99 protein-coding genes (1 of these 99 running past the window's edge) are annotated in these 115,343 nt (G+C 40.4%); 54 read left to right on the top strand and 45 right to left on the bottom strand.

Annotated features, from left to right (window positions below; translation table 11 throughout):
• Positions 1 to 320: the 5' end (the start) of a T9SS type A sorting domain-containing protein gene (locus POV26_RS06545; RefSeq protein WP_272855670.1), read on the bottom strand. The gene continues 637 nt to the left of window position 1, outside the view; 320 of the gene's 957 nt are visible here — the first part of the coding sequence; it begins with the start codon at positions 318 to 320; its stop codon lies off the left edge, out of view.
• Between the two features lie 162 nt (positions 321 to 482).
• Between POV26_RS06545 and POV26_RS06540 the strand changes: the two genes are divergently transcribed.
• From POV26_RS06540 to POV26_RS06530, 3 genes are read left to right on the top strand one after another with little or no spacing between them, the layout of a single operon-like run.
• Complete coding sequence (locus tag POV26_RS06540) at positions 483 to 3,908, top strand: methylmalonyl-CoA mutase family protein (RefSeq protein ID WP_272855669.1); 3,426 nt, start codon at positions 483 to 485, stop codon at positions 3,906 to 3,908.
• Between the two features lie 56 nt (positions 3,909 to 3,964).
• Entirely contained in the window at positions 3,965 to 4,465 is a 501-nt protein-coding gene (gene parS / locus POV26_RS06535; protein WP_272855668.1) for a type II RES/Xre toxin-antitoxin system antitoxin, read from the top strand.
• Positions 4,466 to 4,467: 2 nt separating this feature from the next.
• The gene (locus POV26_RS06530; RefSeq protein WP_272855667.1) at positions 4,468 to 4,926 is read left to right on the top strand and encodes an RES family NAD+ phosphorylase; all 459 of its coding nucleotides are present in this window, start codon (positions 4,468 to 4,470) and stop codon (positions 4,924 to 4,926) included.
• Positions 4,927 to 4,936: 10 nt separating this feature from the next.
• Here POV26_RS06530 and POV26_RS06525 read toward each other — a convergent pair whose 3' ends face one another.
• On the bottom strand, positions 4,937 to 5,533 hold the full coding sequence (locus POV26_RS06525; RefSeq protein ID WP_272855666.1) for a hypothetical protein: 597 nt from the start codon (positions 5,531 to 5,533) through the stop codon (positions 4,937 to 4,939).
• Between the two features lie 70 nt (positions 5,534 to 5,603).
• The gene (locus tag POV26_RS06520; protein ID WP_272855665.1) at positions 5,604 to 5,999 is read right to left on the bottom strand and encodes a hypothetical protein; all 396 of its coding nucleotides are present in this window, start codon (positions 5,997 to 5,999) and stop codon (positions 5,604 to 5,606) included.
• Positions 6,000 to 6,117: 118 nt separating this feature from the next.
• Between POV26_RS06520 and POV26_RS06515 the strand changes: the two genes are divergently transcribed.
• The gene (locus POV26_RS06515) at positions 6,118 to 6,561 is read left to right on the top strand and encodes an Lrp/AsnC family transcriptional regulator (RefSeq protein ID WP_272855664.1); all 444 of its coding nucleotides are present in this window, start codon (positions 6,118 to 6,120) and stop codon (positions 6,559 to 6,561) included.
• A gap of 308 nt (positions 6,562 to 6,869) precedes the next feature.
• On the opposite strand, the gene POV26_RS06510 is transcribed toward POV26_RS06515, so the two are convergent.
• On the bottom strand, positions 6,870 to 8,093 hold the full coding sequence (locus POV26_RS06510) for an MDR family MFS transporter (protein WP_272855663.1): 1,224 nt from the start codon (positions 8,091 to 8,093) through the stop codon (positions 6,870 to 6,872).
• A gap of 250 nt (positions 8,094 to 8,343) precedes the next feature.
• Here POV26_RS06510 and POV26_RS06505 point away from each other — a divergent pair, with 250 nt between their 5' ends.
• Positions 8,344 to 8,949 carry a DUF1684 domain-containing protein gene (locus POV26_RS06505; protein ID WP_272855662.1) on the top strand — a complete coding sequence of 202 codons (606 nt, stop codon included), beginning with the start codon at positions 8,344 to 8,346 and terminating at the stop codon, positions 8,947 to 8,949.
• Here POV26_RS06505 and crcB read toward each other — a convergent pair.
• Both crcB and POV26_RS06495 read right to left on the bottom strand, forming a co-directional pair.
• Positions 8,946 to 9,317: a fluoride efflux transporter CrcB gene (gene crcB, locus POV26_RS06500; protein WP_062622262.1), complete on the bottom strand. Its 372-nt coding sequence runs from the start codon at positions 9,315 to 9,317 to the stop codon at positions 8,946 to 8,948. The genes POV26_RS06505 and crcB overlap by 4 nt on opposite strands.
• A gap of 89 nt (positions 9,318 to 9,406) precedes the next feature.
• Positions 9,407 to 10,462, bottom strand: coding sequence for an SRPBCC family protein (locus POV26_RS06495; RefSeq protein ID WP_272855661.1), 1,056 nt, complete (start codon positions 10,460 to 10,462; stop codon positions 9,407 to 9,409).
• A 153-nt stretch (positions 10,463 to 10,615) separates the two neighbouring features.
• On the opposite strand from POV26_RS06495, the gene POV26_RS06490 reads away from it, so the two are divergent.
• Positions 10,616 to 12,655, top strand: a complete 2,040-nt coding sequence (locus tag POV26_RS06490; RefSeq protein ID WP_272855660.1) for a dipeptidyl-peptidase 3 family protein — start codon at positions 10,616 to 10,618, stop codon at positions 12,653 to 12,655.
• 74 nt (positions 12,656 to 12,729) lie between these two features.
• Here the strand turns inward: POV26_RS06490 and POV26_RS06485 are convergent, their stop codons facing one another.
• The 7 genes from POV26_RS06485 to POV26_RS06455 form a co-directional block, all read right to left on the bottom strand.
• The gene (locus POV26_RS06485) at positions 12,730 to 13,125 is read right to left on the bottom strand and encodes a hypothetical protein (RefSeq protein WP_272855659.1); all 396 of its coding nucleotides are present in this window, start codon (positions 13,123 to 13,125) and stop codon (positions 12,730 to 12,732) included.
• Positions 13,122 to 13,850 carry a thioredoxin family protein gene (locus POV26_RS06480; RefSeq protein ID WP_272855658.1) on the bottom strand — a complete coding sequence of 243 codons (729 nt, stop codon included), beginning with the start codon at positions 13,848 to 13,850 and terminating at the stop codon, positions 13,122 to 13,124. The genes POV26_RS06485 and POV26_RS06480 overlap by 4 nt, the downstream gene beginning before the upstream one ends.
• Before the next feature lie 98 nt (positions 13,851 to 13,948).
• A complete protein-coding gene (locus POV26_RS06475) occupies positions 13,949 to 14,377 on the bottom strand; it encodes a hypothetical protein (protein WP_272855657.1) in 429 nt (142 codons plus the stop codon).
• Positions 14,378 to 14,857: 480 nt separating this feature from the next.
• Positions 14,858 to 17,632, bottom strand: a complete 2,775-nt coding sequence (locus POV26_RS06470; RefSeq protein ID WP_272855656.1) for a T9SS type A sorting domain-containing protein — start codon at positions 17,630 to 17,632, stop codon at positions 14,858 to 14,860.
• Between the two features lie 151 nt (positions 17,633 to 17,783).
• Positions 17,784 to 18,410 (bottom strand): response regulator, encoded by a 627-nt coding sequence (locus tag POV26_RS06465; protein ID WP_272855655.1) that lies wholly within the window; start codon positions 18,408 to 18,410, stop codon positions 17,784 to 17,786.
• A complete protein-coding gene (locus tag POV26_RS06460; protein ID WP_272855654.1) occupies positions 18,407 to 20,257 on the bottom strand; it encodes a tetratricopeptide repeat-containing sensor histidine kinase in 1,851 nt (616 codons plus the stop codon). The genes POV26_RS06465 and POV26_RS06460 overlap by 4 nt, the downstream gene beginning before the upstream one ends.
• Positions 20,242 to 20,763: a hypothetical protein gene (locus tag POV26_RS06455; RefSeq protein ID WP_272855653.1), complete on the bottom strand. Its 522-nt coding sequence runs from the start codon at positions 20,761 to 20,763 to the stop codon at positions 20,242 to 20,244. The genes POV26_RS06460 and POV26_RS06455 overlap by 16 nt, the downstream gene beginning before the upstream one ends.
• Positions 20,764 to 21,365: 602 nt before the next feature.
• Here POV26_RS06455 and POV26_RS06445 point away from each other — a divergent pair.
• Positions 21,366 to 21,752, top strand: a complete 387-nt coding sequence (locus tag POV26_RS06445; protein WP_272855651.1) for a nucleoside triphosphate pyrophosphohydrolase family protein — start codon at positions 21,366 to 21,368, stop codon at positions 21,750 to 21,752.
• A gap of 69 nt (positions 21,753 to 21,821) precedes the next feature.
• On the opposite strand, the gene POV26_RS06440 is transcribed toward POV26_RS06445, so the two are convergent.
• Positions 21,822 to 22,892 carry a branched-chain amino acid aminotransferase gene (locus POV26_RS06440; RefSeq protein ID WP_272855650.1) on the bottom strand — a complete coding sequence of 357 codons (1,071 nt, stop codon included), beginning with the start codon at positions 22,890 to 22,892 and terminating at the stop codon, positions 21,822 to 21,824.
• Between the two features lie 112 nt (positions 22,893 to 23,004).
• On the opposite strand from POV26_RS06440, the gene POV26_RS06435 reads away from it, so the two are divergent.
• From POV26_RS06435 to POV26_RS06425, 3 genes are all read left to right on the top strand, one after another.
• The gene (locus POV26_RS06435) at positions 23,005 to 23,520 is read left to right on the top strand and encodes a DUF4920 domain-containing protein (protein ID WP_272855825.1); all 516 of its coding nucleotides are present in this window, start codon (positions 23,005 to 23,007) and stop codon (positions 23,518 to 23,520) included.
• 6 nt (positions 23,521 to 23,526) lie between these two features.
• A complete protein-coding gene (gene mnmC2 / locus POV26_RS06430) occupies positions 23,527 to 24,195 on the top strand; it encodes a tRNA (5-methylaminomethyl-2-thiouridine)(34)-methyltransferase MnmC2 (protein ID WP_272855649.1) in 669 nt (222 codons plus the stop codon).
• Positions 24,196 to 24,392: 197 nt separating this feature from the next.
• The gene (locus tag POV26_RS06425; RefSeq protein ID WP_272855648.1) at positions 24,393 to 25,301 is read left to right on the top strand and encodes a TIGR01777 family oxidoreductase; all 909 of its coding nucleotides are present in this window, start codon (positions 24,393 to 24,395) and stop codon (positions 25,299 to 25,301) included.
• A gap of 66 nt (positions 25,302 to 25,367) precedes the next feature.
• On the opposite strand, the gene POV26_RS06420 is transcribed toward POV26_RS06425, so the two are convergent.
• Positions 25,368 to 26,021, bottom strand: coding sequence for a YceI family protein (locus POV26_RS06420; protein WP_272855647.1), 654 nt, complete (start codon positions 26,019 to 26,021; stop codon positions 25,368 to 25,370).
• Between the two features lie 153 nt (positions 26,022 to 26,174).
• On the opposite strand from POV26_RS06420, the gene POV26_RS06415 reads away from it, so the two are divergent.
• A complete protein-coding gene (locus tag POV26_RS06415) occupies positions 26,175 to 26,726 on the top strand; it encodes a nucleotide exchange factor GrpE (RefSeq protein WP_272855824.1) in 552 nt (183 codons plus the stop codon).
• 3 nt (positions 26,727 to 26,729) lie between these two features.
• A complete protein-coding gene (gene dnaJ, locus POV26_RS06410) occupies positions 26,730 to 27,839 on the top strand; it encodes a molecular chaperone DnaJ (RefSeq protein ID WP_272855646.1) in 1,110 nt (369 codons plus the stop codon).
• A gap of 219 nt (positions 27,840 to 28,058) precedes the next feature.
• On the opposite strand, the gene POV26_RS06405 is transcribed toward dnaJ, so the two are convergent.
• Positions 28,059 to 29,438 carry an MATE family efflux transporter gene (locus POV26_RS06405; RefSeq protein ID WP_272855823.1) on the bottom strand — a complete coding sequence of 460 codons (1,380 nt, stop codon included), beginning with the start codon at positions 29,436 to 29,438 and terminating at the stop codon, positions 28,059 to 28,061.
• A 518-nt stretch (positions 29,439 to 29,956) separates the two neighbouring features.
• Here POV26_RS06405 and POV26_RS06400 point away from each other — a divergent pair.
• The 4 genes from POV26_RS06400 to rlmF all read left to right on the top strand — a co-directional run bounded on the left by POV26_RS06400 (position 29,957) and on the right by rlmF (position 34,571).
• A complete protein-coding gene (locus POV26_RS06400; RefSeq protein WP_272855645.1) occupies positions 29,957 to 30,109 on the top strand; it encodes a hypothetical protein in 153 nt (50 codons plus the stop codon).
• Positions 30,093 to 33,200 carry a hypothetical protein gene (locus tag POV26_RS06395; RefSeq protein WP_272855644.1) on the top strand — a complete coding sequence of 1,036 codons (3,108 nt, stop codon included), beginning with the start codon at positions 30,093 to 30,095 and terminating at the stop codon, positions 33,198 to 33,200. Before POV26_RS06400 ends, POV26_RS06395 begins: the two co-directional genes overlap by 17 nt.
• Before the next feature lie 120 nt (positions 33,201 to 33,320).
• Complete coding sequence (locus POV26_RS06390; protein WP_272855643.1) at positions 33,321 to 33,671, top strand: DUF2200 domain-containing protein; 351 nt, start codon at positions 33,321 to 33,323, stop codon at positions 33,669 to 33,671.
• 54 nt (positions 33,672 to 33,725) lie between these two features.
• A complete protein-coding gene (gene rlmF / locus POV26_RS06385; protein ID WP_272855642.1) occupies positions 33,726 to 34,571 on the top strand; it encodes a 23S rRNA (adenine(1618)-N(6))-methyltransferase RlmF in 846 nt (281 codons plus the stop codon).
• Positions 34,572 to 34,588: 17 nt separating this feature from the next.
• Here the strand turns inward: rlmF and POV26_RS06380 are convergent, their stop codons facing one another.
• Entirely contained in the window at positions 34,589 to 34,921 is a 333-nt protein-coding gene (locus POV26_RS06380; protein WP_272855641.1) for a hypothetical protein, read from the bottom strand.
• A gap of 122 nt (positions 34,922 to 35,043) precedes the next feature.
• On the opposite strand from POV26_RS06380, the gene POV26_RS06375 reads away from it, so the two are divergent.
• Positions 35,044 to 35,499, top strand: coding sequence for a DUF1801 domain-containing protein (locus POV26_RS06375; protein WP_272855640.1), 456 nt, complete (start codon positions 35,044 to 35,046; stop codon positions 35,497 to 35,499).
• 140 nt (positions 35,500 to 35,639) lie between these two features.
• Positions 35,640 to 36,326: a DUF1853 family protein gene (locus tag POV26_RS06370; RefSeq protein WP_272855639.1), complete on the top strand. Its 687-nt coding sequence runs from the start codon at positions 35,640 to 35,642 to the stop codon at positions 36,324 to 36,326.
• 37 nt (positions 36,327 to 36,363) lie between these two features.
• Here the strand turns inward: POV26_RS06370 and POV26_RS06365 are convergent, their stop codons facing one another.
• The 5 genes from POV26_RS06365 to POV26_RS06345 form a co-directional block, all read right to left on the bottom strand.
• Positions 36,364 to 37,755, bottom strand: coding sequence for a M20/M25/M40 family metallo-hydrolase (locus tag POV26_RS06365; protein WP_272855638.1), 1,392 nt, complete (start codon positions 37,753 to 37,755; stop codon positions 36,364 to 36,366).
• Positions 37,756 to 37,806: 51 nt separating this feature from the next.
• Positions 37,807 to 38,685 carry a PPK2 family polyphosphate kinase gene (locus POV26_RS06360; RefSeq protein ID WP_272855637.1) on the bottom strand — a complete coding sequence of 293 codons (879 nt, stop codon included), beginning with the start codon at positions 38,683 to 38,685 and terminating at the stop codon, positions 37,807 to 37,809.
• Between the two features lie 187 nt (positions 38,686 to 38,872).
• Entirely contained in the window at positions 38,873 to 40,036 is a 1,164-nt protein-coding gene (locus tag POV26_RS06355; RefSeq protein WP_272855636.1) for a sigma-54-dependent transcriptional regulator, read from the bottom strand.
• Positions 40,037 to 40,165: 129 nt separating this feature from the next.
• On the bottom strand, positions 40,166 to 41,473 hold the full coding sequence (locus POV26_RS06350) for an ABC transporter permease (RefSeq protein ID WP_272855635.1): 1,308 nt from the start codon (positions 41,471 to 41,473) through the stop codon (positions 40,166 to 40,168).
• 6 nt (positions 41,474 to 41,479) lie between these two features.
• The gene (locus POV26_RS06345) at positions 41,480 to 42,406 is read right to left on the bottom strand and encodes an ABC transporter ATP-binding protein (protein ID WP_272855634.1); all 927 of its coding nucleotides are present in this window, start codon (positions 42,404 to 42,406) and stop codon (positions 41,480 to 41,482) included.
• 186 nt (positions 42,407 to 42,592) lie between these two features.
• Between POV26_RS06345 and POV26_RS06340 the strand changes: the two genes are divergently transcribed.
• The 6 genes from POV26_RS06340 (at position 42,593) to POV26_RS06315 (ending at position 45,269) form a co-directional block, all read left to right on the top strand.
• Positions 42,593 to 42,991, top strand: coding sequence for a transposase (locus POV26_RS06340; protein WP_272855633.1), 399 nt, complete (start codon positions 42,593 to 42,595; stop codon positions 42,989 to 42,991).
• The gene (locus POV26_RS06335) at positions 42,988 to 43,422 is read left to right on the top strand and encodes an MATE family efflux transporter (RefSeq protein WP_272855632.1); all 435 of its coding nucleotides are present in this window, start codon (positions 42,988 to 42,990) and stop codon (positions 43,420 to 43,422) included. The genes POV26_RS06340 and POV26_RS06335 overlap by 4 nt, the downstream gene beginning before the upstream one ends.
• 154 nt (positions 43,423 to 43,576) lie before the next feature.
• The gene (locus POV26_RS06330) at positions 43,577 to 43,807 is read left to right on the top strand and encodes a hypothetical protein (RefSeq protein WP_045080620.1); all 231 of its coding nucleotides are present in this window, start codon (positions 43,577 to 43,579) and stop codon (positions 43,805 to 43,807) included.
• Positions 43,808 to 44,024: 217 nt separating this feature from the next.
• The gene (locus tag POV26_RS06325) at positions 44,025 to 44,243 is read left to right on the top strand and encodes a UPF0175 family protein (protein ID WP_272855631.1); all 219 of its coding nucleotides are present in this window, start codon (positions 44,025 to 44,027) and stop codon (positions 44,241 to 44,243) included.
• Positions 44,236 to 44,694 (top strand): PIN domain-containing protein, encoded by a 459-nt coding sequence (locus POV26_RS06320; protein ID WP_272855630.1) that lies wholly within the window; start codon positions 44,236 to 44,238, stop codon positions 44,692 to 44,694. Before POV26_RS06325 ends, POV26_RS06320 begins: the two co-directional genes overlap by 8 nt.
• Positions 44,694 to 45,269 (top strand): phosphatase PAP2 family protein, encoded by a 576-nt coding sequence (locus tag POV26_RS06315; protein ID WP_272855629.1) that lies wholly within the window; start codon positions 44,694 to 44,696, stop codon positions 45,267 to 45,269. Before POV26_RS06320 ends, POV26_RS06315 begins: the two co-directional genes overlap by 1 nt.
• Positions 45,270 to 45,301: 32 nt before the next feature.
• Here the strand turns inward: POV26_RS06315 and POV26_RS06310 are convergent, their stop codons facing one another.
• The 3 genes from POV26_RS06310 to POV26_RS06300 are packed head-to-tail and all read right to left on the bottom strand — an operon-like array spanning position 45,302 to position 48,256.
• On the bottom strand, positions 45,302 to 46,927 hold the full coding sequence (locus tag POV26_RS06310) for an ArnT family glycosyltransferase (protein WP_272855628.1): 1,626 nt from the start codon (positions 46,925 to 46,927) through the stop codon (positions 45,302 to 45,304).
• Positions 46,917 to 47,549, bottom strand: a complete 633-nt coding sequence (locus POV26_RS06305; RefSeq protein ID WP_272855627.1) for a lipid-A-disaccharide synthase N-terminal domain-containing protein — start codon at positions 47,547 to 47,549, stop codon at positions 46,917 to 46,919. The genes POV26_RS06310 and POV26_RS06305 overlap by 11 nt, the downstream gene beginning before the upstream one ends.
• On the bottom strand, positions 47,546 to 48,256 hold the full coding sequence (locus POV26_RS06300; protein ID WP_272855626.1) for a glycosyltransferase family 2 protein: 711 nt from the start codon (positions 48,254 to 48,256) through the stop codon (positions 47,546 to 47,548). The genes POV26_RS06305 and POV26_RS06300 overlap by 4 nt, the downstream gene beginning before the upstream one ends.
• 148 nt (positions 48,257 to 48,404) lie before the next feature.
• On the opposite strand from POV26_RS06300, the gene POV26_RS06295 reads away from it, so the two are divergent.
• The 6 genes from POV26_RS06295 to POV26_RS06270 all read left to right on the top strand — a co-directional run bounded on the left by POV26_RS06295 (position 48,405) and on the right by POV26_RS06270 (position 58,857).
• Positions 48,405 to 49,343, top strand: coding sequence for an NAD-dependent epimerase/dehydratase family protein (locus tag POV26_RS06295; protein ID WP_272855625.1), 939 nt, complete (start codon positions 48,405 to 48,407; stop codon positions 49,341 to 49,343).
• A 29-nt stretch (positions 49,344 to 49,372) separates the two neighbouring features.
• The gene (locus tag POV26_RS06290; protein ID WP_272855624.1) at positions 49,373 to 50,401 is read left to right on the top strand and encodes a helix-turn-helix domain-containing protein; all 1,029 of its coding nucleotides are present in this window, start codon (positions 49,373 to 49,375) and stop codon (positions 50,399 to 50,401) included.
• Positions 50,402 to 50,563: 162 nt separating this feature from the next.
• On the top strand, positions 50,564 to 52,492 hold the full coding sequence (locus POV26_RS06285; RefSeq protein WP_272855623.1) for an LTA synthase family protein: 1,929 nt from the start codon (positions 50,564 to 50,566) through the stop codon (positions 52,490 to 52,492).
• Positions 52,482 to 53,372, top strand: a complete 891-nt coding sequence (locus tag POV26_RS06280) for a diacylglycerol/lipid kinase family protein (RefSeq protein ID WP_272855622.1) — start codon at positions 52,482 to 52,484, stop codon at positions 53,370 to 53,372. Before POV26_RS06285 ends, POV26_RS06280 begins: the two co-directional genes overlap by 11 nt.
• Before the next feature lie 5 nt (positions 53,373 to 53,377).
• A complete protein-coding gene (locus POV26_RS06275) occupies positions 53,378 to 54,118 on the top strand; it encodes a COG4705 family protein (RefSeq protein ID WP_272855621.1) in 741 nt (246 codons plus the stop codon).
• A gap of 341 nt (positions 54,119 to 54,459) precedes the next feature.
• A complete protein-coding gene (locus POV26_RS06270; protein WP_272855620.1) occupies positions 54,460 to 58,857 on the top strand; it encodes a DUF7619 domain-containing protein in 4,398 nt (1,465 codons plus the stop codon).
• On the opposite strand, the gene meaB is transcribed toward POV26_RS06270, so the two are convergent.
• A complete protein-coding gene (gene meaB, locus POV26_RS06265) occupies positions 58,854 to 59,936 on the bottom strand; it encodes a methylmalonyl Co-A mutase-associated GTPase MeaB (RefSeq protein WP_272855619.1) in 1,083 nt (360 codons plus the stop codon). The two genes, POV26_RS06270 and meaB, sit on opposite strands and share 4 nt — an antisense overlap.
• Positions 59,937 to 60,030: 94 nt before the next feature.
• Here meaB and POV26_RS06260 point away from each other — a divergent pair, with 94 nt between their 5' ends.
• On the top strand, positions 60,031 to 60,459 hold the full coding sequence (locus tag POV26_RS06260) for an organic hydroperoxide resistance protein (protein WP_272855618.1): 429 nt from the start codon (positions 60,031 to 60,033) through the stop codon (positions 60,457 to 60,459).
• A gap of 53 nt (positions 60,460 to 60,512) precedes the next feature.
• On the opposite strand, the gene POV26_RS06255 is transcribed toward POV26_RS06260, so the two are convergent.
• The gene (locus tag POV26_RS06255; RefSeq protein ID WP_272855617.1) at positions 60,513 to 61,034 is read right to left on the bottom strand and encodes a DUF2383 domain-containing protein; all 522 of its coding nucleotides are present in this window, start codon (positions 61,032 to 61,034) and stop codon (positions 60,513 to 60,515) included.
• 379 nt (positions 61,035 to 61,413) lie between these two features.
• Between POV26_RS06255 and POV26_RS06250 the strand changes: the two genes are divergently transcribed.
• From POV26_RS06250 to POV26_RS06240, 3 genes are read left to right on the top strand one after another with little or no spacing between them, the layout of a single operon-like run.
• A complete protein-coding gene (locus tag POV26_RS06250; protein WP_272855616.1) occupies positions 61,414 to 61,959 on the top strand; it encodes an RNA polymerase sigma factor in 546 nt (181 codons plus the stop codon).
• A complete protein-coding gene (locus POV26_RS06245) occupies positions 61,943 to 62,584 on the top strand; it encodes a hypothetical protein (RefSeq protein WP_272855615.1) in 642 nt (213 codons plus the stop codon). Before POV26_RS06250 ends, POV26_RS06245 begins: the two co-directional genes overlap by 17 nt.
• Positions 62,556 to 64,040, top strand: coding sequence for a DUF4097 family beta strand repeat-containing protein (locus tag POV26_RS06240; protein WP_272855614.1), 1,485 nt, complete (start codon positions 62,556 to 62,558; stop codon positions 64,038 to 64,040). Before POV26_RS06245 ends, POV26_RS06240 begins: the two co-directional genes overlap by 29 nt.
• A 125-nt stretch (positions 64,041 to 64,165) precedes the next feature.
• Here POV26_RS06240 and POV26_RS06235 read toward each other — a convergent pair whose 3' ends face one another.
• From POV26_RS06235 to POV26_RS06185, 11 genes are all read right to left on the bottom strand, one after another.
• A complete protein-coding gene (locus tag POV26_RS06235) occupies positions 64,166 to 65,461 on the bottom strand; it encodes a T9SS type A sorting domain-containing protein (protein ID WP_272855613.1) in 1,296 nt (431 codons plus the stop codon).
• 183 nt (positions 65,462 to 65,644) lie between these two features.
• Positions 65,645 to 66,772 carry a tetratricopeptide repeat protein gene (locus POV26_RS06230; protein WP_272855612.1) on the bottom strand — a complete coding sequence of 376 codons (1,128 nt, stop codon included), beginning with the start codon at positions 66,770 to 66,772 and terminating at the stop codon, positions 65,645 to 65,647.
• A gap of 10 nt (positions 66,773 to 66,782) precedes the next feature.
• Positions 66,783 to 68,324 (bottom strand): helix-turn-helix domain-containing protein, encoded by a 1,542-nt coding sequence (locus POV26_RS06225; protein ID WP_272855611.1) that lies wholly within the window; start codon positions 68,322 to 68,324, stop codon positions 66,783 to 66,785.
• Positions 68,325 to 68,616: 292 nt separating this feature from the next.
• Complete coding sequence (locus POV26_RS06220) at positions 68,617 to 71,277, bottom strand: YCF48-related protein (RefSeq protein ID WP_272855610.1); 2,661 nt, start codon at positions 71,275 to 71,277, stop codon at positions 68,617 to 68,619.
• 191 nt (positions 71,278 to 71,468) lie between these two features.
• Positions 71,469 to 72,599 carry a tetratricopeptide repeat protein gene (locus POV26_RS06215; RefSeq protein ID WP_272855609.1) on the bottom strand — a complete coding sequence of 377 codons (1,131 nt, stop codon included), beginning with the start codon at positions 72,597 to 72,599 and terminating at the stop codon, positions 71,469 to 71,471.
• Positions 72,583 to 74,142 (bottom strand): AraC family transcriptional regulator, encoded by a 1,560-nt coding sequence (locus POV26_RS06210; protein WP_272855608.1) that lies wholly within the window; start codon positions 74,140 to 74,142, stop codon positions 72,583 to 72,585. Before POV26_RS06210 ends, POV26_RS06215 begins: the two co-directional genes overlap by 17 nt.
• A 145-nt stretch (positions 74,143 to 74,287) precedes the next feature.
• Positions 74,288 to 74,941 (bottom strand): DUF1579 domain-containing protein, encoded by a 654-nt coding sequence (locus POV26_RS06205; RefSeq protein WP_272855607.1) that lies wholly within the window; start codon positions 74,939 to 74,941, stop codon positions 74,288 to 74,290.
• Positions 74,942 to 75,100: 159 nt separating this feature from the next.
• Positions 75,101 to 75,577: a DUF4199 domain-containing protein gene (locus POV26_RS06200; RefSeq protein WP_272855606.1), complete on the bottom strand. Its 477-nt coding sequence runs from the start codon at positions 75,575 to 75,577 to the stop codon at positions 75,101 to 75,103.
• A 45-nt stretch (positions 75,578 to 75,622) separates the two neighbouring features.
• A complete protein-coding gene (locus POV26_RS06195) occupies positions 75,623 to 76,261 on the bottom strand; it encodes a response regulator transcription factor (RefSeq protein WP_272855605.1) in 639 nt (212 codons plus the stop codon).
• Positions 76,262 to 76,386: 125 nt separating this feature from the next.
• Entirely contained in the window at positions 76,387 to 77,316 is a 930-nt protein-coding gene (locus POV26_RS06190) for a T9SS type A sorting domain-containing protein (RefSeq protein WP_272855604.1), read from the bottom strand.
• 136 nt (positions 77,317 to 77,452) lie between these two features.
• Positions 77,453 to 78,931 (bottom strand): fibrobacter succinogenes major paralogous domain-containing protein, encoded by a 1,479-nt coding sequence (locus POV26_RS06185; protein WP_272855603.1) that lies wholly within the window; start codon positions 78,929 to 78,931, stop codon positions 77,453 to 77,455.
• 104 nt (positions 78,932 to 79,035) lie between these two features.
• Here POV26_RS06185 and POV26_RS06180 point away from each other — a divergent pair, with 104 nt between their 5' ends.
• Entirely contained in the window at positions 79,036 to 82,086 is a 3,051-nt protein-coding gene (locus POV26_RS06180) for a sensor histidine kinase (RefSeq protein ID WP_272855602.1), read from the top strand.
• Between the two features lie 105 nt (positions 82,087 to 82,191).
• Here the strand turns inward: POV26_RS06180 and secA are convergent, their stop codons facing one another.
• From secA to POV26_RS06145, 7 genes are all read right to left on the bottom strand, one after another.
• Positions 82,192 to 85,551: a preprotein translocase subunit SecA gene (gene secA / locus POV26_RS06175; RefSeq protein WP_272855601.1), complete on the bottom strand. Its 3,360-nt coding sequence runs from the start codon at positions 85,549 to 85,551 to the stop codon at positions 82,192 to 82,194.
• A gap of 225 nt (positions 85,552 to 85,776) precedes the next feature.
• Entirely contained in the window at positions 85,777 to 85,998 is a 222-nt protein-coding gene (locus tag POV26_RS06170; protein ID WP_014782927.1) for a DUF2795 domain-containing protein, read from the bottom strand.
• Between the two features lie 273 nt (positions 85,999 to 86,271).
• Complete coding sequence (locus POV26_RS06165; RefSeq protein WP_272855600.1) at positions 86,272 to 86,844, bottom strand: cob(I)yrinic acid a,c-diamide adenosyltransferase; 573 nt, start codon at positions 86,842 to 86,844, stop codon at positions 86,272 to 86,274.
• Positions 86,845 to 86,940: 96 nt separating this feature from the next.
• Positions 86,941 to 87,117, bottom strand: coding sequence for a hypothetical protein (locus POV26_RS06160; protein ID WP_272855599.1), 177 nt, complete (start codon positions 87,115 to 87,117; stop codon positions 86,941 to 86,943).
• A 137-nt stretch (positions 87,118 to 87,254) separates the two neighbouring features.
• A complete protein-coding gene (locus POV26_RS06155) occupies positions 87,255 to 87,959 on the bottom strand; it encodes an ABC transporter ATP-binding protein (RefSeq protein ID WP_272855598.1) in 705 nt (234 codons plus the stop codon).
• Between the two features lie 286 nt (positions 87,960 to 88,245).
• Complete coding sequence (locus tag POV26_RS06150; RefSeq protein ID WP_272855597.1) at positions 88,246 to 89,028, bottom strand: O-methyltransferase; 783 nt, start codon at positions 89,026 to 89,028, stop codon at positions 88,246 to 88,248.
• A gap of 180 nt (positions 89,029 to 89,208) precedes the next feature.
• A complete protein-coding gene (locus POV26_RS06145) occupies positions 89,209 to 91,092 on the bottom strand; it encodes an ABC-F family ATP-binding cassette domain-containing protein (protein WP_272855596.1) in 1,884 nt (627 codons plus the stop codon).
• A gap of 214 nt (positions 91,093 to 91,306) precedes the next feature.
• On the opposite strand from POV26_RS06145, the gene POV26_RS06140 reads away from it, so the two are divergent.
• The 19 genes from POV26_RS06140 to POV26_RS06050 form a co-directional block, all read left to right on the top strand.
• Positions 91,307 to 92,098 carry a polysaccharide biosynthesis/export family protein gene (locus POV26_RS06140; RefSeq protein ID WP_272855595.1) on the top strand — a complete coding sequence of 264 codons (792 nt, stop codon included), beginning with the start codon at positions 91,307 to 91,309 and terminating at the stop codon, positions 92,096 to 92,098.
• Positions 92,099 to 92,102: 4 nt separating this feature from the next.
• A complete protein-coding gene (locus POV26_RS06135; protein ID WP_272855594.1) occupies positions 92,103 to 94,571 on the top strand; it encodes a polysaccharide biosynthesis tyrosine autokinase in 2,469 nt (822 codons plus the stop codon).
• A 429-nt stretch (positions 94,572 to 95,000) separates the two neighbouring features.
• On the top strand, positions 95,001 to 95,363 hold the full coding sequence (locus POV26_RS06130) for an endonuclease domain-containing protein (protein ID WP_272855822.1): 363 nt from the start codon (positions 95,001 to 95,003) through the stop codon (positions 95,361 to 95,363).
• Positions 95,364 to 96,176: 813 nt separating this feature from the next.
• Positions 96,177 to 97,463 carry a nucleotide sugar dehydrogenase gene (locus POV26_RS06125; protein WP_272855593.1) on the top strand — a complete coding sequence of 429 codons (1,287 nt, stop codon included), beginning with the start codon at positions 96,177 to 96,179 and terminating at the stop codon, positions 97,461 to 97,463.
• Between the two features lie 216 nt (positions 97,464 to 97,679).
• Positions 97,680 to 98,663 (top strand): SDR family oxidoreductase, encoded by a 984-nt coding sequence (locus tag POV26_RS06120; RefSeq protein WP_272855592.1) that lies wholly within the window; start codon positions 97,680 to 97,682, stop codon positions 98,661 to 98,663.
• A 749-nt stretch (positions 98,664 to 99,412) separates the two neighbouring features.
• Positions 99,413 to 100,141, top strand: a complete 729-nt coding sequence (locus POV26_RS06115) for a hypothetical protein (RefSeq protein WP_272855591.1) — start codon at positions 99,413 to 99,415, stop codon at positions 100,139 to 100,141.
• A 3-nt stretch (positions 100,142 to 100,144) separates the two neighbouring features.
• Complete coding sequence (locus POV26_RS06110; protein WP_272855590.1) at positions 100,145 to 100,489, top strand: hypothetical protein; 345 nt, start codon at positions 100,145 to 100,147, stop codon at positions 100,487 to 100,489.
• Positions 100,490 to 100,528: 39 nt separating this feature from the next.
• Positions 100,529 to 101,302, top strand: a complete 774-nt coding sequence (locus POV26_RS06105) for a hypothetical protein (RefSeq protein WP_272855589.1) — start codon at positions 100,529 to 100,531, stop codon at positions 101,300 to 101,302.
• An 805-nt stretch (positions 101,303 to 102,107) separates the two neighbouring features.
• Positions 102,108 to 102,953: an ABC transporter permease gene (locus tag POV26_RS06100; RefSeq protein WP_272855588.1), complete on the top strand. Its 846-nt coding sequence runs from the start codon at positions 102,108 to 102,110 to the stop codon at positions 102,951 to 102,953.
• Positions 102,954 to 103,212: 259 nt separating this feature from the next.
• Entirely contained in the window at positions 103,213 to 104,412 is a 1,200-nt protein-coding gene (locus tag POV26_RS06095; protein WP_272855587.1) for an ABC transporter ATP-binding protein, read from the top strand.
• 35 nt (positions 104,413 to 104,447) lie between these two features.
• Positions 104,448 to 105,302 carry a sulfotransferase domain-containing protein gene (locus POV26_RS06090; protein ID WP_272855586.1) on the top strand — a complete coding sequence of 285 codons (855 nt, stop codon included), beginning with the start codon at positions 104,448 to 104,450 and terminating at the stop codon, positions 105,300 to 105,302.
• Entirely contained in the window at positions 105,302 to 107,530 is a 2,229-nt protein-coding gene (locus POV26_RS06085; protein ID WP_272855585.1) for a polysaccharide pyruvyl transferase family protein, read from the top strand. The genes POV26_RS06090 and POV26_RS06085 overlap by 1 nt, the downstream gene beginning before the upstream one ends.
• A complete protein-coding gene (locus POV26_RS06080) occupies positions 107,520 to 108,497 on the top strand; it encodes a class I SAM-dependent methyltransferase (RefSeq protein WP_272855584.1) in 978 nt (325 codons plus the stop codon). The genes POV26_RS06085 and POV26_RS06080 overlap by 11 nt, the downstream gene beginning before the upstream one ends.
• Positions 108,494 to 109,645, top strand: coding sequence for a glycosyltransferase (locus POV26_RS06075; protein WP_272855583.1), 1,152 nt, complete (start codon positions 108,494 to 108,496; stop codon positions 109,643 to 109,645). The genes POV26_RS06080 and POV26_RS06075 overlap by 4 nt, the downstream gene beginning before the upstream one ends.
• Positions 109,646 to 109,799: 154 nt before the next feature.
• Complete coding sequence (locus POV26_RS06070; RefSeq protein WP_272855582.1) at positions 109,800 to 110,597, top strand: glycosyltransferase family 2 protein; 798 nt, start codon at positions 109,800 to 109,802, stop codon at positions 110,595 to 110,597.
• A 100-nt stretch (positions 110,598 to 110,697) separates the two neighbouring features.
• A complete protein-coding gene (locus POV26_RS06065) occupies positions 110,698 to 112,287 on the top strand; it encodes a glycosyltransferase (protein WP_272855581.1) in 1,590 nt (529 codons plus the stop codon).
• Positions 112,288 to 113,364: a glycosyltransferase WbsX family protein gene (locus tag POV26_RS06060; RefSeq protein WP_272855580.1), complete on the top strand. Its 1,077-nt coding sequence runs from the start codon at positions 112,288 to 112,290 to the stop codon at positions 113,362 to 113,364.
• Entirely contained in the window at positions 113,361 to 114,284 is a 924-nt protein-coding gene (locus POV26_RS06055) for a glycosyltransferase family 2 protein (protein ID WP_272855579.1), read from the top strand. The genes POV26_RS06060 and POV26_RS06055 overlap by 4 nt, the downstream gene beginning before the upstream one ends.
• A 6-nt stretch (positions 114,285 to 114,290) precedes the next feature.
• On the top strand, positions 114,291 to 115,343 hold a 1,053-nt coding region (locus POV26_RS06050; RefSeq protein WP_419180007.1), incomplete at its 3' end, for a glycosyltransferase.

The raw sequence follows: 115,343 nt of genomic DNA, 5'->3' as shown, positions 1-115,343 counted from the left end.
CCAGATTTACCAGCTGGAATGTACGAATACCATTGAATGGTATAAACCCCAGAAATTGGTGCAGAAGGAGTTAAAAGAATCATGTCAGAAAGAACATTGTCGCTAATCAACAGGGATTGAGCGCCAGAAGAAGCTTCATCATCAGATACGTTTGCGTCATCGGCTCCGCCATCAACACCAGACCAAGTTCTCCAATGAGTAGCTTGTCCGGCAAGGGGACCTAAATTATAAGATTCAAAATCATCAGTTAGCTCAACTTGAGCGTTAGATGAAAAACTAAATGCACCCAATACAAGTGCTAAAACGTAAATTTTTTTCATAATGTTAAATTTTTAATTGTTTAATATTGATGCTGCAAGATACAAAAATATTGAATTACCGCAACACTTTTCTGAAATATTTATAATATCATTATTGACCTAAAGCGTTATGTTCGTTACGTTTTAACTAAATTTGCTTTTTTAATTATAAGTAGAACAACCATGCAGCAGATAAATCCTTATAAACCAAAACATAAAGTACGTATTGTTACGGCGGCATCTCTTTTTGACGGCCATGACGCGGCCATCAACATAATGCGGCGTATTATTCAGTCCACCGGGGTTGAAGTAATTCACTTGGGGCATGACCGCAGTGTGGAAGAGGTTGTGAATACCGCAATCCAAGAAGACGCAAATGCCATTGCCCTAACTTCCTATCAGGGCGGACACAATGAGTACTTTAAATATATGTATGACCTGTTGCAGGAAAAAGGCGCGGGCCACATTAAAATATTTGGCGGCGGCGGCGGCGTAATTCTCCCCTCGGAAATTAGGGAGCTGATGGATTATGGGATTACACGTATTTACACCCCGGATGACGGAAGAGAGCTGGGGCTTCAGGGAATGATAAACGATTTGGTGGAACAATCTGATTTTGCGATTGGCGATTCGTTAAATGGTGAACTTGAAAAGCTTTCAAAGAAGGAAAATGGGGCCATTGCACGAATTATTTCTTCTGCTGAAAACTTCCCGGAGGTTGCGAAGGAAACACTTGATAAAATTCACATAAAAAACAAAAAAAATACAACGCCGGTTCTGGGAATTACTGGAACGGGCGGCGCCGGAAAATCTTCTTTGGTCGATGAGTTGGTGCGAAGGTTTTTGTTGGATTTTCCCAAAAAAACCATTGGAATTGTTTCTGTGGACCCTTCAAAACGAAAAACGGGAGGGGCATTGCTGGGCGACCGAATCCGTATGAACGCCATCAATTCGCCAAGAGTATATATGCGCAGTTTGGCAACACGCCAAAGCAATCTTGCGCTTTCCAAATATGTCTCGGAGGCCATCCAGGTTCTGAAAGCTGCGGAGTATGATATTATTATTCTTGAAACTTCAGGAATAGGCCAGAGCGATACGGAAATTTTGGAACACAGCGATGTTTCACTATATGTAATGACCCCCGAGTTTGGTGCCGCTACCCAACTTGAAAAAATTGATATGCTTGATTTTGCCGATTTGGTGGCAATAAACAAATTTGACAAACGCGGGTCATTGGATGCGCTGCGCGATGTGAAAAAACAATACGTCCGCAACCATCTGCTGTGGGACACCCCACAGGACCAGCTGCCGGTGTATGGTACGATTGCCTCGCAGTTTAACGATCCGGGGATGAATAAGCTTTACAAAGCCGTGATGGAAAAAATTGTTGAAAAGACCGGTGCAGACCTTAAGAGCGATCTGCACGTTCCCGAAGAAATGGAGGAAAAGGTCTTTGTGATTCCGCCTGCGCGCACGCGTTATCTTTCAGAAATTTCAGAGAACAATAGGGCTTATGACAAAAAAGCTTCCGAACAGGCCGAAGTTGCGCAAAAACTTTACGGAATTTTTAAAACGATAGAATCCATTTCTGGGAAAAAACCCGAACTGGACAAAGCGGGAATGGTTTCAGAATCCATTGTCAATTCAGAAAAAAACAAGGATTTGTTGAAATTGCTGCTTGCTGAATTTGATCGTGAAAAGTTAAACCTGGATCCCTACAACTGGGAAGTAATTACAAGTTGGGACAAAAAAGTAAACAAATACAAAAACCCGATCTATAGCTTTAAGGTTCGTGGGAAGGAAATAAACATTGATACCCATACCGAATCCCTTTCGCATACGCAGATTCCAAAAGTTGCTTTGCCGAAATATCAGGCTTGGGGCGATATTTTGAATTGGACATTGCAGGAAAACGTCCCCGGAGAATTTCCATATACCTCCGGTCTTTATCCTTTCAAAAGAACGGGAGAGGATCCCGCGCGTATGTTTGCCGGCGAAGGAGGACCGGAACGCACCAACCGTCGTTTTCATTATGTAAGTATGGGCTTGCCCGCAAAACGGCTTTCCACGGCTTTTGACAGTGTAACTTTATATGGAAACGATCCAGATCTTCGGCCCGATATTTATGGGAAAATTGGAAACGCAGGAGTTTCCATCTGTTGTTTGGACGATGCCAAAAAACTTTATTCCGGCTTTGATCTTAGCCATCCAATGACCTCGGTAAGTATGACCATCAATGGGCCTGCGCCCATGTTGCTGGGGTTCTTTATGAACGCAGCTATTGATCAAAACTGTGAAAAATATATAAAGGAAAACGGGTTGGAAATTGAGGTTGAAAAGAAAATTGACAAAATTTACAAGGAAAAGGGAATTGAACGCCCGAAGTATCACGGAGAATTGCCTGAGAGCAACAACGGTTTGGGATTGCTGCTGCTTGGGGTTACCGGCGATCAAGTTTTGGATGCTGATGTTTACAACAGAATTAAATACGAAACACTGCAACAGGTTCGCGGCACGGTCCAGGCAGATATCTTGAAAGAGGACCAAGCGCAGAATACGTGCATATTTTCAACAGAATTTGCCCTTCGATTGATGGGCGATGTGCAGGAGTATTTTATTGAAAAAAAAGTTAGAAACTTTTATTCCGTTTCAATTAGCGGATACCACATTGCAGAAGCGGGCGCAAACCCGATTACACAATTGGCGTTTACACTTGCGAATGGCTTCACTTATGTAGAATATTATTTGAGCCGCGGCATGGACATCAACGAGTTTGGCCCGAATCTTTCTTTTTTCTTCAGCAATGGAATTGACCCTGAATATGCGGTAATCGGAAGGGTGGCCCGAAAAATTTGGGCTAAGGCCATGAAAGAAAAATATGGCGCAAACCCGCGTGCACAAATGTTGAAATATCATATACAAACTTCCGGACGCTCCCTGCACGCACAGGAAATTGATTTCAACGATATTCGGACTACCCTTCAGGCATTGTATGCCATTTATGACAATTGCAATTCACTGCACACCAATGCTTACGATGAGGCAATTACTACTCCAACTGAAGAAAGTGTGCGTCGTGCGATGGCGATTCAATTGATCATAAATAAAGAGCTGGGACTTGCCAAAAACGAGAACCCGATTCAGGGTTCTTTCATCATTGAGGAATTAACCGATCTTGTTGAAGAGGCCGTTTTAAAGGAATTTGATAGTATTACGGAACGCGGGGGCGTTTTGGGCGCTATGGAAACTATGTACCAGCGCAGTAAGATTCAGGAGGAAAGCCTGTATTATGAAACCTTGAAGCACAATGGCGACTTCCCAATAATTGGAGTGAATACATTCTTAAGCAGCAAAGGTTCACCAACCGTGCTTCCTGCCGAAGTGATTCGTGCAACCGAGGAAGAGAAGCAGGTTCAGATTGAAACATTGAAAAATCTTCATAAGATGTATGCCGACATTGCAAATGAGAAAATTGAAAAAGTGAAATCGGCCGCCATTCATAACGAAAATATGTTTGAACAATTAATGGAAGCCACCAAAGTCTGCTCTTTGGGCCAGATTACGGAGTCCTTATTTGAAGTAGGAGGTCAATATAGGCGAAATATGTAGCGGAAAGTTTTTTAAACACGACAAAAATACATATCTTTGTGTCAAATGTCGTGATTATGAAAAAGTACCAAAATCCTTCCGATGTAAATTTGGTGAAAGAACCAGAGGTTTTCTATTTGCTCGACAACCCTTTTGACAGAATAGTAGGTGTTTTAGGAGGCGTGAGCCAGGTGGGCCAGGCTGTAAATAGCGATCTAGACCTTATTACCGTTACCCGGAAGGGTCTGCCCAAAAGCGTGGTTTATTCTATATGCGAGGTATTGGGTATCTCCATGGATCGGCTTAGTGATTTGCTGCACATTTCGCACCGCACATTACAGCGCAAGGCAGATGATGACCTCTTGGGGGTTTCGGCTTCCGAACAGCTTTTTGAGATAGCCGAAATGGTCTCAGAAGGCATAGACGTTTTTGAAACACTCGAAGATTTTAGAAACTGGCTCCATTCCAGACCCTATATATTTAAGGGGCAGCAACCCTTAGACTTTCTCGACACGAGGTTTGGAATTCAATATGTAAAAAATGTACTTGGTCGCATTGCCCACGGTATTCCATCTTAATCGTGCGAATTTTTAGAATTACCAAAACCGAATATATTGACGATCTTTCTGGCGAGGGCGCCAGACTATACGGTGGTAGGTGGAACTTGGTCGGTGATCCCGTAGTCTATTTTTCCCAGAATCTTTCCTTGAGCTTGTTGGAAATTATCGTGCACGTTGAATTTGCCAAATTGCCCGTGGGCTATTCTTTTCTGGAAGTGGAAATTTCAGATAAATTTATAAAACCCATTCAATCCTTGGATTTCATTAAGCCGAAATGGAGCTCTGAAGAAGCCGCAAAACAATTGCAGATGTTAGGGTCTTCTTGGCTCAAGCGGCACGAGAGCTTGGCGCTCCGGGTGCCATCGGCCATTTTGGAACTGGAGCATAATATTTTGATAAACCCACATCACAAAGATATCGGAAACATAAAAATTATTAAGAAAGGAACTTTGGATTTTGACCCACGGTTAATTCGATAATGTTTTCGGGCTAATCCTCTTCGTCATCCATATCTTCGTCAAAACTGTCTCCCTCGTAGTCATCGTCAAAAAACTCTTCGGGGAAATTATTTGGGTCAAAAGGAATGTCGTCATCTGGATCGTGATCGTCATAATTTATTCCTGGCGGATTGAACAGGCCCCAGCGGTCAATAATATAGTCCCATGGATCGAACGTCTTAACCCATTCAGCAAAAAGTATTCTGAATTCCTCAACTTCTTTTCGCAGCAAATCCAGATATTCGGTATCCTTAAAACCGAGCATTTGTATGCCACGGGCATCGGTAATAAGTTCGCGTGCTGCCTTGCGGATGATGGTTGCATTTTCCATTTTAAGGTCGTAGATTTCTACACCCTCCGCACCAGCAATCTTTGCGGGAATTATCATTGAATTTTCCATCAAATAATCCAGGTATTGCTCCAGCATTTCCTTTTCGCCATCGCGCCTAAATTTTATATCTGAGTTTTCTACAGATTTTACAAGGTGGTGAACGAGCTGCAGAATTTCTTCGGCTTTTAAAAAAATGGGCATTTGCCGTAAACGGTTATGTCGCTCTATCGGGTCAAGATCATCGTCGTCTTCAAACATCTTTGGCTATCTTTTTTACAAATGTAGCAAATGAATTTTATAAGGGGAACGACAAGAATGTTTTAAAAAATTAAAGGGTCAGCCCCCAGGTGTGTTGAAGTTTTTTGAATTTCTTAAGCTCCTTGCGAAGCAACGGGAGAAAATCCTTCCCATTGCTGTTTACCCTTTCCAAGCGTTCACAATTTTTATAGAGCAAATTTGAAAGACGCATTACTGAAGCAACATATTTGTGTTTTTCTTCAGAAAAAAGCTGGTTTTCCGCTTTGAGTATTTGTGGGCCTAGGGAAATTGATTGTTGCACTATATCGCCCGTGAAATAAATATTTGGGTCTTCCTTTCCATTTCTTTGAAGGCCCGACAGATCATGGCTCAGATAGCTTGCAATATTTCTGGACAAAGAGAATATTTCCAACGATTTTTTATAAATAGCTGAATGCGGAGTATTTCCGAATGAATTGGACGTCATTTTCCTTTTTTTTAAGCGTATCAAATTTAAGTACTAGCGTTGGCTTTTCATAATCGATATTAAAGTAAATCGATATATTTGCTTTAAATAATGTATTAATTTTAATATAAACTTTAATATGAGCATAGATTCGTTAAACTGGAAGATTCTAAATTGTCTTCAAAAAAATGCCCGCCAGCCCAATACCGAAATAGGGAGACAAGTGGGCATCAGCTCCCCTGCAGTTTCCGAACGGATAAAAAAAATGGAAGATGCCGGGGTAATCAATGGCTATTTTACGGTGGTATCGCCTTTTGAAGCGGGCTATCAATTTAAGGCCATAATTACCTTGCGGGCTTTTATGGGCAAGCTGAAACCTTTTCTGGAAATTGTAAAAACCTACGATGAGGTCCTGAACTGTTACCGCATCACCGGAAACGAAAACATAGTGATGGAAGTGGTCCTGAAAAACCAGAAACATCTAGAGGCTTTCATTGACCAACTTATTGTTTATGGCGAAACAAAAACCCAAATAGTTCTTTCGCACGTGGTTAAAAATAATGCTTTAAGGCCACTAAAATAAACTGAAAGGTGTTAAAAATGTGATAATTGGTTTCGTCTTAAGATAAGGCTTTGCGCTTTAGGCGTATTTTTAAAAAGAAATTTTATTTAAAAATTGAGAAGCCATGAAAAAATATACAATCCATTTTTTAATTGTGACGGTCCTTTCGGCATTGTTGGGTTTTACGGGTTTGGAATATCCCGGATCAACGGCAGTTAGGCTTATTTGTCTTTTTGCGGGGATCGGACTCATGATTTCGTGTTTAGATGCCATTATCATAAGTAGGAAACAACGAAAAATCAAAAAGAAACAATAATTGAAAAGTTAGATCAAATATTTTTAGTTTCAGATTTTTTCAATAGAACGTACAGCCAAATCGTTAGTCCTGAGACAAACAAAAGGAATATCGAGAAAATGGTCCAAGTGTTGAAATATCCAAAACTATTCACCAAATTCATGCCACCATTGTGTCCAATCAGGTGCGCAAAGCTGAAACTCATACTGTAAAATGCCATATAGCTTCCCTTTCTTCCTTTTGGCGCCATTTCCAGGGCAAGTGCGTTTGAAAAAGGAAAACCGATCATTTCCCCGAGTGTCATCAAAAGCATGGCGATGACCAAAATTCCATTCCAACTTGTAAAATTTAGTACTAAAAAACTCAGCCCCAAAAAGAATATTCCCCAAAACGTGGCCATGGTCTTTGAAATCCTCATTCGGTCCAGCCAGGCAATTAAGGGCATCTCGAAAATAACGATCGTGGCACCGTTTATAAAAAGAAGCCATCCGATAATGTCTTCAGAAAGAAAATGTGCCTTTTCATAATATACCGGCATCACTGAAAAATACTGAACAAAAGCGAGACTGTTCGCCATCATAATGATGAAAAACAATATGAAAAGTTTATTCAGATAGGGGGGAATCCCTTCTTTAACAACAACAGCTTTTTCAGCATTTGTATCCTTTTGTTTTTTTGGCTTTAAAAGAATAAACACCCCGGCAGACGCGAGGATACAGGTAAAACCATCAATCCAAAAGAGCGATGTGTAATTGATGTGCGCGATAATCAATCCTCCAACTAACGGCCCTATTGAAAAGCCCAGATTAATGGCCAACCGAATTAATGTGATACTTCGGGTGGTGTTCCCCGGGCGGCTGTAGGTATCTGCGGCAACAAATATTGCGGGGCGACCGGCGTCTGCCATCATTGTTAAAATAAAAATACCGACGCAAAAACCGTAAAAGGTATTTATAAACTGAAGTAAAATAAACCCAACTCCTCCCAAGAATAGGCTGCCAAGAATAACTTTATAAAAACCAATGGTATCTGTCAATTTTCCGCCAATAAATGTACCGAACAACGAACCCAGCCCAAAGCACGACATTATCCAGCCTACCTGTGGCAGCGTAAATCCTTCAACATTTATAAGGTATAATGATAAAAAAGGAATCACCATCGCTCCGGCCCGGTTGATGAAGGTCACCAAGGACAATAGCCAGATTTCCCGGGAAAGCCCGCGGAAATTAGCTAAATAATTGGTGTAGATTTTTTTCATGTTGGTTGGCCTAATAAAAGTAAAACGTCCCGGTTACAGCCGGGACGTTTTTATATTGAATAAATTTATATCTATATAATCAATACATACATCGCCGGCATTTCCTATCAGAAAAGACCTGGTTTGGTTGGCAGGTGTATGTTCTATTTTTCATTTTTTGTTTAATTTGAAACCAAATGTAGTAAAAAAATCTAATTAATAATAAAATGCAAAACTAATTGTCTTTTTCTATTTTTACTGAAAACTTGATATGAAGTATTCACTACTACTTTCCATCTGCATGCTCTGCAATGTAATTTCTGCACAGGATGAAGCCCTTGTTTCAGAAAGCAGGGCCGCGCAGCTTGAACTGAACGAAGAGTTCAGCAATCCCGAAACCACGATTTTGGAACCAGCCGATTTTAAAAATTTTCACGGGTTGGAATTTTATCCAATTGATGAAAAATATATTGTGAAGGCAAAATTTGTGCGTACCCCAGATGAAAAACCGTTCCTGATGCCCACAACCACTACCCGCACGCCCGAATATGTAAAGTATGGCGAAGCCCATTTTTCTTTGGAAGGAAAGGATTTTGTGTTGAATCTTTTTAAAAGTACCCAACCCTATGACGAGCCGGGTTATGAAGATTATCTTTTTCTTCCGTTTACAGATTTAACCAGTGGCGATGGTTCCTATGGGGGCGGCAGGTTTTTGGACCAACGCATTCCGGAAGGCGATACTATTATTATAGATTTCAACAAAGCGTATAATCCATATTGCGCATATAGTCCGCGCTTTTCGTGCCCCATTCCGCCAAAGGAGAACGATCTTTTAATTCGCATTGAAGCCGGAGTGAAAGATTTTGGGAAGCATTAAAAATACTTCACCAGCCACATTCCGAAAAAAACCATTGCGAAACCCACTACAAAACTTGCGATGGTATAAAAGGCAAAAGACATAAAGTCGCCACTTCTTAAAAAGAGATGGTTTTCATAGGCAAAGGTTGAAAAAGTGGTAAACCCGCCGCAAAAGCCCGTGGCCAAAAACAGGACCGTGTTTTGGGAAAGGGTTTCGTTTTTCAAGGCCAGCCCCAAAATTATTCCAATCAACAAACTACCCAGAATATTTGCCGCAAAGGTTCCAAACGGAATGCCGGTTTCGGGATTGTTCAAAAACTTTGAAAAGAAATACCGCAGGACGCTCCCCAAGCCGCCGCCTAAAAAAACCAGTGCCAATTGTTTCATGTTTCTATAAGAATTGTTTTTTAGAGGTTAAATGTAACATCCTATTTGTTAATACAATTTCTGTTTGCAAATTAGCGCGATGTTTCATTTTAAATACCTTCTTGAACAGGTTCGGGGGCGGTAATTATTGGGATGTAAACCTCGGTCAACCAGTTTGCCGGATTGGGCGTTTCATCGGGATCGGTAACGTAAACCTCAAACATTTTTCCGTTGGGGTCTGCTTGAAGGTCATTCTTCTCCATATATTGTCTGCCTTTGGTGTATGCTTCCGGAAGGTGTTTATAATTTCCTTTCAAAGAAATTTTTACCGCCGAAACAGGTTCCATAAAACCGCAAACAACGGGGCTTCCCTCTGGGGTTATCACTTTTTCTTTCACAGGAACGCCCGTTGAAAAAATAACCGTATTGTTTGCACTGTCAATCTCATTATAAAGGGTAAAAGGCTTGCCCGCCATATTCAGGTTGTTCTTTGTAATGAAGTCCCTCACCAGATTCATCATCGGTTCTGTTTTTTCCTCAAGTTCGCTAAATTTTGCAACGGAAGTCGTGTACATATAATAGCCGCCGCCATATTGGGTAACGCCATCCACATTTATGGAATACTGCTTCATATCTTCGGCTACTTCTTCGGCAATTCCTTCCAAACCTGCTTTGTTCATTTTGTGCATTTCGGCATCAAAGTCCATGCCGCTCAATGAATAATAGGCTTTGTCAATCAGCGTATGTTCGCCCTTCATTCCCCAGGTTACCTTGGTTCCGCCGTCCACTTCCTCAAAAGTCCAATATACTTTTGGATGTCTTTCCCCACCGGGAGTACTCAGTGTAAGGTCTTGTTCTATTTCTTTGTTCGGAATCACTTTTGTCGTGGTCATAGAACCGCTCATTTCGCCGTCCCAAGAGTAGGAAGCCCCTTCGCCCGACGTTTTTTCGGCATAGGTAAAAGTAAGTGTGGAATCCTCTTTTTTCCAAGGGCCCCATTTTTCCCAGCTTTTATAATCATTTACTTTATTGAAGACAACCTCCGGTGGCGCCTTAATCACCATAGAGTCCTGAATGTCATAAGTTCCGTCTTTTGTTCCAAAATAAATGGCACTGCCAATGATGATTAGAAGAATAAGGAAAAGTAAGTATTTTATTATTTTCATCTGTTAGCGAGGTGTTGGTTGGTGCTGCTAAGATAATGAAATTTCAGTGATGGTGCTTTAAATGAAATGGTTCAGGATCCACAAGCATTTCCGATTTAAATATGGCGTATAATATTTTAGTACATTTGCGGAAATCAAAAAAAATCAGTTAAAATGAAGAATACCTTTTTTATTGCAATGGCAGTGTGCGGTCTGTTGTTTTTTTCCTGTAAGGAAAACAAAGATGAGAAGCCCGTAGCGCAAGCGGAAACAGTACAATCCGCAGAGTTTGACTATAATGTGGAATCGTTTGGCGATGTAAAAATTCTGCGTTACCAAATTCCGGGTTGGGACAAGCTTACCCTAAAGGAACAAAAACTTGTGTACTATCTAACCCAGGCCGGTCTGGAAGGACGGGATATTATGTGGGACCAAAACTACCGCCACAACCTAACCATCAGAAAGGCTTTGGAAAATGTGTATGTCAATTATAAAGGCGATAAAACCACGGACGATTGGAAAAATTTTGAAACCTACCTGAAAAGGGTCTGGTTCAGCAACGGTATTCACCATCATTATTCCAATGATAAGTTGAAACCGGAATTTTCTTCGGAATACTTAAAACAACTTTTAACCGATACCAACACCACCTTGGAAGGCGAGGCTTTTGATGTAATCTTCAACGATGCCGATTCCAAAAAAGTAAACCAGGCCAAGGGGGTAGATAATGTTTTGGAAAGCGCCGTTAACTTCTACGGCCCAGACGTTACAAAGAAGGATGTAGAAAATTTTTATGCTACAAAGAAATCACCAGATCCTAAAAAGCCATTGTCTTTCGGGTTGAATTCAAAATTGGTAAAGGAAAATGGCGAACTCAAGGAATTGGTTTACAAATCGGGCGGACTCTACGGCCCGGCGATTGACAAAATAATTGGCTGGCTTGAAAAAGCACAGGGAGTAGCCGAAAACAAGGCGCAGGGCGATGCAATCGGTCTTTTGATTGAATATTACAAAACGGGAGACCTCCAAACCTGGGACGATTACAACGTAGCCTGGACTGCCGCAACCCAAGGAAACATAGATTATATAAACAGTTTTATTGAAGTGTATAATGACCCCTTGGGCTATACAGGTTCCTATGAAACCATTGTGCAGATAAATGATTTTGATATGTCGGAAAAAATGGCGGTCCTTTCAGAAAACGCGCAGTGGTTTGAGGACAATTCCCCATTGATGCCTGAGCATAAAAAGAAAAACGTAGTGGGCGTAACATACAAGGTAGTGAATGTTGCCGGCGAAGCTGGCGATGCCTCCCCAAGCACGCCAATTGGGGTAAACCTTCCAAACGCAAATTGGATCCGTGCAGCCGTGGGCAGTAAATCTGTTTCCCTCGGAAATATTATTGATGCCTATAACAACGCAGGAAATACGGGTAGGTTGAAAGAATTCGCGAACGATTCCACCGAAATTGAGTTGGAGGAAAAATACGGCCAACTTGCCGATAAACTCCACACCGCGCTTCACGAAGTAATAGGCCACGCTTCCGGACAATTGAATCCCGGCGTGGGCGAAACCAAAGAAACACTTAAAACCTACGCTTCCACTTTGGAAGAGGGTCGTGCCGATTTGGTGGGTCTTTACTATTTGTACAATCCGAAATTACAGGAACTCGGTTTGGTTGGCGATTGGAAAAGAGTGGGAATGGCGGCGTACGACGGTTACATCCGCAATGGATTGATGACGCAATTGATCCGCTTAAATTTAGGCGATGACGTTGAAGAGGCACATATGCGCAACCGCCAATGGGTTTCCGCTTGGGCTTATGAGCACGGCAAAAAGGACAATGTAATTGAAAAAATTACCCGCGACGGAAAAACCTATTTCAACATCAATGATTACGACAAACTGCACGACCTTTTCGGGCAATTGCTTCGCGAAACACAGCGCATAAAAAGTGAAGGCGATTACGCAGCTGCTGAAAAATTAGTGGAAACTTACGGTGTAAAGGTGGACCAAAAACTTCACAAGGAAATTTTGGAGCGCAACAAGCAATTCACTTCTGCGCCTTACAGCGGTTTTGTGAATCCCGTGCTTGTCCCAAAAATGGACGCGAACGGCGAGATTGAAAGTTTCACCATAGAACAGCCAAAGACCTTTGCAGAGCAGATGTTATTCTATTCTAAAAACTATAGCAATTTGCCTGCGGTGAATTAACTGATGCATTCGTTATTCATAAAAAAAACCTCCCAACAGGCTAATGTTTTGGGAGGTTTTTATGTGAAATGAAATTACTGGTCCAACCACGTATCTGAAATATAAATGCCTGTGCCTCCACGTTTTCTACATTCCCGAAACGCCACATTGCTCGCCCTGGAAAGCGAATCATATCCAGCAGCGATACCAACTACCCTTATGCCATAACTATTCGTTCCAACAGCCAAAGCGCCATAACCTTTACCATTGTAATTTAATATAAGCTGGGGATTTGTGGCTCCATAACGATATGCCTGGTTATAAGCACATTCTTTAACGTTTCCGTAGCCATAACAAAATCCTACTGCACCGGTTTGCGAACAATAATATGCAGCTGTTTGGGAAAAACAGAAAGAAGTTAGGGTAATGAATATTATAGTGAATGTTTTTTTTAGATTTTTCATGATTTTTAAATTTTGAAGATTTTTCAAAGTTTCTCAATAATATTATTGATCAATAAGGTTGTCGAACTGTAGTCCAAGTCATCTTTTATGGCAAGTTCAATGGCTCTTTTCGCCTGTTTCAAGGCCTTACTGTGCTCATTTGTTTTATACAACAAAGCAGCATAAGTATCCACATTATAATAATTCTCATTTAACTCAATAGAACGAATTGCCAGCTTAATGCATTTGGATAATACCTCCGGTTCGTTATGTTTTTGATACCCATGCCAAGCCAAACTATTAAGCGATTTCCAATTGTCCCATTTGGCTTGTATTTCTTCATCACTAAATTCATTTGGGGAATCGGAGGAATTTGAAGTGCTCACGCTATCTGGAATATATATATCAAAAGCATATTTTATTAGAAATATAAAATCTTCTTTTGAAATAGCACCTTCTTTTATAAATGCCACATTCCCTTCATTGAAAAAATAAAATGTGGGAATGGCCTCAATGTCCAAAGCATCGTCAGATTGGTTTTTATCAACATCCAATCTGTAAAAATCTATAAGACCCTTATATTCATTGGCCAGTTTGTCCAAAATGGGTTCCATTCTTTTGCAAGGCCCGCACCAAGTGGCGTAAAAATCAACAACAAACGGTTTATTGCTAGTTTCCAATATGCTTATAAAATCACTATCCGTGATGGTCTTTGCTTGTCCCAACATTAAAAATGGGACAAGATAAAAGGCGAGTTTAATTACTTTTTTCATGATCTTGTTTGTTTGGTTAATATTCAAATCTAAATTTTGTCTGAGCTCTAAAAATGGCCGTCGTAGGGAATTGCTTTAAGGGATATAACTCAAAATCTTTAGGTTTTCTTTAAAATGCCTGTGGATGTATAATGCCAGTCCGTGTTTATTCCTGAATTGTCTTTTTTATTGCTAACGTGGCGTATATGGGTAACAGACAGATTTTGGGAATTAATCCAGACAATGGAATATATTTGGGTTTCAGTCCATACCTGCCCTTTGTCCATCCATACGAAAGTGAGATGCTCTCCATAGCCCTTGCTTATTATCACTTCCTTTCCATAATATCCCCTTAAGTTGCCTTCATCATCTTCAACAGTGTCGTGCACATTGTTGTCTTCAATATAGAGCTTAAGTGTGAAGGTTTTACCCTCATTGGTAGTCATTTTTGCTGTCCATATACCGTCGAAATTGCGGGTCTGTGATAAACAATGAAACGGAGATACGATGGTTATTGCGAAACATATGATTGCGTAAACAGTTTTCATGATGGTATTTTTTAAGGTTAATTTTAGATATTTTTATATTCTGTGTCTATTTGAAGCTTCCGAATCATTTTTTTTCCAATGATTAAAACACGCTTTGAAACCTATTCCCGTGTTTGACATTTAATCATATTTCCGGTTTATGTTTTGATTTTCTTGATGTCAAATTTTATATTTCAATATTATCCAGAAATAAGGCACAAAAAAATACCCAATAAAGGGTATTTTTTTGAATATCAAGCGGTTATACGTGAAATAAAAAAAGGGCAGCTATAATGGAATAGTGCCCTTTTGTGAGAACAAAACCTCCTCAAGAATTGTCCTGTTTCAAAAGTAGGGTGGGGTGGGGGCAAAAAAAATACCCTGTGGGGGGTATTTTTGAACTGTTTTATTTCAAATTGAAAACCCCGTTAAAAGTGTACCTCAACGGGGTAATTTCAACCTCCCCAAAATTATAATCAAAATTTGAAGCTTTCTAAATCATTATTTCTGGATGAGTACCTTTTTGGTGATTTTTTCTTTAGCTGAGTATATCTCGATAAAATATAAACCGTTGGCCAAGCTTTCAGTTGAAATTGAATCCACGTTCTCGGATTTTATACTGAGTAATTTTCCAGTTTGGTCATAAATCCTAACTTCATTGATGGAAATATTCAAAGGATGTTCTATCATTACAATATCGGTAGCCGGATTCGGATATATTATTATTTGGGTTTCTATCGAAGACGCTACCACTCCCAAAAACTCTGAAATATATACTTTCGCATTGAAAACATTTTTCTTTCCATCCAGCTCGCTGGTTCCTGAAATTAATATGTTGGTCGCATCTTCTTGGGTAACGGAGGTTAGATGGATGGAATCATAACCAAAAGTACCTCTCAATATTCCGTTATTTGCGAAGGGAATATCCATTGCCCCGGTAATTCCGTTAAAGACCATGACCAATAGTTCATCCTCAGAATATCCCACCACTGCTATCCCTCCATTTGTCAGCTCTATAAGGTCTGTCAGTTCCGAGACTTCGTCGTTTGTGTTCAAAAAGATATAGGAATTGTTACCGAAGGACGGAACGGCATTCCCGCTACTATCATACTTTCTGATCTTGAGGATATGTTCGCCATTGTTGAAGGTTTTTCCGATAACTATGAATCCCCCGTCTGAAGTTTTCAGGACATCGGTTGCTTTATTTTCATTGGCATTTTCCATTTCGTCATAAGCCAGAAATGTTTCGTCCACCTCGCCATTGACATCAAATTTTTTGAGCATAAAGCGTTTTGTGGTTCCTTCGGTTTCCTCGCCGCAGATGTAGAACTGGCTATTATCGCCGTTTATGGATTTATTGGGAATAAATTCGGCTGTGGTCGTCAGTGGTCTTGGAGCAAAGATTATCCCGCCATTGCCAAAAGAGGCGTCCAAAATGCCAGCATCGGCACCATCGGCAAAGTAGCGCGCCATGGCCAGATTGCCATTGCTCTCGCCCACCACGAGTATTTTTTGGATGCCGTTATCGTTTTGGATTACAAAGGAAGTGGCTTTGTCATCACTGCCATTGTTGATGTCTGTTTGGAGGATTTGATCGGTATTCGAGCCATAGAAATTATTGTAGAAAAAGTCATTTGAATTTGCTTCTTTAAACCTTACCATGGCAAAATTATTATCATTGTTTTTTACAAATCCAACTCCTAAAACAACTTCGTCTGAAAATTGATTGGTTTCGGTTAGGTCAAAATATTTACCTGTGTCAGCGAGTTCAAGCTCTAAGTATTCCGTATCTAGTCTGCCAATATTGGAACCATTTTGGTGTACAAAGAGGGGGTTGACCATATAAACACTGGTTTTTTGGGTAAATGGTTCTTTTACCGTTCCTATCCACGGTTTATATGGAATATATGGATTCTCTATATTTGTATTAAGTATTTGTCCGGATCCTGTTATATAACCGTTGTCAAAGAGATTAACTCCATTGCTACCAAAGCTAGTGTCGAAATTTCCGTTATCAAATAATTGAATCATTGATAACTTTTCATAGTTATTACCGTCTAAACCTGACACGACACTATACCCAGCACAAATAAATTTACCATTTGGTTTTTGAAAACAATCTATAAGCCTGTCATCATTGGGTTCATTGTTTGGGGATATTTCAACTTCTACATTGCCGTTGTTTCCAAAAGAGGTATTGAGCCCAAATCCGCCATTTACAGTTTTACTTATCAAAAAATTTGAATAATAATCTCCAAACAATAAAAATTCATTATCGTTTATTTTTTTAAACCCTGGTTTTTGAGAAGGGTTTGCGGTGCGATAAAAATTTGTAAAAGAGTATACATTATTGGGATCATCCAGCGGAAAGGTCATAATATTATGGCCATCAAAAAGCATAAGGTTTGTATTGAGTTGTATAAAAACCCTTTCATAAAAGCGCCCTACAAATAACGCATCCCTATCATCTGCGGAGTTATCGATAAAAGTTCCAGAATCATTTACATATTGATAATATCCAGCATAAGGATATGTTATGCCTAAGATTAAATCTCCTTGAGCCCCACCAAAAATATCCTCAAAGAAACTGCTTGTAAAAGGATTTCTATCCATACTTGCTATATGTCCCAAAAAATTATCGGTTTGGCCATTATTCCCAAACCCTGTATCCACCGTACCATCGTTTTTTACCTTTACCAAAAATGAAAGGTCATTTGGATTTGGTGTCACAACATTTAATGGAATTTCAAAATCTCCCGTATTCGGGTCAATCGTTGGATTGGTGGGAATACGTAAATCTTGTTGTAAATAATCCAAATTAAAATAACCATTGTTTCCAAATGAAGTAATTAAAACGCCGTTAGCATTGTATCTTGAGAATCTCGGATAAAATTCCTGCGGTGTAGAATTTACAAGATTATGGACTAGAATATCGTGATTGGGGAATGTGTTTATAGTAGAATAGCCGGTGCCTGTTTCAAAAGGAAAACTTAAAACACCATTGTTAGCAAAAGATCTGTCTATGGCGCCATTATCATCATAACGTAGCACAATATTTTCATTTCCATAGTTAGCATTTAGCCTGCCACTTACCAACAAAAAGTTGTCCTGTAATGCCACATCTTCCGTGACAAAATTTGAATACCTAACGGGTCTAGACAAGATGCCGCCATTCCCAAAGGTGGTATTAAAAGTTCCCGGGGCCTGTCCAAAGCTTTGGACGATCGTTGTGATTAATGCAAAGGCAATAATACATGTTTTGTGTAGTGGTTTCATAAGTATTGATTTTAGTTATTTTGAATAAATTGATTGCTGTACGTTTGGAATCTTAAGTTTAGATAGCACATAGCTCAATATTATCCAGAAATAAGACACAAAAAAATACCCAATAAAGGGTATTTTAAAAATCTGTATATAAGGATGTTAGCTAAAAATCATACTTCCTATCCAGCGCATACCGCAACAGTTCCCCTTTGCCCGAAAGACCCAGCTTGTGTATCATATTCTTGCGGTGTTTTTCTACCGTGGAAACAGCGGTAAAACGCAATGCGGCTATTTCGCTGGTAGATTTTCCTTGGCCTATGTACCGCAATATTTCCCGCTCGCTTTTGGAAAGGATTGGTTTTTTTTCAGTGGTGGCCGCATCGGTATCCATAAAAGATAGATCTATGGCGCTGTCAAAAAAAGTATTGCCCTGCGCCACGGCTTTTATGGCATTCAGCACCTCTTCCAAAGGAGAGTTCTTTAGCAAATAGCCCGAAGCGCCCGCATCCACCATTTGTGCGATTGCTTCCTCTTGGTTGAACATGGTAAAAGCAATAATCCTTGTTTGCGGGAATTCCTTTTTAATAAGTTTCGCAACGGCAATACCGTCTATTTTGGGCATTTTTATATCGGTTAAAACTACTTGCGGCTGCTTTTTCCGCACAATATCCAAAAGGGCCTCGCCATCGTTGGCCATGCCCACGATGGAAATATCGTCCTCATATTTCAGCAATAGGTTTATGCCGTCCACGAGGCTTTGGTGGTCTTCGGCTATGGCTACGGTTATCATAAGGGTATGTCTATAATTATGGTTGTTCCTTTTCCTTTGGTGCTATCTACTTCCATACTGCCTTCAAGATGTTCCACCCGGCGCTCAATATTGGCCAGGCCCATCCCGTCTTTCGTATGTATTTTTTTTGTATCGAAACCTTGGCCATTGTCTTCCACAATAATGTTCAGTGCGTCTTTGTGCTGGGTTATGGAGATACTTGCTTCGGAAGCTTTTGCGTGTTTTATGATGTTGGTGACCAATTCCTGGATAATTCGGAAAATGGTAATTTCCATCGTGTTTTCCAGTCTTCCGTCCAGCCCAAAATCTTCAACTTCTACGACGAGTTTATTGGTTCCCGAAGCATTTTTCGCCAGTTTTTGCACTGCGGGCAATAGGCCGTTTTTGGCAATTACACCGCTGTTTTTTAGGTGTGCCATTTCGCGCACCTCGGTATAGGCTTGGGCCAACAGGTCTCCGGTCTTGGTGAACAGTTCGTCCATTTGTCCTATTTTTTCCTTGTTTTTTGCCAAATGGTCAAACTGTAGCTTTGCCGCCGCCAGGGTTGCGCCCACGCTATCGTGCAGGTCGCCGGCGAGGCGTTCGCGCTCTTTTTCCTGTCCGGAGATCATTGCGTCAATGGTTGTTAGTTCCTGCTCTTTTAATATTTTTTCGGTTTTTTGAATTTCTATTTCACGTTGCTGTTCGGCGATGCGCTGTTTGCGTCTTGTGTTTTTGAAAATTAAATAGGAAATTAAGCTAACCACAAATAGGAGGGCCGAAGCCCCAAGCCATAGATTGCGTTGTTGGATTTCTTTTTGCCTTAAATTGGTTTTTAAAGTTTTATTGTCAAAGTTTTCAATGATATTGGCAATACTTTTCTGATGTTCCTTTTCTTTCAAGCTATCAGACAGTTTGATTACTTTTTTAAGATTGTTATAGCCTTCCTCAAAATTGCCCAGGCCAGCGTTTACCTCGGCTAAATTTTCAGTAATCATAAGCTCGTTAAAAACCTTGTTCTTGGTTGTATTGTAATTTGCCGCTTTCAGCAAGTACATTCTTGCATTTGCATAATCCTTTTTTGAAGCGTAGGCCCGCCCAAGATTGTTGTACACATTCAGGTAGTTTTCAGTTTGTGCAAATGAAGGATTTGTTTCAATGAGTTGTAATTTCTTCTGATAATAAAAAATTGCGGAGTCTGAATTTTCAAGATTTGACTCATATAATGCGCCTATATTGCCATAGGTATTGAGGAGAAAACTACTGTCCCGCTGATTAAAGGTATATGCCATAACTCTTTTATAACTTGCAATGGCAGCCTCATTTTCATCGCGGAACAAATAATAATTTCCTTTTAGATAATCGTGTATAATTCTAAATCTATTGTTATTATATTCCGCTGCGGCTTTTTCAAGTTTTTGAAGGTAATCAAGTCTATAATGGTTATCTCCCACGTAGTCCCAAGATTGTGAAAGACCGCTAAGACTGTTAAGTATGGTTAAGGTATCTTTCAATTTTATTGCCTGGTCCAGCGCATTATAATGATATTTGTAGGCGAGTGAATCATTATCTGAAATTTTATGGTAATATGCTTTTAAGTATAAAAATCGCGGCAAAAGTTGTGGCAAAAACTGCTTTTTGCCTTCTACTTTTTTTAGGTAATAACCAATTGAATCTGTATTCCTGATTTTGCTGAAATAGACCAATGAGAAATATGATTTTAAAAAAGGGTCTTTCGTTCTATTAACTTTTGACTGGATAGCTTCAACTGGCGTGGTCTGGTCAAAATAATAATAGGTGGAATCCTCCTGTGCAAAACAGAAAAAACTGGAAAATGCAATTATAATAAGGGCTATCTGTCTATACATTTAACATCTGGTACACAGTCTTGCATTGGAGGATGGCCGGTAATTACTGAACCTTTTTTCTTCACACCTAGAATTTTTGGGTCCGTTCCTTTAGCGCATCTATCGAGGCTGCTGTTTATATCAAGATTTATTGTCAATTTTGAGCCGGAAGTTCGCTCCAAGCCCGTAAGTCTAACCTTAAGAATGTAATATTCTGGAGAGAAAGCGCCTCCCCTGGTTTCAAAATTGATAGTATTGCCATCCTGTTTGGTTAGGACAAGATATTGGCTCTTTGGAACGGGAATATAAAGTATGGCAGTTCCCGATTCTCGGTCATAGCACGATTCATCTTTTAAAACAGCACATTTTGCGTTGCAAATATCATGATCTATTTTTATTTGTTGAAGGTCTAAATCGTTAAAATCCGGTACAGCAAATTCTACCGTCCGCTCCCCAGTACTGCTATTGCAGGCAGAAAGTAATATTGCACAGAATATATTCAGAAAAACAATCTTTATTTTAAGCATGAGTGACAATTTTTGAATTAATGATGTTTTACCGTACAAATGTTTATTAAAAATCTGGCGGCTGAAATACCCGTTACAGGGTATATTTCAACAAGTTATGAAAGGAATAGAAGAATAAAAAATTGTATTATAAACAATTTTTATGTATGTAGCAGAATGTTTATCAGTGCTTTAGCAGGCCTTTGAGGAGCAATAGCAACCCCACAAAAACCAAAAACCCCACCAAAACCCATAGACTCCCTTTGTATTGCTTTTTATGAAGTTTCTTATCGCCCCGATAGCTATAAATCAAGACACCTACAAAGACAACAAAAAATAAAACAGCAAAAATCAATTGGCCGGGAGTGAACATAAATTTGTAATTTTAAGGCTGTAAAAATAGAGATTTACTTGCAAACAGGACACAGGATTGGAAGGATTCAAGAAACGGGACCGAAAGGAAACAGGAAACAGGAATCCGTACGGAAGGGAAGCAGGACGAAAGGCTTGTCCGCCATAGGTGGAAAAACGGAACTTTAAATGAATCAAGACAAATTTTTGAAATTATCACTCCTCGTCCTGTTTCCCGGCTCCCTTTAGTCCTGATTCAAAAAAAACAAAATATGAAAAACAAAATAGCTGCAGTCTCCGAATTCCACAAGGCATTTGGTTTGGGAAGGAACGAAACCCCAACCGCCGATCTCGGAATAAAGAAAAACCTATTGCGATACGAATTGATGCGCGAGGAAAACGAGGAATACCTGGAAGCTGCCAACAATAATGATTTGGTTGAAGTAGCGGATGCTTTGGGCGATATGCTCTATATTCTTTGCGGAACTATTATAGAACACGGCATGCAGCATAAAATTGAGGAAGTTTTTAACGAAATCCAACGCAGCAATATGAGCAAGCTCGGCGATGACGGAAAACCTATTTACCGCGAGGACGGCAAGGTCTTAAAAGGCCCCAATTACTTCAAACCGAATATTGGGGAAATCCTTGAAAAATAAAATTCCAAATTTCAAAAAGCTGAGTTTTTGGAATTCGGAATTTTAAGATTTGGAATTTAAGTGTTGTTTTTACAAAACCTCATATCTCCACCCAAACGGATCCTCGCCGCGGTTGTACTGTATGTCCATCAATTCCTTTTTGAACCGGGCGGCATATCCGTCTTCCTGTTTTTCAAGATCGTAAACCGTTTCTTTATAGCTAAAGGCACTCACGGGACTGATTACCGCTGCCGTTCCTGCGCCAAAGATTTCCTTTAGGCTGCCGTTCTTCGCCGCCTCCACAATTTCAGAAACCAAAACGGGCCTTTCTTCTACAGCAACATTGTCCCTTTTTGCGAGGGCTATCACACTTTTTCGGGTAACCCCATCCAAAATCCGGTCGCTTATTGGTGCCGTTAAAAGTGTGTCGTTCACACGGAAAAACACATTCATGGTTCCGGCTTCCTCTAAATATTCGTGTTTGCTGGCATCGGTCCAAATAACCTGTTGAAATCCTTTTTCGCGTGCCAAATTTGTCGGGAAAAACTGCGCCCCGTAATTTCCGGCGGCCTTTGCGGCACCCACACCGCCATTGGCAGATCGGCTGTAATGCTCGGCAATCACTACCTTAACATCGCCGGTATAGTAAGCCTGCGCGGGCGACATCAAGATCATAAACTTATATTCGGTGGAAGGCGATGCCGAAACACCCACTTGGGTCGCCATCACGAAAGGACGGATGTAAAGCGAATTTCCCAGGCCGGGCTTTACCCATTCCCTGTCCATTTTAACCAAGGTGGTCAACGCCTCAAAGAAAATATCCTTCGGAAACTCGGGGATCGCCATTCGGGTTGACGATTTGTTTATTCGTTTAAAATTTTCCTCAGGTCTAAAAAGCCACACTTTCCCGTTGTCATCTTTATAGGCTTTCATTCCCTCAAAAACTGCCTGCCCATAGTGAAAAACCTTTGCGGCTGGTGAAATTGTAAGCGGGCCATACGGCCTAATGGTCGGGTTTTGCCACGCACCATCTTTATAATCGCACTCAAACATATGGTCGCTAAAAGTGCTTCCGAAGGTTAAGTTGCTAAAATCTACTTGTCCAATTTTAGAGGTTTCAATTTTTTGGATGGCGAGTTTTTGTGTGGCTGAAGAATTCATGAAAGGAAATGTTTATTTGGTAAAAATAGGTAAAATTTAGGCCATATAAAATTCAAAAAATCATTAAAATTGCAACACAGTATCAATCAATTAATTATTAAACTTTTTTATGATGAAAAAAATTCTGTTCCTATTCGCATTAGCATTTGCAATCTTAGGTTGTAAAAACGAGAAAACTGAAGAAATACCTGCGGTGGAAGCTGAGGAGATTGCAATAAACTATCAAACCTTTGGCGACAAGATTACCGATGAAAACGTTTTGACGAAAGCCGAAATGATGGATAAATACAAAAACCTAAAGCCCGGCGATACCATAAATGCGAAATTTGCAGCAACCGTAAAGGATGTTTGTCAGAAAAAAGGCTGTTGGATGAACCTTGAAATGGGAGAGCAAGAGGCGATGGTCCGTTTTAAAGACTATGGTTTCTTTATGCCGAAAGACATTGCCGGACAGGAAATAATCGTAAACGGGAAGGCATACGTTGAAGAGATGAGCGTGGAAGACCAGCGCCATTATGCAGAGGACGGTGGAAAGTCTGCTGAAGAGATTGCCGCGATCACCGAACCAAAACGCACGCTAGCTTTTGAAGCCGACGGGGTACTTATTCCCGAAGTGGAAAAACAATAATTTTTTTTGAAAAGAACGCTATTTAAAACGGGCGACGGCTCTTATACCCTGCACATCCCGGAGTGGGACGAACAATACCATTCCAAGCACGGGGCAATAGCCGAAGCCCTTCACGTTTTTATAAAGGAAGGGCTCTATCACTGGTTTTCTGAAAATTTGGCGACAACCGTTTCAATGCTCGAAATAGGTTTCGGGACCGGATTGAATGCCTTTCTTACTTATTTGGAAACAGAAAAAAATTCCTTTACAGTACATTACACCGGGGTAGAGGCATATCCGTTGGAATTAGCCGAAGTTGAAAAGCTCAACTATCCTTCACTTTTAAATGCTTCGGAAGAAATATTCTTACAGATGCACCGCGCACCTTGGGAAGAAATTTATGGCATTTCCGAAAAATTTCACCTTAAAAAACAACGGCAATTCTTTTCTGAAATATCTTCTGAAAATTGCTTTAACCTTATCTATTTTGATGCTTTCGGAATCCGCGTACAGCCTGAACTTTGGACCGAGGAAATTTTTGGCAAAATGTACACAGCCTTAAAACCCAACGGCGTGTTGGTAACCTATGCCGCCAACGGAAATGCCCGCCGTGCCATGCAGGCCGTTGGCTTTAAAGTAGAGCGTCTTCCGGGCCCTCCCGGGAAAAAGGAAATGCTGAGGGCGACCAAAAAATAAGGAACGACGTGGCTAAAGTGGATGTTTGCAAATCCCAAATCCCAAATCCCAAATCCCAAATCCCAAACCTGCCTGTCGTGCCTCTGGCAGGCAGGTTCCAAATCTCAAATTCCAAATTACCGGATAAAAATCCCTCAATTCATAATCTTCCGTTAAGGGGCTTTGCTAATTCTGTTTGAATCTCTACATTTAGAATTATGATTAAAAAAGTGTTGATAACAGGGGCTACAGGGCTTATTGGCAGTGAATTGGTTAGGCAATGTCACACTGAGGGAATTGCGGTCAATTACCTCACGACCCGCAAGGAAAAAATTGAGGATTCCGAAAATTATAAAGGATTTTATTGGAACCCCAAAAAAGGAGAGATTGACACTAAAGCCTTTGAAGGCGCAACTGCGATAATAAACTTAGTGGGTGCAACCATTTCAAAATGTTGGACCAAACAGCATAAAAAGGCCATTCTGGACAGCAGGGTTGAAACCATAAACCTTCTTCATAAAACCTTGCAAAAAGTGGATCACAATATTGTGCATTTTATTTCAGCCAGCGGCGTGAGCATCTATCCAAATTCAAAAACAAAATTATACACTGAGGAAGATACCGAAGTGGACGACACATTTTTGGCTAAAGTTGTGGTGGCCTGGGAAGCGGCGGCGGCAAAATTCAAAAATTCGGGTATGGAGGTAAGCAAGGTACGCACGGGGATGGTTTTGGCAAAGGAAGAAGGCGCTCTGCCCAAAATGATAAAACCCATTAAACTCGGCCTTGGCGCCCCTTTGGGAAGCGGGGACCAATGGCAATCCTGGATTCATATTGAGGATATTGCGGGCATTTATCTTTTTCTCCTCAAAAATCAATTGGAGGGAAAATACAATGCCGTGGCGCCAAACCCTGTTCAAAATAAAAAAATGACAAAAATGATTGCCTCAAAGTTGGACAATCTGCTTTGGCTGCCCAATATTCCGGCTTTTGCCTTAAAACTTTTATTGGGCGAAATGTCCGTTCTGGTCTTGGAAGGACAATTGGTCAGTTCCCAAAAAATAGAGCAGTTGGGCTACCAGTTTAAATTTTACAATCTGGAAAGTGCATTGCAGGATTTACTATAAAAAAAAAGAGAAGCAACTTTGCCTCTCTTTTTCATTTGGAGTTTTAACTGCCCCAAGATAATTTACTTACGCTTTTGTAGCGACCAAGGAAACTGTAATTTTTATAGCATCATTGATAAACTTATCGCCTAAGCTGGGAAATACAGATTTTGAACCGAAGTTAACGCCCCATTTAGTCCGGTCAATTTCAAAAGTTTCGCTTTTCAGCATCATTTTGTCGCCTTCCATAGTTACGGTTGCGGGAAATTCAATAGCATTGGTTTTGTCTTTTATGGTCAAGTTTCCTTTAACCACATTGTTTTCAATGCCTGTCATTTCAAATTTTGCGGTTGGGTATTCCTTCACATTGAAAAAATCTCCTTCTTTGCCCTCGGCGGTTCCTTTTAAGTGCGCCTCCAATTTAGCTTTGTCATCACCTTCCATATCCAAATCGTTGATCGTATTCATGTCGATCACGAAATTTCCGGCCTCAACGTTTCCGTTGTTTAGGTGTATCGTTCCCGAAGAAAGGCTTATCGTACCGTTGTGTTTTCCGGTAGGTTTTGCACCTTCCCACATAATTTGTGATGCGGCCGTATCTACGGTATATTCGGTTGCCATCTCGGTAGCTTCTGCAGCTGTTTCGGTCATGGCTTCAGCTTCTTTTTCAGTGTTTTTGCAAGAAAAGGCACCTACTGTAATAAAAGCCATTAAAGTAATTTTCAAAAATGTTGATTTCATAGTTATTGTTTTTGTTTCGAGTTGCAAAAATATACTTTAAGCCGAGGTTTTTTCTTAAAGTAATATTAAATTAAAAGCTGTGACATTTTGACATTTTATAAGAAATGGCAGTACTTTTGCTCCCTTCAGAAAAAATTGAAAGAAAAGGCCATTATGAGCAAAAACGATAAATTCAAAGAAACCGACCGCGAAGAAGAGGTAGGCTTTGACGATGTAGAAATAAACGAGCAGGAAATTGCTGAAGAAAACGTAACCAACGTCCTTTCTGAATTACAAAACGAGTTTGAGCGCGAAAAAGACCGTTATTTACGCCTTTTTGCTGAATTTGAAAACTATAAAAAGCGCACCTCGCGCGAACGTGTCGAAATGTTCAAAACCGCAGGGGAAGACATCATGGTTTCATTGTTGCCAATTTTGGATGACTTTGAACGCGCATTGAAGGAAATTGAAAAAATGGAGGATGACCATCACTTTAAAGGTGTGGAGATCATCAACAACAAACTGCGCGAAACCCTGAAAACAAAGGGCTTGCAGTTAATGGATGTGAAACCCGGCGATACCTTTGATGCAGATTCGCATGAAGCCATAACCCAAATTCCCGCCCCCGAAGCAAAGCTGAAAGGTAAAATTATAGATGTGGTAGAAAAGGGATATACTTTGGGCGACAAGATAATCCGCTATCCAAAAGTGGTTATAGGACAATAAAATATGAAGGAAGATTATTACGAAATTTTAGAAATTTCAAAGAGCGCCTCGGCGGCCGAAATAAAAAAGGCGTACCGAAAAAAGGCATTGCAATATCATCCCGATAAAAACCCGGGCGACCACGAAGCAGAGGCCATGTTCAAAAAGGCAGCGGAAGCTTATGAAGTGCTCAGCGACCCCAACAAGCGTTCCCGATACGACCAATTTGGTCATCGTGCTTTTGATGGCGGCGGTTTTGGCGGAGGCGGCATGAATATGGAAGACATCTTCAGCCAGTTTGGGGATATTTTCGGGGGTGCCTTCGGCGGTGGTTTTGGTGGAGGCTTTGGCGGTGGCGGCCGCAGGACCGTTAAGGGAAGCAACCTGCGTATCCGCGTGCAGCTTACTTTGGAAGAAATAGCCAACGGAGTTGAGAAAAAGATAAAAGTTAAACGCAAAAAACTCGCCCAGGGTACCACTTACAAAACTTGTTCTACTTGTAACGGGCACGGCCAAGTAACCCGAATCCAAAACACTATTTTGGGCCGAATGCAAACCTCTGCCACCTGTAGTGCTTGTGGCGGGTTAGGCCAAATTGTTGATTCAAAACCTGCAAATGCGGATGCCGAAGGAATGTTGGTTACGGAAGAAACGGTTTCAATCAAAATACCCGCTGGCGTTGTGGACGGCATGCAGCTGAAAGTTTCAGGCAAAGGAAACGATGCGCCCGGCAATGGAATTGCGGGAGACCTCTTGGTGGCCATTGAAGAAAAACCGCACCCTACACTTCAGCGCGAGGGCGACAACCTGCATTATGATTTATACATAAGCTTTTCCGAGGCTGCCTTGGGCACTTCCAAAGAGATAGAAACCGTTACCGGAAAGGTCCGTATTAAAATCGATAACGGCGCACAGAGCGGAAAAATATTAAGACTTCGCAATAAAGGGATACCGAGCATCAACGGTTATGGAACTGGGGATTTGCTGGTTCACGTAAATGTTTGGACCCCAAAATCCCTTTCAAAGGAACAAAAGAAATTCTTTGAAAAAATGAGCGATGATGCCCATTTTCAACCTAAACCCGAAAAAGAGGACAAATCGTTTTTTGAAAAAGTGAAAGATATGTTCTCTTAAGCAAACGTTAAATTAATTTTTTTGCATATATTTGAAATGTCGCTTCGTTTTAGAAGTGATAATTTTTCTTTTTCATAGCAATTTTTTTTCCCACCCAAGAATTCATTTTTTGGGTGGGTTTTGTTTTATCCCAACCCCTAAAGAGAAAATACCACGAACCCCGGCCCTAAAGAAACATTACAGGATATTTGATTTTTTTATTTTCGCATCCGCCATCCGTCACCCAGCGCCCAGCCGTATCAATTTCTTCGAAAGATAATTAAATCTGATGAATAACATAATGCCGCTTGCCGAAAGCCCTGCCAGCAACCCAATCCAAATGCCAATACTTTCCAAGGAAGTTTCCATACTTAGGTAATACGAAATTGGGAAGCCAATAATCCAATAGGCAATAAAGGTAATGACCGTTGGGATTTTTACATCCTGCATTCCGCGTAGGGCGCCAAGTGCCACCACTTGTAAGGCATCGGTAAACTGAAAGATGGCTGCAATAATCAACAATTGGGCGGCTATGGTTACCACTTCCACATTATCGGCAAAGTCGGCTACGCTGTCATAGTCCAGGAATATCTTCGGCAGGGATTCATTAAAGAGAATAAAGAAAACCGCAAAAACGAGTGCCAAAATAGAAGTGAGCAACCCGATGGAAATAGCCACCCGCCGCAGTTCCCTAAAATTCCTCAAGCCTTTTTGGTTGCCCACCCGAATCATCGCGGCCACGCTAAAGCCCATCGCCACCATAAAGGTCATACTGGCCAGATTCAAGGCAATTTGGTTTGCCGCCTGCGGGTTCTTCCCCAAGATTCCCGAAAGCCATACCGCCGAAGTAAAAATACCCACCTCAAAAAACATCTGCATAGCCGAAGGAAAGCCGAGGTTCAGCAGTTTCTTCAACATCGCTTTGCTGAGGGTAAAGATTTTTATATTCGTAACAAAATAGCGCGATTTTTCCTTTCGACTCAAGAGATACCACAGATAGCCCACCATCACCACGCGGGATACCAACGTACCGATGGCCGCACCGACCACCCCCAGTTCGGGCGCGCCAAACTTTCCGAAGATAAACATATAGTTGAGCAGCACATTTACCAAGTTGGCCACAATGGTAGCATACATCGGGAAACGCGTCATCGATAGGCCATCGCTAAACTGCTTAAACCCCTGAAAAATAATCAAGGGCACCAACGATGCCGCAACCAAAGTAAGATAAGGCATCGCCAAATCGACCACCTCGGGCGGCTGCTTCATTACGTACATCAACGGTTTGGCGAACATTACCACTGCAAAGAGCGCAAGCCCCAAAACAATACATAAAAACAGCCCGTGTTTAAAGGAAGATTTTCCCCTTTCGCGGTTTCCCGCCCCATCGGCCTCTGCCACCAAAGGCGTGATGGCGGTTGAAAACCCTACCCCCAAACTCATGGCCACAAACATAAAACTGTTCCCCAATGAAACGGCGGCAAGTTCGGCACTACCAAGCTGCCCCACCATAATATTGTCCACCAGCGCCACCACTTGATGCCCGAGCATTCCCAAAATTACGGGCGTGGCCAGTTTGGTGTTGTACTTAAATTCTTTGGTATAGTCGGAAAGCGCCAAGACGGAAAAAATTTTGCGCAAAGATAGTAGTTGTGTTTTTTAGAATAGCTTTGTATTTTATTAAAAAAGTTAAGAGTTAAGAGTTAAGAGTTAAGCGTTAGTGTTATTTGGTTTTAACCTATTACTCTTAATGCAGAATAAAGAAGGGTTCTGGCCCGCGGCTGTATAAAGGGCACAGCTAGCGCACGCCTGCCTGCTGCAGGCAGGTTTATAACGTGTGCCCGCAAACTAACACTAAAACCAAACTAACGGCAGTCTTGCCAAGGACCAAGTTCGCATTGCAAACGCACACCAGCAATCGAGTTTACCTAAATAATTCCATCTTTTTTTAAAAATATATCCGCTCCCGCCCATAGCAGTAAGTCCTAAAAAACCCAAACAATACACATTTGAAATAACATAGACCCAACACCCTAAATGCCTGACCGTTTGCGTTTTGGCAACTATTTTTTCGTATCTTCGAGACTAGTACTCCTGCCATAAGTTTTCCTCTGCTTTGGTCCTAAATATTTTACATTATGAAATGCCCATTAACAAAATGTAAACCTCCCGATAGCTATCTGGACGAAGATTTCCCCATAACTATCGGGATGGGCATACCATCGCTTGTGCTGGGCGAAGTCGAAGTATCCTATTTCTTAAATATTTATACAGATGAAAAATTGGCTTGAAAAAAAGATAAACTACTGGATTGTAGGCTGGGTGGTTCTTTCCCTGCTTTTGATTATCATCAATGCTGCCTTTCGCATCAATAGCTATATTGAAATGCCGCAGCATGCGCATTTTGATAACTTTGAAGCAGTAAACGCACTAATCTTCAGTCCTGAAAATTCCGATAAATTAATTTTCTACCACGCTTTCTTCATTCTTGATATTATATGGGCCGCCCATTTGTTAATTATCATCGCCTATTTGATACGCAATCTGTTCAAGGACAACTTTATACGATGGAAGAAGCTTAAAATTAAGATTACTATACAGCAAGCATTTCTCTTCTTTGCCATATTGGCATTGCTTACGGATGTTTTGGAAGGCTTTGGCTACGAATTTAAAGGGGTCCGGGACTTTATCAATTTAAAATATATCACTCCGGTAAAGGTCACCCTTTACGCAATCTGTTTTATGTTTTTGATGTATTGGTTTCTAAAAACCATTTTTTTACCGCACGTCAAAACCTTGATCCGGTTTATACAAACGGCTTTATTGAGCATTCTTTTTATCATTGTCATCTATGTGATGGTAACGTTTATGGAGCAAGGCGGCACGCTTATAGTCGATCTTTTTTACCGGCCCTTGAACGTTGTGATCCTATTCTTTTTGCTCAGTTTTTTGGCGCTGGTGCTTTCACACTTTCCGGTGTACAATGATATTTGGCTTTACGGGAACAGAGATTGTGTGAGCCTTGAAATGCCAAAAAACAAAAGAAGTTGGCTTGGTCTCAATATAATCTATTTTGATACCAGCAGGACAAAACCAGGTTCGTCCACAACTTTTGACAATGAATATGTAAAAAATCTTCGCCGCAGTTTGGGAGTCCTTATTTATATTGCCATGTTCCAAATTTTCTTGTTGATGATTCCCAGATATTTTGAGGTGCATTTTAACCCCTCGTATATTTCGGCTTTCTTACTTCTTATTACCCTAATCGTTTACAATTCTTTGGGAAAGCGCTACAACCAATGGAAAAAAGATTTGAAAGAAGGAAATGAAGCAACCCAAAGGAAAACCGTTGAGTATATTATTAAATATGTGCGCAGGTTTCCTCGCTATTATCTGGCCTGTGTGCTCATGGTCCTGATTACTTCCGTTTTGGTCGCCATTTTTAAATGGGACCGCATCCCCTTCATTGCATTTCTCATCACCTTGGGTTGCCAAATGTACCTTTATGTATATTTCAAAATATGCCGCACCTATTTTAAGTATGTGTTTTTTTCAGAAGAGCTTTACAAGGAAAAAACAGCCATGTTTAAAGAGGAAACCTTAGATCAATTTGACAAATACGGCGCCGTTAAAACACAAAAAATTCCGAAGTATTTGGAATATTTCGCAAAACTGAGCGATAACGTTTTCTATTTGAATTTTATGCGGTACAGCGGAATACTTTCCTTAATAGGCCTGTTGCTTGCCAATAGCTTTTTTTTCATCGCCAGCTGGTTCAGCCCCTTGGTTATTATTTGTCTTTATATCATTGTTATTTATTCCATAGTCATAATCTTATTCAAGCATATACTATATTATCATCGGCTGGAAGGGCCGAAAACGGGAAAGAACTTTTATAAATACTGGCTGCCGTTACTCATCATTTTTTTCATTTCTGGAGCTATATATATGACTTCCTTTGAAAATGACCTGCACGAACTCACAGAGGTTAAAACCCGCAACCCGGTGGATTTTGGGGAATTTATGAGAAATGAAACCGCTAATTCCTATAAAAAGGACAATTATTTTTTTGTGGGTTCCTATGGTGGCGGATTAAAGGCCAATCTATGGAATTTATTGTTGTTTAACCAACTGGATTCGTTGAGTAATGGTGAATTTTTCAACCGCAGTATTGTGCTATCGGGCGTTTCCGGTGGTGCGGTGGGCATAGGCAATTATGCCTCGCTGCGCAATTATCACGACCCGAAGGAACCCTTAAATCCTGAAATATTTAAAATAGGCACTTCCAATGTGCTATCCAATGAACTCACCTACCTATTGGGGCGGGATCTGATTCGCGAATACCTCCCGTTCTTCAATTACCACGGCAAGGATCGCTCCTATAAAAGCATGGAATTGCACGCCATAAACACCGGAATGCCTTTAGATGCCTTCCATAACGAAAGCTATCTGGATGTATGGCGCAATCTGTATGAAAAACGGGGGCGTAAGTTTCCGGCGCTTATAATGAATTCCACCTCGGTAGCCGGAAGGCAGGGCGTAGTTTCAACGGTCCAGTTTCCCGACAGTACTTTTGCGGGGGCAGATAATCTTTCCATTTTTAAAAATGGCCCCGATTTGGTAGCGCTCACTTATTATGGGGCGGTATCGACTACCAATCGTTTTCCACTGTTCAGTCCCACGGCCAAAATACGCCAAAAAGGAAATTATTTAGATGGCGGTTATTTTGAAAACAGCGGCATGCTCAGCGCAATGGAGGTGTATGACGCCATTGAACGCGAAGCGGAGTTTAACCAAAAAGTGCAGCCTATTTTTATCAATATTATCAATTCGGGAGATTTTTATATCAGGCAGAAGCTGTTTCAATGGCAATTTTCTTCAAAGACTGTCAAGGAGTCTGGGGAATTCGCATCCATCATCGAAACCGTTGTTTCCATTGACAAGCTTCCGGGCTATATTTATGAAAAGATCAAAAATAGAGGGTTTGCCGTCGTTCCGGTAATGATGCCCCATAAAATGAGCTATGAAAAAGTGCGTGCAATTCTAAAAGCCGATGTGGACAACCCTTTGGCACTTATGGACAGCATCCGAAAAAACAACGAAGCCATTGATAAAGCACTTAAAACCTATAAACCCTATAAATTTGAAAAGTGGGGCGTGGTGGAGCCTCCGTTGGCGCGCTTGTTGAGCGAACCCGCCGTGCAATACCAAGAGGCTATGGTCCACAAACATCCCGAAGTACAAAAAACCCTAATGCGTATCCTCGATTTCATAAAGACCGATACCGTGGTTACCAATAAAAACCAATACCAGCTGCACAGGCCCGTTTCAAAATATAAGTTTGAAAAAAACAATACAGCAGACTCCCTAAAGGTCAACTAAATTTTAAAGAGCAAATCATTAAATACGGCCATTATTTCTCGCTTGCGCTATTTTGGGTCGTTTCAAAAAGATTACCTAAAAAACCGGAAAAATGTAAATTTGTATTTCTGCTAAATCACGATGAAAAACGAAAGAATCTATAAAATGCCCTTCGCAAGTGTCTATCCGCACTACATAACCAAAGCCGAAAAAAAAGGCCACACCAAGCATGAAGTAGATGCCATAATTTGTTGGTTAACGGGCTATGACCAAAAAGGCTTGCAGAAACAAATAGACAACAAAAGCAGCTTTGAAACGTTTTTTGCCGAAGCTCCACAACTAAACCCCAACGCTTCAAAAATCACGGGCGTAATCTGCGGCTACCGAGTGGAAGAAATAGAAGAGCCCCTAATGCAAAAAATCCGTTATATGGATAAGTTGATAGACGAATTGGCAAAAGGCAAGAAGATGGAAAAGATTTTAAGGCAATAGCAAGAAAAAAGAGCGGCTTTATTCCACTATCTTTACCTGTCTAAAGCCACCCCCGTGCATCCAAAAAACCCATTCAACCAAGCCTATAATTTCGAAAAACTTACCGAAGCGCATCCGCCATTAAAACCTTTCGTTTTTGAATATGAATACGGCAACAAAACCGTAAAATTTGCCAACCACGAAGCTGTTAAAACACTGAACACCGCACTGCTAAAAGCACATTTCGGCATATCCCATTGGCATATCCCAGAAGGCAATCTTTGTCCGCCAATTCCCGGCAGGTTAGATTATTTGTTGCACGTGGCAGATTTAATTCCCAAAACGGAAATCCATTTGCTGGATATTGGCACTGGCGCCAACCTCATCTATCCTATTTTGGCTACTCGCCACTTTAATTGGAAATGCACGGCCAGCGAAGTAAACCCCGATTCCCTAAACAATGCGCAGGAAATAATTGATAGAAATCCCAATTTAAAGGATATTGAATTGCGGCACCAAAAGTTCAAAAGCCATATTTTGGAACACATCATCCAACCAACGGATGTTTTTGATGCGGTGGTCTGCAACCCGCCCTTTTTTAAAAACCGAACCAATGCCGAAAAAAGCAACCGCCGCAAGTATAAAAACCTTGAATTAAGCGCAGCCAAATCCCAGAATTTCGGAGGTTTGGGCAATGAGTTATGGTACAAAGGTGGCGAAGTGGCATTCGTTAAAAAGATGGCTGAGGAAAGCGAACGATTTAAGATGCAGGTGAATTGGTTTACCGCGCTAATTTCACAAAAGGAAAATCTGAAAGATATTAAAAGGGCCATCAACAAAACCAAGCCTTCCGAAGTAAGAATAATAGAAATGGAACAGGGCAACAAACAAAGCCGCTTTGTTGCGTGGACGTTTCAATAGAACCGCCTTAACGCGGACTACCTTTTTTTCCTGAAAATATAACTCATCCAAACCGGATCGTTATCATCAGAAACCACAGATTGGCGATCCAAAAACTCCCAGTCGTGGGCGTTCATATAATTTAGCAGGGTGGAAGTTTCATCAATATCCTCAATTTCATCAATAGAGATATTTTGCCCAATGAGCGAAGTCTGCTCCTCCACTTTTATGCGCTTTACCTTGCCGCGGTTGTTCGCTTTTTGGACCACAATAATTTCAAGAAAATTATACTTGGTTATTTCTTGGGAATACCCTTCTGCGGCAAAAAACAAGAAAAGGGCAGTTATAAAAAATGTTGTAAATTTTTTCATCCGTTTATATTTCTATGTAAAGTACAATTAAAATTCGTTGTGGCAAAAAGGAATTTTATCGTCAATCCCAACAAATATTGTTCAACAAAATCGTTTAACTTTGAACTTTAAACTTTTCAAAAATGCAATCCACAGCCACCACCCCAGACCAATACATCGCCGAACTGCCCGAAGACCGGAAGGAAGTTATGCAAACGCTACGCGAAACGATAAAGAAAAACCTCCCCGACGGTTTTGAGGAAACCCTCCAATACGGAATGATAAGTTATGTGGTGCCGCACAGCATCTACCCGGCCGGGTACCATTGCAAACCTAGCGATGCCCTGCCCTTTATGAGCATTGCTTCACAGAAAAACCATATCGCTTTTTACCACATGGGCCTATACAGCGATCCGCGTTTGCTCAAATGGTTTACCGAGGAATATCCCAAACACGCAAAGGGAAAACTGGACATGGGCAAAAGCTGCATCCGCTTCAAAAACCCTAAAAACATTCCGTTTGATTTATTTGGGGAACTAACCACAAAAATTTCAGTTCATGATTGGATTGCAAAATATGAAAGCGAAATAAAACGATAGCCATCAAAAAAACCAACCTACTAAAGCATTTCATAAACGCACCCGATCTAAAAATAAATTCGGAGAACTACCCCTTTGAAAATTTTGAATTTTTAGATGAAGAGTTATACGGAAACGGCTTTAATTTTCCTATAAATTCCGTGCTCGGAATGCAGGCCGAGGCGTGTTTTGAAGCCTATCTTCAACAATCAAACAACTTTGAATTGCTTTCCGCCAATCTTCAAATCCATACTTTTACTTCGCTCACGAACCCAAGCGAAAAGGAAACCTTGGGCGAGTTGGACTATATAGTTCGAAATCTTAAAACCGAAAAAGTCGTCCACATAGAATTGGCGTGTAAGTTTTATTTATACGACGACTCAGCCGATATTTCCGAAGCGGAAAAATGGATTGGCCCCAACCGAAAGGACAGTCTTTTTGAGAAGCTTGAAAAATTAAGGCAGAAACAATTCCCCTTGTTGAAAAGACCGGAAACGCTACAAAAATTAGAGGCTCTTGGCATTCCGAAACCATCTTCGCAGCAATTGTGCTTAAAAGGATTTTTATTTATTCCGAAGAATATGAACCGCGAATCTTTTCCAAAGAATATTCAGGATTGCATTGTAGGCCACTACATAAAACCAACCGATTTCGAAGAAGAAGAAACAGCCCGCTACGCCATACCGTCAAAAAAAGAATGGCTATTGCCCATAAACGCGATTACCCAATGGTATCCTTTTTCAGAAATAAAACCATTAATAGACGCTCAATTAAGGTTTAAGAAATCTCCATTAATCTATAAAAAAACGCCCCAAAATGTGGAGCGATTCTTTATAACTTGGTGGTAAAACTACCACCAAACTCATAACCCATAACTCTTAACCGCTACTCAACCCCGTATTTATCAAATAGATAAACCAAACTCGCCATAGTGGCCGCTCCCAGTTCCAGTTCGCGTTTGTTCACGGCATCAAAGGTATCGTTGGCCGCGTGGTGATAGTCAAAATACCGTTGGCTATCGGGCCGCAGTCCTGCCAGCACGTTGATATTTCCCTTTAACGGACCGATATCGGCACCGCCGTATCCCTTTTCAAAATAGTGAATCAAGTATGGCTTAAACAAACCTTCCCAAGACTGCACTTTTTTGAAATTTGCGGCATCGGTATCAAATGTAAACCCTCGTGGCGTAAACCCGCCGGCATCGCTTTCCAAGGCAAAACGATGGGTTTCGTTCTTTCTTTTTGCCTCTTCGGCATATTTCTTTCCACCGCGCAGGCCGTTTTCCTCATTCATAAAAAGCACCACGCGAATGGTGTGGTTTGGCTTATAACCCACTTTTTTGAAAAGGCGCAATACTTCCATACTCTGTACACAGCCGGCTCCGTCATCGTGGGCGCCATCGGCGAGGTCCCAACTGTCCAAATGGCCACCTACCACCATATATTCATTGGGTTTTGTACTGCCGGTAATTTCCCCGATTACATTATAGGATTGCACATCGTCAAAAGTCTTGCAATTCTGTTTGAAGTAAAACAACAGATTGGGCTGCAATTTCAGCAGACTGCTTAAATATTCGGCTCCGTTGGTGCTAATTGCCGCGGCCGGTATGCGTTGGTTTACGGGAGTATCGCCATAGCTCATCGCGCCCGTATGCGGAAAATCGTCCATTCTCAAGCTCAGCGAGCGGACAATAACCCCGACGGCGCCAAACTTTGCCGCTTCGGCAGCCCCCGAATAGCGTTGGTCCACGCAGCCGCCATAGGCTTCAAAAGTTTGTATTAATTCGGGCTGCATCGGTCTGTTATAGAAAATAATCTTTCCTTCCAGCTTTTCCCTTCCCAAGGCAGCCAATTCCTCCAGACCTTTTACCTCAACAACTTCCGCCTTTATTCCCAAATTTGGCGTAGGCACGGAACCTCCCAAGGCGCAGATGTTCGTGATGGTTTTATCTCCGGTAGGCGATTCTATATAAGCGTATTCCTTAAAGCCGCGCGTCCATTTCGGGACCATTACGGGTTGAAGCCACACTTTGTCCAAACCGAGTTCCTTCAGTTCTGCTTCGGTGTATTTCACCGCAAGTTCAGCTTCATAGGAACCCGAGAGCCTGCCACCTATTTCATTGGAAAGATAATCCAGCCAATCGTACGCCTTTCCATCGGTTAGAGCGGTGGTGTACAATTTTTTCAGCATAACGGAATCCTGAACGGCGTTCTGCGAAATACTTACGGAAGAAATTAATAATGTGAAAAGTAATGTGGGGAGGAGCGAAATTTTCATTTATACAATTTTATGGGAATTAGTTCCTTGTTGCACTAAAGGGATGCTAAATTAATCATTTTTAAGCCGTTCGCGGTATTCCGAAATCTTGGCCTTTATTTCATCGTCCAGTTCCGGTTCTTTTATGTCTTTGTATTTTTTTAGTTCCTGCAGCATAATTTCGGCCACAATTACCCGCGAGGTTTCCTTGTCATCCGCAGGAATAATGTACCAAGGCGCGTGCGGCTTTGAGGTGCGGTTGATGGCTTCCTCATAACATTTTCTGTAATCTTCCCAAAGTTCCCTTTCATCCAAGTCGCCGGGAGAGAATTTCCAGTTTTTTTCGGGTTTGTCCAGCCTGCGGAGTTGGCGGTGCTTTTGTTCGTCTTTGGAAAGGTTTAAAAAGAATTTGAAAATAATGGTCCCGTTCTGCTGAATGGTCTTTTCAAAATCATTTATCTGCTGAAAACGCCTATCCCAGAACGCTTCATCAATATCGTCCAAACTGTTTACATCGGGCAAATTTTCACCGAGAATATAGTCGGGATGCACGCGTGTTACCAAAACATTTTCATAATGCGTTCTGTTAAAAACCCCAAACTTTCCGCGTTCGGGCAAGGCCACATAGTGTCGCCAAAGATAATCGTGTCTTTTTTCAAGCGCCGTGGGCGTTTTAAAACTGTGCACCACCACCCCACGGGCGTTGAAATCCTTAAAGACTTCGCGAATAAGGCTGTCCTTGCCAGCCGTATCCATTCCCTGCAGACAGACCAACACGGCGTATTTTCCGTGGGCGTAAAGCGTATCCTGGAGCTTGCCCAATTTTTTACGGGTGTCCTCCAAATGGTCTTCCAACTCTTTTTCGGAAGCGTCCAAATCCCAATCGTTTTTAGTGCCGTCCAGTTTAATGGGCCCGGTAACTTTAAAGTCTTCGATTTTTACGTCTTTCATATTTCTTAAAAGATATTTATGATTGCTAAATACATTAAAACGAGTTTTACTTATTGATAATTGACGCAATCCCGGTGTAAGCCGAGGGTGCACCGCAGGATACGCACTACCCCGGAGACGCACTACCCCGGAGACGCCGGCCCCGGAGACGCACGGCCCCGGAGACGCACGGCCGTGCGTCTCTACGTTATTTACTTGCGAAAAGCTTCACATCTTCCTCGCTGATTTCCTTTCCGCCTAGGATAATCAGGCGTTCCACAACATTTCGCAATTCGCGGATATTTCCTGTCCAGTCGTATTCCTGCAATAGCTTAATCGCTTTTGCGGAAAATTTCTTCTTTGCCGTACCGTGTTCGGAGCTAATTTTTTCGGAAAAATAATCAACCAACAGCGGAATGTCATCCCTTCTATCGTTTAAAGGGGGAACTTTTATAAGAATAACCGCAAGTCGATGGTACAAATCCTCGCGGAAACGGCCTTCGTCTATTTCTTTCTTTAAATCTTTATTGGTGGCCGTAATAACACGTACATCAACCTTTATATCTCGATCGCTACCCACGCGCTGCACCTTGTTTTCCTGTAAGGCGCGCAGTACCTTGGCCTGTGCGGAAAGGCTCATATCGCCCACTTCGTCCAAGAAAATGGTGCCTCCGTTCGCTGCCTCAAATTTTCCCGCGCGGTCTTTATTTGCCGAGGTAAACGCCCCTTTCACATGGCCGAAAAGTTCGCTCTCGATCAATTCACTGGGGATTGCGGCACAGTTTACCTCAATCATCGGGCCGTTGCTGCGCTCGCTTTTTTGGTGAAGCCAATGCGCCACCAGCTCTTTTCCGGTGCCGTTGGGACCGGTAATAAGAACGCGGGCTTCGGTGGGTGCCACTTTTTCAATCATTTCTTTTATGCGGCCAATCTCTTCCGATTCGCCAACCATTTCATAATTTTTTGAAACTTTCTTTTTGAGGCGGGTGTTTTCAACTACAAGTTCCTTTCGATCCAAAGCGATGCGTACCGTATTTAGCAAACGGTTTAAATCTGGCGGTTTCGAAATATAGTCGAATGCGCCCATCTTCATAGTATTCACCGCTGTTTCCAAATCGCCGTGGCCGGAAATCATAACCATCGGTATTTCGGGTTTTATCTTTTTTACGGCTTCCAAAACCTCCACGCCGTCCATTTTGGGCATTTTGATATCGCAAAGCACCAAATCGAAATCTTCCTTTTTGAGGATTTCCATTCCGGCAAGGCCATCTTCGGCCTCAAACACCTCGTAACCCTGGTTTTCCTCGGAAAGGATTTTCACCAAAACCCTTCGTATTGCTGCTTCGTCTTCTATTATAAGTATTCTTGGCATTTGATTGTTTTTTAATTGGACATAAGATTAAAGGACGTAGGAGGTAGGACTAATGATATTTTTAGAAATTACATATTATCTCTATATTTTTTAGTCCTACGCTCTAAATACACTGTCTTAAGCCACTTTTTAATATTTAAGCCATTTAAAAATCTCTTTATAAGTTGGTTTTTTTCCGTACATCAAAATCCCAACGCGATATATTTTGGCAGCAAACCATACCATTCCGATAAAAGTACCAAAAAGAAGCACTACCGAAAGAATCTGTTGCCAAATAGGAACGCCAAACGGAATGCGCATTAACATTACTACCGGCGAGGTAAAAGGAATGTATGAAAACACTTGTGAAACAGTGCCGTGCGGATTGTCAATTACCGTGAAAAAACCTACATAAACCGCCAAAATTAGCGGCATTAAAATAGGCATCATAAATTGTTGGGTGTCTGTCTCGCTATCAACGGCCGCGCCAACGGAGGCGTAAAGTGAGGCGTACAGCAAATAACCGCCCACAAAGAAAAGGATAAACATCACAATTAAGTTTGCGATTGGCAGATTATTTATTTCCAGCATTATATCGTGCAGCACCTGTTGCGTTCCGCCATCTACGCTATTTTCAATAACTTGTTGTGAAGGTGAGGCTGCGGCGGGGTCAATTCCAAAAATCGAGGTTACGGCTGTCATCAAAACCAAGATTAGGACCACCCAGACCAAAAACTGTGTAATTCCTGCCAAGGTGGTACCGAATATTTTTCCCAAAAGCAAAACACGCGGTTTTACGGATGAAATAATAACTTCAATGACCCGGCTGGTTTTTTCTTCAATTACACTGCGCATAATCATATTGCCATAAATAATGATGAACATAAAGAGCAGGTAACCTGCGGCGCCCCCAAAAGCCAATTTTAAACCGGAACCCAGTTTGGACGTTTCCTTCCCCTTAAAAGTTTCCTGGTTGGCATTAATGTTTATGTGGAGACTTTTTATGGTTTCGGAATCAATTCCTGCTTCTTTCAGCTTTAGTGTGTTTACCTTGGTTTCCAACATATCGTTGATGTTGCTCATCATTGATAGCGAAGGCGAATCTTCAGAATAAAAAGTGATTTTTTTGGAAAGGTCTTCCAAATTTTCAGTTTTCGGAATGTAGAGCAGGCCATAAATTTCTTCCGCTTCGGCTTCCTTCTTTGCGGCTTCCAAGGAAACATTATGCAGTATTTTATATTGGGTATGCGGCGAACTTTGGAATTCTTCCATAAACAATCCGCTTTCGTCCAAAACCGATATTTTACGAACTGTGTCGCTGTTCAAATTGGACAAATAGGCGACCAAGGCAAAAATACCCACAAAAATAAACGGGCTCAAAAACGTCATGATTATGAACGATTTGTTGCGGACTTTGGTAAGGTATTCCCTTTTTATTATGAGCGGAAGATGGTTCATTATAATTTAATTTTTTTGGATGGTTTCAATAAAAATATCGCTGGCCGAAGGAATTACTTCCACAAAATGGGTCAATTGTCCCTGTGAGGTGAGATAGTTTACAAAATCGTTCGTAGAAACAGAATCCGGCACTCTCACTTTGTATTGCAGCTCGTCGTTGATGCTTTTGAAAGTTGCCGGTAAAATTTCAAATTTTTCCTTCAGCGAAGCCGAAACGGCCGCATGGTTAGGTGTTATCAGGCCAATCTCAAACATGTTGCTTCGGTATTGCCGTTTAATATCTATCAATTTCCCGTCAAGTATTTTATTGGATTTGTGGATTAATGCAATATGGTCGCACATTTCCTCAACAGATTCCATCCGGTGTGTTGAAAAAATTACGGTTGCGCCCTCGTCGCGAAGTTTTAAAATTTCATCTTTTATGAGGTTGGCGTTTATGGGGTCGAAACCGCTAAAAGGCTCGTCAAAAATCAGCAGTTTCGGTTTGTGGAGCACGGTAACCACAAACTGGATTTTCTGTGCCATCCCTTTGGAAAGTTCCTGTATTTTTTTGTCCCACCAATCGCCAATTTGCAAACGGTCAAACCAATATTTAAGCCGCTCTTTTGCTTCCTGTTTTGAAAGTCCTTTTAGTTGTGCCAAATACAAAGCCTGTTCCCCTACTTTCATCGTTTTGTAAAGTCCGCGTTCCTCAGGTAAATAGCCAATGTATTTAATATGATTTGGTTGCAGCGGTTCGCCATCCAAAATGACCGAGCCAGTGTCTGGCATCGTAATTTGGTTTACGATTCTGATCAAGGTTGTTTTTCCGGCACCGTTTGGTCCCAATAGCCCGAAGATGCTCCCTTTTTCTACTTCTATGGAAACGTTGTTAAGCGCTTTATAATTACCATAGATTTTGGAAACATTGTTGACCACTAAAAGTTTTTCCATGAATTTTGTTTAGAAGTATGTAAAGATATTGAATTGATAAACCCCCAAACCCCAAAGGGGCAAGATTTATGATTTTTTTTAGACAAATGAAAAAGGACGGGTAATGGATGGTGGATACTGGGTGCTGGGTGTTGGTGTACATTGTACATCCCTGATATAGGTTGACCACTTTAAACGTGGAAAACTATGAAAGCAAATGTACGAAGTATTCACAAACAGCGTAAATACTCAAAGGAATTTAAAAAAAGGATTGTTGCAGATTTTGAAAGCGGTAAGTTCAGTGTCCTTCAATTAGAGAAGCTACACGGAGCATCGGAGCAATCCATTTATCGTTGGATCTATAAATTCCCTACCTTTAACGAGAAACGATTCAGAATTATAGAGATGAAAGACAGCAGCAATAAAAAAATGAAGGAGCTCGAAGCTCGGGTAAAAGAGCTGGAAAGTGCCGTTGGTCGTAAGCAGATCAAGATCGACTATCTGGATAAGATGATTGAGATTGCCAAGGATGAGCTTGACATCGACATTAAAAAAAACTTCGGCACCCCACAATCAACTGGTTCCGGGAAAACAAACAAAAAATGAGTTTTTCCCTGAACTTGCTCTTTAATGAATCATTGCCCAAGATATTCCTTGACAATGACAGCGTAGCCGGCTTTGCCGATAATGTGGAAGTGGTAACCATAGCCGCCCAATTGTTGATTATTGCAGCCTTCTTTCAGTTTACCGATGCCTTACAAGTGGTGGCACTTGGCGCCCTTCGCGGAATGCGGGATGTAAAGATCCCAACGGTCATCACCTTTATTGCTTATTGGATTATTGGGTTCCCAACTTTATATTACCTGAGTATGGAAACTTCCTTGGAAAGTATGGGCATTTGGATCGGGTTGCTGGCAGGGCTTTCGGCAAGCGGCATTATGTTATTCATCAGATTTAATTATCTTTCGAAGAAATTGATACGTTTGGGTGCTGGGTGCTGGGTGCTGGGTGAGGGATGCTGGACGCGAAATACTTAAATTTCAAATAAATAACCAAAATCGAAAGAAAAAGAAAAAATAGCGCAAATGAAATTGGAAAAGTACAGACACACGGCCGTGTGTCTCAGCAATAACCCAATAACTGATCCCACACTTAACGCTTAACAAATAACCCTTAACCCCACAAAAAAAAATGGATTTCCCAAAATACCTTCTCGGCGACAATAGCGATTACCCCACGGCAATCTTTGTGATACATACTGAATTTCCGCGTTTCATCATAAATCTGGAAAACGATGAGGTGGAATGGCTTGAGGATTTCGATGCCCAGGACCAAAAGGAACTGGAAACGGAGGCTGAAAATTTAATACAGGGTGCAAACGATTTTTACGATCGGGAGATTGCGAGGTATGATGAGGATTGATCTTTTTGCCACAAATTCACTAATACTGATTTATAATCTTTCCTGAATTCGTGGTGCGAAACTTAGCCACAAAATATTTGTTATCTTTACGTTATGAAATGCCCTCGGCCGCAGTGGATGTAAACTCGCCGAAGATATCCCTATGTTGTCTGGATGGGTATTCCATCGCTTTTACTGAGCGAAGTCGAAGTATCCGCTTATTAAATAGTTACTACAGATGAAAAAGATAGAAATAAACATACCCGAGTCTGTTGATGAGAAAAAATTTAAAATGGAAATAGCAGCATTCCTTTTTGAAAAGCAAGTTCTTTCCTCTGGACAAGCTGCCAAAATGATAGGGATTTCAAGAAGAGAATTCTTAGAGAATGTTGGTAAATATGGAGTTTCCATTTTCGGTGAAACATGGGAAGATTTAGAAAAATTAATGAATGGATAAAACCGTCATTTCCGATACCAGTTGTCTAATCTCTTTAAATAAGCTTGGATTACTCCATTTACTCAAACTATTATATGATAAAATTACTATCACTCCAGAAGTAAAACTTGAGTGGGGAAAACCTTTGCCCAATTGGTTTATTGAAAATCATGCAGAGAATAAAGAATTGCAATCGAAGCTTGAGGGTAAACTTGGAAAAGGGGAAGCAAGCAGTATTGTCTTGGCTCTTGAACAGCAACCATCGATTGTAATTATTGATGAAATAAAAGCTAGAAAAATTGCTCAAACGTATAATTTAGAGATTATTGGAACTTTGGGAATTCTAATTCTCGCCTTTAAAAATGGTTCTTTAAACAATTTGGAGAATACGCTTCTCCAATTGAAATCGAATGGATTTAGAGTTTCAGATGCTCTTCTTCAAAATATTATTGAATCTAGTAAGTCAAAATAATGCTCGACCAACTCCTAAACTACGACACCGAACTCTTCCTCTTCCTAAACAATCTGGGAAATACCTCCTGGGACGGCTTTTGGCGGTTTGTTACCGAAAAATGGTCGTCAATCCCCATTTATGCCTTGCTGCTTTATTTGATTTTTAAAAATTATGGATGGAAGGGAACCTTGGTGATAGTAGTTTGCGTAGCCTTAATGATTACCGCCACCGACCAAATTGCCAACCTATTTAAATACGGCGTGAAACGTCCGCGCCCTTGCCAAGTGGAAGAATTAAAAGCAGTAATGCGATTCGTGGCCGACGGTTGCGGAAGGTATGGCTATTTTTCGGCACATGCGGCTAGTTCGATGGCAGCGGCCGTTTTTCTTGGATTGAGCCTACAAAAATGGTACAAATATTTACCATTCCTTTTGTTGCTTTGGGCAGTAATTACAGGTTATAGCCGTATTTATTTGGGCGTTCATTATCCATTGGATGTAATTTCGGGAATGGCCTTTGGTGGGTTGACGGGTTGGTTGTTTTATCTTATACAGAAGTGGGGGCAGCGGAAGTTTAAAACACAAAAAACCTAACAGGTTTTCAAAACCTGTTAGGTTTGATAGCATCACTTCTTGGAAACAATAAACAATTCCCGATATAGTCTCGTTTTATGCGTGCGGCTGTCCGGTCCCTTCGGATTCATATCGTAACGGGCAATATGCTCTCTTTTGAAGTTGGGGTAAACTTCCTTAAAATGCTCTAAACTTTCTTCCGAAACCAAAACCCCGAAGCGGTCTTCGGCAGGGGTAATAAATTCACCGTCTTTATTTAGCATTTCCATCTTTTCGCCGTAATCCCAAATAAGTTCGGGCGTCATTCCTGAAAATTCGTAGATTTTTATGTTCTCTTTTTCTTCAAAATTGTGCAATTCAGAAAACGGTTTGTAATCTGGGTTTATGGTTATGGCCTTGCTCAGCGGTAGGCCGAACCAAATTACGGCAACAATAAAAGCAATGGTTAAATAAAAAACGGTTGCAATTTTTCTTCGGAAAAGGTTTCGGAACATAAAAATTCCGATGGAAAACAAAGCGAGGGAAAGCAGCACGAACCAAACCCAGTTTCCCGCAATTCCGTCCTTCAGAAAAATATAGCCGCCAACGGGAAAGGCAATTCCTATAAAGGCAATTAAACCGAAGTTGAAATAGACTGGAATCGTTTCGCGATTATCTTTCAACTCTTTAAATCTTCGGAAAAGATATTCAATATAAAACCCTGTGTTCAGCGCCATCGGAATTAAGACTGGCAATAGATAGCGCGATTTTTTTTCGGGAATCAGGGAAAGTAAAATCACCGAAAGCATCGTCCAAAGAAAGGTAAACAGATATGCCTTTTTATTGAAAACACGATTTTTTAAATAGGGGTAGAGCAGGGCTATAAATGCGGGAATGGTCCAAACGCCGCTCTGTGTAAAAAAGCTCCAGTAATAGTAAAACGGTTTTGTTTCGTAGCTTATCCAGTTGGTGGTTTCCTTTTTGGTAATTTCTGCCGCGGCCGGATCAAAGGTCAGCGTGTACCAATGCCACCAAGACGAAACCACAAAAGCCACGGAAAAAAAGGCAAGGAGTGGCAACCAACGCGTTTTAAAATTTCTGTATTTGTAAACAATTCCGAAGGCAATCAAAAAGGGCAGGAGCAGGGCGTAGAGCGATACTGGGCCTTTGCTCAAAAACGAACAGCCAAAAAAGAGTCCCGCTAAAAGTGCGTTTCGGTATTTGTGGGTTTCTTTTGTGAAAAATAAGTAAAGCAGATAAATACAGATCGCCATAAACCCGTGGGTGTAAATATCCCACTGCCCATCGCGGGCGGAGGCAACGATGTAAAAGGAGGTCGCCATTATCAGCGAACTTATAAAAGCATATAACTTTTCCGAAGTAAGTTTTTTGGCGAGTTTATACGAAAACAGCACGAGAAAAAGCGTCATAATCGCCGCTGGCAGCCGCAAAGCCCAAACCGATTTTATTCCGAAAATCGCCGCGGAGAAAGCAGTAAGCCAAGTGGGAAGCGGGGGTTTTTGGTAACGCGGTTCGCCGTTGATGGTTGTGAGTAGCCAATGGCCGTCATTCAGCATTTCGCGGGCAGTGATGAAGTTTCGCGCTTCCATAATATTTACCGGCAGCGAATTTAAATTCACGAAGAAAATAGCGGCGCAGGTGAGCAAAAGAAGTAGTAGATAGTTCCTTTCAAATTTCATAACGTGCCTGTTTTTTCCAAATAAAAATATTTCTCACATAAATAATCAGGCCTGCTATATGGCCCACAAAAAGCACGGGGTCTTTTCTGAAAATGGCATAGGTTAAAATCAGCGAAGCTCCCAAAACGCTCATCCGCCAAAAGCCCACGGGCAATTGCGAGGTTTTTGTTTTTTCGGAAACTATCCATTGATAAACAAAACGAAGGGTAAAAAGTATTTGTGAAATTATCCCCAAAAGTAACAGCCACAGCGGAATGTCTTCATTATTGAAAAGCTTCTCGATGTCGTATTCGCCATTGTTGTAAGCGTAAACAACTATCAAAATTGGAAAAATAAACAGGAAAACTCGCAACCATTTTGGCGATTTCTGCCATTCGCCCTGCAACTGTAAATTTCTGATGTAGATATAATACGTAAGCGCTTGCCCGAGCATAATGGCGAAATCGTCGCGTAAATGCCCATACACAAAAAGCAAAAAAGAAGCGAGCAGGCTCAGTTTCCAAAAAGCAGAGGGAGTAATGATGCGTTTGCTTTTTTCGGAAAGGATCCATTGCACGACAAGCCTTCCGCTGAAAAGGATTTGTGCCAAAAAGCCAATGCCGTACACAATCCAGTTGCTCATCCCTTGCTTTTAATCTCGTAGTTGATGTATTTTTTCTTCATCCAAAGATAGGCGAAACAGTCCATCAAAGGGCCCAACAATCGGTTCCAAAGTCCAAATTTCGCTGTGCCGGCCATTCGCGGAAAATGCTTTACGGGAATCTGTACTATTTTGCCGTTTTGCAAAAGAATCATCGCAGGCAGAAACCGGTGAAGCCCTTTAAACATTGGGATGCGTTTTGCGTAATCGGTCTTTATCACCTTTAGGGGGCAGCCCGTATCGTCCATGCCGTCGTGGGTAAAGGCGCGACGGATACCGTTCGCAATTTTGGACGACATATTTTTTACAAACTTGTCCTTTCTATCAGCGCGGACGCCCGTTACCAAATCGTATTCGCCGATGTGTTTTAGCAACAGGTTGAAATCTTTCGGGTCTGTTTGCAAATCGCTGTCAATATAACCCACCAGCGGACTTTCAGCATAATCAAAACCCGCTTTTATGGCAGCGCTGAGGCCACGATTTTCCTTAAACGAAATGAAATGAAAAGCTTCGTTTCGGTTGCAGATGTCTTCAATCAGCGCTTGGCTGTTGTCCTTGGAACCATCGTTTACAAAAAGAATGGAAGTCTTTTTAGTCGCGATTTTAGTGTATGCGAGTAATTCCTTTTCCACCCGTTGCAGGTTTTCTTCTTCGTTGTAAACGGGCACAATTATGGTGAATTCGTACATTGAGGTTTTTGAAAAGGTTTCTGCAAAAGTAATTTTTTTAGTTTAGAAGTTTATAGGTTTAAAAGTTTATGTGTGTATTTCGGATAATTCATAATAATAAAAGTGATTGCCTAAAAAAGATGCTATTTTTGCAACTGAAACAGATTTTATGAAAGTACTTGTTACGGGCGCGGCTGGTTTCATCGGCTCGCACACTGCGGAAAGATTGAAGAAACTGGGGCACGAGGTAATCGGTATCGATAATTTTTCGCCCTATTACGATCTTGAGCTGAAGAAGCTGAACGCGAAGGCGCTGAGCGAAAAAAACATTGAAGTATATCATTTGGATTTGCGAACGGATAATTTGGCCGATAAACTTCCAAACGACCTCGACTATATTTTCCACTTTGCCGCCCATCCCGGAATCTCGGATAAATCTACTTTTGAGGATTATTTCAGCAATAATATTTTGGCAACGCAGCGTTTGCTTGAGTTTGCTGAAAAGCTTCCTAAGCGACCATTTTTTGTAAACATTGCCACTTCTTCAATTTACGGTTTGGAGGCTACTTTCCCTGAAAGCGTTCCACCAAAACCTGCTTCGTGGTACGGCGTTACCAAGCTCGCCGCAGAGCAATTGGTACTGGCAAAAACCCGTGAACAGAAATTGCAGGGAACGTCCTTTCGGCTCTTTTCCGTTTACGGCCCGCGTGAAAGGCCTGATAAATTGTACACCCGACTGATAGACTGCGGTTTGAACAACAAACCGTTTCCACTTTTTGAAGGCAGCGAAAAGCATTTGCGCAGTTTTACGTACGTGCAGGATATTGTTGACGGAATTGTGAGTGTTTTTGGAAAGGAAAAAATTTGCAACGGAGAAATTTTCAACCTCGGCACCGAAACCGAAAGCACCACGGCACAGGGCATTGCAACGGTGGAGGAAATACTCAAAACAAAAATTGCAACCGAAAGGAAACCGCCCCGCGCTGGCGACCAATCGCGGACCAAAGCAAATATCGACAAGGCCAGAAAATTATTGAACTATAACCCACAGACTACGCTAAAAGCGGGATTGGAGGCGCAGACCGAATGGTTTAAAAATAATTTTTAACTTCGGGCTTCATCCTTTTCCGTTATTAAATGCTGAAAATACTTCAAATAATCATCTTATTGCAAGGGGTTTTCCTTATCGTTGCTTTGATGGCCAACAGGGAAAAATACCAAAAACCCACTTTTTGGTTGCTCATTGGAAGTATTGCGTCCATTATATTTTATATTATTGGCGATGACGACAACGGGTTTTTCGAGGAAAAAGTAGATTGGTTCTTTTTTGACTCTTCATTGTTTATCACTTTTCTGCTGCTGTTTGTAATGTATTTCGTTTCCCAACGCGAAGTTTTTAAACCCCGACATCTGCTCTTCTTTTTGCCCAATCTGCTGTATTTCATCATTGAACTTTACGAGAAATACAACGCCGCTGAAGATATCATGCTTGTTGAAATAATAGAGCTTTTGGTAGAATTAAGCTTTCTGTCGTACTTGCTGTTTACCATTTGGGCTATCCTAAAATCCGATAGGAAGAAATGGATGGCGTTCTTTATTTTTCCTTTGGCCCTTCTTATGGGGCTGTCTTTGGCAAATGAAATTTTGGGATGGTTCAATATTGGGCAGATTCCGTATTTCAGCAATCCCGAAAACAATGCGTTCACCCTTATAATCATTGCTTTTCTTTTCTATTTTATGGCTTGGAAACTGGTAGTGTCACCTTCAGAAATAGTTCCTTTCGCCAAAGTAAAAAAGTATCGGACGTCGGGGCTAAAGGAAGATTTGGTTGAAAATTATACGAAAAAAATCACGGCTTTTATGGAAGAAGAAAAGGGCTTTATGGACAGCAAGCTCTCCCTGACTTCTTTGGCCGAACAGTTGCAAATTCCGAAGCAGTACATCTCTGAAATTTTGAATACCCACATGAATACCAATTTTCAGGATTTTGTGAATAGCTACCGCGTGGAGGCTTTTTTGGAAAGAATGGACGATGCCAACTATTCCAACTTTTCCCTGCTTGGAATTGCCAATGAGGTGGGCTTTAGTTCCAAGTCCAATTTTTACGCTACTTTCAAAAAACACAAAGGCGTTACGCCCACCGAGTACCGAAAATCGCTAAAATAACTGCAAAATATGTCCAACATAACCATATAGGACATCCTCGGGACACTATAAATAGGGGCTCTTCAGTTTAGATACTACCTTCGTACTTAAATTGATTTCAGCGTGTCCAAACTATTCCCTTCCCGGTTTAAACTGCTTTTTTACTTTGTAAAAATTTTTATCATGCTATCCACCCTCCTACGGCTCATTTTTGTGGTTTGGGTGTTTAAGGAAATAGACCTGTCTTTTTTCAAAATAGCAAATACATTCCTAATAGGTTTCCTGTTTGATTTGGGCACGGTTTCGTTTTTCGCGCTGCCGTACGCCCTTTATTTATTGTTGCTTCCACGGCGGTGGCACGGGTCAATTTTTGATAGGATAGCAACCTGGTTCGCCTATTCCCTGGGGCTTGTGATATTTCTTTTTTCCTTTTTTGCGGAAATCACTTTTTGGGAAGAATTCAAAAATCGGTTCAATTTTATCGCCGTTGATTATTTAATTTATACCTATGAAGTAGTAAAGAACATCAACGAATCGTACCCCATTCCATTATTGGTGAGCGGAATTTTAATACTTACGGCAGCGCTTCTTTTTATCACTGTGCGAATGGGCATTTTTAAGAAAACATTTCAAAGCGAAAGTACTTTTGGGGAGAAGCTGTTCCCCACACTGCTGGTTGTTGGTACTGTTCTGGTTTTTGCGCTCTTCGTAAAAAACAAGGATGCCGAGCAATTTGAAAACCGGTACAACAACGAAATTGCAAAAACTGGGATATATTCTTTCTTTGCGGCCTTTCAAAATAACGAGCTTTCATTTACAGATTTTTACAAAACTTTGCCTCTAAACGAAGCTTTTTCCGAAGTGAAAAACGAATTTAAAAAGCGCGGCGACAGTCTGCTTTTTCCTGAAAAGGAATTGATTTATCGAAATATTTCGAATACAGATTCGCTGCCCGAAGAAAGGCCCAACGTAATTTTTATTTGTGTGGAAAGCCTTAGCGCAAAGTTTCTCGGAAGCTTCGGAAATACCGAAAACATTACACCAACCTTGGATTCCCTGGCAAACCACAGTCTGTTTTTCACCAACCTTTTTGCCACGGGAACCCGTACCGTTCGGGGGATGGAAGCTATTACGCTTTCCATTCCGCCAACTCCGGGCCGAAGCATCGTGAAGCGTGAAAACAACCAACAGCTATTTACCATTGGCGAGGTTTTTAGGCAGAAAGGCTATAACAGAAATTTCTTTTACGGTGGCGATGGCTATTTTGACAATATGAACAGTTTTTTTGGCGGAAACGGGTTTAACATCGTGGACCGTGGCCGCGGTTTTTTACTGGATGCGAGCATTACCAAAACCCGCACCAATATTGAGGATGATGAGGTAACTTTTGAAAACGCTTGGGGAATTGGGGATGAAGATATTTACAACAAAGTAATGAAAATTGCCGATGAAGCCCACAACGCCGGAGAACCTTTTTTCGATTTTGTGATGACGACTTCCAATCACAGACCATACACCTATCCGGAAGGAAAAATTGACATTCCATCGGGCTCGGGGAGAAGTGGTGCCGTAAAATATACCGATTATGCGATTGGTGAATTTTTGAAAAAAGCACGGCAAAAGAAATGGTATAAAAACACGGTCATCATTATTATGGCAGACCATTGCGCCTCCAGCGCTGGCCGGCAGGAACTGGATGTTAAAAATTATCACATTCCCGCATTGATACTAAATCTGCCAAACACTCCGCCCCTAAAGATTGATAAAATGGCTTCGCAGATAGATATTTTTCCAACGCTTTTTTCAATTTTAAATTGGAACTACAATTCCAACTTATACGGAACGGATATTTTAAAAATGAAACCTGAGGAAGAACGCGCCTTTGTGGGTACTTACAGAAAACTTGGTCTGCTGAAAAAAAATGATAACATACTAGTTTTGGGCGACCAAAAGGTTTCAAATTTTTATCAATGGAACCGTGAAACAAACGAACTTTTACCGCTGAAAGAAGATGAAACGTTTCTGAAGGAAATAATTTCAAACTACCAGACCGCCGACTATTTATTTTCAAATGGCGGGTTGAAACTAAACAGTTTGGGACTTGAAAACTAATCTTCATTTTATTGTAAACCCAATTGCGGGGAAAGGGAAAAATGAACTTTCCATCGATATGTTGGAAGCCTATTTTCCGAAGTCTGAATTTATAATTTCAATAAAGAAAACCGAATTTGTTTTACACGCCACGGCCCTCACAAAAGCTTCCATTGAAGAAGGCGCGCAAATTATAGTTGCCTGCGGTGGCGATGGAACCATTAATGAAGTAGCTTCCTGTTTGGTGAATACTTCGGTGGTTTTGGGAATTTTGCCGATGGGTTCGGGCAATGGATTGGCTTCCAATTTGAAAATTCCGAAGAATTTTAAGAAAGCGCTCAGCATCATTAAAAACCAAAATACAATCGCGATTGATACGGCAACAATAAACGGTAAGCCATTTTTCAGCAATGTTGGCGTTGGTTTTGATGCGCACGTCATTTCAGACTTTGAGGAAAATACGACGCGCCAACTTTTCAGTTATGTTCAATCTACTTTTCGAACGCTGAAAAAATATCACTATAAAAATGTGGTGGAACTGAAATACAACGGAACCACCGAATTGATTTCGCCCTTTTTGCTTTTTGTTTCCAATTCAAACGAAATGGGTTATAAAATGAGCTTGACGCCCCGCGCTTCATTGCAGGACGGATTGTTGGATGTGGTTATCGTGCCAGAACTTTCACGTTTCAAACTCGGGCTTTTTACCGTGCTATTTCTTTTCAAAAAACATCATTGGTTAAAGGAAGTTCGGTTTCAACAACTTACGGCTTTGGAAATTAAGAATTTGGACAATACAATTTTAAAGGTCCAAAAGGATGGTGGGCTTTTCACGCTGAAAGAACCGAGCATTGAGATTGCAATCCATCCAAAGAATTTGACTGTTTGTGTAAAAAAATAAGAAAAATGAAAAAAGTAGCTGAAGTAACATTGGTTTTTTGGATAATGAAAATTTGCGCAACTACCTTGGGAGAAACCGCGGGCGACATGCTTTCGATGAAGTTCAATATTGGGTACGGGCTTAGTTCCATAATTCTGATTGGTTTTTTTATTGCAACGCTAATAGCCCAGTTGAGCGTAAAAAAATACATTCCTATTTTGTACTGGTTGGTTATTATTGCCACGAGCACGGCCGGCACTACGATGTCTGATTTTATGGATAGAACCTTGGGCCTGGGTTACGCAACGGGGGCATCTATATTGGCCATAATGCTCGTTTCCATACTTTTTATTTGGTACAAAATTGAGGGTTCACTTTCAGTTACCGATATTAAAAACTTTAGGCCCGAAATGTTCTATTGGATAACCATTTTAATTTCAAATACTTTGGGAACAGCGCTTGGTGATTATTTGGCGGATGATTCAGGATTGGGCTTTAGCGGCGGAGCATTCTTGATAGGTTCGCTAATCTTGATTACCGCTCTTTTACATTTTTTCACCAAAATATCGAACGTTATTCTGTTTTGGATAGCATTTGTACTTACTAGACCCTTTGGTGCCACTTTTGGAGATTTGCTCACCAAATCTACCGATAAAGGTGGGCTAGACTTGGGAACCATAGGGTCATCCGCCGTGCTTTTTGGAATTTTGACACTTCTTATTTTTTACGTTTCGGTGAAATTACATAGGGAAAGGATTGTAATCTAAGTTCCAATGGGTGAAATCTGAAATGTATTTTATATCTCCAAAATATAGCAGCCATCATTGGAGATTTCTACTTTTCATCTTTTAAGGGAAACCGCCCCTCGCCGGCGACCATTCGCAGACCAAAGCGCACATAGACAAGGCCAGAAAATTATTGAACTACAACCCACAGACTACGCTAAAAGCGGGTTTGGAAGCACCGGCCGAATGGTTTAAAAATAATTTTTAATATAGTAATCGATTAGTTTTCAGAATATTATTCTGATTAGATACTTTTGCGATGTTTTTCAATGTTATAATTTTGTTAAAGAAATTAAAAATAATGTATATTGGCGAAAAAAAACATGCGTAAAACTACATTACTCGCCTCTCTCATACTTTTCTGTTTTAATTATATTGCTGCGCAATGTCCGGTGGGACCTATAGTACTTTCCACACAAGCGGATATTGATAATTTTGCAATAAATTACCCCGGCTGTACCCAACTCACCGACAATTTGACCATTAGTGGAAGCACTATTGAAAACTTAAATGGTTTGAATTCCATAACATCTATTGATGGAGATTTTGTGATAACAGCAAATGGTCTTTTACATCGTGCAACGGGGTTAGAGAACCTAACAACTATTTCTGGGAAATTTGAAGTTTCTGGGACTTTGTTTTATGACTGCCTTGGTCTTGGTTCCCTCACCACCATCGGTGGTGATTTTGTTGCCCGTAGTATAAAAAGATTTTCTGGTTTGGATTCCCTTACAACCATTGGAGGATCTTTGGACGCTGAATTAAATTATCAGATAATTAGTCTAATGGGTTTGGATGTTTTAACCACAATTGGAGGAGATCTTAAATTTAAGAATAACACTCGTCTTACCAGTCTTTCCGGCGCAAATAGTCTGGAAAGTATTGGCGGCAATTTTATAGTTTTTAATATCAGTTATAATGTTTTGGATTTCGATGGATTCCAAAATTTGGAAAGTATTGGCGGCAATCTGGATATAACCAATCAATTAAGTTCCTTTAATGGATTGGATGCACTTACCAGTATCGGCGGGAATTTGGACTTGAATACCAATTCAAAAATTACAGATATGGACGGGTTGTTATCGCTTCAATCAATAGGTGGCGATTTTATTATTACCAACGGTAAAATAGAGACCATGAATAGTGCAACACTACAAACTATCGGGGGGTCATTGCTCATTAATAATTGTGATTTTCTTACCAATATAGATTTTTCTGACATTTCGGAAATAGGGGGTTATATGGCTGTTTTTGATAATAATATTCTCAATTCCATTGCTGGATTTAATTCGCTGACTTCCATTGGCGATTATTTTAAGATTTACGGTAATTCACAATTGGCCACTATTCCAGAATTCAATACTCTTTCCAACTTAGGAGGAGATTTGATTTTAAATAATAATTATTCCCTACTTACCGTAACAGGTTTTGAGAGTTTAACAAATCTGCCAGGTTCTATAGAAATTACCGGTTCTATCAATTTACATACAATTTCAGGGTTCAACAACGTTGAAACCATTAGCTCTGGGTTGCTTTTAAGCGGCAATACTAATTTGGTTACACTGGATGGATTTTCTTCCTTACTTTCCGTAGGTTCCGATTTTAACCTTAATAACAACAATCATTTGATAAACTTTTCCGGTTTCAGTAGTGTTACGGAGATTACAGGATCATTTTCCATAAATAGCAATCCAGCGCTTCAATCCATAAATACATTTAATTCTTTGGAAACCGTGGGTTCCTTTTCTATTAAAACAAATTCAAATTTAAATACAATAAATGGCTTTAATTCCATAGCAACCATTCATGGAGATTTTTCAATAGAGAATAATCAATCGCTGAGTAATATCAATCCTTTTCCCTTGGTTTCAACTGTTGAAGGCGATTTTATTTTCAGTAGCAATTCCATTGCATCAACCTTCCAGGGTTTTGAAACCTTGGCAACGATTGGTGGCGATATGAGATTTTCAACTTGCCCTTTTCTGGGATCTTTGCCAAACTTCAATACATTAACATCCATTGGTGGAAATGTTTTGTTTGATAGAGTAAGTATTGGGAATCTAAATACATTGACACAATTAACCTCTATTGGTGGTTCTTTAAGATTTAACAATATGGATTCTTTTCAGGATGTGGAGGGCTTGAATAACCTATTGACCATTGGTGGAGAGTTGTATATGGGCAAGTGCAAAATAAACACAGGTTTTGACTCCTTGATTACTATTGGTGGCGACCTATCCTACAGATACATCACTTTTGTTCCCCAATTTCAAGGATTTGATTCATTGGAGTCCATTGGTGGAACGTTCTACTTATTTGATATAGATTTTGATTTTGAATATTTTTACTGGCCACCAAATTTAACTACCGTTGGGGGTGGTATTTCGGTTATTGGATGTGATGGCCTTAAGGAAATTCCCGGGATGAATGTTTTGACCTCCTTGGGCGATTTTATTACATTTTACCAGAGTGCCGTAAATAAAATTGAAATGAACTCTTTGGTTGATATTCCAGGGAATGTTGAAATAATTCGCAATGGGTTAAATCACGTAAGTTTTTCTTCCTTAGAAAATGTAAGTGGCCATTTTGAAATAGAACAAATGACCACGTATTTAAACTTGGATAATTTAACCACTGTAGGGGATTATTTTAGATTAGAGGATTTAGGAAACGGCACAGCTGTAAATCTCATTATGAATTCCATTACCTCCATTGGTGGTGATGTTACGCTGATAGGAACCCTTAGTTCCTTATCCGGTTGGCAAAATGTTACGACTATAAATGGAAATTTGTATTTAGACAGCACCTATAATATGCCTGGTTTATATGGTTTGGAAGGACTGACAACAATAACAGGTGATTGTTTGATCCGTGGAGATTTTTCTACCTATTCTGGGCTGGACAATTTAACTTCTATTGGCGGGAATTTCAATACCGTGCCCACGCAATATGGAACAAGTCAAGGTGACCCAGTAATTGATTTTACAGGGTTGGGACAATTGAATTCTATTGGCGGAAATTTCAGGATTTCTGGAATAATGGAATCACTGAATGGTATTTCAAGTTTGGAAACGGTAGGGGGAGATTTGCAATTAGATTATAATACTTGGCTACAGAATTTCGTAGGTCTTGAAAATTTACACTCTGTGAATGGAGAATTAATAATTAAAGAAAATTACAGTCTAACTAGTCTTGAAGGACTTAATAATTTAGATTATAATTTGCTTGATTATCTCAACATTTCCTTTAATGATAATTTGAGTATGTGCTCCATTTTGCCTGTCTGCGGTTATTTACAGTCATCTACCGATTACAATATTTACAGTAACAGGTCGGATTGTAATACCGATACCGAAATTTTGAGCCTATGCAATTACAACACCATTTTAGGAAATATTCGTTATGATTTTGACACAAACGGTTGCGATCAATCAGATTATAACGCTAGCTCCCTACTTGTTGATGTTACCAATGGCGTAAACAATTACAGAACATTGACAAATGAAGATGGTTCTTATGTCGTTTTTGTAGGTGAAGGTACCTTTACCACTACAATCAATTCTGAATCTTTACCAGCGAATTTTGAAGCAGCACCAGCTTCGGTCACTACAGTTTTCACAGGAAATGGAAACGAAGACACCGCCGATTTCTGTTTAACCGCCACTACTGTTTTTGATGACCTCCGAGTTTCCATCCTGCCTTTAGACGCGGCACGGCCGGGGTTTGATTCAGAATATTTGATAGTCTATGAAAACTTGGGAACCCAACCTCTGGACGGGGAAGTAAGCTTACAATTTGACGATTCCCGACAAGGTTTTTTAATAGCTGATCCCTCACAGACAAGTATAAATGGAAACCTTATTTCATGGGATTTTACAGATTTGGTTCCCTTCCAATCCAGAGAGATCAGGGCTGTTTTCAATACATTTCCACCCCCAATAAACCAAGGGGACGATGTGTTACAGTTCAGTGCAATTATTAACCCCATAAGTTCGGATATAAATCCAGACAATAATGTAGCCGATTTGAATCAAATAATCGTAAACTCCTATGATCCAAATGACAAGCAAGTGGCTCAAGGTGTTTCTATTTTTATTGAAGAAGCGAGTGAATATTTAGATTATGTTGTTCGTTTTCAGAATACGGGTACGGCTAATGCCACTACAGTAAAAATTAGCGATCAATTGAGCGATAACTTAAACTGGAACACCGTCAGAACCCTATCCTCTAGTCACGACTATCGGGTTGAAATAAGGAATGATAATGAGGTTTATTTCATATTTGAAAACATAGACCTTCCTCCAGAAAGTACCGATCCCGAAGCTAGTAAAGGATACATTGCGTTTCAGGTACTTCCAATGCTTGACCTTCAAATTGGTGATTTTGTGAACAATACTGCAAATATATTTTTCGACTTCAATCCACCAATTATAACCAATACCGTAACAACTACGATAATTGATGAATTAAGTGTGCCAGAGAATTCTTGGAAAGAATTGTCATTATTTCCAGTTCCCACAAAAGGGAATGTTTCAATTAAATACAATGGTACAATTCAGCAAATTGATATCTATAACGAATTGGGCCAACTCTTATTAAAACAATTCAACCCAAATGGCATCTATTTCATAGAAACAGAGAAACTTTCAAACGGAATCTATTTTGTAAAATTGAGGGATGATAAAGCAAAGGAAACTGTAAAGAAATTGATTAAGAATTAATTTTTAAAACTTAAGATTTTCTCCGCCGCCGCAAAAGGAGTAGTCCTGTTTTCATCCAAAGCTTTCAGCTGTTTTTCCAGTTCTACTTTTACTGAAGGATTCGCGTAAAATTCACTTTTTAATCGACTTTCAATGGTTTGCATTAACCAGAATTTATTTTGCTCTTTTCTCTTATATTGAAAATAGCCGTTGCCTTTTACGGTTTCAAAATAATTTGAAACCACTTCCCAGATTTCAGCAATGCCTTCATTTTTAAGGGCGCTGCACAAAAGTGTTTTTGGTGCCCAGCCGCTTTCCTTGGCGGGATAGAGATGAAGGGCACGGTTAAATTCGTTTTTCGCCATCTTTGCGGCCTTTAAATTGTCGCCATCGGCCTTGTTGATAACAATGGAGTCTGCCATTTCCATAATGCCGCGTTTAATGCCCTGCAGTTCATCGCCGGCACCGGCAAGTTTTAGCAACAGGAAGAAATCTGTCATAGAATGGACTGCAGTCTCACTTTGGCCAACGCCCACGGTTTCAATCAGGATCACATCAAAACCTGCGGCTTCGCAGAGGATGATGGTTTCGCGCGTTTTTCGGGCCACGCCGCCCAAGGTATCGCCACTGGCTGAAGGACGGATATAAGCGTTTTTTTCTTTTACCAATTCCTCCATTCGGGTTTTGTCGCCCAAAATGCTCCCTTTGCTAATGCTGCTGCTTGGGTCCACGGTAAGTACTGCCACTTTTTTTCCTTCGGAAATCAACAGTTTTCCAAAGCTTTCAATAAACGTGCTTTTGCCCACGCCGGGAACGCCCGTAATGCCGATGCGAATTGATCGGTTTGCGTGCGGCAGGCATTTTTCAATAATTTCCTTTGCTTGCAGTTGGTGTTTTTGGGCCGTGCTTTCAATAATGGTAATGGCCTGGCTAAGTGCGGTTTGGTTTTTATTTAAGATTCCAGCGATCAGTTCCCCGACGGATTGCGCCCTCTTTTTTTGGGTTTGGAGTTGCTTCACAGCTTCCATGTTTAAGGTTTCTGGTTGCGAAACGCCTTCTTTTTCGTTTAAAGCACTTGTATTTTTTTTCTTTGTTGCCACAGTGTGAATTTAGGACAATTTTATGAATTTGTTCTTTTAGAAACGAGTTTAACACTGTATCTTGAAAATTTAATAATTTTAAAATTCTGAAAAAATGAAAACATTATATGAAGCATCATCAACAGCCATAGGCGGAAGGGAAGGCCACGTAACCACCGATGACGGAAAAATAGATATGGAACTTTCACTTCCCCAAGGTCTTGGAGGAAAGGGTGGAAAAGGCACCAACCCCGAACAACTTTTTGGCAGCGCATACGCGGCGTGCTTTGGAGGCGCGGTACAAATGGTGGCCGAAAGCAAAAAAATAAAATTGGGCGACGATATGAGCGTTACCGCAAACATTGAAATAGGGAAAACAAAAGATGGCGAGTTACAATTGCGGGCTACTTTGGATTGTTACCTGCCGGGAGTGGATATTGAAACCGGGGAGCAATTGGTAAATAAGGCCCACGAAGTGTGCCCGTATTCCAGAGCTACGCGCGATAATATTACGGTTACCTTGAATTTGCTTTTGGATGAATAAAATCGAATATCGCTATATATAACAAAGCCCCGAACGTTCGGGGCTTTATTGTTTTACATCGCTTTCAAGTTTATCACTTTGCCTCTTTCATCCTCTTTTGCGGGTTCTTCTTTCTTTTCTTCCACAAAAGGACTTTTCTTAGGTTGTTGCGAAGCTTGTTTTATATACCATTCCAACTGATACTTTTGCTTTTCCAAAAGTTCAAGGATGCCGTCGGGCAACTCCTTGCGTTCCAAAAGCTCATCATATCTTTTAATGTTGTTCCGGTCGCGGCTTATGCAGGAGTTCACGATAGCTTCGGCGTCAAAGTGCTCCAGGGCTTCCTTTATTTCTTGCCAAGTACGGCCAATATTCCCCTTTTCGGCATCTTCCTTCAGCGGTTCAATATCTCGCGAGTGAAGTTCGTTGGAAATGTCATGGCTCATTCTGTTTCTTTCAACGGCCATATAGTTCAAAAACCGTTTTAAATCTGTAGTCTGGGCGTCTTGAGCAGCATTGTAATACAATTTTTCCGCTTCAAAACAAGCCACCAGCAAGCGGTTTAGTTTGTCAAAATCTGCGTAGTTCTTTTTCATAATAGTACAGTTTTATCAAAGTTAGTTTAAATATGGACTCGTTCAAAGTCCGTTCTTGTGTTTTTTTTAAAATTTTAACTAACAGGGAATTAAAAACTAAAATCAATAAGTTATGGCATTTTTTATGCCAAAATCAATAGAGGGGAGATAAATAGCCGAAAACTTTTATAAAGCCGACATTGGATTTATCTGACCAAGATACGAAAATTTTAAAATCAAGGTTTTAAAAACAATATAAAAAGATTAAAGGCAGTTTTCCCGGCTGAACAACCTCGTTTGGTTGGTTTTTTACAAACCATCCAATAAAAAAAGTGAAAATCTGCAACAACTAGATTCTTTTGTCGTCCTTTAGATGAACAGCAACCAAAAAACTTCAAATTTGTCCGATTCATTACTTATCGAGCAATGCAAACAGTGCAACCAAAAGGCACAAATGATGCTCTATGGAAAATATTGCGACGGTATGTTTGCAATAGCCCAAAGGTATTTAAAGGACACCGCGGCGGCGGAAGACGCGATGCAGGAAGCCTTTATTAAGGCTTTTAAAAAACTAGGCCAGTTTAAAGGAGACGTCACTTTTGGGGCTTGGTTGAAAAGGATTGTTATCAATACTTGCTTAGATGCCATCAAGGCACGAAAACTTGAAACAGAATCTATAAATGAGGAAGTTTTTACAATTGTCCAAACGGAGGAGGATTGGTCCATCGCTGATGAAACGACGGTTTCGGAAGTTTTGGCTGCCATTGAAGAATTGCCGGACAATTATAGAACCACGGTAAAATTATTTTTGATTGAAGGGTATGACCATCAGGAAATTTCAGAAATACTGCAGATTTCTGAAAATGCTTCCCGGACTTACCTGCATCGAGGTAAAATGAAATTGAAGGAAAAACTAAAACACTTGCGCTATGGCACGGGATATTAAAAAAATGTTTGAGAACTACACGCCGGAACCTGTGGAGCCACCAAAGGGCCACAAAGCACGGTTTGCATCGAGACTGGACGCCGCTTTTTCTGAAACCATTTCTGAAGCCGTGCCTGCTGGCAGGCAGGAAAAAAGCACTTCATTCCTGTGGCTGAAAATTGCAGCTGTGGCAATCGTATTGCTTGCGGTAAGCGTTGTTGGATACCAACAACTCTCAAAGACAGCAGGAAACATGCCGAAGGATCCTGCAAAATCCGTGGTTGATACGAATGCTGAAAACGGTACGCAAACCGATACGCCCCAACTTACGTTGGCCGATATTTCACCGGAACTAAAAAAATTGCAGGATTATTATATGACGGGAATCAACGTGCAATTGGCCTCCTTAAAAATAACGGAGGAAAACAAAGAGCTGGTTGATGGCTATATGCAAAGGCTTGCAGAACTGGACAAGGAATACACCGCTTTAAATATTGAACTCAGCAAAGTTGGGCCTACCGAAGCCACCGTAACCGCACTGATCGAAAATTTGAAAATACGTTTGGATTTGCTGTTCAAACTTAAAAACAAATTAAAAGAACTTAAAACCCAAAACAATGAAGAATTTAAAACGATACAAACTTAGAATAGCGGTTTTTTTGCTCCTGTTGCTTGGCGCCGTAAGCTATTCACAAAAAAATCGTGTGGAAAGTTTCAACGTTGTGGACGATGTGGAAGTATCAGTGAATACCTCCTATACCAACATCGTTTTTGAAACTTGGAACAAAAACAAAGTGGAAGTGGAAGCCTATATTGAAGACGAAAAACTTTCAGAAAAAGAGAAGCAGCAGCTTATGAAAAACTGGGACCTGAACATTAGCGGAAACAGCAAAAAAGTGAGCATAGCCTCTAACGCTGGCAACCAAGGTTTTGCAATGGACCCTATGCCCCCAATGGATTTTATAGGCCCGCTGATGGAGAATATGGTCCTGCCAATGATCCAAAACATTCAGGTGCCGCCACTTCCGGAGGGTCTGTTTGAGGATCTCGGCAATATTCAGTTTGATTATGAGGCTTATCAAAAAGATGAAAAAGGCTATATGAAAAAGTTTGAAGCCGAAATGGACAAGAGATTCGGCAAAGACTTTGAAGAAAAGATGGAGGCTTGGGGCCAGCGTTTTGACAGTGTTGCCAAGCGTGACCAAAGTCGTAACGAAGCACGGAGGGAGGCTCAGGAAAGAAGGCACGAAGCAATGAAAGCGGCCAATGGCAAAAGGCGGGAAGCCCAAGAAAAAAGAGATGAAGCGTTACAAGAAGCAAAAGACAAGCGCATGGATGCCTACGAAAAACGGATGGAAGCTTATGGGGAACGTATGGAAGCTTGGGGCGAGGAATACGGAAAAAGAATGGAAGCTTGGGCAAATGAAATAGAAAGGAATTATGAGAAAGAAAACGGCTCTTCCATTGTTATTCAAAGAGATGGAGGTAGTATGGGCAGTGGGAATGCTAAAAAAACAATCATCATCCGACTGCCAAAAAACGCGAAAACCAACGTTAACATTCGCCACGGCAATTTAAAAATGGCAGATGTAAACAACGTGAAGGCCAATTTGGATTATACGCCTTTTAAGGCAAACAGCATTGATGGAGGACAGACCTCCATCAATGCTTCCTATGCTTCCGTGCAGGTAAATACCTGGAAACAAGGTATGCTGAACCTGAAGTTTGTGGATCAATGTTCCATTGATAATGTTCAAAATATAAACCTGCAAGCCAACTCCAGCGATGTGCGTATTGGCAATGTTACAAACCAGGCCTTCCTTTCCGGTTCTTTCGGAGATTTGAGCATCGCTAAAATTTCAAATGATTTTGAAACTATAGACATTAATCTGGAAAATACCGACGCCCAAGTGAAAGCGCCAGTGGGTGCGTTTTCATTTTATTTCAACGGAAGGAAATCTACCCTTAAATATCCAAAATCACTTCAACTAAAGGAATCCAAAAGTGCGGACAGGATTTTGGTGAAGGGATATAACCAAAACAATAGTTCCAATAAAACCATTACAATCAATTCTACTTATAGCAATGTTTCGCTTCAGTGATTGGCTTCACTTCATTAGCAATGAACGGCTTCACGCCTCGCAATAAAGCCTTGCAGCACAAAAAAACCCCTTTCCAAAAAATGAAAAGGGGCCAGCACGGTTGTGCTCAGAATTAGGGAGTCTGCTTATTGTTTCACCACTTTTAAATTTTCCACACTGCCATTGCTGGTTACCTTCACAAGGTAAACGCCGCTGGCCAAGCTTGAAAGATTCAATTCAGTTCGGGTTTCATTGAAGGTTACATTGGAAACCATTTGTCCCGTAATCGTGTAAACGCTTACAGCATCAATCGCCTCTTTTGAGTTTAAATGAAGTGTATTTTCAACGGGGTTTGGATAGAAAGACACGGTGTTTTGCGAAATATCCTGTGTGCCCAAAATTATACTATCGTCCAAATAAGCCATCCAACCTTGGGCGAATACCGGTGGGCCATTTACCCATCCCGCAACATAGTTTCCATTGTCAGATATTTTGTAAGCTGTTCCCAACCTACCATCGGCTGTGCCAATGGTTATCCCCAAATCGGAAAGGACATCTTTTAAAAATAGCGGTTGAGGCCCTAAATCGGGATGGTAGATTATTGCTTCCCTTACTTGAAAATCAACATCTTCATAACCTACTACGATGCCATTGTCTGAAATGCTCGTAAAAGTACCGTTATTGCCTTCGGGAGTATCGAAGGTTGTAAACGTAGCGGTATTCGCATCATAAATAAAAGGCTGGCCATCAAAATCGCCAACCATCACATTGGAGCTGTTTATATCGACAATAGCATTGACACTAAAAGTTGGCAACTGTCCGTCGGGGATTAAAGTGATGTCGCCGTCTTTATTGAAAAAGGCAGGTACCCTTAAAGTTCCCCCGCCATTTGGCTGATCCAACCAACCGCCCATAGTACCATCGTCGGTCACCGCATATCCGGTCAAAGTTTCGCCGTTAGGGTCAAAAACGTCAAATAGTTCTCCTGTATCGGTATCGTATAAAAAAGTACCAAAATCACAACAACCGATAGACATTTGGCCGGTTACATATTTGCTGTTTGGAGAAATACCATAGGTTGTAAAGCCTGATTCTGCCGGATTTGAGGCTGGGAACCAACCAATTGGCGTCCAAGTTCCGTTCTTTTTGACCGCGGGCTGCATAATGCCATTTGGCTCGTCATAATACATTTGGCCCGAAACATCGCCATTGTTGTTTATGGAGGAAAGACCCGTAGCTTCGGGTTCCATATCGGTAAGTACATTGGTTGCAAAATCGTAATATTGGCTCGTAGTAACGCCTTGGCCGTTATCATTCACATCGCTGAAGCGCGTGAACATTTCCGTCTGCAATTTGAATTCTACCTGCGCCTCCACAGAAGCTACTCCCATAAAGAAGCACAGCGCGAAGATGCTTTTTGCTAAAAAGGTAATTTTTTTCATTGTTAATTGTTTTTAAATAGATTTAGTTTTGATGGTCCGAAAGTAAATTATTTACTCCGCTAATAAAAGGAATAGGCTTTCAGAATTCGGAATTTCTCAAATAATAAAAGTGCAAATACTTGATAGTCAACGAGTTTAAAAATAAATAATGTAAAGACGGTATATGTACTATTTCTGAAAAAATTAAAACTTTAATTCCTTTTTGAGCGATTTGAGGGTCTTTTCAGAAGAAAGGATCAAACGGACCAAGAATGCAATTACTGCAAGTATAAGCAGCACCAAGATAGCCTGAAATAGTTGGTTCCTGTTTTTAAAATCCTCAACTTTTCTGGAGTTTGCTTCCATTATACTTTGGATGGAATTGTCTATGGTTTTCCGTTCCGTTTTTGTTATTTCGTTGTGGATGGATAGGTTTTTGTCGCGGTATAGGATATAGTTTTTTAAATCATTTTCGGCTAAATAGTTTTCGGCCAATGCGCGATAAATGGATCTATTTAGAATCTTATCCCCAACTTCTTCCGAATTTTGAAGTGCCTCTTCGAGCAGGTTGATGGCTTTAAGGTTGTCGCCCTTTAAGGTATAAACCCCCGCAAGTCCCTTTTGGGCAAAGGCTATCAGGCTTTTGGCATTGTTTTTTTTCGCATAGGCTATTGCTTGCAGAAAACTAGCTTCCGCATCGTCTATTTTGTTTGTAGTAATTAAGCAGTTTCCCTTGTTGTAGTACGCAATGCTCAAGTTTGAGTTTTTATTTACCTCGGGCGATATTTTTTGATAGGCTTCAATAGCGCTGTTAAAATAATCCAGTGCTGTGTCGCAACTCATCTGCTCTCTATAAATAAACCCACGCACCAAATTGTTGAAACCCATAGCTTCCGATTTATAAGTGCTTTCCGAAAGGGATTCGAGCAATTTATAGGCTTCGTCTAAATAGGTCAACGCTTTATCGTAAACATTTAATTCCTGGTACTGGCCGCCCACCCGGTTAAGCAGCCTTATCTTCAGCTCTATATTTTGGATTTTTGGCAACATATCCATAGCAGCACGGGAATATTCCAACGACTTTTCGTATTCCCTTTTTGATGAATATGCCGTGGAAATGATAATGAGCGCACGCACTTTAATGTCGGTTGTGGATTCGCCGGCATCAAATAACGCTTGCGCGGTTTCAATGGCCAGGTTCGGGTTTTCGTATATTTGGTTCGTTGCAAAATCAATAATGCTGTCTGCGTTTTGTTGGGCCGAAAGCACTTGGGTGAAAAGGATAAAACTTCCAATCAAGAAATAGAAATTATATGTAATTATTCTTTTCATCTTTAAGATTCTAAGCCGCGGGGCTTTCTTGTTTGTTTTGCAATATGTCTATAAAGGTAGTGGGCGAAATTCCGGTAACCGATTTGAATATCGTGGCAAAAACGCTGTGGGACGAAAACCCACTTTCTTCGGCCAAATAGCTTATTTTGTACTGTAAATATTGGGGATCGTTCTTCAGCTTGTCCGTTATGTAATTGATCCGCAACTCGTTGATATACGTATTAAAATTTTTTTGCTTGTGGGCGTTTATCAGTTCAGACAGGTATTTGGTGTTGGTTTCAAACTGAAGTGCCATCCGCGAAAGCGAAATTTCCTTATTGATAAAATCCAATGAATTTTCAAACTCTTCCAATTTCACCAACAATTGTTCTTCCGTCTCTTTGGGAATGTTCAGGGTTTTTGAGGTATCAATTTTGGGCAGGGCAGGGAGTTTACTTGGTTCTTTCCTTTTTTCCAAATACCCTATAAATTTTCGGTACTGGTTTATCCGGGCTCGATACCTCAGTTTTGTGAATCCCCAAAAGAGCAATAGCAGCAATAGGATTCCGCCCAGAATTAACAGATGCCATCTCGCATTGGCACGAAACAAGCTGAATCTTTCGGTTTCATTACGGTTAAAAATATTATATGCCGTATTTACCGCATCATTTTCGGCATCGCCCACCGCGGTGTTTATTTCATCGGCTCTTTGATTGTAATTGTTGAATTCTTCTAAATTGTTTAGGGCCAAATAATTTTCCGAAATAGCTTGCGCAACCTTATTTTGTTCGGGAAGATTGCTGAATTTTTGGGCGAGTAGCATCGCGGCGTTCAACGTGTCAATAGCTGCGGCATGCGCGTTCTTCAGAAAGAGAAACTCACCGTATTTGATAAGTGTTTTCATTTCCAGATAATTGCCCGATTTCTCTTTTTTGCTTTCGCGGAATGCACTTGACAGATAGACTTCTGCTGAATCCAACTGAGATTCACGAAGGTGCATTTCGGCCAAATCGAGGTCAATATTTCCAATTTGAAACGGAATTTGCGAAGAAGTGATTTTATTGAATTTGCTTTTTGCACTATAAAATTGGTCGAGGTCCGGAAGACTGTCCTTTTGGTTTTTTTCTAAACCATATTGAATAATCTTGCCCGTTACCCAATTTTGGGTATCGCTATCGGTGTCTGCTTTCAATGAGTTTTTTGCCTTATCGCTATATTTTACGGCAAGCGAATTAATTTCAAGATCCTTAAGTAATTTTGAAAGAAGAATATTAAGTTGAATTTGTGTGCCAAGATCACTTTTCAATTCTTCCTCGGAAAATTTCATCCCAATTTTTAAGGCTTGGTTATACTTTCCCTCTATATAAAAACCGCGGGTAAGAAGATAGGCCGCCTGCAGCAATTCTGCCGGTTGGTCCGATTTTTCCGAAATGTATTCCGCAATACGGATTGCTTCCTGCGGGTCTGAATAAAGCACATCTTCCGCCTGGGCCAAAAGACCTGAGATATTACCTTCCTGTGATATGGAGACACTCGAAAGTAGCAGCAGCAGTATTGTACAAAACCTATACATGAAACGAAACTATTTTTACACAGTAAAAGTAGTTACTACGCAGGGAAAGCGGACAATTATTTTTGCTAAAATAGCAAGTTGGCGGTAATAGGGACTTTATGGGAATAAAAAGCCCCTTTCCAAAAAAAAATGAAAAGGGGCGTGCACCTAAAAGTGCATAGAAAAAGGGGAGTGTAATAAGGATTGCATTTTTTAAAGAATCCCTCTTTTTTTAAAACCGCCCCCTAATCCAAAACGAGGGCGGTTTATTCAAAACCTAAATATTAACTATGAAAAAAATTACTATTAACTATTAGTTTTTTACGATTTTGAAAGTTTCTGTTGCATTGTTTGCGGTTACCCTTGCAAAATAGATTCCTGTTGTAAGTGCGGCCAAGTCTATTTCGCCGTGCATACTGTTGAGGTCTTTGTTCAATAATTGCTGTCCGTTTACATTGAAGATCGATATGGAACCAATTTCTTCTTTTGCGGTTATTTGCAGCACATCAGTCACGGGATTTGGATATAAGGTTAAGCCTTGCAATTCGTTCTCTTGAATGCCAACAAGAATTTCACAGGTTAGTTCCAACTGGAAATTCCCGGCTTGGGTATCATCATATCCTTCAATCATAATAATATAGGTGCTTGTCCCGTCAGATTCGAAGGACAGCTCAGGTTGATTAACACAAGAACTGTCGTTGAAAGCGATTTGGGTTGTCAATGTGCAATCGCTATAAACCCTCACGGTAGTTGGAAAGTTGGTATCAGGCCCGCAGGCATTTAGCGTAATGGTTTCTGCAGCTCCTGTTCCCGTGTATGAATAAAACACATCCGGTGAGGCATTTCCGCCAGAATTTGTAGCAAATATGGTAGAATTGGTAACCAAGTCGCCACATGCCAATGGAATGGCATCAACACAGTCATCGTTTGTAGGGACGGTTGGGAGCTGAACGCGGTATGTAAATAAATCGCCCCACGGACCAATGGTAGGGTCATATCCCCAGCCTGTAATGTATTCTCCGTTAAAAGAAATTGCATTTGGAACCCATATTGGGCTTGCGTCCATAGTGTAACCTAAGGTATCGGTCACGAATGCATTGAATTCTTGCAAGCCGCCACTTGCGGTCCATATAAAGGGAACGTTTGGATCCCAAGGGCCAATTTGAAAATACCCGATTACAATACTACCATCGTAGTTTATACCCGTAACATTCCCAGTACTGCCCGGAGCCAAAGTGCCCAAAGACATATAACCGGTAGCTTCACTCCATATCCATGGTTCCCCATTGTTGGCATAATCACCACGGCCTCCAATCCAGTTTGCATCTGCAGAGATAGCGCTGCACTCGCCCAATTGGTTAAACTCATCAGTTGGATCGCCATTTGGGTCGAGTAACAGATATTCATTCGGCAACCAATTGCCGTTGGCATCCTTGCGCCAAACAGCCGATTTCCAGGGGCCGTTGAAATCCTGCCAGCCAACAATTACATTTCCATCACCACTAACGGCGTTGGCTCTGGTGCTACGGTTGATGTTTGTGTAAAGGCTTCCCAAATCCACAAGGCCGTCTGCAGCAGTCCATGCTGTGGCATGTACCGGCAGCCCTGGTTCTCCCTGAGTTGGCTCAACATACGCACTTCCTACAACGGTGCTTCCATCTGCAGAAATATTATAGCCCGAGCTTAGATTGTTGTCCACTGGGAAATCGAAACTGCCAAGAACGGTCCATTCGTCACTGGTTGCGTTATACATGGATTGTATGGAATAGGTGTTGTTTTCAGATTCCTTTCTGAACATTACTCCCTGTGATCCAAAAATAAAGCCTCGGCCATTGGGCGTATAAACAACTTCATAGAGTGCCTCGTTAAAAGTAGAAGTTCCTAAATTATTGATCGGCCAGGTTTCACCACCATCTTCAGAGGAAAAAATAACTTCCGGAGTTCCCACGAGCGTAACGTGGTCCGCATCCAGCCAAGCTACATCGCGCCAGATGGGTCCGGGGCTGTTTGCCACAGTAATGGTTTGCCAGGTAGTGCCTCCATCTGTAGTTTTTAGCACGATGTCATCGCCCACGGCAAAACCGGTATTCATATCATAAAATTCGATGCCGGCCAAGACACCGGCACCTGAAAGTACCGTAGTCCACGTTGCGCCATTATCCGTTGATTTTTGGATGGTCCCTCCGGTTGATATCATAAAATACGTATCGCCACCCACATAAGTCAGTTGGTCTGGAATTGCATCAACACCTGTAGCTGGCGTCCAGGTACTACCTCCATCTGAAGTGTAATATATTATGCCTGGTGCACTGTTGGGGAAAGCACCTATAATTCCATTTTGCCAATCTTTGAAAACAACATCGGTATAGTACCAAATATCCGTTCCGGGCGTCATTGGGGTCCAGGTATTTCCGGCATCGGTGGTTTTTGCCGCGTATGCACTCCATCCAGCAACATACCCTGTATAGGAATCGGGGAAACTTATTCCCTCGATACCCTGATTGGTGCCTGTCCAGAGTTGTTCCCAACTATCCCCGGCATCGTAGGTTCTCAAAATAATTCCGTCGCCATTGTATGTTACAGATTGCCCTGCCGCAAAACCGAGCGAGTTTTGGTTGTCTGGGAATTCAATACCTGTGAATATATAGTTATGTCCGGTATTCAGTTTCTCCCATTCGGTTGGGGTGGTAACGTCTATGTAGGAAGTGCCGGATAGTAGATTTCCATCCGCTGAAAACCGTACGCCGCCACCTACTCCAAGTCCTGGGGCAGCACCGCCAATTTGTTCAAAAGTATTTGTGTCTGCGTTCCAAAGAGAATAGGGCCCTGCTTGGGCTTCGTATCCAGAAACAACACCATCGTTAGAAACGCCTTGGGTTTCAAAAAAAGTAGGCTTTACCACAAATTGGGCCGAAGCACTTTCGATGCACAATCCATAAGCGCATACCATTAATAGAAGAATAATTTTTTTCATCGTAATAAAATTTTAATTGATTTTGTTTTATCTGAAGGCTAAAGTAGGTGGGTAAATACTATAATAAAAGGAGATACCTTTTGAAATTCGTGAATTTTAAAAGGTAGAATAAAACCAAAAAACCCTATATATCAAGAGGTTGTGTAGTTTTTTGGGAATTTTGTTTCGCTGCAGAGGAAAGCGTTAAAAAACTAACTTTTTAACCTGTTTTCTAACTTTTTTAAGTCCCTTTCCCAAATTATTACCGAGCGGATAAGTAAAAAAAGCGCAATTGTAATAATGATTATGAAGATGATTTGAAGGGGTCTGAAATATGCTCGGAGCTGCTCAATTTCTTCCGCTTTGGTTTCGGTTAAAGCTATCAGGGACTGATTGATGGTTTTTCTTTCGGAAATTTTATTTGCCTTTTTTATCGCTACATATTTATTTTGATAAAGTATATAATTATCCCAATCGCCGAGAAAGAGGTAATTATTGGCAAGTCCTTCATAAATTTCGCGGTTTAGAACAAGATCGCCCACCGTATTTGATAATGCATGGGCATCGGTGAGCAGCGATAAGGCCTCTTTGTAGTTTCCATTTTGGGTCTCGGTTTCGGCCAATCCTTTTTTCCCAAAGGCGATCAAACTTTTGGCATCAACAATTTGGGCATGCGCTACGGATTTTAGAAAGCTTTCCTTTGCCTCAACCGGTTTATTTAGCGATAATAAACAATTTCCTTTATTGTAATAACAAATGCTCAGGTTGGCATTCATAATTGGTTTTTCTATCGTGGTCTTGTTGTATGCTTCTATGGCCTCGTCAAAATATTTTAGGGCAACATCGCAGTTGGTCTGTTTGCGGTATATAAACCCCCGCAATATGGAATTATAGCCCAGAAAATGCTGCACCGAATCCTGCTTGGGATATTTTTTTATCAACGCCATGGCTTCATCGAGATATTCCAGGGCCTTATCGTAAATCTGGAGTTCTTGGTAATGTGCGCCAATCCTGTTTAGGATATTCATCTTTGTCAAATCATCATTTATTTTTGGGATGAGCCCATTGATCTGAACAATATATTCCGAAGCCTTTTCATAATCTCTTTTTGAAGAATACGCCGTGGAAATGGTGAGCAGGGAGTTTATTTTATTTTTAACGGTAATCGTTGGACTTTTAAGTGCTTCGTGCGAAAGCGCGATGGCCTCTTCTGGATTTTCATAAATCTGCTTCCCGGCTACCTTCAAGATGCTGTCCACATCTTTTTGTGAATGCACCATTTGCACAAAAAAGAAGCATCCTGCCAGGAAAAATAGGGCCCTATGTTTATTCCACTTCTTCATAAATAGGTTTCGAAGTTTTCTTTGAAGATTTCAAAAGGTCGATAAAAACGGTTGGCGGAATTCCCGTGACTGCCTTAAAAACAGTGGCAAAACTACTGTGGGAAGAAAAACCGCTCTCTTCGGCCAAATAACTTATTTTATATTGCAGATAGGTGCTATTGCTCTTTAGTTTGTCTATGATGTAATTGATTCGAAGCTCATTGATATAACTGTTGAAATTTTTCCCCTTATGGGAATTTATCACTTCCGAAAGGTATTTGGTGTTCGTGTCAAAATGTGCTGCCAGTGATGCCAAGGACATATCCTGCTTGGTAAACTGCTTGGATTTTTCAAACTGTGCCAATTTGCCAACCAGTGCATTTTCTGTTTCCAACGGGATGTTGAGCCCTTTTGAAACCTCTTTTAAAGGAAGGGTTTCTATTGGTTTTTGCCTGTTTTCAATATAGTTTAAAAAACGGTTGTATTGTCTGGCCCTGTTTCGGTAGCGGAAACGAAGAAGAATATAGGTCAATAAAATTGCAAAGAAAATTGCCGAGAGTATCAGCAAGTTTCTTGTGAACATTTTTTTTAAACTGTCCCTTTTTGTTGTATTGTTATTGTTCACGTAATTGTAAATAGCGTTTACTGCTTGGTCATCCGCTGCTTCTATCTCATCGTCAAACTGTTGCGCTGTTTTTTTATACGAATAAAATTGTGGGGCGTCCTTCAAGGCCAAATAAACGGAAGAAAGATTCTCTGAAATCTGGGATTGGTAATTTTTGTTTTGGAACTGAGTTGCAATTTGCAAGGCAGTCTGGTACGATTCAATAGATTTGGAGTAGTCCTGTTTCAGGAAAAACAATTCGCCCAATTGGTTCAACACTACCATTTTTAGGTAATTATTGGGGTGTTCGCCCGCTGTTTTCTCAAGAAGGGCCTCAAGATGTTTTTGCGCGGCATCTGTGTTGTAAACCTTTGCATAAAGGGTTGCCATGGTTGCGTTGTTCTCGTTTGCCAAGGTTTTTTCGGGAATTTTCTCAAAAAAGGTATTTGCCCGGTTAAAATCTTTTAGGGCTTGCTGCCAGTTGTCTTGCCCCATTTCTTTATATGCGTTTAGCAGTGCCTTTCCGCCTTTAAGATAAAGAGGGGTCGTTTCCGTGTTTAGGGTTGAGGCCAAAACACTCGTATTCCCGTAATATCGTTCCGCAACTTTATCGAGGCCCAAATGGTAGAGTAGAGGGATGGAGGCAACCGTTGCCTTTAGTTGTAAAGGAATGGCTTCAATTGATTCTGCAATTACTTTTGCTTCAACCCCTGCTTTTACGGCATCTTCAAATTCGCCTTTTATATAATAGGCAGTAGTATTAAGCAGGTTTGCCTGGATTAGTTGGTTGGCGTTTTTTGAATTTTGCAGTACGTGGTTTGCTATTTTGATGGCTTCTTCGGGCTGGGTATATAGAACCGCTTCGGCATTCGCTAACATATCCTTATAATCGCTATCGTCCTGGGCAGAAGCAACCAGACCTGCCAGGAACATCAAAAACATATAAAAAATAGAGCGCATGTTTTAACGAGGTATCAATGCCACAAGATACATAAAGTTAAATTTTCAGCGGAATTTGGAAATCTATTTTTAAAATAAAAAACCCTGTCTGCAGTATGCAAACAAGGTTTCTTAAAATAATTTTACCGGATTGCTCTAAAAATTACTATCCTCTTTTCATCACAATTTCCATGTTTTTATATTCTCCACCGCCCGGGGCAGTTTCAAACATTTCCATTTTTCGGGTATTGTCATCTATAATGGTATAGACCTGTTTTGTCTGCTTTTCTTTCCCTGTCATGGGATCTACCATCGTGCCGGTAAGGGTGGTGGATTTACTGGCCTCGTCATATTTGCCGCGCATTACGGACAGACCGGTGCCCATATTGTCAATCCAAGTGGAAATATATTCATTGGTAGCGTTATCATAAGCAAGTGTGGCCCGCCCCTCAAAGGGCATTCCCATCATTTCGCCCATGAAGGTGCTAACCTGATAACGGCCGCCCAAGATCATCTTGATCTCTTCGGTTGCGGTTGCTTTTTCGGGAGGCGCATCGGGACCCATCCAAAAGGTCAGTTCGTCGTTCCATTTGCCTTCCTCGGCAGCCATCCTTTTATGGGGCTCGCCCGGAGTCATATAGGCTTCCCAAGCTTTTTGCATTGCCACGGAATCCATAGGGACTTCAGGGGTTTCGGGTTCTTCTGTTACAATACTGTCCATGACAACTGAGTTGTCGGCTTCCATTGATTCTTTCGGTTCGTTTTTGCAGGAAGCGAAGCATAATGCAAATACCGATACTGCTAAAATTAGGTTTTTCATGATTGTGTGATTTTTAAATGTTGATTTAAAAGCTAAATTATGAAAAAAAATGTCAAGCGATAAGTATTGTATTCAATATAAGGCAATTAAATATTCCAAAAGGAAGTATATTCTTGAAAAGAGGTTTTATTAATTTGAAAATTTTGATTCCGTTTCGCACTATTTTTTCCGAACAAAAAGAGCGACAATTGCCGCTAGTACAATTCCAAAACCCAGGGCCCCAAAAGCAGATTGCCACATATAGCTGTTTATGTTGAAATAGTCATTGGCCTTGGTACGCGTCATTAGATCGTTGGTAACGGAATATTCAATCACGTTGTTGAAGTATTCCGGCGTAATGTAATTGTGGGTAATGTATTGTGCCAAAGGCGAAAGCAGCGCAATAAAAATACTGAGGATGACACCAGAAATAAACCCTTGCAGCCAGGTCATTTCCCTATTATAGACCCTTCTTCTTTTTTCGCGCATTTCCAACAAATACATCAATATTGCGAAGGGCGCAAAAAAGAGGGTAAGCCATTGGTGGTCTGCAATCTGTTCTTCATGCCAGCCCAGCGTTTTTTCCAGCAGCATCCAGCAGAGAATAGCAATGGTAAAGATAATGGCCCATTTAAACTCTATAAATATTTTTTTCATTGAAGGATTTAATCGTTTTTATAATTTCGATTAAAGATAGTTTTTTTATAAAGAATTGCCCTGCATTTTATTTATGAGTTCGCCCTTGCTATGGATGTTTAGGATTAAATATATTTTTTTTATATGATCCCGAACGGTATCTATTGAAATCATATACCTGTCGGCTATCATTTTATAGCTTAGGCCGTCCAAGATGCCCTGTACAATCTGTTCTTGCCGAAGCGTTAACTTGCTTTCTTCCTTTTCTTGGGTAGGTGCAAAATAATTGATCACTTTTCTGGCAATGGAAGGCGACATATAGGAGCCCCCACGGAAGATTGTGATAATGGCCTCTTCAATTTTGGTAAGCGAAGTTCTTTTTGAAATATACGAAACAGCGCCCGCACAAAGAGCCTTGAAAATCTTGTCGTCCTCTTCGTAGGTGGTGAGCATTATGATGTTTGTTTTTGGCAACTTATCCCGAATGGGGCGAATGCCTTCCAGCCCAGAAATACCCGGAAGGCCGATATCCAGCAGGATAACATCTACTTTGGGATTTCGCGAAACATCGATTGTTTTTAAAAAATCCTCAACGCTGTTGGCAATAAAATTTATTTCAATGCTTTTGTTCTCGCCCAAATAACTCTCTAGCGATTCCCTGATAAGAATATCGTCCTCTATAATGGCTAAGTATATGTGTTCCATAAGTTTAATCAGTTTTTAAAGGTAGTTAAAAAAAGCCCTCAAGCCATAAACCCTTGAGAGCCTTTACTATCAATGGAAAACAAAAAATATAGTAGCGTTTTTTTATTTCAATTTGTGAAATCGCACTATTGTTTAATAATCTTTAGTGTTTTTGAAGCATCGCCAATGGTAACTTTTGCCAGATAGGAACCGGGAGCTAAGCTACTAATGTTAACGGAAGGCGAAATGGAGTTGGGCTTTTGGGAGAGCACCAATTTTCCGAGCAGGTCAAATATTTCAACTGAATCGACCATTTCCTTTGACTGAACGGTCAAAACATCTTTTACCGGATTGGGATAGATAAAGAATGTGTCTTGATCAAAATCTTCTGTCCCAAGGGTTTGATTTATTTCCACTACATCTATAAAGCCTTCATTATGGGGTGTAGCAGAATAAAAATCAATGGCGGCGAGCGATTCAAAGTTTTGGCCCCCGAATTCAAATGGTTGGTTTTCAAAAACCAAATTGGAATTGATACGCATAGACCATGTTTCATTGTCGAGATCATAATAGAGGGTTACCCTAAAATAGGTGTCCACAGGATAGCTGAATGTCTGCTCTGGGGCTGAGCAATCTACGGTGCTGGTTACTATACCTATGCCGTCGCTATTGCCATCGCAGTTAAAATAAACATTTCCTCCCATAATGGCTTGTTGCCACGGGTCTGAGCCCGGAGTAAGGGCAGCCTGCATATTAAAGTAAAAACCTTTACCTGGATGTATGGCCAAATAAAAACCCACATTAACGCTCCCTGAAGTAGGGTTGCCGGGAATTAAAAGAAGTTGGTCGGTAATTTGGGAGCCATCAATCATTAACGATCTAGCCCCTTCCTGCCCACCACTTACCACATCTGCATCTTCCGGACCGCCCTCAGCACCGGACCAGGTTCTCCAGTGCGGGCTTTGTGAAGAAATATCACCAAGATTAAAACCTTCAAAGTTTTCAAAATAAATCTGTGCGGAAACTGTTGAAGCAAAACTGAAAGCCAAAAAGGCCAAAAAGTACATTTTTTTCATAATTAAAAGTTTAATGGTTAATAAATTGTTTAGTTGTTGATACAAAACTACGGCAGTAAACAAGGCGTTTCAACCACATAAAGATGTGGTGGGTTTAAACAGCCATTCAGCACCGTGGTATATTAAATTCATGATTTCAATTTGCCACTTTAACACATCTACAGGAAACACCCAAGGTGTTATCGCCATCCCCAAGAAAAATAAATTCCTGATCCGCCATAACATTTTTGGAATACAATGTGAACGGGCGTTGGTCGGTTTGTGTTTTTGAGCCAATAAGGGCAGCATACCCCATATGTTGAAACGAACCGCTGCTGATACGCATGCCCGAGGGCAATAGGGTAAACCCGCTGCTATTGGTTGCCGTTATTCCCGATTGATTCCACAGATCGAGACTTCTAAGATTGGCTGCCGCATAATCGCCTCCTGAATATTGTATGAGATCCTGAACCTCTCGCAGGGAAGGTACATACCACCCTTCAGGGCATAATTTTTCGTTTTTTAAGGCAAAACCATTGTACAATTTGCCATATATAGCATCGTTGCCGGTATTATTTTCATAATTTGCCCAGGCACCCATTGTGGCGTTTTGCCACTCCCCATTGTTTGTAATATTGGGTATAGGGGAACCGTCCCTATATCTTGTGGTCCTTAGGTTTTCTTTCATCCAACACCTGGAGCCAATGTTTACAACTTCATAAACGTTTCCATCCATATCGGTCACGGTAGCCGGGCAATTGGCCGTGGCCCCAGAAATAACAGGCTCCCTGCATCCGGGTATTGCGGTGGAATTATTAAAATGATTGTTTATAAAATTGTAAAGTGCAGGGTCGTAATCCTGTAACTGTGCCCGTGTACCTATTTCATTTCTTAAGCCATCGCCGCCCAGGGGGCCTATCCAGTTTACTCCGTAATAAATGGTAACTGCCTCTGCAAGTAACTCTGAATGGTGGCTAGTGCCATATGTATTGTTCCATTTTCCACTAGCAAGCGATTGGTTGTAAATGGATTCTAACTCACTTTCAAAAGAACTTTCTATCAATCTTAAAGCTCCTACGTGGATCATATGGGTTATTTCGTGGACCAAAACATGTCCCACCGGGCCATCGGGATAACATAAGATACTCGGAACATCACAGGCCAAGGCCCTTAAGTCGTTTGGTCCCGAACCGATCCAAGTATATGCTCCAGTATTTTCATTTGTTGCCAAAAAGGGTTCGGGTAGGTCGCTAATATGCCCTCCTTCGGGGTATAGGGCTATATAATTACCATCCCGTATCAGTTTGGCGCGCACACTGCCCAATCCGGTAAGCATAAACGCTAAGGTTTCATTAGCGGCATAAAGAGCTTCATCAGGAACCGCTTCTGAGCCGATAATCGGTATCCCTGAGCAGTTGAGATATTTTTTGTAATACGTACTCAAACCCACCGTACTGGGCACCGAAATGATTTCACAACTGAGAAATTCAGAGAAGCGTCCTGCGGTATTGCTGGGATCTTCGAGCGTTTCTTCGTCGAGTGCCGTAGAAGAATCGTCTTTTGTACAACCTACTGTAAATACAAACAATACGATGAAAAAGAGCGGATAAAAATGAATTGTTCGAAATTTTTTCATAATCGGAATTTTGGTTAGAAGTATTCAAACAAACTTAGGGTGCAAACCATAGTGTTTCAACCACATAAAGATGTGGCTCAAGATAATTTTCATACATTCGCAACATGTCAAAGAATATATTCTTGGGGTATATGTTTTTTGTATGGGCAGCAGTCACACTGCCTGCCCAAACTTCAGCGCATAAAAAAATTAAACCTACCTACCAGCTCTCTGAAATTCCTTTGGGCATTTCCGATATGCGACTGAATATTGACCAAGCGCAAGAGGATAGGGAAGGGTATGTATGGTTCGCTACCGATAATGGCCTTTGGCAGTTTGACGGCAGTACTTCCCAACGTTTTTTCAATGGCTCTGAGAAATACCCGATTTTAAAAAAGGATATTTCTTCAAATTTTTATGGGCTTATAAAGGACAAAACGGGAAATCTTATTACCGCCGTTTTGGAGGATAACCTGCTCATAATTTACAACCCTGACAAACGGAAGGTAATTGATACCATCCCGATACTTACTGCTATCCCAAATGGGCAACTTCTATTTCAGGTGGACAGGTATAATGCACTTTATTATACAAGTATTAATAGGAAATCAAATAGATACACGCTTCATAAAAGGGGAAAAGATAAAGTGGAACACGCCATTTTTGAAATGCCCAAGGTCAATGGTATCGACGATAGATTGGTTGAAATGAACATTGTTAAAAACAGTATTTTTCTGTTGACCGAAACTATGCTTACGGTTTTATCCCTAAAGGGAGAATTGATTGCTAAAATTGATATTACAAAGGGATGGGGGCATTGGCCCAGTACCTATAGTGACGCCAATGACTATTTTTTGATGAACGAAAAAACCTCCACTTTAATGAAATGGGATTTTAATGAGGAAAGATTGACCCATTATTATACCCTGCCAAATGCCTTTAAGTCATCATTCTCTACTTTTGTCGTCAAAAAAGACACTATTCTATGTTTTAGGGGGGAGGGATTGTTTAGGTATAATACCATTTCCAAAACCTATCAACAGATACATAAAAATGGGGAAAGCTCCCTTACGGATGCCGAGAATTATATCTTATTGATAGAAAATGGAATATTGATAAAAGAAGACGGCAGTATCATGGTATTGGAACCCAATAAGATATATAAGTTGGAGGCAAAGCCTAAAAACGAGGCGTTTTTTAAGGAAACTATAAATGGCATTACGGAAGACACCAGCTTTCGAGCCCTTACAGAAGACTCAGATAACAATATTTATGTTACCTATTATACGGCCGAAATAGCAAAAAAAGCAGCAGGAACCAAAAATTTCGAAATATCTCAAATTCCAAAAATCCCCGATGTAAATTTTACAAGTACTTTTAGTATCAAGGCTTACAATGACGATATTATTTGGAACAATACCCTTTTGAATTTTAAGGACCATACGCTAAGACCTTTTTCCAAGCAGGAGTTCTACGCACATACCACACAGTTTTTAAAGAAGGACAGCCTTTGGTTTTATACCTGGGGCACAAACAAACTTCAATATTATAATCTTTCTGAAAAAGAATCCTTTAATTATACTTTTGACGTAACGGGACACCCCGAAGTACGGTTTAATCTCATCAACTCGATTATTGAAGATGCGCAGGGGAAAAACCTTTTTGTTGCTAGTCGTTTTAACGGTATTACCCTTATGACAAAAAAAGGGAAAGTCCATAAAAATTACAATGCTTCCTTTCTAAAAACCAATCGAGAAACAGGAGTGAACCATCTGTTTTTAGACCCTCCTATTTTGTGGTATGCTGGCTCCAACGGTTTGGGAGCATTTAATACTGAGGATGAAACCGTAAAAGTCTTTGAATTTCCGGATGGTATGGATACCCAAAATTTAGTAAATAGGGAAGTTTTCTTTATTGTCCCACTGTCAGAGGATGAATTTTATTTGGGAACGGACAACGGCCTGATCCGGTTCAATAAAAAAACGGGCAACTATTTTGAACTTGTGAAAGGCCATCCGCTGGCAAATGTGGAATTCAACAGGAATTCCTTCCTAAAAGCTTCCGATGGTAAATATTATATGGGAACTACAAAAAGTTTGTATTCATTTTTTCCACAAGATTTAGAGTGGGACGTGAAAAGGGAAAAAGATAAAGACATTCGAATAAATTTAATTTCAATTTTTAATGATAACGGAAAATATCGCTATATATCGGAAGGGATAAACCAGCTTGCAACCTTGGAGCTCTCTCCAAATGATGTGAACATAGAAATTGATTACGCAGCGCTCCAGGAAGAAAAGGAGGTTTTGTACAGCCACAGAATTAAAGGTATAAACACCAATTGGAGCGACTATTCCAAAGAAAGAAAGCTAAATCTTGTAGGGCTTGCCCCGGGAACCTACAATCTTGAAATCAGAACCGTAAATTCTCCCCAAAAAATTAAAGCTCTAACCATTAAAAAAGCCCAATACTGGTATTTGCGGTGGTATTCGCAGTTGGCTTTTGTAGTGCTTTTAATAATACTGATGGCATTATTGATACGTTACCGGTATCGCTTACGCTTACAAAAGGAACGTGAACTGGCGGGGCTGCGCAACAAAATATCCAGCGATCTTCACGACGACGTGGGCAGCATATTAACGGCCGTAGCCATGCAATCTGAAATATTGGCAAAAAAAGCCATAGCAGCTGATAGCGAAAAACTAAAACGTATTGGCAGCCTTAGTAGGGAAGCGATGGGCAGCATGCGCGACACCGTTTGGAGTATCGATTCCAAAAAAGACAGCATGGGCAGTTTGCTGTCGCGGATGAAGGATTTTGCAACGGATGTTTTTCAAAATAATGAGCAGTTGTCTTTTCACTTTAAAAAAGGGAGAGAAATAAAAGCAGACCAACAGTTGAATCCTTTTATCCGCCAAAATGTGTATCTTATTTTTAAGGAAGCTATTACCAACTGTATAAAACACTGCAATGGCGATAGGGTGGAAATTACGCTAAACTATTCCAAAACCGAGCTTTTTTTGGAGATTAAGGACAATGGCTGTATGAACGAAAATATAAAAACTTCAGGGCTTGGCCTTACCAATATGGAACTGCGCGCCAAAAAGATGAATAGCCAACTAAAAATAAGGACCGAAAAAGGTTTTGGGGTTATACTGCAAGTACCACTTTCTTAAATAAAAAAACTTTGACAAAGTTTTAAACTTTGTCAAAGTTGTAATATTGAATTTTGCTCTTTTTAGTCTTATATTCTAAGATCAATTTATCTTACGTCCATAAAACTAATCATCCACAAGCACCCAATCGCCCTTATCAAGCAACGGAATGGCCTGTTTGTACTTCATCGTTTTGTTCTCGCCGCTCATTACGTGCTTGATGGTCACTTTGTCGTTGCGGTTTATCTTTGGGTGTTCGCGAACAATGGTCTCGGTTACCTGTTGGTGCTGGGATTGTGTATTTCCCGCAGCGCGCGACTGGGCGGCACGCTCGTCCATGTTCGGGATTTCGTCTTTCTGCTCGCTTAATTTTTCTTTTTTGCGCACCTCGCGTGCCTCTTGTATTTGCTGCTGGTTTTCCTGCGGAAGCTCTCCTTTGAAGAGGAACGAAATTACTTCTTTGTTTACCTTTTCAATCATTGCCTTAAAGAGTTCAAAAGCTTCAAACTTATAGATAAGCAACGGGTCTTTTTGCTCGTGTACCGCAAGCTGGACCGATTGTTTCAACTCGTCCATTTTTCGAAGGTGCGTTTTCCACGAATCATCGATTATTGCAAGGGTAATGTTCTTTTCAAAATCGTTTACCAGTTGCTTTCCTTCGGTTTCATAAGCCTTTTCAAGATCGGTGGCCACGTTCAGGGTTTTTACGCCATCGGTAAAGGGAACCAAAATCCGTTTGTATTTGTCTTTCTGAGTTTCGTACACATTTTTGATTACCGGATAGGCCATTTCGGCATTGCGCGCCATTTTGTCCTGATAGTGAATGTAGGCTGCCTTGTAAACCTTTCCCGCAATTTCCTTGGCATCCATTTTCTCAAATTCCCTTTCGGAAATGGGAGAACTCATACTGAAGAAACGGATCAATTCAAACTCAAAATTCTTGAAATCCTGTGCCAGTTTGTTGTTTTCTGCAATTACTTCGGCGGTATCGTAGATCATATTGGCGATATCTACACGAAGCCTGTCGCCAAAAAGAGCGTGGTATCTTCTTTTGTAAACCACCTCGCGCTGGGCGTTCATCACATCGTCATACTCCAGCAAACGCTTTCGGATCCCGAAGTTGTTTTCTTCCACCTTCTTCTGTGCGCGCTCAATGGATTTTGAAATCATACTGTGCTGGATCACTTCGCCTTCCTTCAGGCCCATACGGTCCATCATCTTTGCAATCCGCTCACTTCCGAAGAGACGCATCAAGTTATCTTCCAAGGACACGTAAAACTGCGAGCTTCCCGGGTCTCCCTGACGGCCGCTACGCCCGCGCAACTGTCTGTCCACGCGACGACTATCGTGGCGCTCGGTACCCACGATGGCGAGGCCGCCGGCTTTCTTCACTTCGTCGCTCAGTTTAATGTCCGTACCACGACCGGCCATGTTGGTGGCTATCGTTACCACGCCACTCTTTCCGGCTTCGGCAACAATGTCTGCCTCGCGTTTGTGGAGTTTCGCGTTCAACACGTTATGCGGGATGTTTCGAATACTCAGCATTCGACTCAATAATTCTGAAATTTCCACAGAAGTGGTCCCGATCAAAACAGGGCGTCCGGCTTGTGAAAGTGCTGTAACTTCTTCCGCTACGGCATTGTATTTTTCACGTTTTGTCTTGTAAATTTTATCTTCACGATCGTGGCGTGCAATGGGGCGGTTGGTTGGAATTTCAACTACATCCAGTTTGTAGATTTCCCAAAGTTCGCCGGCTTCCGTTACCGCGGTACCCGTCATTCCAGAAAGTTTGTTGTACATCCTGAAATAATTCTGGAGTGTAATGGTAGCAAAAGTTTGGGTCATCGCCTCAATCTTCACGTCCTCCTTTGCTTCAATCGCTTGGTGAAGTCCATCACTATAACGACGGCCGTCCATAATACGGCCGGTCTGCTCGTCCACGATCAATACTTTGTTTTCCATTACCACATATTGATCGTCCTTTTCAAATAGCGTGTAGGCCTTCAACAATTGGTTCATGGTGTGGATGCGTTCGCTTTTTACCGAGAATTCACGGAAAAGTTCTTCTTTCTGTGCTACTTCCTCTTCTTTTGGAAGCCCTTTGTTTTCAATCTTGGCAATTTCAGTTCCAATCTCAGGCATTACGAAGAAATCGGGATCGCCTTCCCCAGAAAGATAGTCCACGCCTTTATCGGTGAGTTCTATCTGATTGTTCTTTTCGTCAATCACAAAATAGAGCTCGGCATCAACCTTTGGCATCTCGCGGTTGTTGTCGCTCATATAATGGTTTTCGGTTTTTTGGAGTATTTGTTTTACCCCTTCTTCCGAAAGAAATTTTATAAGTGCCTTATTCTTCGGCAACCCGCGATATACGCGTAACAACTGGAACCCGCCTTCTTTTTCGTCGCCTTCTTTTATAAGTCTTTTGGCCTCGGCCAATACACCGTTCAAATATTTTTTCTGTACTTCCACGATGTCGTGGATCTTTGGTTTCAGCTCGTTGAATTCGTGGCGATCGCCCTCTGGCACCGGCCCGGAAATGATAAGCGGGGTACGAGCATCGTCAATCAATACCGAATCCACCTCATCCACGATAGCGTAGTGGTGCGGGCGCTGTACAAGATCGTCTGGCGAATGCGCCATATTATCACGCAGGTAATCAAAACCGAATTCGTTGTTGGTCCCGTAGGTAATATCGGCCAAATACGCTTTTCTCCGCGCCGCGGAATTGGGGCGGTGGTTGTCAATACAATCCACGGTCATCCCGTGAAACTCAAACAAGGGGGCCATCCACGCACTGTCACGCTTTGCCAGGTAGTCGTTCACCGTTACAAGGTGTACGCCGTTTCCTGCAAGGGCGTTGAGGTACATTGGCAGTGTGGCGACCAAGGTTTTACCTTCCCCCGTTTGCATTTCGGCTACTTTTCCTTCGTGCAGTGCTACCCCGCCAATAAGCTGAACGTCGTAGTGCACCATATCCCAAGTAATGGGCTTTCCGGCGGCATCCCAGGAGTTTTTCCAAATGGCCTTATCGTCCTCAAGGGTTACGTAGTCTTTATCTGCGGAAATTTCCCGGTCAAAGGGGCTTGCGGTTACGGTAATGGTTTCGTTGTTTTTAAATCGCTTTGCGGTTTCTTTCATCACGGCAAAGGCTTCGGGAAGTATTTTGGAAAGGGTCGCTTTTTCAATTTCGTAGCGGTCTTCCTTCAGTTTGTCTATCTGGTTGTAGTAGTCTTCTTTCTTGTTGATGTCCTGCTCTTCCTCCGATTGTTTTTCAAGGGCATCTATTTGGTCCTGCACATCTTTCTGTGCATCCTTTATTTCTTTTCTGAAGAAATCTGACTTGGCCCGCAGTTCATCGTGGGAGAGTTTTTCTATTGCAGCTTCGTGTTTCTTTACCTCTTCAACCAGCGGCTGAATCTGGCTGATGTCTTTTTTTGATTTATCGCCTACAAAAACTTTTAGTACGTTATCTAATATTCCCATGATTATTTATTTTGTTGGGGCACCTGATTATGTGCCTTTACTTATTTTGAAGTGTTGCCGGGCAGCACTGTTTTGTCAATTTTGTTTTCTTGCCACGAATTCACGAATGTTTTTTATACAATTATTCGTGAATTCGTGGCGATATTTTAAAAGCTTTTAAATAAAAAAAAGCCCCGTAAAAGAGACTTTTTATATTATTTTTAGTTGTTTCCCAAAACCTTGGGATTAATATTCATCCTCGTTCCAAAGATAATCATCGTCGGTCGGGTAGTCTGCCCAGATCTCTTCAATAGAGTCATAGGAGTCTCCCTCGTCTTCAATAGCCTGAAGGTTTTCCACTACTTCCAGTGGAGCACCGGTCCTGATCGCGTAATCAATCAATTCGTCTTTGGTTGCGGGCCAGGGCGCATCGCTCAAATAGGATGCTAATTCTAATGTCCAGTACATAGCACTTTAGGTTTTAATTTTCTGCAAAAGTAATTTTTTAGATTAAAAAGTCAAGAAAAATCCAAATTATTTCTGCACTATTTTAAAGAACGTTTGTTTTGTGTTGATTACGAGTAAGTTATAAAGTTATTTATTAACAAGTTATTTAGTTGAAACGGAGGCGATCGGTTACTTTTCGTTTATTTCAATAACTCAATAACTCAATAACTCAATAACTCAATAACTCAATAACCCAATAACCCAATAACCCAATAACCCAATAACTCAAACAATTCACAACTTCTTCGGAATCCACTGCGTCTCTTCCGCGTTTGTGTCCTTAGACAACTTTCGTGCCAGCACAAAGAGGTAGTCAGATAGTCGGTTTAAATATTTTATTACCCTTTCGTCAATAGGTTCTTTTTCATTTAGAAGCGTGGCGCGACGTTCTGCCCTGCGACAGACGGTGCGGGCAATGTGACAATATGACACGGCGGTATTTCCGCCGGGCAGCACAAAATGGGTCAGGGCTGGCAGGGCTTCGTTCATTTTGTCCATTTCAGTTTCCAATAGAGTGATATCCTCTTCGTCAATCTTTGGAATGTTCAATCGTTCCTTCCCGCTTTTGAGTACCGCTTTTTTGGGATCCGTGGCTAAAATTGAACCTACGGTGAACAACCTATTTTGAATTTGTATCAATATTTCCTTGCTGTGCGCATCAATCTCTTGGCTGCGTATCATTCCAATGTTTGAATTGAGTTCATCCACGGTACCGTAACTTTCTATGCGAATGTTGTGCTTGGGAACCCGCGTGCCGCCGAAAAGGGCAGTAGTGCCTGCATCGCCGGTTTTGGTATATATTTTCATTTAGGTTTGTGATTTATTGTTTTGAAATTTATGGTCTTTCAAAGTTACGAATAAGCTTAAGAATAAAACAAGCTAATCCTTGCGAACTGAAACTGATTACTGCTTACTCTTTTCATCCCGTTCCTTTTTCCGTTCGTAATAACCGCTTCGGAAATTTCTATTGCGACGTGCTTTTTGGTTTGAAGCGTTGCGCTTGTTCCAAAAATAGAGAATGGCAAGCAGTAAAATGCCGCCAATTATTAAAACGAGGGGGTTTGAAAAATCGAGAGTCATGGTTCAAAGATAAAGTACAAAGAAGGAAATACGAAATTGGAAATTAGAAACATTTTAAACGAAGTAGAAAGAACACAGAACACAGAACAAAGAGCAAAGAATCCCGAATTAACAAATCACAAATCACAAATCACAAATCACAAATCACGACTCATTACTTCTTTCTTCGTGTCACTTTCCACCATCCCATCCCGAAGCCTAATAATACGGTGGGCACGTTCGGCTATGTCTTCCTCGTGGGTTACTACTATTACGGTATTTCCCGCTTTGTGGATGTCGTTAAAAAGATTCATTATTTCTTCCGAAGTTTTTGAATCTAAGTTCCCCGTTGGTTCATCTGCCAAAATGATGGAGGGACGATTTACCAGTGCCCGACCCACGGCAACACGTTGGCGCTGTCCGCCGGAGAGTTGGTTGGGTTTGTGATCCATTCGGTCTGCAAGGCCCACATCGGTCAACACCTGCTTGGCACGTTCGGTGCGTTCGCTTTTTGAGGCGCCCGCATAAACCATTGGGAGCGCAACATTTTCGAGGGCGGTGGTGCGGGGGAGCAGGTTAAAGGTTTGGAAAACGAAGCCTATTTCCTTGTTCCGTATTTCGGCCAATTCATCATCGGTCATATTGCTCACGTTCTTTCCGTTTAGTTCGTAGCTGCCGGAAGTAGGCGTGTCCAAACAACCCAAAAGGTTCATTAAAGTAGATTTTCCGGAACCGGACGGGCCCATCAAGGCAACGTATTCGCCGCGCTCGATGTCCAGGTCTATTCCCTTTAAAACTTTGACTATTTCGTTCCCAAGCGGGAAATCGCGGGTGATGTTTCTAATTTTTATAACTAAGCTCATAGACCCCTAACTCCCCCAAAGGGGGCTTTTTTTAAATTACTATTGTTTGTAAGACGTAAAGATACGTGGGTTGTTACAAATGGATAAGTTTCAAATTCCAAAAACTTAAATTCCAAATCCCAATCCCGATACCTATCGGGACCAAATCCCAAATGCAACGCAAAAACTTTAATTTAATCTAATATGCTTAGTGCCTTGGCGAGAAAAATTTGCACGCAAACCTGCCAAGTCGCCAAGTTTTGTTTCCTTTAAACCCATAAACCCATAAACTCATAAACTCCCCTACTCAAACCCTTATCATAAAATGCTGTTTAGGCTGTTCTTTTCTGAAAAAAACCAGTCCCCATTGAAATGTATCGATGCTTACCGTTACTTTTTCGTTCGCGATTATTTGCTGCCACGCCGCCGTCATATCCTTACTCCAATAAATATCGTCAAAAATGATGAGGGAATCGTTGTGCACATGTTTTAAAAGGGAATGAAAATAGCCCAAGGTGCGCTCGCCATTGTGATCGCCGTCAATAAAGATTAAATCGAACGTTTCCGTCCCGAAGCTTCGGGATTCTGAAAGGAAATCGCTGAAGATTTCTTGGTGAATTTGAATATTGTGCAAATTGAATTTTTCAAAATATTCCTGTGCTTTTAATAAGGTATTTGGGCAGCCTTCCACCGTATGTATCGCGGAAAATTCGTTGGAAAGCGATAGCGCCACCGTTCCCAAACCCAGTGAAGTTCCCAATTCCAAGATGTTTTCACTGTTGAAATATTTCGCAATTCGGAAAAGCAACTTTTGCCGTTTTTTACGCATTCCCGCATTTTTGACTACTGCCGAAACTTTACGGGCATTGCCTTTAAAAACACGGGAACCTTGGCCAAAATCCTTCATTTCTACCATTGAAGTGTCACTTCGCAAGGCTTTTCGGTGCGATTTCAGAATTTCGTATTCGGGATATGTTTTTTTGTCGTTGAAACACTTCGTCACCAAATCATATACAAAAGGCGAGTGAACGCCGTGCCGGTTTTTGGAAAGGCGGATGAATTTTATGTAGCTTTTTGATTGGTGGATCACGGGCGAAGTTAATGGTTAGGCGTTAAGCGTTAAGTGTTAAGCGTTATGTGTTAAGCGTTAAGTGTTATGTGTAGAAGCATAATTCAAATATAATTCTTTTCTTCTCTTTGCGCTTTTGCGGTAAAATAGCACCGCAGAGGCGCAGAGAACGCAGCGCTTTCAATAAATAATAACAATAAATTATCCCTCCATTTTCGCCGAAAGCTCAAACCAGCGTTCTTCCTTCGCTTCAATGGTGTCTATAATTTCCTGAAGTTTTATGGACTGCTTGTCTATTTCTTCGCCGTCCCAATTTTCGGTGGCGAATTTATTTTGAAGCGTTTCGCGCTCCATTTCAAGGTTTGCGATTTCCTTCTCCAGTTTTTGGTATTCCTTCTGCTCGTTATAGCTCAGTTTTGCAGGGCTCGTATCCTGCTTCCAATCCTGCTTCCAATCCTTTTTCACCTTTGGAGCTGCTTCGCTGGCTTCTCGTTTTTCCTGTATGTTACTGTCTTCATAAACCCTGAAGTCTGTATAATTTCCCGGGAAATCCTCCACTTCGCCATCGCCCCTGAAAACAAAAAGATGGTCCACAATCTTGTCCATAAAATACCTGTCGTGGCTCACTACCAAAAGGCAACCGGGAAAGTCCAAAAGGAAGCTTTCCAAAACATTTAAGGTTACAATGTCGAGATCGTTCGTAGGCTCATCGAGTATCAAAAAGTTTGGATTTTTGATAAGCACCGTGCACAAATACAACCGTTTGCGTTCGCCCCCGCTCAGTTTTTCCACAAAATCGTATTGCTTCTTGGGGTCGAAAAGAAAGCGTTCCAAAAGCTGCGATGCCGAAATCTGCCGGCCTTTTTTCAACGGAATATAATCACCGTATTCGCGGATCACATCAATAACTTTTTGACCTTCCTTTATATTTATTCCAGCCTGGGTGTAGTAGCCAAACTGCACGGTTTCGCCCACGACTACCTTTCCGGAATCAGGCTTCATCGCTCCGGTAAGAATATTCAAAAACGTCGATTTTCCCGTACCGTTTTTTCCGATAATCCCTACACGTTCGCCGCGGTTAAAGTTATATTCAAACTTGTCCAACAATACCTTATCGCCAAACGATTTTGATATTTTGTGAAGTTCCACAACCTTGGTGCCCATGCGCTCCATGTTCAGTTCCAGTTGCACTTGGTGGTCGTTGCGGCGTTTGCTGGCACGATCCTTTATTTCGTGGAAATCGTCAATCCGGCTTTTGCTTTTGGTGGTCCGCGCTTTCGGTTGGCGGCGCATCCACTCCAGTTCCTTTTTGAAAAGCTGCTTCGCCTTTCCCGTTTCGGTGGCCTCGTTTTCTATCCGCGCGTCGCGTTTTTCGAGATAATAGCTGTAGTTTCCCTTGTAGCTGTAAAGCGTGCCTTCGTCCAATTCCACAATTTCGTTACAGACCCGTTCCAAAAAATAACGGTCGTGCGTAACCATAAACAGGGTGAAATTTTCCTTTGCAAACAGATTTTCCAGCCACTCGATCATTTCCAGATCCAAGTGGTTGGTGGGCTCATCCATTATCAACAAATCTGGGGTTGTGAGCAAAGCATTGGCCAATGCCAAACGTTTTTTCTGTCCGCCGCTTAGGGTTGAAACCTTTGCGTGGAGGTCTTCCATTTTCAGTTTAAAGAGGATCTGTTTGTAGCGTGTCTCAAAATCCCAGGCGTGGTGGGCATCCATCGCATCAAACGCTTTTTGGTAGGCTTCGGAATCGTCTGGGTTTTCAATGGCGTGCTCGTAATTTTCAATAATTTTCAGGATGGGATTATCTGAGGAAAAGATGGTCTGTTCCACGGTAAGTTTCGGATCCAAATCCGGTTCCTGCGGCAGATAGGCAATTTTTAGGCCTTTTCGGAAAACGACGTTTCCGGTATCGGCATTGTCGTTTCCGGCAATGATATTCAAAAGCGAAGTTTTTCCGGTGCCGTTTTTGGCCACAAAGCCTATTTTTTGCCCCTCGTTTATTCCGAAGGAAATATTTTCAAACAAAACCCGCATCCCGAAGGACTTGGAGATATTTTCTACTGAAAGGTAGTTCACGGTTTATATTTTCGGCAAATGTAATGAAATAGTGCCCTTCGATTGCGCTCAGGGTGACATATTCGTTAATTCGGGTCCCGTGAGCTATCCGGATGGAATTTGAGATTTACCTCCCCGAATACAGTCGATATATTGAATCTTGAATTTTGAACCGTGAATTTTGAATATTTTAAATGCGTTACTTTATATTTGTCCATTAACAATCCTGCCCTTTATGAAGCTTACGTATTTGTTGTTTTTAATTGTTGTAGTTTGCACCACTTCCTGTGTAACCACCAAACAACTCACCTATTTACAGGAAAACACCAGCAGTGCCGATACTTTGGCGCTTTTGCGGAAAAGGCAGGAACCGTACCGACTTCAGATTAATGACCTTTTGAGCATTCGCGTAAAGGCACTGGACCAAGAAACCGTGGGGATCTTTAACCCTATAAGCGATGCCAACCCCAATGCTACGGGAGAGGAAAAGTTGTACTATGACGGTTTTGTAGTTGATGATCACGGCAACATTCGTATTCCAAGTTTGGGAGAAATAAACGTTTTGGGCTATACGGTAGATGAGGTTCGGGAAAAACTGGAAGCGCGCTTACTGGAAGATTATTTTAAGGCCGAGGCCAATGTTTTTGTTACCGTGAAATTGGCGGGAATCCGCTATACCATTAATGGCGAAATAGGCAGTCCGGGTTCCAGAATAATTTATCGCGACCAAGTGAGCATTATGGAAGCCATTGCCAACAGCGGCGATATCCAGCTTACGGGCGATAGGAGCGATGTGGTCATTATCCGCCAATACCCTGCCGGACAAAAAGTGCACCATATAGATCTTACCAAGCTGGAAGCAATGAATTCGCCTTATTATTACATTAAACCGAACGACCTGATTTTGATAAACCCATTGCCGCAAAAATCCCTGGGTACGGGAACCACTGGGCTTCAGTCTTTCACGACCATCGTTACGGTTGCCACAGCCTTGGTTACAACCATTTTATTGTTTACAAGATTATAAAAACATGAGCGAGGAATTCGAAATTAACGAAACCCATACCACATTCGACTTTAAGGGTTTTCTCTTTAAGCTTTTGCACCATTGGCCATTGTTTCTGGTTTCCTTGGCCATTGCTTTTTCCATTGCCTATTACATCAACGTCCGCAAATTGCCCATTTACCAAATGGAGAATATGGTTTCCATCAAGGACGACCAAAACCCCTTTTTTACCACCAATACCAGTCTTACCTTTAATTGGGGAGGAACAACGGACAAGGTGAATACAGCCGTCATTACCTTGCAGTCCCGTTCGCACAACGAAAAGGTTGTGGAACGCCTGCAATATTATATGGACTATCTGAAGGAAGGAAAATACCAACAGGAAAACGCTTACAAACAGACCCCATTTTTTGTGGAAGTGGACACCACCAAACCGCAAATGCTGAACCAGCCCATAAAAGTTGTTTTTAAGGATTCGGTCAACTTCAATTTAAGCGTTTCCTTTGAAGAGGCCAGAAACATTCGCCTGCAAAATTATAGCACCAAGGAAACCAGCTCGAAATTTGTGGATGCCGGCGAGTTTTCACAGGATTTTAAAATAGGCGAGCACATAAAGTTGCCCTTTTTTAATGGCACCTTTATGCCAAATCCAGATGTAGTGTCAAGACCGGGAACGCCTTATTATATTGTTTTTAGGAACTATGACGGCATAGTAAAGCGGTATTTGGGCATTCGCGTTGATCCCGAAAGCAAGGGTTCCTCGGTATTAAAAATGAGGCTTACCGGAAACAACAAGGCGCAATTGGTAGATTACCTGAATACTTCCGTGGAAGTATTGAGCGAAGATATGCTGGAGCGAAAAAATCTTTTCGCTACCAAGACCATTAAGTTTATTGATAGTAGTCTTGCGCAGAAATCGGAGGAGCTTTCTAACGTGCAGGACGAGCTTAACCAATTCAAAAACAAGAATGCAATCTTCGATCTGGCAAGTGAGGGTTCTGAAATCAACGCGAAACTGAACGAACTCGACCTGCGGAAGGAATCTGTAAATCGCGAATTAAATTACTTCAACACCCTTCAGGATTACCTGATTAACCGTTCCGATTACAGGGATGTTCCCGCACCATCGGTGGCGGGTATTTCAGAGGCTAGCGTGGTGAGCGGGGTAGGAAAGATTGTTGCCCTTGCCGAGGAACGGAATAAATTTCAATATTCCTATAAGGAGGACGCTCCCATTTTCAACGATATTGACCGACAGATCAACGCAGTTAAAACGGTTTTGTTGGAAAATATACGTTCCTCAAAAAGCTTGAAAAACCAGGAACTTGCCTCCATCAATCGCGATATTGGCCGTTATGAGGGGGAAATACGGAAACTTCCAAAAGAACAACAGGACCTTTTGAACATTGAGCGCCGCTACAACCTGAGCCAAGGTACCTACAATCTGTTTCTGGCAAAAAGAAGCGAAGCTGGTTTGGTGAAAGCCGCCAACGTAAGCGATGTGATGGTCATTGACTCCGCAAAAGATACCGGCGGCGGACAGATTGGCCCAAATACGCAGTTGAATTATATGATGGCCGGCTTGCTTGGCTTTTTCTTTCCATTGATCTTTGTCTTCCTGCGGGTGTTTTTCGATACCAAAATCAGCAATGTGAAGGACTTGAACCGCATTACCTCCATTCCATTGTTGGGGATCATCGGAAAAAGCCCTATCGAAAGCAACCTGGTTGTTCTTACCAAACCAAAGTCTGCCATGGCCGAGGCTTTTAGGGCGCTTCGCTCAAGTTTGCAGTTCATCTATAAAAAGCAGGGCATTAAGGGCGCCAAAACGGTATTGGTAACCAGTTCGGTAAGTGGGGAGGGAAAAACGTTTTGTTCCATCAACCTCGCTTCGGTTTTTGCTTTGAGCGAGAAGAAGACCGTCTTGGTAGGTCTCGACCTTAGAAAACCTAAAATATTTGGCGATTTCAATATCAATAATGACATGGGAGTGGTCAACTATCTTATCGATGAGACAGATATTGACACCGTAATCCAAAAAACCGAAATCGCGAACCTAGATGTGATTCCTTCCGGACCCATTCCGCCAAACCCATCGGAATTATTGATTAGCGAAAAGTTGGATGAACTTATAGATGCACTCAAGGAGCGCTATGATTATATTATCCTTGATTCACCGCCTTTAGGACTGGTATCGGATTCTTTGGAACTGATGAAACACGTGGACGCCACGCTATATATGGCCCGTTTCAATTATACCCATAAAAATATGTTCACCTTCGTCAATGAAAAGTATAAAACGGGCGAAGTGAAACATATCAGCATTGTTTTAAACGGTTATGTTGAGAAGAGCGGCAGGGGCTATGGGTATGGCTATGGCTATGGGTACGGCTATGGGTACGGCAGTTATGGTAGCTATGGCAATGGGTATCACGAAAAAATAAAGCCGCCTACGCTTTTGGATAGGGTTAAGAAAATTTTCAGGAGGAAATAACATCTCCCCCAAACCCCAACTTCGAAGCGGGGGCTTTTGTTTTGTAATAAGAAGCATGAACTTAGTTGCGAACAAACCCCTCCCTTTGAAGGGAGGCTGGGAGGGATGTAACTCACGCTTCTCAGTTGTTACCATCCTTCCAACCAAAAGACATCTCCCCCAAACCCCCTCTTCGAAGCGGGGGCTTTTGTTTTGTAATAAGAAACATGAATTTAGTTGTGAAAAAGCTCCTCCCTTTGAAGGGAGGCTGGGAGGGATGTGACTCATGCCTCGCCATCGTTATCATTCTTCCAACCCAAAAGACATCTCCCCCAACCCCCTCTTCGAAGCGGGGGCTTTTGTTTTATAATAAGAAGCATGAATTTAGTTGCGAACAAGCTCCTCCCTTTGAAGGGAGGTTGGGAGGGATGTTTTTCTTATCTTTATAACATGGCCAATAAAATAATTCCATACAATAAACATCTCAAGCTTATTGCTAGAGAGCTTCGGAAAAACATGACACCTTCCGAGCAAATTATGTGGGAAAATATTAGGAAGAAATCCTTGGGAGTTGAATTTCATAGACAGGTGCCAATCTTAAACTATATTGTTGATTTCTATTGCCACGAAATTGGGCTTGCATTAGAGATTGATGGAAGCATTCACGACAACAACTATTTGGAAGATGCAGAAAGACAGGGAAAAATGGAAAAACAAGGAGTTCGTTTTTTGCGATTCACAAATGATGAGGTTTTATATAATCTGGATGACGTATTAAATACTATTCGAAATTATGTCGAGGAAAATACTTAGAACATCTCGCCCAACCCCCGCTTCGAAGCGGGGGCTTTTGTTTTGTAATAAGAAACATGAATTTAGTTGCGAACAAGCTCCTCCCTTTGAAGGGAGGCTGGGAGGGATGTGGATCGCGCTTCTCAGTTGATATCATCATTCCAACCAAAAGACATCTCCCCCAACCCCCTCTTCGAAGCGGGGGCTTTTGTTTTGTAATAAGAAGCATGAACTTAGTTGTGAAGAAGCTCCTCCCTTTGAAGGGAGGCTGGGAGGGATGTAACTCATGCTTCTCAGTTGTTATCATCCTTCCAACCCAAAAGACATCTCCCCCCGACCACCTCTTCGAAGCGGGGGAGATATTTTGTACAGAGAATCATGATTGTAGTTCAAAACAAGCTCCTCCCTTTGAAGGGAGGCTGGGAGGGATGTGACTCACGTTTCTCAGTTGTTATCATCCTTCCAACCCAAAAGACATCTCCCCCAACCCCCCCCCTTCGAAGCGGGGGCTTTTGTTTTGTAATAGGAAGCATGAACTTAGTCGTGAACAAGCCCCTCCCTTTGAAGGGAGGTTGGGAGGGATGTAACTCATGCTTCTCAGTTGTTATCATCCTTCCAACCCAAAAGACATCTCCCCCAACCCCCTCTTCGAAGCGGGGGCTTTTGTTTTGTAATAAGAAGCATGAACTTAGTCGTGAACAAGCCCCTCCCTTTGAAGGGAGGCTGGGAGGGATGTTTTTAAATTTATCAGTCTTACTTTCCTTTAAAACCCGTAATTTTGCCGCTTAAATAATATGCCAGCATATTGGCAGTCCCCAATCTCTTGATCAAACGATGAAACAAAACCCCACAATTGCAATAATAGGCCTTGGTTATGTAGGCTTGCCGCTTGCCGCCGCCTTTGCAGCAAAATATAAAGTAATCGGTTTCGATATCAATTCGGAACGCATTCAGCAACTGCAGCAAGGAGTTGACAGTACGCTGGAGCTTTCTTCCGAAGAACTAAAAAAAGCGTTGCAACAAACCGAAAATTATGGTCTTACCGTTACCGATGATGCCTCAAAAATGGCCAGCGCGACCGTGTTTATCGTTACAGTGCCAACGCCAACCAACAAATACAACCAACCCGTACTTATCCCGCTTCAAAAAGCAAGTGAGACCGTTGGAAAACTTTTGAAGGAGGACGATATAGTTATTTATGAATCTACCGTTTATCCGGGCGTAACCGAAGACATCTGTGTGCCTATTTTGGAAGAACATTCAAAGCTCACATTCAATAAAAATTTCTACGCGGGCTATTCCCCAGAGCGGATCAATCCGGGCGATAAGCAGCATACCGTTACCAAGATTTTAAAAGTAACCTCTGGCTCCACGCCCGAAGTCGCAAAATATATTGATGCGCTGTATGCATCCATCATTACGGCGGGAACGCATTTGGCACCTTCTATTAAGGTAGCCGAGGCCGCCAAGGTTATCGAAAACTCGCAGCGCGACATCAATATTGCCTTTGTGAACGAGCTTTCCAAAATCTTCAGACTTTTGGGCATTGATACCCAGGATGTTTTGGAGGCCGCAGCGACCAAGTGGAATTTTTTAAAGTTTACCCCAGGCCTCGTTGGCGGTCACTGTATAGGGGTCGATCCCTATTATTTGGCCCAAAAGGCCCAGGAGGAAGGCTATAATCCCGAGATTATCCTGGCGGGAAGACGCATGAACGACGGCATGGGCAGTTACGTGGCCCAGCAGGTAATTAAATTAATGATCCAGAAGGAATGTAAGGTAAAAGGAGGGCATGTGCTTGTTTTGGGGATAACCTTTAAAGAAAACTGTCCCGATATTCGCAATAGTAAGGTAATAGATGTTATTGAGGAATTGCGAAAATACAACCTCAATATAGATGTTTATGACCCTTGGGCAAAAGTTGCGGAAGTTTCCAATGAATTTGGACTGCGTTTGCTGAGCGAGGAGTCCCAACTGAAAAGAAACTATGAAGCTATCATATTGGCAGTTGGCCATAAAGAGTTTTCCGATTTTGATATAGAAAAACACAAAGCATCGCCGTCAGTGGTTTTTGACGTTAAGGCCTTTTTTGAAAGAAATAGTATTGATGGAAGATTATGATTCAAAATTCAAGATTCAAGATTTAAGATTCAAGATTCAAGATGGTTTTGCATTTACAAAGCAGCGAGTAACCTAAAAGTGAACCGCAAAGAGCGCAAAGAAGGCACAAAGCACACCAAGAAAACTCTGTGAACTTTGTGAAAAACACTGTGTCCTCGGTGGTTAAAAATAAATCCTTAATCAACCCTTAACAATTAACCCTAAACCCTTACCATTTTGCAAACCCCAAAATACCACACGGCAGACCTTTCACAACTCAACTTCCTAATTACCGGAGGCGCCGGCTTTATTGGCTCCAATCTGGTTGCCTATCTGCTGGAGCACAAGGCCAAAAAAGTACGGGTTTTGGACAATTTGGCGACAGGCTTTTTAAAAAATCTGGAGGAATTTCAAGACAATCCCAGTTTTGAGTTTATGGAAGGCGATATTCGCGATTTGGAGACCTGTAAAAAAGCGATGGACGGCATCGATTATGTTTCGCATCAAGCCGCTTTGGGGTCCGTGCCTCGTTCCATCAACGACCCTCTTACTTCCAATGAAGTGAACGTTACGGGGTTTTTGAATATGCTGGTAGCCAAAAAGGAAAGTAAAACGGTTAAAAGGATGGTCTATGCCGCGTCCAGCTCTACCTATGGCGATAGCGAAAACCTTCCAAAAGTGGAAGAGACCATTGGAAAACCGCTTTCTCCTTATGCGGTCACCAAGTTGGTGAACGAACTCTATGCCGATGTATTCCACAAAACCTATGGCACCCAAACCATCGGCCTGCGCTACTTTAATGTATTTGGCCCCAACCAAAGTCCAACCGGGGCTTATGCTGCGGTAATTCCGTTATTTATGCAAGCCTTAAAGGACGAACAAGCGCCCACCATTAATGGTGATGGCGAGCAGACCCGCGATTTTACCTTTGTACAGAATGCCGTGCAGGCAAATGTGCGGGCCTTTTTTGCTGGGGAAGCTGCGGTAAACGAAGTTTTCAATGTGGCCTATGGTCAACGGATTAGTTTGAACACCCTTTGGAAAGTCCTACAAACTATTTCAAATAAAACCCTTAAAGCCAACTACGGCCCACCCCGCAAAGGCGATGTGCGCGATTCCTTAGCAAATATTGAAAAAGCGAAAAATTTACTGGGTTACAATCCACTGTTTTCTGTGAAGGATGGGTTGGAGCTTACTTGGGAGGGATTTGGTAATCGTTAATTTGTGATTCGTTAATTCGTTGATTCGTTGCTTCGTTGCTTCGTTGATTCGGGTCCCGATAGCAATCGGGAAGGAATTTTTCAACTTTTTTCTTCTCTCCCTTCAAACGCTCCTTCCCCTTAGAATAAACAACGATAAAAACGAAAACCTGGTATAAGGGGAAGGTGGCCCCGGGCCGCAAAGAATCTTAAGAACGCCAAAACAAACTTTCCGGGGCCGGAAGGGGTTGTGATTTAATTTTTTTTCAATTATTCATTTGACCAGACATTTAAGGCACCAACTACGAGCGACACTATTTTTAATAACCCAATAACTCAATAACTCAATAACTCAATAACTTAATAACTCAATAACCCAATAAAAACCCCAAATAACCCCACACCCGAAAACCAATCCCAGATTGTAGCATATAATAGCATAGCTGAGAATAAATTGCCCTATCCAAAACCAATTCATTTTACTCTCACAAAAACTCGTCGCTGGAAGAATTTTTCCTCCTTTTTAGGGAATTGAAATGTTAAAGTTTCAAAAGTCCTACAAGTGAGCCGTTTACAGCTAAGTGTTTTCCTACATTAAAATTCCGCTTATCGAAATTTGAAATCATCTTGACGGATATTTTGAACATTTCGCAGTAATCCTTCCATAACACCAAGTAAACCTTAGAAAACTTGCATTTTTTGTATGGGTGGTTTATTATTGTTACGCCCCTTATCATAACAATTTCGTTTTATTTTTAAAAACAATTTTTTATGAAAAATATGTACACTCCTCAAAAGTGGGCTTTTCTTTTTTGCTGCTTTTTATCGCTTTTTTCTTTTACTGGGTTTGCACAGGTGGGTATTGGAACTACCGATCCAAAGACTACATTGGATGTTAATGGGTCACTCTCATTGCGACAAAGGGCGGCCCAACTTACATTAGGCTCTGGAAACAATAATAATATTAATTTAGGTGCTTCACCATATTCATTCTATAGAATTGCGGGAGGTGGGTCAACTTTCTCTATAACGGGTATAATCCCAGTTGCTGGTGCTGACGGACAAATAGTCATTTTGCAAAATACGACAAATAGAGACATGACTATAGTACATGATAATATCTCTACCGCAGCAAATAGAATTTATGTGCCGGGAGAAAAAAATTTATTAGTTAGAGGAAGATATTCAACCATAACGCTTCAATACAGTTTGTCTTTGCAAAGATGGGTGCTAATGGATAAAATGAACCATATAGAAACATGGTATCATGGTCCTGTTACTGTAAATAGTGGCTATAATACATATACGGCAATAATTCCCGAGGCAACCAATGGCTCCAGTGCATCTGTAAATTTTGTGGGTAATATAAATAACGCTGATGCTGCAGATTTATACATAGAATTCATAGAAACAAGGGCGGGGCAAGTTGTGTTTAGAATTTATAATGATGACAATAATGTTACGGGTGTAACTTTTGCAATAACTATTAATAAAATATAACGTATGAGACTTACCATCTTTTTTCTGTTTTTAATAAGTTTAAACATACAGGCACAAGAAAACATTACTGAAGTTTTTATTGATAAAGCTGAACTTTCACCATCTTTAACGCTATTAAATACTTCAAATACTAATGAAGGCATAATTGGCGGGGCAGTTGATAATAATATTGTAGATCATCGAAAATTTAGAAAATACAAAGAACGTACTGTACATGCCCCAATGAATGCTTTAACGCTTTCTGAACTCAGACAACTACAAGGGGTAGATTTGAAAAAAATAGATGCTTTAACCGAAGAAAATAATAAAGTAATAATTGGTACCCACGGAAGTGAATCAACAGAATGATTTAAAATCATATTGTATCTTTTATAAAGCCTATTTATTATGAAAATGATTTCTATTAAAAATATAAAAAATTGTATGTTGCTTGCCATTTTGTTGTTAACCGCAACACTTTCGGCTCAAGTAGGCGTAGAAACAAATGACCCTAAAACCAACTTAGATGTTAATGGGGCAATGTCTTTTAGGGAAGGACCAGAATTGGTATTAAGTAATGGTTATAATAATAATATAAATTTAGGCATAGCTCCATTTTCATTTTATAGAATTACTGGGCCTACCGCCGCATTTTATATAACTGGTATTGTGCCACAAACAGGCTCAGATGGACAAATTGTGGTACTGCAAAATGATACGGACCAAGGAGGAAATGAAATAATGCTTATTGTTAATAATAGCGGTAGCTCAACAGCTGCAAATAGAATTTTTCTTCCAGGACAAAGTGAATATATGGTTCGTGGTAGGTATGCTACTATAACTTTGCAATATAGTGCGAATCAAAGTAGATGGATTCTTCTTAATAATATGAACAGAGTCCAAACATATTATACACCTGCAACATTTTTAAATGATGGGGCAAAAACAACAATAACTATTACAGCTCCAGAGGTTACGCAAACCTCCGGAATTACAATAAATTTAGTAAATAACAGTGGGCTCCCTGATTCCGAAAAATTTAATCTTATAGTGGAATATGTTGAAGCAAAAAATGGGTCTTTAATATTCAGAGTGAATAATAAAAACCCACAAACGGGTTTTCCTCCATGGATTTATAGTGGTGTTACAGTTCAATATGCACTTACTTATTTTATTAATTAAACATAGAAGCATATTTAATTACCTTTCCAAAAAATACCTGCAAGCCAAAAAAGCTTTGCAGGGTTTTTTATTACCTCCAATTTGCTCCTTTGTCGGTTTTGTCAGTTCGAGTGTTCGCCGAGGCACGAGGCGAATGTATCGAGAACGGCTTCCAACGACGCAGCCCCAATTCAGTCTCGATACAAATTTAAACTCGCCGTCACTCCCTCAAATCCACTAGCTAACCTTGTAAGCATCCTAAAAGCTCCTTCCCCTAATAAACATTTCCATCAAAGAGCTGTTTTATAAAAAGGGGAAGGTGGCCGACGGGATATAATGATAAACTGCACCCCATCTGTTCGGAGGCCGGAAGGGGTGATGCAAAATCCCAAGTCCACCCAATCTGGCACTGGAAGTACGAGCTACAAACGACGAGGTACGAGATTCCAAATCCCAAATCCACAACAGACAACCGAGAACAAACAACCCAAATAAGGTCTCGATACAAACTTGAGCTAGTTACCGCTCCCCCAAATCCACTCAACCTGACAGTTAAAACCTGAAACAAGAAACAAGAAACAAGAAACCAAAAATCCCAAATCCCAAATCCCAAATCCCAAATCCTGAATCCACCACCGACAACCGATAACCGAGAACAGACAACCTTAATCAGGCAAGCTCAAACCGACAACAGACAACAGACAACAGACAACCGAGAACTGACTACAAAAAACATTCGTGCATTCGTGGCGAAAATTCTCCCAACAACACTGAGCCAAATTCCTTATCTTAGCCCCCAAGAAAAAATCGCTTCTCCCCAAACCCAATGGAACTGGAAACCAAAGTCTATCAAAAAGAAAACAACCTTCGTATAGGCAAGTTGCTGAAAGAGAGCTTGGCCGACATAGGCCGGTCGCGGTTTTTGTCGTTCCAATTGGCAAAGCGCGACATACAGGCGCAGTACCGCCAAAGCTATCTGGGCATTATTTGGGCCTTTGTAACGCCGCTTGCCACTGCCTTTGTTTGGATTTTTCTAAATAATTCAGGCACCGTTCGCGTTACCGATACCGGAATACCCTATCCCGTATATGCTTTTTCGGGCACCCTGTTGTGGTCCATCATTACCGAATCCATCAATTCGCCTATGGGCAGTACCAATAGCGCCAAGGGCATTATGTCTAAAATAAACTTTCCCAAAGAGGCTTTGATAGTATCAGGGATTTATAAACTGTTGTTCAACAGCTCCATAAAAGTATTGCTCTTGTTGGTGTTTATTTTCGTTTTTGGAGTGGGCTTCCATTGGAGCCTATTGCTATTTCCATTCGCTATTTTGGGAGGTGTACTTTTTGGAACAACACTAGGATTATTAATCACGCCATTAGGAATGCTTTATAAGGATATTGGACGATTGATAGGTTTTGGCCTGGGGTTTTTAATGTATGTAACCCCTGTGGTCTATGGAATCCCCAAAAGCGGAATCATGAAAACCGTAATGGAACTGAACCCTTTCACCCCAATCATATTGACCGCCCGCGATCTGGCCGTAGGCATGCCCCCGGCGCATCTCACCTATTTTTTAATAGTAATCGCTTGCTGCATCCCCCTGTTTTTTATTGCTTTGTTGTTCTATAGAATCTCGATTCCTATTTTGGTGGAGCGGATGAGTGCGTGAGTTGCTGGGTGCTGGGTGCTGGGTGCGGGGTGCTGGGTGCGGATTACAGTTGAAAATTGAAAATTGAGCATTGAAAATTGAAAATTGAACATTTAGCAATTAGGTATGAGGAATGAGGAATGAGGTATGAGGTATGAGGTATGAGGTATGAGGTATGAGGATGAATTACGTTTAACCCTTAACCCTTAACCCTTAACTCTTAACCCTTAACCTGAAACCTGAAACCTGAAACCTGAAACAAGAAACCAAAAAAACAACCGTGCAACCAGAAACCCTAATAAAAGTAGAAAACCTCTCCAAAAAGTTCTGTAAAGACCTTAAGACCAGCCTGTGGTATGGGGTGAAGGATTTGGCTTCTGGCCTGAGCGGCAACCGCAACGAGCGGGAACTGCGCCCCAAGGAGTTTTGGGCCGTAAAGGATATTAGCTTTGAGTTGAAACGTGGTGAGTGTCTGGGGCTGATAGGCCACAATGGTGCCGGGAAATCTACACTTTTAAAAATATTGAACGGCCTTATTAACCCCGATGCGGGCAAAGTAACCATCAAGGGCAGGGTAGGCGCCTTGATAGAGCTGGGCGCGGGTTTTAACCCCATTCTGAGTGGCCGCGAAAACATTTATAACAACGGCGCCATCCTCGGTTTTACCCGAAAAGAAATAGACAGTAAAGTAGAAGAAATTATAGACTTTGCCGAAATACGGGAGTTTATAGATATGCCCGTACAAAACTACAGTAGTGGGATGAAGGTGCGCTTAGGTTTTGCTGTGGCGGCACAAATGGAGCCGGATGTGTTGATTGTTGATGAGGTGCTTGCGGTGGGGGATATTGGATTTCGTGTAAAATGCTTTAACAGAATTTCCGAATTATTGAATAGTTGCGCTGTTATATTTGTAAGCCATTCTATGCCGCAGATAGCTAGAATAGGTACTCATGTAATGCATATGAAAAAAGGGGTTGTTAATTATGAAGGAAATGATATTGCTTATGGTTTAAGCTTATATCATAAAGATTATACCATTGAGGAGACTACAGTAATTGGTAGGGATATTATAATTAAATCTTTTGCATTATTGGATAAAGAAGGCTCAGAAAAGGCTACTTTTTCTGTATCTGAAACAATCTGTTTAAAACTAGATTTCGTCAATAACTCCGATTATAAAGACTATTTTATTAGTGTTGTTATTATGGATGCAAATTTAAATGGAGTAGCGTCCCTCAACTCTTTAAACGAAAATACAAAGATGAATAAAAACAGCTATTCAACAGAAGTTAGATTTGATAATGTTTTTACTCCAGGCAGATATGCAGTGAATATAGTATTTACCGAAAATATAAACTCTAAAAAGTACAAATTTGGTAAGACATTAAGTAACTATAGAAGTTTAACTTATTTTGAAAGTATTGGAGGTGCATTAGTAGGTACGGTTCCGGTACAATTAAACTCAAAGTGGGTATTGTGATTATTTAAAAATAATTATTGTTTAATAAGATATAAATGCAAATATTCAGAAAAAATAAAATTATTATTCATTGTTGCACTCAAAAAACGGGAAGTCAATGGTTTATACCTTTTTTAAATGATATTTTAGAAATAAGCAATAAAAATTATGCCAATTGTACTTTTGTTGACTATAGAAAATCTGTAATATTTAGAGATTCTGATTATAAAAGACCAAGTTATGCATTACAAAGAGAGCTGTATACAGTCCAAAATGATAAATTCGGTTTTGATAAATTAAAGAAAAATTCTCTTTATGCCAGTTTCTACGTGGGACCAGCTATTTTAAATTATTTAAAACCAAATCAAGCAAAAGTTTTTTTTATCCTTCGTGACCCTCGTGATTTGGTTATTAGTTGGTATTATTCTTCAAAATATAGTCATACACCCACTGAAGATATTGATAGGGTTAGAGCTGTTTTAAATGATGCTTCTTTTGAAGATGGAATTAAATATTCAATTGATCAAATGAGCGAGTTTGGTTTATTTGAAGGAGTTAGAGGATGGATGAATATAGATATGAACCAAACTTGGTACAAAGTATATTTATATGAAGATTTTGTAGAGCAATATGAAAATTTCTGTATGCATCTCATTTCATTTATAGGCTTAAATAAAGACAATAATTTATACATCGATGTAATTAATAAGCACTCTTTTAGGAACTATTCTAAAGGGAGAGAAAAAGGGGAAACAGATAAGAAATCACATTATAGATCAGGCTCTACAGATCAATGGAAAGATGAATTTACCGAAGAGCTTATTGAATATTTTGAATATAAAACAAATCATTTGGGAAAGCAATATGATCGAAAAAAAAATGAATTTAAAATTCAATTGATTAGTCTTTAATGGGATTAAAATATAAACTATATAAATTAAAAGAAAAAGGAAGGAAAAAACTTTCAAAGTACAAACGTGAATTTTTATTTTTGAGAAAATTGTATTTAGGAAAGGAACCCACGTTCCTTGCACCTATTTTAAATAGTTCCTCAAAGCCGACTGTTTTAAACCTGAATATAATTGACAGTTGTAATTCCAAGTGTACAATGTGCAATATTTGGAAGCGTGATGAAGAACTAGAAATTAGCCCAGAGCAATTAAAAACAATTCTTTCTGATGACCTATATTCTGAATTACTACATGTTGGAGTTACGGGCGGAGAGCCTACCTTAAGGGAAGATTTGCCAGATGTTTATCAAAAAATCATTGAAGCAGTTCCAAATATCAAGGGCTTAAGCATCATTACAAATGCAATCATTGAAGAAGATGTAAAAAAAAGAATTTTAGACGTAAAACGCGTGTGTGATAGTCATAGTGTGCCATTTTCTGCAATGGTATCCATAGATGGAGTAGGCAAGGCGCACGATAACGTGAGAGGAACCAAAGGCAACTTCAATACTGCAATCTCAGTATTTAATTACTTAAAAAACGAATTAAAGATACCTGTATCCTTTGGCTGTACTATATCAAAAATTAATATTTGGGATGCAGATGACCTTTTGTTTTATGCCAAACAAAATAATATGTACGGAAGGTTTAGGGTGGCTGAAACCATAAATAGGTTGTATAATCAAGATAGAGGGAAGGTAATTCGCAATTTTGATAATGATGAAACCTATAACCTATTGTTATTTTTTGAAAAATTAAAACGTTCATACGAAACCAATTCTACTTATAAACGTACCTATTCGAGCATACAAAACATTTTACAAGGGGGCGATAGATTAATTGGTTGCCCATACCACAATAAAGGAATAGTACTTGGATCTAAAGGACAACTAAGTTATTGTGCACCAAAATCCAAAGAGATTGGAAATGCTTTGGAGCAATCTTCACAGAAGATATATAAGGAAAAATTTGCCGAGAAGGAGCGGATTCTTAAGGAAAATTGCAGTAGTTGCATACACGATTATCATGCTCCTATCACGCAACGGGAAATAGTACTACAGAAGGATGAAAAATTTTATGCCAAATATCTTAAAATAGAAAAGTCTAAAAAGATAGTTGCACTGGCCAGATGGGTGAAAGCAATTCCAAAGATAAAGTCAACGACTCGAATTTTCATAGTAGGCTGGTATGGAACCGAGACCGTAGGCGATAAGGCAATTTTGGCGGGAATTGTAGATTATTATAAATCAGAATTTAATAATAAAGTAGAGTTTGTTATCGGAAGCATTTTTCCATTTGTTACCAAAAGAACTTGCTATGAATTATTTATAAACGCAACGGTGGTGTCCACAAAAACCTTTGAACTTATAACGTACGCTAAAAGTTCGGACATAATAGTAATGGGAGGCGGACCTTTGATGGACTTAAATGAGTTATATATTCCATTATTAGGTTTTAAGGTAGCTAAATTTTACGGAAAGAAAACAATTGTTTTTGGATGTGGGATAGGCCCACTAAAATTTGAGAAATTTGAAAATGCTGTTAAGGATATTTTAGCCATCAGTGATGAAATAAAGCTCAGGGATAAAAAGAGTATTGAAATAGCCAAATCGTATGGTATAACTAAGCCTATAGAATTTTTTGGAGATCCGGCTAAAAGATATTTGGAAGGCCTAAATGAAAAAATAGACGTAGAGCAGGAAAACATACTTACATGTTATTTGCGAGATTGGACATTTGAATATTTTAACGGAAGCTCTGAAGAGTTTGAAGTTGAAAAGCACAAATTTGAAGAAGGTTTGGCCCGATTTATAAAAAAACAAGCAGACGATAAAAATGTCGAGAGAATCGAATTTCATCACATGCATAATTTTGTAATTGGTAATGACGACCGCGATTTTTCCCGTTATTTTATACAGAAGTACTTTAAAGACGATAAGCGGGTTTATTTCAATAAAAAATTATCTACCGTAGATAATATTGCCCAATCAATGAAAAAATCAAGATTAAATATTTGCATGCGCTTTCATTCGGTATTATTTGCACATACCTTAGAAACCGATTTTATCGCTATAGATTATACACTTGGGGGAAAAATACTAAATTATTTAACGGACAATAACTGTTTGTCTAATCTTCGGAGAGTTCAGGACGTTATAGAAAAAAATAAGGAAAGCCATGACTTGTAAGGTATGTCAAAAGGAAATAAATCCAAGATTATTACTGAAAAACAAGGGTGATTTTGGGGATATTTATCGATGTCCAAAATGTCAGATTACATTTGTTTCTCCTCAGCCAAGTGATGAAGTTCTTAATGAGTACTATAATGGTATGTATTTAGATTTGACCGTATCATTTGACGAGAAAAAAATGAAATGGGCACAACGGTCAATGCGTGGTTATTTAAAAGTATTAAAAAAGCTAAATGTTGAACCTACGGCGGAAATAACTTTTTTAGATTTAGGAGGTGGTTTGGGCTATTATAGAAAAGCTGCAGCAGAAAATAATTTACATTCAATCCTGGTTGAAAAAGACCCTATATCAGTTCAATTTGCAAAAAAGCATTTAAAGCTTGAAAATATTATTGAAAAGGATTTAACTGAATTTTTCAGCTCAAATGATGAGCAATATGATATTGTCTTTTTTAGACATGTCATTGAACATGTTAAGGACCCTTCCACAATTATTCAAGGTATATCAAACCTATTAAAAACGAATGGCATATTAATCATTGAAACTGATAATAACGCAGGTATCGAACTTTTAATTAAAGATGGGGTCAGGAAGTTTTATTTAGATTTATATAAAAAAAGCTTTAACAATGTGTCATTCTTAAAGCTCTTAATCAAGAGACCATTCGCAGTCGATCCGCCAAGACATTTATTTGGTTTTAGAATGAGAAATTTATCAATGTTGCTTACGTCTCAAAGCTTAAGTTCAAAAGTAAAGATTCATTATCGCCTCGGTCATCCAATATATTGGCCAAATATACCATCCACCAGCGCTAAACAAATCATTAAGTCATTTTTAAAGTTGAACTTAAAAGCTGGTTTTAGATTGACAATTTCATATTTAAACTTAGTATTTAGAAAATCTCTACAATTAGTTGGTCTCTCTTCGGGCATCTGTATTTATGCCCAAAAATTATCAAAATGAAAGTATTATTAGTAAATACATATGATAAAGGTGGGGCAGCAAATGCATGTTTACGATTGCATGAAGGTTTGTTGAAAGAAGGTGTTGATTCAAATTTATTATTAAAATATAAAACAAGAAATATTGCAAATTCATTTGAATATAATACTGAAAGAAGAATTGGTCTATTTGATAGAGTAAAATTTAAAATTAAAAAATATTTATTTAGTAATTTAAATAGAAGAAAAAGCTATAAAAGAGATCCAGGGCTAGAATATTTTAGTTATCCTGAAACAAAAATTGATATAACAGAAACTTCAATATATAAACAATCTGATATAATTCATCTTCATTGGATTGCTGATTTTGTCGATTATGAATCATTCTTCCAAAAAAATAAGAAACCAGTAGTTTGGACCTTACACGATATGAGTCCCTTTTTAGGTGGGGAACATTATATAGAGGAATATTTGGGTGTCGATAAAAGTGGAAACCCGATTAAAAGAAACCATACTAAACTAGAAACCTTGGTTCTTCGCGATATTTATAAATTAAAAAAAAGATACTTATCTAAAACACATAATTTACATTTGGTTGCTTTAAATGATTGGATGATTAATAATTTGAAAAGTAGTTTTTTAGCCAAAAGATCAGTATCTAAAATTAATAATGGTATTGATGTAGATAATTTCTTTCCACTGAATAAAAGTGAATGTAGAAGATATTTTGAACTTCCAATTGATAGGCGAATTGTATTATTTGTTGCAGATTTTATTGATAGTAATCGTAAAGGGTTTAATGTTCTAATAAAAGCTATAGATATTCTAAGAAATGAAAATATAGTTTTTTGTGTAATAGGTAGTTCAAGTTATGAAATAAAAAAAAACAATTTGATTTATTTAGGTAAATTGGAAAGTGTTGATGAGATGAGGAAAGCCTATTCATCTGCCGACCTTTTTGTTATTCCGTCCTTGATTGATAACCAGCCCAATACTATTGTTGAGAGTCAGCTTTGTGGAGTACCAACAATCGGATTTGACAAAGGTGGAATTTCGGAAATGATTATAAATGGATTAAATGGTTACATTGTAGAAGAAATAAATTCAGAAGGCTTAGCAGAACAAATTAAAAGCTTTTTTAATAATGATAATACATTTGATATAANTTGATATAAATGAGATAAGAAATTTTGCTATATCTAACTATGATTCAAAAATTCAAAGTAAAAAATATATACAACTCTATGAATCATTATACGATAAAAATAGATATAAAAAGAGTTTGATTGATTAATGATATTTTATAATTTACTTAGATATTCCCATGGTAAGTATAATAATACCAACATTTAATTCCGCCTCCACTATTAGAGCAGCTTTAGAAAGTATTGTAAATCAAACATACAAGAACATTGAGATTCTGGTTTTAGATAATATTTCAAAAGATGATACCTGTAATATTGTCAATGAGTTTATTGAAAAATTCCCAAATATAATATTACTTTCAGAAAAAGATCGAGGGGTTTATGACGCCATGAACAAGGGCATACAATTATCAAAAGGAGATTTTCTTTATTTTATGGGTAGTGATGATGTGTTTTATGCTAATGATACCTTGGATTTAATTTTTACAAAAGAAAATTTAAGTTATGACATAATTTATGGCAATGTAGAATTTAAAAAAAGTAAAAAAATATATTCTGGTGAATCTAGTCTGTCTAAACTAATGGAAAGTCAAATCAGTATTTGTCATCAAGCAATATTTTATAGTAAGCGCACTTTTAACATTATTGGAAACTATAACTTAAAGTACTTTATACATGCCGATTACGATTTTAATATTAGATGTTTTAAAAATGAGGAGCTTAAAATTAAGTATATAAACATCATTATTGCAATTTTTAATGAAGCGGGTTTAAGTGGGGTTAATTCAAATGCAGATGGTTTCCATACGGAATTAACAGAATTTAATTTATCCCAAAATTATAATATTATAGGATTATTTGAGGAAAACAAGAAACTGAAAAATGAATTGAATAATATTTCAAAATCAAAAGAATTCAAGATAGGGACATTACTGCTTAAGCCACTAAAAAAAATTAAAAAGCTTATTTTTAAATAGACAACATAGATTCTCTTTTAAACTTGAAAATTTCACATTTTAATTCTCGTATAGATAATTCATAGCTATCAAAGATCATTGTTATAATAACATCAAATATTTGAAAACCAAGCCACCTTTTTTTTCAATTGTAATCCCCACCTATAATTCGGGTAATAAGCTTGCCACTTCCCTTGAAAGCATCCGGCTCCAGAACTTTACTTCCTATGAAGTAATCGTTATGGACAGCCGCTCTGTTGATAATACCCCAGCCGTGGCAACTCGGTATAAAAAGCAGCTTCCTTCCCTTAGATTTATTTCTGAAAAAGATGAGGGAATTTACGACGCCATGAACAAAGCAATAGATTTGGCAGATGGCACATGGCTCTTTTTTATGGGCAGTGACGATAGTTTTTATAGTCCACAGGTGCTTTGGCAAATCCAACAACACACGCTAGTTTCAAATGCGAAAGTAATCTACGGCAATGCTAAAATAATTGGAAATACAGGTTGGGCGGAAGATGGGACAATTTATGATGGCCCTTTCGACCTCCCGAAGCTGCTGAATAAAAATATTTGCCATCAGGCAATCTTTTACAATACGCGTTTTATAAAGGAAGAAATAGGCTATTTTGAAAAGCGTTATACCGTTACCGCCGACTGGGATTTTAATTTGCGCGCTTGGGCCAAAAAGCCATTTGAATTTGTAAATTTAACGATATCCAATTTTGTGGCCGGCGGGCTCTCTTCTTTTGGAGGGGACGCTGCTTTTTCGGAGGATTTTCTAGACAATGTGATGAAGTATTTCGGGATGGATGCTTTTCACCCAATTTTAAATACTCCAAATTTTAAGCGCTATGAATTGGTTTTAAAAAAACAGAAATTTGGCAAAAAAAATCCAAAAAGTGCGAAGCCATTAAAAAACAAAGCTTTGAAAAATAAGTTGAAAAAATATATCTATCAAAAGGTCAAGGCGATTTATGAAAACAGGATAGGGACTTTCTTTTTCAAGCAAAAAGGCTTTTGTCCCTGTTGTGAGCAAGATGTCACTTTCATTTCCAGACATCAATGGTTAAGGGATTATTTTAAATGTGGTAATTGCAACTCTATCCCGCGGGAACGTGCGTTGATGTTATCAATAAAAAATGAGTACCCCAATTGGCAGCATCTAAAAATCCATGAGTCTTCCCCGGGAAAAAGAGGCCATTCTGTTTTATTGCGAAAGAGGGCAAAAGATTATTTGGAAACCCAGTATTTCCCCAATACACCCCTTGGCACATTTGTAAATGGCATTAGATGTGAAGATCTGGAACAGCAAACCTTTGGGGATTCGGTCTTTGATTTGGTGGTAACATCAGATGTTATGGAGCATATTTACGAGCCCGAAAAAGCCTTTAAGGAGATTTACCGCACCTTAAAACCGGGCGGTGCCCATATTTTTTCCGTGCCTATAATAAACAAGCACAATGCAACCCAGCGATGGGCAAACAAGGGAAAGGATGGAAACCCTGAGTTTCTATTTGAACCAGAATGGCATGGCAATCCTGTGGACAAAAAAGGGTCGCCCGTAACCATGCATTGGGGTTTTGATATTGTGGATTATATCAAAAAACATACGGGAGCGGAAACCAAAATTGTATATATTGATGATCTGCATTATGGCATTCGGGCAGAATATATTGAAATTGTTGTAATGAAAAAGGTTTTGTAAATGACGAACTTGAGACCAATAGCTTTTGTGCTGCCTCAATTCCACCCCATCCCGGAGAACGATTTATGGTGGGGTAAGGGGTTTACCGAATGGACAAACGTTACAAAGGCAAAACCTTTATTTGACGGTCATTACCAGCCGCATTTACCTACCGATCTGGGGTTTTATGATCTGCGCTTGCCCCAGGCCAGAAAAGCACAAGCTGCTATTGCCAAGGAACACGGCATATATGGGTTCTGCTATTACCATTATTGGTTTAATGGAAAGCGTCTTTTGGACCAACCCTTGGATGGCATGCTAAAACAAAAAGACCTGGACATGCCTTTTATGTTGTGCTGGGCCAATGAAAATTGGACGAGACGATGGGATGGCCTTGACCATGAAATTTTGATAAAACAGGAATATAGTTTGGATGATGATGCCGTCCATATGCGGTGGCTTTGTGAACATGTTTTTTCGGATGGACGCTATATAAAAGTGGATGGTTGTCCTGTATTTATGGTCTATCGTCAAGACTTATTTCCAGACATGAAAAAAACGGCCACCTTATGGCGAGAAATTGCCGTAAAGGAATATGGATTTAAAGGTCTGTACTTATGTGTTGCCGAAAGCTTCAATAAAAACGTAAATCCAGAAACAATCAATTTTGATGCTTTGGTAGAATTTTCACCCCATCAAGTGATAAAGCACAAACTAAAACAGCCCCCAACCCTGTTTGAAAAAATGGGAATAAGAAGAACCTCCCGAACTTTGGACTTAAGGGATTTTAAAAGAGGCGTACAGGACTGCTTGGAGCGGGAAGCACCTAATTATAAGCTCTACCGCTGTGTAACTCCCTCTTGGGACAATACCGCTAGAAAAGGAGATAAGGGAGCTATAGCTATAGGAAGCACTCCCGAAGTGTACTATCAATGGTTAAAAGCGATCGTCAATAAATTCAAACCATATTCCCAACAAGAGAATTTTGTATTCATTAACGCCATGAACGAGTGGGCCGAAGGCAACCATTTGGAGCCGTGTACTAAATATGGGAAAGGGTATCTTGAGGCAACAAAAAAAGCTTTAGCAGCAACGTGATTCCAAAAGTATCTATACTGATCCCTAACTACAACCACAAGTCGTATTTACAACAGCGGTTAGATACTGTATTTGGTCAAACCTTTCAAGATTTTGAGGTCATTCTTTTGGACGATGCCTCTATAGATGGCAGCCAAGAAATTTTAGAATCGTATCGCAATCATCCAAAAGTAGCTCACTTGATTATTAATTCGCATAATTCTGGAAGTCCTTTTAAACAATGGCAAAAAGGGATTGATCTGGCAAAGGGTGAATATGTTTGGATAGCTGAAAGTGATGACTACTGTGAGCTCACTTTTTTGGAAAACCTATTAAAAATGGCGAAGGAAAGTACTGGGATTTATTATTCACAAACCATCGATGTTGATGATGATGGAAAAGTACTTTTAAACAGAATTGATTATACCAAGGAATTTAACCCAAACATCTGGAAAGCTGATTTTGAAATTTCCGGCCTTGAATTTATTGAAAAATATTTATTGGTTAAAAATGTTATTCCCAATGCCAGTGCAGTAATCTTTAAGCGCACTTTAATTGAGACTGCCTTTTTTTCAGACAAACTGTTACAGATGAAAATGTGTGGGGATTGGTTTTTTTGGGTAAAGCTCTGCGAAAAAACCAAAATTTCTTTTATTGCAACGCCCTTAAACTATTTTCGAAATCACAGTGCAATAAGCAGAAGACACAATACAGCAAAAAAGAAAAAAACACGTTTATTGGAAGAAGGTGAAATTAGATACTATACTTTTAGAAAACTCAATCTTATTAATAAGGCCAAAAGTGAAGTTTTGTTAAAAAAATGGTTTAAACTTCATCCTCTCAAGGCAATTTTATCCGTGCCATTTTATAGTATTCATCTGCCTTTTAGCAATAATTTTTCTTTATTTTTAAAATTCCTTAGCTTCAAATTGAAAAAGTAGCCCGTGTTGAACATAGCCATCTTTACTCCCAATCAAAACCCCTATTCTGAAACCTTTATTCAGGCACATAAGAACTATTTAAAAGGGAACATATTTTATTATTATGGGAAAGGAAATAACATACAATTAGAAGGAAAAAAGGATTTAGTTTCTAATTTCAAAAGAAAAGGTCTAAAACTTTACGCGTTTCTTTTTAGAAAGGGGAAAAATTATATAGCTAAAAGCAGAATAATAATTTCTTTAAAACAGAATAATATTGAAGCTGTCTTAGTCGAATATGGTGTTCATGCTCATCATTTGCTCCCTTTTATTAAAGCAACTAATTTGCCAATGGTTGTTCATTTTCATGGCTATGATGCTAGTAGATATGAAACTGTAAATCGTTGTAATAAATATAAAGAAGTATTTCATTATGCTAGTAAGGTTGTTGTTGTTTCTAAAATTATGAAACAAATGATTTTGGATCTAGGTTGTCCCAATGAAAAAATTGTATATAATGTATATGGGCCACAGCCTGAATTTGAAAAAGTGAAACCTACTTTTATTAAAAAACAGTTCATTGCTATAGGTAGATTTACTGATAAAAAAGCACCCTATTATACAATTTTGGCTTTTAAGAAAGTATTAAAAAAACATCCAGAAACTACACTCTTAATTGGAGGAGACGGAATATTATATAATGTTTGCAAAAACCTTATCAGAGTCTACAATTTAGAGGATAATGTTAAACTATTGGGTGTTATTGATCCAGAAGAATATAGAAAGCATTTATCGGAATCCTTAGCTTTTGTGCAACACTCCATAAGAGATGAGGAAGGTGATATGGAAGGTACTCCATTAGCAGTTTTAGAGGCAAGTAGTGCTGGAATTCCTGTTATTTCAACATTTCATGCTGGTATCCCTGATGTTATTCAGGATAACAGGACCGGTTTGTGTTGTAAGCTTCCCCTAATTAGAACTGTTCATTCTTCTAATATTTCTACAAACTTATTATTTTTAATTCTCTTGGGGCTAGCCCCAAGAGAATTAAATTCCGCATATTTTACTGGCGGTATTTTA

The sequence above is a fragment of the Aequorivita todarodis genome, from assembly GCF_028561335.1.
Taxonomy (GTDB): Bacteria; Bacteroidota; Bacteroidia; order Flavobacteriales; family Flavobacteriaceae; genus Aequorivita; species Aequorivita todarodis.
The sequence above is the reverse complement of the archived record's forward strand: the minus strand, read 5'-3'. Positions and strand labels throughout refer to the sequence as shown.

Coding starts and splice junctions, on each gene's coding strand:
- POV26_RS06510 (WP_272855663.1), bottom strand. CDS start 8,093: ATGAAAAAAATCTACACCAATTATTTAGCTAATTTCCGCGGGCTTTCC.
- POV26_RS06360 (WP_272855637.1), bottom strand. CDS start 38,685: ATGAAAGACGTAAAAATCGAAGACTTTAAAGTTACCGGGCCCATTAAA.
- POV26_RS06210 (WP_272855608.1), bottom strand. CDS start 74,142: ATGCGCTCTATTTTTTATATGTTTTTGATGTTCCTGGCAGGTCTGGTT.
- POV26_RS06185 (WP_272855603.1), bottom strand. CDS start 78,931: ATGAAAAAATTTCGAACAATTCATTTTTATCCGCTCTTTTTCATCGTA.
- POV26_RS06290 (WP_272855624.1), top strand. CDS start 49,373: ATGCTGAAAATACTTCAAATAATCATCTTATTGCAAGGGGTTTTCCTT.
- POV26_RS06315 (WP_272855629.1), top strand. CDS start 44,694: ATGCTCGACCAACTCCTAAACTACGACACCGAACTCTTCCTCTTCCTA.
- POV26_RS06375 (WP_272855640.1), top strand. CDS start 35,044: ATGCAATCCACAGCCACCACCCCAGACCAATACATCGCCGAACTGCCC.
- POV26_RS06180 (WP_272855602.1), top strand. CDS start 79,036: ATGTCAAAGAATATATTCTTGGGGTATATGTTTTTTGTATGGGCAGCA.
- POV26_RS06070 (WP_272855582.1), top strand. CDS start 109,800: ATGGTAAGTATAATAATACCAACATTTAATTCCGCCTCCACTATTAGA.
- POV26_RS06205 (WP_272855607.1), bottom strand. CDS start 74,941: ATGAAAAACCTAATTTTAGCAGTATCGGTATTTGCATTATGCTTCGCT.
- POV26_RS06160 (WP_272855599.1), bottom strand. CDS start 87,117: ATGACTCTCGATTTTTCAAACCCCCTCGTTTTAATAATTGGCGGCATT.
- POV26_RS06475 (WP_272855657.1), bottom strand. CDS start 14,377: ATGAAAACTGTTTACGCAATCATATGTTTCGCAATAACCATCGTATCT.
- POV26_RS06335 (WP_272855632.1), top strand. CDS start 42,988: ATGAGTTTTTCCCTGAACTTGCTCTTTAATGAATCATTGCCCAAGATA.
- POV26_RS06195 (WP_272855605.1), bottom strand. CDS start 76,261: ATGGAACACATATACTTAGCCATTATAGAGGACGATATTCTTATCAGG.
- POV26_RS06470 (WP_272855656.1), bottom strand. CDS start 17,632: ATGAAACCACTACACAAAACATGTATTATTGCCTTTGCATTAATCACA.
- POV26_RS06310 (WP_272855628.1), bottom strand. CDS start 46,927: ATGAAATTTGAAAGGAACTATCTACTACTTCTTTTGCTCACCTGCGCC.
- POV26_RS06455 (WP_272855653.1), bottom strand. CDS start 20,763: ATGCTTAAAATAAAGATTGTTTTTCTGAATATATTCTGTGCAATATTA.
- POV26_RS06240 (WP_272855614.1), top strand. CDS start 62,556: ATGAAGAATTTAAAACGATACAAACTTAGAATAGCGGTTTTTTTGCTC.
- POV26_RS06440 (WP_272855650.1), bottom strand. CDS start 22,892: ATGAATTCTTCAGCCACACAAAAACTCGCCATCCAAAAAATTGAAACC.
- POV26_RS06270 (WP_272855620.1), top strand. CDS start 54,460: ATGCGTAAAACTACATTACTCGCCTCTCTCATACTTTTCTGTTTTAAT.
- crcB (WP_062622262.1), bottom strand. CDS start 9,317: ATGAAACAATTGGCACTGGTTTTTTTAGGCGGCGGCTTGGGGAGCGTC.
- POV26_RS06155 (WP_272855598.1), bottom strand. CDS start 87,959: ATGAGCTTAGTTATAAAAATTAGAAACATCACCCGCGATTTCCCGCTT.
- POV26_RS06085 (WP_272855585.1), top strand. CDS start 105,302: ATGGGATTAAAATATAAACTATATAAATTAAAAGAAAAAGGAAGGAAA.
- POV26_RS06255 (WP_272855617.1), bottom strand. CDS start 61,034: ATGAAAAAGAACTACGCAGATTTTGACAAACTAAACCGCTTGCTGGTG.
- POV26_RS06495 (WP_272855661.1), bottom strand. CDS start 10,462: ATGAAAATAATAAAATACTTACTTTTCCTTATTCTTCTAATCATCATT.
- POV26_RS06365 (WP_272855638.1), bottom strand. CDS start 37,755: ATGAAAATTTCGCTCCTCCCCACATTACTTTTCACATTATTAATTTCT.
- POV26_RS06215 (WP_272855609.1), bottom strand. CDS start 72,599: ATGAAGAAGTGGAATAAACATAGGGCCCTATTTTTCCTGGCAGGATGC.
- POV26_RS06245 (WP_272855615.1), top strand. CDS start 61,943: ATGGCACGGGATATTAAAAAAATGTTTGAGAACTACACGCCGGAACCT.
- POV26_RS06380 (WP_272855641.1), bottom strand. CDS start 34,921: ATGAAAAAATTTACAACATTTTTTATAACTGCCCTTTTCTTGTTTTTT.
- POV26_RS06330 (WP_045080620.1), top strand. CDS start 43,577: ATGGATTTCCCAAAATACCTTCTCGGCGACAATAGCGATTACCCCACG.
- POV26_RS06220 (WP_272855610.1), bottom strand. CDS start 71,277: ATGAAAAAAATTATTCTTCTATTAATGGTATGCGCTTATGGATTGTGC.
- POV26_RS06105 (WP_272855589.1), top strand. CDS start 100,529: ATGAAAATGATTTCTATTAAAAATATAAAAAATTGTATGTTGCTTGCC.
- POV26_RS06420 (WP_272855647.1), bottom strand. CDS start 26,021: ATGAAATCAACATTTTTGAAAATTACTTTAATGGCTTTTATTACAGTA.
- POV26_RS06395 (WP_272855644.1), top strand. CDS start 30,093: ATGAAAAATTGGCTTGAAAAAAAGATAAACTACTGGATTGTAGGCTGG.
- POV26_RS06490 (WP_272855660.1), top strand. CDS start 10,616: ATGAAGAATACCTTTTTTATTGCAATGGCAGTGTGCGGTCTGTTGTTT.
- POV26_RS06515 (WP_272855664.1), top strand. CDS start 6,118: ATGAGCATAGATTCGTTAAACTGGAAGATTCTAAATTGTCTTCAAAAA.
- POV26_RS06320 (WP_272855630.1), top strand. CDS start 44,236: ATGGATAAAACCGTCATTTCCGATACCAGTTGTCTAATCTCTTTAAAT.
- POV26_RS06225 (WP_272855611.1), bottom strand. CDS start 68,324: ATGTATAGGTTTTGTACAATACTGCTGCTGCTACTTTCGAGTGTCTCC.
- POV26_RS06110 (WP_272855590.1), top strand. CDS start 100,145: ATGAGACTTACCATCTTTTTTCTGTTTTTAATAAGTTTAAACATACAG.
- POV26_RS06340 (WP_272855633.1), top strand. CDS start 42,593: ATGAAAGCAAATGTACGAAGTATTCACAAACAGCGTAAATACTCAAAG.
- POV26_RS06165 (WP_272855600.1), bottom strand. CDS start 86,844: ATGAAAATATATACCAAAACCGGCGATGCAGGCACTACTGCCCTTTTC.
- POV26_RS06540 (WP_272855669.1), top strand. CDS start 483: ATGCAGCAGATAAATCCTTATAAACCAAAACATAAAGTACGTATTGTT.
- secA (WP_272855601.1), bottom strand. CDS start 85,551: ATGGGAATATTAGATAACGTACTAAAAGTTTTTGTAGGCGATAAATCA.
- POV26_RS06355 (WP_272855636.1), bottom strand. CDS start 40,036: ATGCCAAGAATACTTATAATAGAAGACGAAGCAGCAATACGAAGGGTT.
- POV26_RS06060 (WP_272855580.1), top strand. CDS start 112,288: ATGACGAACTTGAGACCAATAGCTTTTGTGCTGCCTCAATTCCACCCC.
- POV26_RS06130 (WP_272855822.1), top strand. CDS start 95,001: ATGGCCAATAAAATAATTCCATACAATAAACATCTCAAGCTTATTGCT.
- dnaJ (WP_272855646.1), top strand. CDS start 26,730: ATGAAGGAAGATTATTACGAAATTTTAGAAATTTCAAAGAGCGCCTCG.
- POV26_RS06230 (WP_272855612.1), bottom strand. CDS start 66,772: ATGAAAAGAATAATTACATATAATTTCTATTTCTTGATTGGAAGTTTT.
- POV26_RS06125 (WP_272855593.1), top strand. CDS start 96,177: ATGAAACAAAACCCCACAATTGCAATAATAGGCCTTGGTTATGTAGGC.
- POV26_RS06325 (WP_272855631.1), top strand. CDS start 44,025: ATGAAAAAGATAGAAATAAACATACCCGAGTCTGTTGATGAGAAAAAA.
- POV26_RS06415 (WP_272855824.1), top strand. CDS start 26,175: ATGAGCAAAAACGATAAATTCAAAGAAACCGACCGCGAAGAAGAGGTA.
- POV26_RS06135 (WP_272855594.1), top strand. CDS start 92,103: ATGAGCGAGGAATTCGAAATTAACGAAACCCATACCACATTCGACTTT.
- POV26_RS06200 (WP_272855606.1), bottom strand. CDS start 75,577: ATGAAAAAAATATTTATAGAGTTTAAATGGGCCATTATCTTTACCATT.
- POV26_RS06520 (WP_272855665.1), bottom strand. CDS start 5,999: ATGACGTCCAATTCATTCGGAAATACTCCGCATTCAGCTATTTATAAA.
- POV26_RS06445 (WP_272855651.1), top strand. CDS start 21,366: ATGAAAAACAAAATAGCTGCAGTCTCCGAATTCCACAAGGCATTTGGT.
- POV26_RS06100 (WP_272855588.1), top strand. CDS start 102,108: ATGGAACTGGAAACCAAAGTCTATCAAAAAGAAAACAACCTTCGTATA.
- POV26_RS06435 (WP_272855825.1), top strand. CDS start 23,005: ATGAAAAAAATTCTGTTCCTATTCGCATTAGCATTTGCAATCTTAGGT.
- POV26_RS06465 (WP_272855655.1), bottom strand. CDS start 18,410: ATGATAACCGTAGCCATAGCCGAAGACCACCAAAGCCTCGTGGACGGC.
- POV26_RS06400 (WP_272855645.1), top strand. CDS start 29,957: ATGAAATGCCCATTAACAAAATGTAAACCTCCCGATAGCTATCTGGAC.
- POV26_RS06460 (WP_272855654.1), bottom strand. CDS start 20,257: ATGTATAGACAGATAGCCCTTATTATAATTGCATTTTCCAGTTTTTTC.
- POV26_RS06285 (WP_272855623.1), top strand. CDS start 50,564: ATGCTATCCACCCTCCTACGGCTCATTTTTGTGGTTTGGGTGTTTAAG.
- POV26_RS06190 (WP_272855604.1), bottom strand. CDS start 77,316: ATGAAAAAAATGTACTTTTTGGCCTTTTTGGCTTTCAGTTTTGCTTCA.
- POV26_RS06390 (WP_272855643.1), top strand. CDS start 33,321: ATGAAAAACGAAAGAATCTATAAAATGCCCTTCGCAAGTGTCTATCCG.
- POV26_RS06480 (WP_272855658.1), bottom strand. CDS start 13,850: ATGAAAAAAGTAATTAAACTCGCCTTTTATCTTGTCCCATTTTTAATG.
- POV26_RS06260 (WP_272855618.1), top strand. CDS start 60,031: ATGAAAACATTATATGAAGCATCATCAACAGCCATAGGCGGAAGGGAA.
- POV26_RS06115 (WP_272855591.1), top strand. CDS start 99,413: ATGAAAAATATGTACACTCCTCAAAAGTGGGCTTTTCTTTTTTGCTGC.
- POV26_RS06170 (WP_014782927.1), bottom strand. CDS start 85,998: ATGTACTGGACATTAGAATTAGCATCCTATTTGAGCGATGCGCCCTGG.
- parS (WP_272855668.1), top strand. CDS start 3,965: ATGAAAAAGTACCAAAATCCTTCCGATGTAAATTTGGTGAAAGAACCA.
- POV26_RS06140 (WP_272855595.1), top strand. CDS start 91,307: ATGAAGCTTACGTATTTGTTGTTTTTAATTGTTGTAGTTTGCACCACT.
- POV26_RS06275 (WP_272855621.1), top strand. CDS start 53,378: ATGAAAAAAGTAGCTGAAGTAACATTGGTTTTTTGGATAATGAAAATT.
- POV26_RS06525 (WP_272855666.1), bottom strand. CDS start 5,533: ATGTTTGAAGACGACGATGATCTTGACCCGATAGAGCGACATAACCGT.
- POV26_RS06300 (WP_272855626.1), bottom strand. CDS start 48,256: ATGTACGAATTCACCATAATTGTGCCCGTTTACAACGAAGAAGAAAAC.
- POV26_RS06305 (WP_272855627.1), bottom strand. CDS start 47,549: ATGAGCAACTGGATTGTGTACGGCATTGGCTTTTTGGCACAAATCCTT.
- POV26_RS06090 (WP_272855586.1), top strand. CDS start 104,448: ATGCAAATATTCAGAAAAAATAAAATTATTATTCATTGTTGCACTCAA.
- POV26_RS06235 (WP_272855613.1), bottom strand. CDS start 65,461: ATGAAAAAAATTACCTTTTTAGCAAAAAGCATCTTCGCGCTGTGCTTC.
- POV26_RS06295 (WP_272855625.1), top strand. CDS start 48,405: ATGAAAGTACTTGTTACGGGCGCGGCTGGTTTCATCGGCTCGCACACT.
- POV26_RS06080 (WP_272855584.1), top strand. CDS start 107,520: ATGACTTGTAAGGTATGTCAAAAGGAAATAAATCCAAGATTATTACTG.
- POV26_RS06350 (WP_272855635.1), bottom strand. CDS start 41,473: ATGAACCATCTTCCGCTCATAATAAAAAGGGAATACCTTACCAAAGTC.
- POV26_RS06345 (WP_272855634.1), bottom strand. CDS start 42,406: ATGGAAAAACTTTTAGTGGTCAACAATGTTTCCAAAATCTATGGTAAT.
- POV26_RS06425 (WP_272855648.1), top strand. CDS start 24,393: ATGATTAAAAAAGTGTTGATAACAGGGGCTACAGGGCTTATTGGCAGT.
- POV26_RS06505 (WP_272855662.1), top strand. CDS start 8,344: ATGAAGTATTCACTACTACTTTCCATCTGCATGCTCTGCAATGTAATT.